Here is a 115343-nt window from a genome sequence, read left to right as displayed (position 1 = left end):
AGTCCCCGGGCATTTCGTTAAAATAATGAATGACAGAATGTTTTTCCGTTGAGCCTTTGTTCAAAATATGCAGCTTATTACCCGGGCCGACCGGAGATCTTAGTCAAAAAAGGATTCAAATTTACAGAAAGTTATGCTGTCAATGATGGCTTTCCAGGATATTAAGGGTCGCCATCAACTCCCGGGCTGCTACCGCCCCGGCGCGATTGGCTCCGATAGTGGATGCAGACGGGCCGTATCCCGGTAAATGGATGCGGGGTTCTTTCGCGACCATTGTTGCCAGGCGGCCCGACATGATAATGCCACCGGTTTCTTCCCTGGGTAAAACGGCTTTCAGATGTTCCAGCGCCCCTCGAAAGCCGGTGTTCCAAAGAATGACATCGGCCTTTTCCTCCCTGCCGTCTTCCCATTTAACACCGTCTCTGGTGATCTCGCTGAACATTGGAAAGCGGTTGAGCACGCCCCTCCGTTTCATGTCTACCACTTCCGGCGAAAGAGGTAGCCCCGTAACGGAAACGACCGATGAAGGTATCAGACCGTTTCTCACCCTTTCTTCCACCATCGCCACGGCTTTGTGGCCGGCCACATCGTCAAATGGGCCTTCTCTAAAAACGGGCGGGCGGCGGGTAACCCAGATTGTAGCGGTCACTTTTGAAATCTGGTCGAGTAATTGGATTGCCGATATACCCCCGCCAACCACCACAACGCGTTTTCCCTTGAAATAGTCGGCAGTTTTAAAATCTTTGGTATGCAGCTGTTCACCCATGAAAAGCTCAGCCCCCGGGTAGGCAGGAATGTAAGGATTCTCCCAGGTACCGGTGGCATTAATGATCCCCATTGCCGAAAACAGCGTTTTCTGTGAATCAATGTAGAACCGGTCGTTGTGGAGGTACACATTCTCCACTTTCACCGGGCGAAACACCCGGATGCCGAATTTTTGCTCGTAAAGGTCGAAGTAATGAGGCACGGCGATGCTGGCTTGCACGGTCGTGCCAGCCGTATCGAGGGTCTCGTCGAAAGCCATTCCGGGTAAATCGTGGATTTTGTTCACAGTGCTAAGCGTGAGCGACGGCCAGCGATATTGCCACGCGCCACCTGCTGCCGAAGCCGCGTCGAGTACTATGAAATCGGGGCCGATCTCCAAGCCCAGTTTTTTTAGATGATAAGCGGCGGACAGGCCGGCCTGACCTGCACCGATGACCATGATCTTTGTCTTGTATCGAATTCTATCTGACATTTATAGTTTTTTATGCGTCTAATTATAAGCACTTAATCCTGAAAAAGCCAAAATCTTTTTATATAATAAATTTAAATATATTAGTAAGTACAAGTATATCGATAGGGTATGCGACCTTATACCAGCTAATCGCTTTCTTCCACTAAAAACCTGTGAAGATGCTTCATCTCAAAATTGCGCTACGGGCCTTTCTTAAATCCAAAGGGTATAATTTCCTGAACATTGCCGGGCTCGCGCTCGGTTTGGCCACATTCACTTTTGTGTCGTTGTATGTTGCCAATGAAACCAGCTATGATGAGTGGAACGGTAACATGGACCGGGTTTTTCTGGTAGAGCGGGAAACGCCGAACGGAGCTTCGCCTTACACGCCGGGAAAATTGGCCGCGGCCATTAAAAACGCCTGTCCGGAAGTCGAAGAAACGGGCCGGATGAATACCGCATTGTTTCAATTACCCTTCTTCACGAATTCGGGGAGGTTTTTGATAAAAAATTGGGTCGGCGCCGACTATTCACTGGCCGGTATGCTGGGGATTAAACCCATGGGCTTTCATCTAACTCCTAACAATGCTGCGCCCACGGTTTTGCTTTCCAGGCGAACGGCCGAGGTACTTTTTCCCGGCGAAAGCGATATTCAAAATAAAACGGTCATGATGATGTCCAGGAGCGGGATGCCGATGACCATTGCCGGGGTTGCCGAGGATGCACCGGGTAACACTAATTTCAGTTTCGACTGCATCGGTTTCAGCGAGGACATTACGCAGGGCAAGGATCAAAGCTACGCCAACCAGATTTACAGGACTTTCCTTTTGGTAAAGCCAGGTACGGATATCGGCCTGCTTTCCAGAAAAATCGATCAAATTTACAGGGAAGCCGCATTGGCAGACACCAGTATGGTAGCCAGGGAAGCGCTGGCCATGTCGGATGCGCCCACGATCTTTTTAGACCCGCTAAAAAATCTGCATTTGAAGCCTCATTACGGTTCTCACGTCAATGATCAAATTGTAAAAGGCCTCGTCGTTCTCGCGCTGATCATATTGATTGTCACGGGTGTGAATTTTACAAATTTGTATGTTTCCCAGGCCAACAGGCGTGCCAAAGAAGTGGGCATCAAAAAAGTGAGCGGCATTAGTAAACAGCAGATTGTCTTTCAGTTCCTGGCGGAGATCTTTTCCCAATGCATTGTTGCCACCCTGATCTCATTCGGGATCGTGGCATTGGGTCTACCTTATTTTAATCAACTGCTGGATGTAAACCTGTCAATTTCCGGAATAAATGGCGCAATAGCCATGCAGCTGCTGCTTGCCGTAATAGCATTAACACTATTGGCCGGGGCTTATCCCGCCCTGGTGATGGCCGGATTCAGGCCTGCCGAGGTGTTAAGGGGAAATCAGTTCGAAAAAGGCGGACAGTTCTCCTGGACGAAAGGGGTAATTCCCGTGCTGCAATTTACGTTTGCCATCGGCTTTGTCATAGTGCTGATCATCATCAATCAGCAGATAAGTTTCATGAAATCAGAAGATCCGGGCTTTCAGGCCAGGCAGGTTTTATATATTGACAATATGGCGATTTATAACACGCCTGCAGGTTTCGAATCCGTTAATGCACGGATAAAAGCGATTCCCGGCGTAAAGGATGTGGCCGTATCGTCCCACGTTCCAGGAGGGATCATGCCTGCTTCCCACGAATATGTGATTCAAAACAAAACACATGCTATGCAGACTGTTGCGGTGGGCTACCACTATTTTGAAACCTTGAACATCCGGTTGAAACAGGGTCAAACTTTCTCCTCGTCATTCCCCGTAGACTCCGCCAATGCGGTCATCAACGAAACTGCGGCCAGGAATATGGGTCTGGCAAATCCTGTCGGCACAATGATCAAAGGCCGCAGCGGTCATTACAGGATCATCGGCGTGACCAAAGATGTAAAGTCATCCGGCTTCGAATCCTACGTTCAACCCACCGTGTACCTAATGAACAACCCGCTTGGCGCTCCTAAAACGCAAATTATGATCAGTGTCGAAGGCAATGCAATACCGGCTGTACTGGCTACCCTCGGCCGGGAATGGAATAGCATTAATAAGTTGGATGGAGATAACTTCAACTACCATTTCCTCGACGAACTGTATGGTAAATTGTATGCGAAACAGGAGCAGTTGCAATCGATACTCACTTATTTTTCGATTTTGGCCGTGCTCATCGCCTCCCTGGGCTTCTTTGCCTCGGCAGCGCAAGCGATTCACCTCAGAATGAAAGAAATAGCCGTCAGGAAAGTATTCGGCGCACGCGGCAGCGAACTTATGCTGACGTTAGGAACTCCATTTTTTTATATCATACTCATAGCCAATTTGATAGCCTGGCCAACTTCCCTGGTGATAGCCTCCAAATGGTTGCAAACCTTTGCGTACCGGGTCGACATTTCCTTCCAGCCCTTCGTCGCTGCAACAATCATTTCATTACTGATCGTTGCGACAACGGTTTGTTTACAAATCAGCAGGGCTGTTAACTTAAACCTTGCTTTAAAATTGAAGGAATAATTGCGCGGAGAGCCCGCCATATGAGCGAGGAGCCTTGCCGCGAGAAATTATGTTGCAAGAGCGTACCTTGGCAGATGATACATTGCCGCGAAGAATGAGGCAATTCATTTTCGACCGGGTCAGACTTTTTCATTAGTATTAACTTTACAACCATTAAATGCCGGAATATATCCTATGCAAAGTACCTCAATGAAACTGTTCTAAAATCCATTCAATTATTCCATAGCATTCCAATATGTGGTTCAGCAAAAATATAGCATCGGCGGTGGCTATTCTGGCCTTCCTTAGTTGTAACAAAGACAATACAGAACCGGTGTCGGATATTCAGTGCATCCCTGCCGTGTACCTGACAAGTTATTGCCCGACAAAAACGGAAACGCATCTGGTACGGCTTCTGAGGCCAACCCAATACGCGACAAGAATGGATGGTAGCGAGGGTAAAGAAGTCTATCTGGCAGCAGTAATAAATCTTCCGCAATCGTTGATAAAACGGGATACGGTCTTTCAACTGCAGTTTCATTATGATCCCAATGCAGAGCAGCAAAATAAGGCGGTTGGCTATTGTAATACCAATATTGCACCAGCGAAAATGGTCGTTTACGACGGGGTAAGTGAGTCTGAATGCCCGTGATCTCAATTGATCATCGATCTTTTTCGGGCTTGCCAAAATATTTAACCTCAGCGCCACCGTGAATGCATCACCACCTTCCGGATATTGGGCCGGGATCGAGTCACAGTCGGTTGCACGATTTCATCTGCCGTAAATGGTTTGTAAATTCCGCTATACGCTTCGGAGGCCTGTGTGTATCTCCTGCCGGATCTTTCCGCGATAGGGCCGGCTCACGGGCAGGATGTGCGTGCCTATCTGGATCGTACTTTCTCCAACTCCCGTCACCTTGCAAACCGACACGATCAGCGCACGGTGTATTCGCATGAAGCCTTTACCGGCAAACTGCCCTTCGATAGCCGCCAATCCCTGGTGAATAATGATCTCCCCTTCCGTAGTCGTGATTTTCGAGTAATGTTTAACGCCCTCGATATACAACACCTCCTGCGTGAATACTTTCACGATCGATTTATCCGAAAAAAGGTAAATAAAAGGCCCACGGTCTGCGACGGGACGCTTCCGCCTTCGCTGGATGCTGCGCCTCATCGCCGGCGGTATTGCTGCGAAATAGCGGTCGATAACCGTCATGAAATCGTTGAACGCGACAGGCTTCCTGAGGCAGCCCATAATGTGACCGTCGTCACCCGGCTTCCACTTTTTCTTCCTGGTCGACAGGTAGATAACCCTGGGCCGGCAGGGCAGCATTTTCAGGAATGCGTCTCCCGTTACTTTGGGAAGCATCACGTCCAGGAAAAGCAGGTCGATCTTGTTGCGTTGAAGATACATCAGCGCGTCAATCGCCTCATAGAAAGTCCCTACGTGTTCCAGCGCGTCCAATTCGCCGATGTAGGATTCGAGAATGCCAGCCGCGTGCGGCTCGTCGTCAATGATCAAACATTTGATTCTACTCATAAAAAAACCCGGTGAAATGTTTTATGTCAATTAACCGGCTAAGTAATGAGAAGAAACGGATTGAGTAGATGGCGTCCAATTTCCAAATAATTCGTGAAAACTCCAACGCCATCCTCCGTATTGATTTGATCCGGCCCGATCAGATACTTTTCAGGTACACGCGCAAAGCCCGCATTTCGGTATCCGAAAACGCCGCGGTCATCTGCCAGGGCATAGGCGCTTTCAGTTCGGAACCATCCGGCCGCTTGCCCGTGCGAAGGGTCTGGAAAAACTGCTCGTCGGTCCATCGGGCGCTCGGGCCGGTGGATGAAATGTTGGGCGTACCGCCATCTCCCGGTGTGCCTTTCATGTCGGGCTTGTGACAGCCGGTACAAATTTGCGACACATACTTCCCGAAATCGGCCGTGACGCCTTCGCGGATCGCCAGGGGCAATGCCGCATTATGGTCGATTTTTTCGGCCTCGAACAATTCCAGTTCTCCCAGATCGGCCAGGATAGTAGCGCCCACACCGATATCACATGCCGGAACCTCGCGGTCCACAGGAGCTACCTGTTCGCAGTAAGCAATCACCGCTTTCAGGTCGGTTTCGCTCAGTTGGTTAAACCCCGCCGACGGCATATAAATGAGCGGCGTGCCGTCTTGCTGCACCCCATGACGGATCGCGCGCACCCAGTCGTCGGTATCGAAATCTTTGGACACACCACCTTTACCTTTGGTAAGATTGCGCGCTACGAGCCTGCCCAATCCTTTTTGTTCGAAGAGTACTTTGCCGCCGAGGTCTTTTTCGTGGCAGTCGGTACAACCCTTGGTGGTTACGAGGCGCTTGCCCATGGCGATGGTGGCGGAATCGGTCGGAATGTCGAGTTTGACAGGCTTTACCGTGTAGACTTTACTTTTGCGGCCGCTTATCGCAATGTAAGCTTTGGTGTAGTAACCGAGTGCTAGCAGCAGCACGACCAGCAACGCGCGGCCGGTCCATTTCATAATTTTCTTTAACATGGCTTTTGACAATAACAGTTTGGAATAAACTGCCGGCACAGGGGGCCGACGTTGCAAAAATGCCCTGTCGGCCTGCCATTTCCCTTGTTAAATCCGCCGAAGCGTCATAATCGCTGTATGAACTGTAATAACCTGTAAACAAGCCACTTCTTCCAAGCCATCGCCTTCGCTTGGTCCATGATCACCTCCGGGGTAACGATTGCTGCCAATTCTTTTCCATTCATTTTCGCGCTTCGTAAGCGGCTGTGTTTGAGGTTCAAAAAATTATTATATTTACAATAGACTGGAACTTCACCCTTCGATTACCGAAATCCCGGCCAATTTTGCTTTGCTACACCACATGATCTGAAATGCGGTCTCCCCGGACCGGCAAGATTTTTCTTGTTCCTCATTTAAACTCGCTCTCAGATGGAAGCAAACAGTTCCCTCAAAACAATCCCCCAATTCAGGGGCCGGGTGATTACGCCCGGCGATGCTGACTATCACACCGTCAGAAAAGTCCATAATGGCATGATCGACAAAAGCCCCGGGTTCATTGCCCGCTGTGCAGACGAGACCGACGTCGTTAAAGCCATTCACTTTGCACAGGAAAACGATCTTGTCGTCGCCGTTCGCTGCGGCGGACACAATGGTGCCGGGCTCGGCGTATGTGACCAAGGGTTAGTCATTGATTTGTCCGCGATGCGCAATGTGACGGTCGATCCCGCTGCCCGGACGATCCGCGCACAAGGCGGCTGCCTGTTGGGCGACCTGGATACGGCCGGCCACCCGCACGGGCTTGCCGTACCGACGGGCATCAATGCCACAACGGGCATCGGAGGACTTACCCTGGGAGGAGGTTTGGGACATTTGACGCGCTTCGCGGGCCTCACGATCGACAATCTGCTCGAAGCGGATGTGGTACTGGCCAACGGCGATCTGGTGAAAGCATCACCCACTGAAAACGAGGACCTTTTCTGGGCAATACGCGGCGGCGGGGGCAATTTTGGGGTGGTAACCTCTTTCCTGTTCCGCGCACACAACGTGCACACGGTTTACGGCGGGCCGATGTTCTGGGATATCAATGAAGCGAAGGCGATGATGGAATGGTACCAGGATTTCATCAAGCAGGCGCCGGATACAGTGAGTGGCTTTTTTAATTTTCACAAAATCCCCCCTGCTCCTATTTTTCCCGAACAATACCACTTGCGATTGATGTGCGGCATTGTGTGGAGCTGCATCGACGAGGAAGAGGCTGCCGAAGTTTTTGATATGGTACGCAAATTCCGCGCACCATTGATCGACGCCACCGGACCAATGCCCGTTCCGGCACTCCAAACGATGTTCGACGACCTTTTTGTGCCCGGCCTGCAATGGTACTGGAAAGGCGATTTTGTGAAACACCTCTCGCCGGAAGTGATGGATGTGCATATCAAGCATGCGCACAGAATTCCCAATTTCTTTTCGGGAATGCACCTCTACCCGATCAACGGCGCCGCCAGCCGCGTGCCGAAAGACGCCACCGCCTGGAACTACCGCGATGCTACCTGGTCGATGGTGATCGCCGGGGTATCGCCGGAACCGACTGAAAAAGATGTGGTAACCCGGTTTGCGAGAGACTATTGGGAAGAGCTACACCCGCATGGCGCCGGTGGTGCGTATGTCAATTTTATGATGGAAGAAGGCGCGGACCGCGTGAAAGCGACATATGGAAGTAACTATGAAAAACTCGCGCGGATCAAAGCCAAATATGATCCGGAAAATGTGTTCTGCGTCAATCAGAATATCAAACCCGCATAAGCAAAACAGGCAGGCCGTTACCGACCTGCCTGTTTTATTAGAATAACACCCCTTCATCATCCGACTTCGCGGGAGGCGTGTACACGTCCTCCGTACTCTGCTGTGTTGAGTCGGTTGCGCATTCGCCGGTGTAGCCTTCCGGGCGCGGGAATGGGCCTTTGCGGTATTGAATGAGCGTCTGGTCGTTGTAAACCTTTTGCATGAATGCGCCCCACGCAGGCATGGCTACGCGCCCGCCCTGCCCGAGCGCGAGGCTGCGGTAATGAATGCTGCGGTCTTCTCCGCCCACCCATATGCCGGCAACGAGGTTGTGCGTCATGCCCATAAACCAGCCGTCGGAATGGTTTTGTGAGGTACCAGTTTTGGCGGCGATTTCATTGCCGTCCGTAACGCCGTATTGCCGCAAACGGCCCGCAGTACCACCCGGATCTTCCACCGCGCCGCGCATGAGGTAAAGCATATTGTAAGCCATATTTTCGCTGAGCTCCTGGCTCTGCTGCTCGTGAAACTCAGCCAGCAGCTTGCCGTGGCGGTCCTCGATACGCAGGATCGTCATCGGCATAACCTTATAACCGCCATTCGCGAAGGAGGAATACGCCGATACCATTTCGTAAACCGATACCTCGCCCGTTCCCAGGCAAAGTGCCGGAGTGGCCGGCAGCTCACTGGTAATGCCCAGCTTATGCGCATAATCGACCACCGTATTGGCCTTTACCATTTTCATAATGTTGGCCGTTACCGAGTTCACCGATTTCCCTAATGCCTGCCGGAGTGTCAGCGCCTGCTCGGAATAAACGCCATTGGAGTTTTTCGGCGTATAATCTTCCTGCACATCATCGATACCGGCCTGGAATGTGACTGGCGAATCCATGATCTTTTCGCAAGGGGTAATGAAGTTTTTATCCAAACCGGCCGTGTATACAAACGGCTTGAACGTCGAGCCCGGCTGTCTTTTGCCTTGCTTCACGTGGTCGTACTGGAAATATTTGAAATTGATCCCTCCAACCCAGGCCTTCACGTGCCCGTTACGCGGGTCCATGGCCATCATGCCCGCACGCAGGAAGTGTTTATAATATTTAATGGAATCAATGGGACTCATCGTCACTTCTTTTTCCCCATCCCACGAGAATACCTTCATTTTGTAAGGCTTCCGCATCACTTTCCAGGCCTCTTCCTCGCCGAGTTTGGCTTTCAGGACATTGAAATACGGCAAGCGGCGCACCGCGGTATTGATAAACCCGGGAATTTCCTTGCCATTTTCGTCGATCCACGGGTTACGGCCTTTCCAGTGGTCGGCGAAAATTTTCTGCTGCTCCTTCATGTGACGCGTGAGCGCCTCCTCCATGTACTCCTGCATGCGCGAATCGATGGTCGTGTAAATGCGCAGGCCGCTCGTGTATAGGTTCAGGTCGGTGCCGTTTTCTTCGTTGTACATTTTCACCCAGGCTTTCAAGTACCCGCGCATCGACTCCTGGAAATAAGGCGCCGGGCCATTGGCGTGCGTCTCCATCGAAAATTGGAGTCCCAGCGGCTTTTCTTTCAACTGGTTGAAATCGTCGTCGGTAATGTAATCGTACTTCGCCATTTGCCCCAGCACCGTGTTCCGGCGGTTGGTGGCGTTTTGCGGGAAGCGCATAGGATTGTAGATCGTCGGGTTTTGCAGCATACCCACCAGCAGCGCCGACTGCGTAATGTCCAGGTCGCGCACGTCGGTATCGAAATATGTTTTGGAAGCAACCCTGACACCAAATGCATTATTCCCGAAAGAAACCGTATTGAGGTACATTTGCATGATTTCCTGCTTCGTGTATTTTCTTTCGAGAATGGTAGAAAGTATCCATTCCTTTGTTTTCGCGATAACGATCCGTACGACGGGTATTTTGCCCAATGTCCCTTCGAACTCCTCCGAGCGGGTATTGAAGAGGTTTTTGGCGACCTGCTGCGTGAGCGTACTTCCACCTCCCGAGCTCGAATTGCCCGTGAGAATGCCCTTCGCAACACGCAAAAGGCTGCGCGGGTCGATACCCGAATGGCTGATGAAGCGGGTATCCTCCGTAGCCAGCAATGCATTGATCAGGTTAGGGGAAATTTCAGAGATCTCCGCCGGTGAGCGGTTCTCGATCAGGTATTTACCGATCGATTTGCCGTCCTGCGAGATCAGATCGGAAGCCACCTCGCTTTTAGGGTTTTCCAATGCTACCAGATCGGGCATCCCCCCGAAAAGCCAGAAGAAGTTGTAGTTAACGGCGGCAATGTAAAGTATCAGCAAGGCCAGCCCAATGCCGAAAGCACGCCATAAAAAAAGAATGCGACGCCGGTATTTCCCGGGTTTGAATTGAATCATGTATTTTCCAGAGTAACGTCCAATAAACCGACCAAATAAACGAATTTGATTCACAAATCAGCTATTAGAACGCATTCGGAGTGGTATTTGCTATTTTTTCAATTAAAATATTTAAGTAAATTAAAGTATACCAAATTGAGGGAAAGTGTTACTTTGGGCTAAATTTTTAAGAGCCCTGCAACCTCTGAAAAGCCATGAAACAAATCTTAAAATCGGTGTGCGTGTGTATTACTACGCTCATCCTCGCTGTCAACGCAGAGGCGTTGGCCTGCTCCTGTATAATTGATTTTCAGGCGATTAAATCGCTGGACGACACGAAGGACTACCCCTTCGTCGCATTGGTAAAAATCACTTCCGAAACAGCCAATCCACCATCAGGCTCGACGCCTTTCCGGGACGCGACTCTGGGTTTTAAAATCATCGAAAAATTCAAAGGAAAAGATATTCGTGGGCTCATCGAATATGATATTCAATCGTCCTGCGATATGGGTATTGAAGTCGGTGACGAATGGCTACTGTTTGCGACCGAACGCGGTGGTAAACTTTCGATAGGCGCCTGCAACCGGAACGTCCGGTACCGCGATAAGGACGGCCTGCGGGACTGGCATTTCAAAAGAGGTATTCAGGAATTGGAAGATTTACGAAAATTGTATGGCCGCGCCGAAAAGCGGAACCGCGACGGTGTCGACAAGCAATACTACCCCGATGGAAAGCTGGAAATCGAAACGACCTATCACGAAGGCCTTAAAAACGGGATACGGACGATCTACTACCGAAACGGAAAGATTTTCGGAAAGCAAATGTTCGTAAACGACTCGCTGCAAGGAAAATCGGAATGGTTTTTCCCATCGGGCCAGCTGTATGATCAAAAGTTTTACCGGAAAAACATTCTGATTAATGTTTCAAGGGTTTATCACGATACCACGGTTACCGATCGGATGAAGCAGTTCCTGGTGAGAGATTTTTACAAAACGGAAGACTCTCTGCGCAAGACATACGGCCGTATTCAGGTTTGGCTGGAAGCGCTTTACGATTACAATGGTAAAATCGTCTCTTCGAAAGAGTATTCGAGATGGGGCGTAATCCGGCAGGAAAATTTTTACCATTTCCAGAACAGCGCATACACCTCCGTTTTTTACCATGATAATGGCCAGGTCCACACCGTAAATCATTTCAAAGACAATGCTATACCCACCGGCCACTACCAGGAGTATGACCCCGAAGGCAACCCTACCAAATCCTGGGATTACGACGCCAATGGCAGGCAAATCAACATTTACATTCCAAAATAATCACGCAACCCCGGCCTGCCCCGGAAACTCGACCCGCTTCTTGTATTCATTCGGACTGAACCCGGTTTCTTTTTTGAACAGCCTCGAAAAATACGGCGGGTTTTCGAAGCCGAGGATATACGCCGTTTCTGCCACGGTTTTGTCCGAGCTGAGCAGCATGTTTTTAGCTTCGGAGACAAGGAAAATGTGGATCAGTTCAATGGCGGTTTTACCCGTTTCCTGTTTGAGCAGGTCGCTCAGGTAGCGCGGCGAGGTATTGAGCAGGTCGGCCATCAGTTTGACGGACGGCAGGCCTTTTTCCTGGAAGTTACCATCTTCGAAATAGCCCGCGAGGCTTTCGTTGAAGCGCGAAACCGTGGTGCCCGAAAGCTGCGTGCGGTTGATAAACTGGCGTTTGTAAAAGCGCTGCGAATATTTGAGCATCGAATCCAGGTGCGTAAGCATGATGTCGCGGCTGTACTCGTCGGTATTATTGAAATATTCGCTTTGAATACGGGTGAAAAGGTCCCAGATGATCTGCTCCTCGCGCTCCGACAAATGCAATGCTTCGTTGGCTTCGTAATCGAAAAAACCATACTTGCGGATGTCCGAATGCAATGCATGGCCATTCAAAAAATCCTCGTGGACGTAGAGCATAAACCCTTTTTCTTCCAGTTCCACATTGTTGATTTCGATCACCTGCCGTGGCTTGGCAAAAATCATCGAACCGTTTTCGTGGTCGTACTTCGTGCGGCCGTACAAAATATGCCCGGCCTTGATCTTTTTGAATGCGATCAGGTAAAAATCCGTCGTAAACTCCCGGCGGCCCAGCGTACAGCTTTTCAGCTCGTCGCAGGTGAACATGCTGATCATAGGATGCTGCGGTGCCGACATGTTACTGGCACGGTGCAGCTCGCTGATGCTTTTATAATGGTCCATGGTTTTGGAAAAAAGTTAAATCTGCACCCGTAAAAGGTGCAGATTTGGTGATTTTAATCAAATTAATCTAAAATCAGGCAGTAACCTGGCCACCGTGAGCGGCGTCCGCTACCTCTTTCCATTCTTCCCACGTCGCGATGCGGTTGGCGTATACCTGGTTCAACCATGGGAACCCAACTTTACCGAGGAAAATTCGCAATGGCGGATTTTCTTCATCGACTACTTTCAGAATGGCATCCGGTGTAGCGGCGGGATCACCTATGGTGTCGGGCGTCAAGCCGGCGTACAGTGCTTCCTTCACGCCGTCGTACAGCGGGTTAGGCTCGGTATGGATGGCCGAAGCGCCGCCCCAGTCGGTCGAGAAGCCGTTGGGCTCTACGATCGTCACTTTGATTCCGAAGTCTTTCACTTCCGAAGCAAGCGTTTCGCTCAACCCTTCAACAGCCCATTTGGAGGCATTGTAAAGGCCCAGTACCGGCAGCGTAGCCACGCCGAGGACGCTGGAAACCTGGATAATGTGGCCGCCGCCCTGTGCCCGCATTACGGGAATGGCCGCCTGGGTCACCCAAAGCAAACCGAAAACGTTGGTCTCGATCTGGTCGCGGGCTTCTTTTTCGCTCGTCTCCTCGATGGCGCCGAACAGGCCGTAACCGGCATTGTTGATCACGACATCCACGCTGCCGAAATGCTTGCTGGTCTGTTCCACGGCGGCGAATGCAGCCGCGCGGTCGTTCACATCCAGTTGAATGGTTAACAGGGTATCAGGATATTGCGCTGCGAGGTCTTTCAGCGTTTCAGTGTTGCGGGCGGTGGCCGCTACTTTATCCCCTCTTTTCAAAAAAGCCTCTGCCCATATACGGCCGAATCCCTTGGAAGCGCCGGTGATAAAAATTGTTTTTGACATGATTGACAAATGTTTTTGTGTTTTGATGCTACAAATTTACCGGGTCGCTTCCGCCGGCGACTTATACAAAAATCCGGAAATGCGATACACTTTTACGTGCAGCCGTTCACGCGATTTCCGCAGGCCCGGGAACCGATGACCCGGCATTCCGGTTGCGGGAATAATGATCATGCATACCTATTTTCCGACACCGGAGCTCAGCCCGTTTATCAAATCCTACAAGGTGATCAAAACGCCTGCGGAGGTGGTGAACCATGTGCTGCCCGAAACTTCGCCGGTAATGGTGTTCAGGCTGAGCGGGCAGGTTAGCATTAATCTGAATGGCGGAACCAATGTGCTGGAACCGATCGTCGTTTCGGGTTTGCGAAAATCGGGACGGACAATGGCGTACCAGTCGGGGACAACGAACCTGCTGGTCATTTTCAGGGAGGGCGGCATTGCGCCATTCGTGCGGGAGCCGCTGCATGAGCTGAGCGATACGAACGTTCCGATGAATGCGCTGGACGGTTTCGGGGATACCCGGCTGCTGGAAGAGCAACTGGCCGAACAAGCCTCGCACGTGGCACGCATTGCATTGATCGAGCGCTTTCTCCTCAGCCGGTTGAGCGGCAAAACGCCGGACTATATGGTTTTGGCGGCGATTCAAAAGATCCGGAATGCAGGTGGTCAGTTGCGGATACGCGAGCTTGCCGCATCGCTGCACGTGAGCCAGGATGTATTCGAAAAACGTTTCCGACGGGTAGCGGGGCTTTCTGCCAAACAATTCTCTTACATTATTAAAATGAAATCGGTGGTGGAACAAGGGCGTACTGGACAAACGCTGGCGCAGATAGCGCTCGATGCCGGCTATTTCGACCAGCCGCATTTCAACAAGGATTTCAAACTCTTCACCGGCCTCACGCCTACCGAGTTTTTCAAGTCTCCCGTGTTGTGGTAAATCAATGATTTTTTACAAGAATGCCAGGCAGTTGTTTTGGAATTTTGTATCGACAAAAAACAAAAGCTGTATTTACATTCAATCAAAAATCATGAAAACACAAACCAACAACCCAATCGCATTCATCAGCAAATACCTTATTCCCGCGGCATCCAAAGAAACCTTTCTCGAACGCCAGCATATCGCGCGGGCATTCATACACACGCTGGACGGCTTCGTGCATGACCACGCATACGAACGCATCACCGAAACCGGCGATACCGAATACATTACCGTTGCCACGTGGACGAGTGAAGAAGCGGTGCACAATGCAAGAGAGGCGGTTAATGCCGAAAACCTGCGGACGGGTTTCAACCGCGCCGAAATGCTGCAAAGGCTGAACATCAAAATGGAGCCGGGGCTGTTCCGCGAGGATAACGCATGATTGCGTATATTTAGGCTCCCATTGCCAGCCATAGCACCATGAAAAACGAAGTACTCGACGTCTCCGGCATGAGGGCGCTGCCCCTCGATCTCGACTCCGCCATTTCCTTTATGCCTTACATCCGTTTCCTGGAACAGCGCGTGTCGGAAGAGAAGACGTTGAAATCTACGTTTTACAAGACGATACTAAGCTATTTCCACGAGCAACAGCTCCCGGAGACCGATATCCCGCTCGACGAGGCGCACCGGTACGGCGAGTTCTTCGAATATGTCTACAGCAGCCTTTCGGCGCCGCTCGCCTCGGAGCACAAGCTTGCCTGGGGGATGTGCATGCCGCTTTACCCGCATATTTTCTATGGTACCGACCTGCTTTTCGAGATGCTGAATTTGAAGCCGCTCGAAACGCAGTTCGAACTGCAAAAGAGCCCCGACGATTACCAGCGCGAACGCCTGCATTTGATCTACACCTTGATCCTGCAAAGACTTTACAATTTCCAGGTGCCGGTGAAAATTCAGCAGTACCACGCCTGGACCGACACGCAGACCGGCCTTTACCGCTATTATGAGGTTCTCGTAAGCCCCGAATTCGTGGAAGTATCGGCGAAAAGCGAGCTGCCGGAGCTCAACTTCGTCGAGATATATGCGCATTTCAGCGAAAAGGACGGGCATTTGCAGCTGCAAAAAGTATTGCCGCTCGATATGTTCAAGTTCCGCGGATTTGCCGTGATTACGGTGTCGGACGTTACGGCCAGGATGGCTGTCGAGAATATTAAAAAGGTGCAGTTCAACCGCATTGCCGGCGATAGTCCCAACCGCTACCAGCGCATTATCCAGTCGCTGAAAACGCTGGTGCAGAACAACCGCATCGAGTTCGATCTGTTCCCCTTCGTGCGTGTGAACGGGCAGGCGGTGTACGGGTACGGGCAGGCAGGCACGGGTGTGCTTTTTCAGATATGGGGCGAAAACCGGCTGACGCCCGAGGAGTTCCGCCGGCAGGCCGAGAGCTACGCGGCCAAGCCCAACTCTTTCTTTTCTCCTGACATTCAGGGCGAAGATGAGCGGCAGATCGGCTGGCTGACGCCTTTCCGCAATCTGAATGTGCGTTCGCTGGCATTGGTACCGCTTTTTGTGGAAGAGAAAGTAGTGGGCGTGCTTTGTATGCATACCTGGGAGGACGAGCGTTTCGACGAAAAGAAACTGGCCTCGCTCGAAACAGCTTTTGCTCCGGTGGCGCAGCTGCTCAATACTTATATCGAGGAGTTTAACCTGGAACTGGAAAGCATTATCAAGGAGAAATTCACCTCGATACAGCCGGCGGTACAATGGAAATTCAATGAGTCGGCGTGGCATTACCTGCATCGGAGGAAGAAAGGGCTGCCCGAGGTGAACGAAAATATCGCATTCTACGACGTGTACCCGCTGTACGGCGCGATCGACATCCGTAATTCCACCAACGAACGCAACACCTCCATCCGCGCCGACCTGGGCCATTACCTCGACCTGCTCGACGAACTGCTGAATGCCCTGGCCTCATTCGACCGCTCGTCGCTGATGCAGGAACTGCGCTTCCATTGCACCAAATGGCAGCAGTCGGTAACGCAGGGTGAGTTGAACAGTACTTCGGAGAACAATCTGAATACGTTTTTGAACGAGGACGCCCGGAACTACCTGATGCATTTGTCGCAGCAGGACGCACGCACTACCCCGCTCATCGACGAGTACCTCGGCATTACCCACCCGGCGCAAGGCGAGGTTCACCGGCACCGGCAGGAGCTCGACCGTTCCATGGAGCTGATCAATGCGGCTGTAAACCGGTATTTCGAAGATCAGAAGGATGCATTGCAGCGTTCGTACCCCTGCTATTTCGAGAAGTTCAGGACCGACGGTATCGAGTACGACATTTACATCGGCCAGTCGATTTCGCCCGATAAGCCTTTCAATCATTTCCACCTCAAAAACCTGCGGCTGTGGCAGCTTTCGTCGATGATCGAAGTGGCGAAGCTGACCCGCGGATTGCTCAGCGAAATGCCCAAGGAGTTGCATACCACACAGTTGATTTTTGTCCATAACCACATGATCGACATCAGTTTCCGCAACGATGAGCGGAAATTCGATGTGGAAGGCGCTTACAACATCCGTTACCAGATGATCAAGAAGCGCATCGACAAAGTCAGGCTAAAAAACTCGCATGAGCGCCTCACCCAGCCCGACAAGATCGCGCTCATTTACCTGCACCACCGCGATATCGAGGATTACTTGCCGTTCATTCATTATTTACAGGAAACCAAAGCCCTCGATCCGGCTACCGAAGAACTGGAACTGGAAGATTTGCAGGGACTCAGCGGGCTACGCGCATTGCGGCTGGGGATCGTGTATCGGTAGTAAATTAAATCGCTTTCACCCAATAATTACACCTGTTTTTTTGTAGAGATATTTCTTCAAAAACCATCCTTCGCGTGTACAAAGCCTCATATCGGCTGTGTATAGTTTTGAATGTTCCCCGGTCCTGCTCCTTCCACGAGGGCCGGAGGTAAAATCAATTCATACATACATAACGATCTGTTAATGATGAAGAAACTCTCTACCTGTCCTCGGTTTGTCAGAAATTGCGGGACATTGCTGGTATTCCTGTGCTGGCTGACCGCATTACGCGCGCAAGCGCAGCCGCCCGCATTCACATGCGACGGCAACTCGCCCTTCTACATGATCCAGGGATCGCCTTCCGCACTGTACGCGTACGACCCGCGCACAAGCACCACCACGCTGATCAAAGACCAGATCATCACCGACGTTACCAATACCGAGCTGAGCGCACTCGGGTACAATGTCCAGGACAATTACCTGTGGGCGCACCGGTCGGGTACCAATGAAGTCGTGCGGATCGGTAGCGACGGTACGTATGATTCATTTGCCATTTCAGGCCTTCCCGCTGCTACCTACCTAGCCGGCGACGTGACTGCGAGCGGTGTATTGTATTTGTACAACACCGGCGCAGGGGTTATCGAACGCGTCGACCTTACTCCGGCGCTTCCGGCAACTACGCCGCAACGCCTGTCGTCGGTGTCATCCGTGGTCAGTGCTGTGCTGGACATCGCATTCAATCCGGTCGATAACCAGCTTTACTCGATCATTGCCGGCAACCTCTACCGCTATGCCCCTTCTACCGGCGCACGTGTGGTCGTAGGCGCGGTAGCCGGGCTGACAGGCGATGCAGGCTCACATGTTTTCTTTGATGCATCGGGCAATATGTATGCGTCCGGGACAGAAGCCACCTACAAAATCACCGGCGTTGCGAGCAATACCGACAAAGTCGCGACCGTGTATTCATCCGGCAACAGCATCATTACCGCTCCTTCCGACGGTGCGAGCTGCCGGGGCGCATTGCCCACCATCACCGACCAGGTGCCGTTTACCTGCGAGCCGGGCGTTTCCTATGTGCTCAATGCTTCCAACCTGTTCCAACTGGATATGACCTCGGGAACGACCTCGCTCGTCAAAACGCTCGTACTCGGAGACGGTCATATCTTGAATGCGATGGGTTACAATACGGTCGACAACTACATTTGGGGAACGGTGATCAGTGGTACCAACCAGATAGCCCGCGTTGGCGCCGACGGTTCTACGCAAAGCTTTGCCACTACCCTGCCCGACGACGCTACCGCATTCACCGGCGACGTGGGCTCGGACGGTTTCCTGTACCTGCATTACACCGGTTTCATGCGGAAAGTGAACCTCAATGCGGGGCCTAACTTCTTGCTGGTAAGTTCGTTCGCCTCGCCGTCCTCGGGCAACGACTGGGGCTTCAACCCGATAGACGGCCAGCTATATTCGGTTATCGATAATACCTTATATTCACATAACCCCCTCAACGGCACGCGTACTACCCGTGGCGTAGTATCCGGGCTGCCGGTTGGTAACTACGGGGCCATTTTCTTCGACGCCAACGGAACTTTGTATGCCGGTAACAACGACAACCAGAACGTGTACAAAATCCTGAACCCCGATGGCGCTACATTGTCGGCGACATTGTTCCGGAACCTGGACATGCCGACCATTAACGACGGTGCGCGCTGCCCGTCATCGGTCATCGACTCGCCGGAGCCGCTTACCTGCGAAGACGGCATGTCGTACATCATCAGCGCTACCAACCTTTACCGCCTCGATATTTCAACCGGCGAAAACACTTTGGTATCGACCATTAATGTTGGTTCCGGTAAAATGGTGAATGCATTCGGGTATAATGTGGTCGATAACTACCTGTGGGGTAAGGTTTACAGCAACAGCAACCGGGTGGTGAGGCTTGGTGCCGACGGCTCGGCGCAGACATATGCGGTTCCTGCATTGCCTTCCACCCAAACCAGTTTTACCGGCGACGTGGGTACCGACGGTTTTATGTACCTCTACTATTCGTCGGGCACGATGAAGAAGGTGAACCTGAATGCCGGTGCGAACTTCCTGCAAGTGAGCTCCTTCCCTACCAGTTCGGCAGGTAACGACTGGGCCTACAACTCAGCCGACGGCCAGCTCTACTCGATCATTGGCAACACATTGTACAAACACAACAGCGCCAACGGTGTGCGTACCAGCCTCGGAACGGTAACCAACCTTCCTTCCGGCAATTACGGCGCCGTTTTCTTCGATGCATTGGGTAACCTGTACGTGGGCAACAACGACAATCAGACGATGTACAAAATCCCCGATCCGTTTACACAGGCACCGGTGGCAACGCCATTCAAAAAGCTGGATCTTTCGAGCATCAACGACGGTGCGCGTTGCCCCAACTCGGCCGTGGGACCCGGTGCGCTCGACGACGATGTAAATACCACCTGCGCGGCGATCGACATTAATGTGCTTGCCAATGACCAACCGGGCAGCAGTCCGCTGGTAGCGTCGACGGTTCGTCTCATCACGCCCGGAACGCTTGCGCCCGTTACCACATTGGATGTCTCGGTAGGTGTGTTCGAAGTGAATACGACCACGGGCGTTGTCAAATTCACCCCGGTTAATGGGTTCAACGGCGTGGCGTCGGTTCGCTACACCGTCCAGGACGAAAACGGGCTTGCTGCGGAAGCGGTGATCAACGTCACCACGGCATGTCCGATGCCCGTAACGCTCGTGACCTTCAAGGCTGCGGCCGAAGGACAGACCGCGCTGCTCAGCTGGGCAACGACCATGGAGACCAACAGCGACCGTTTCGAGATCGAGCGGAGCGCCAATGGCCGCAAGTGGACGCGCATTGGCACGGTACGTTCACAAGGCGAAAGCTCGGTACTCGTGAACTACGGTTTTAAGGACACTAACCCTGCCGCCGGCGAAAACCTGTACCGCCTGAAAATGATCGACTTCGACCATACTTATACGTACAGCAGCATTCAAAGCGTCGTATTTGCAGAGAATGGCATCAGTCCGGTTTATCCAAACCCTGCCAATGGCCTGCTTACTTTCAAGAATGCTTCGCAGATCCGCGAAGTAAGCGTGCGCAGCCTCACGGGTACGCGTCTGCTGGGCACACGCAAGCTCGACAACGGCTCACTCGATGTGAGTGCCCTGGAACCCGGCTTGTACGTCGTTACCATCACTCATACCGACGGCTCGGTTATTACCGGCAAGGTTACGGTGAGTCACTAAGCAATCATTTAGCAATCAGAAGCCTCCGGTCCTGCCGGGGGCTTTTTTTTGTTTATTAAATTCAAATATTATTTGGACTTATTACAAATAAACTATATTTGCAGCTCGATTTTACTACTCATTTTTCTCAAATCATGTTTAAAAAACAACTCCTTATCGCCGCCTTCCTGCTTTGCTGCTCGGCGCAACTCTTCGCTCACGCCCTGTGGATCCAGACTGCATCCAAAGGTAAAGCCGGTCAGAAACAGTCTGTTAAAATCATTTACGCAGAGCCCGGCGACAAGCCTGAAAAGCTCGGAGAATGGTATTCCGACGTGAAGGATTTCGAACTCTGGCTCACCGCTCCCGATCAGAAACGTACCAAATTGGCTACCGTAGCGGCCGACGATCACTTCACCGCCGAGTTCACACCCGATCAGCAGGGCGTATACACTTTATCGGTAGGCCACACGTCGAAAGAACTGGGCGGCACTACCGTTTATCAGTTCAATGCCAGTGCATTAGTAACTGTCGGAAAAGCCGATGCGGGTAATAATCCAGGCGCGAATGCCAACGAATTGAATGTTTTTGCAGATCCTGCCAAAACTTATAAAGTAAACAGCCCGCTGAACCTTCGCGGATTTTTCAAGAATAATGGAAATGAAAAACTTTACGTGACTGTGGCTTCACCTTCGGGATGGAGCAAACAAATCAGCACGGATGAAAAAGGTTTGGCAGAATTCGTTCCGCTTTGGCCGGGTATCTATTACATCGAGGCATCCAAAAGCTGGAAAGAAACCGGCAACCATAACGGAAAAGAATACAAAGCATTCTGGCGCAGCGCTACCGTGCTGGTGGATGTTGCAAAATAATTTTAAAGCGTAATTCATTCGCATGTCCCTGTACGAACAAATCAGCGCCTATTGTATCCGTCACAAAATAAGACTGGCCGAAAAGCGGGTAATTGTGGCCGATCAATTGCTGGTGACCAACGAATTTACGGATGGTGATACATTATGGCGCGACATGCGCAGTCGCGGGATTAAAATCAGTCCCGCGACCGTTTATGAATCGCTCAACTGGCTGGTAATTGCGGGGTTTGCGGAGCGGCGTTTCGCGGTGGACAGCCGCAAAAACCTTTTCGGGATCCCGGAGCTTGTCAGGAATACGCTGGATAACTGAGGCGGGCTTCCTGTTTATCAGTACTTAACAAAAAAGGGTCCGTTTTGCGGACCCTTTCTTGTATTATTCAGCAACCACTGCATTCTTCGGTTTGCGGCCCCTGGGCTTACCAGTGTATGCCGGCTTGGGTTCTTCTGTTCCCAAAGTGAGTTCAAAACCGACAACGCCTTCTTCATAATTAAAGAGGGTTACCTCAAAAATGTATTTAGTGCTTTCAAAATCCACACCGCCTTTGCGAAGAATCAGTTCCAGCGGGATAGAATATCCGCGGCCGCTTCTTGTAAGAACGAATGTCCCGTCTTCATCCGAGCTAGGGATCAGATAAAGGTGCTTCAAGGTTCTTTTACCTTGCTGTGCTCCGATTTTAAAGCGAGCCGTTTCAGGTTCGATACCTAATTCTTCCAAAGTTTTGGGAGGAAGAACAAGCTTGCCGGAGGAGGAAACATAGCCGGTTGGCTTTGGTTGTTCCTGAGGTTTTTTCGTTACCGAAACATTATCCTCGGGAGAAAAGAATTTAATTGCTCTTGCTTTCATAAATAAATTACAGGTTGCTGGTGGATTATTACTTTCGCAAAAGTAATGAAGTTAACATTTTATTAAAATACTTTTTGTAATAAATAATGGGCTAAAACTCGTGAAAAAAAATTACGCCGTTAATGCCCGCCATGCCGTTTTTATTAAACGTTTTTTATTCCCGGATTTTCAATAATTGGTTTTAAATACAACCGCGGCCGCCGACATTTTAAATCACACTTCCAATTGCCGTCCGATTCCAATATCCGATTGACTGTCCGACATTCGGGCATTAGTACCAGGCTGAAATTTACGCTGTGGGTAAAAACGCGCCCGCCGCTATAATGCCAAACACTGTTTGCAAAACAATCTTGTCTCATACGGTTACAAAAAATAAATTCCAATTAGTAATCCCGTCATAGTATCCCATGAGTTTGCGATCGGATTGTGAATCCGGCAAACACTTATTATTTTAGGATTAGGATTAACCATAAAAAAGAACCGGAATATAACATTTACACCGTAGAAGTAGTTTGGTGGTCACAATTATACCTAAGCTTTAAGTTATCTAAATGGTCTTTTCCCAAAAACTCCGAAACGACAAGTCGGCGCAAAAGAAAACTAACTCTGCCTCAATGATTAGTACGGGAAATAATATAAGTCCTCCATTTGTTGATGTTTAAATACATTATGGATACTACAAGTATCAAATAGGTTACTTGTAGTAATTATTATTACAGCCGTCAAAAGCTGTCCCCGGGATTTTTAGTCTTTCTAAACTTTTCACATCGTACATTATCCCGTACATTGCATTTGCCCGCACCCCAATCATTGCCGCTATGAAAAAACTACTACTCCTCCATTTCCTCTTGGCTTCGTTCACGTATGCGCACGCACAGACCACGCGCGAAATTTCTTCTCCGAACGGCGCTATCAGATTGGTAGCTTACGTGCACGACGACTTGCGTTATAGTGTGTATTTCAAAAACCAGCTGATCTTGTCTCCATCGGAAATCGATATGGTGCTTTCAGACGGTAAAAAACTTTCCACCGGCCTGGCAAAGGCACAGTTTACCGAAAGGAATATAAACGAAACCATTATTTCGCCGGTACCCGAAAAGCGCATCCGCATTCCCGACAGGTACAAGGAGCTTAAAATTACCTTGCGCAATGCATTTGCGGTCATTTTCAGGGTGTACGACGACGGGGTCGCTTACCGCATTGCCACGGCATTCCCGGGCGAGATCGCCGTTCGCTCCGAGACGGCCGCATTTCGCTTTCCGGCCAATCATCCGGTATATTTTCCTGAAGTGCCGCCGCCGTCGAATATGGACATTTACCATACCAGTTTCGAGGAACCGTACACGATCAAGCCGCTCGAAAGCATTCATTCCAAAAACCTGCTTTTCTCCCCTGTTCTCGTCGCACCAAAAGATTCGCCTAAAATCGGGATTACAGAATCCGATCTGGAAGATTACCCGGGCATGTTCCTCAGCGGCGCCGGGGAAAAGGCTTTGTTCGGGCATTTCGCTCCTTACCCGGCGGAGGAAACGGAAACCAAAGAATTGTATTCCACACGCTACGTTTCCAAGCGGGCCGAATTTCTCGCCAGCACCAAAGGTACCCGTGCATTTCCGTGGCGCGTGCTCATTATTGCACCGGAGGACAAAGACTTACCCGGTAACGACCTCGTTTACAGGCTCGCAAGCCCCTCGCGGGTACGGGATGTGTCATGGATCAAACCCGGCAAAGCCACGGACGAATGGATTATCACTTCCAATATTTTCAATGTGCCTTTTAAAAGCGGCATCAATACCGCTACTTATAAATACTATATCGATTTTGCCAAACGCTTTGGTTTCGAGCGCATTATGATGGACGCCGGTTGGAGCGACAACAATGATCTGTTCAAAATCAATCCGGATATTGACATGGACGAGATCATGGCCTATGCGAAAAGCAAGGGCATCGGGGTGAGTATGTGGACGCTCGCGCTTACGCTCGATAAGCAACTCGAACCGGCCCTGGAACAGTTCAGCAAATGGGGCGTGGATTTCATCATGACCGATTTCATCAACCGAGACGATCAGAAGGCCGTGCAGTTTTTTTACAAAGTAGCCGAGGCCTGCGCACGGCACAAGATCATGCTCATGTTTCACGGCGCATTCAAACCGGCCGGGTTCAACCGCACCTTCCCGCACGCTATCGCACGCGAGGCGGTACTGGGTTCGGAATACAACATGTGGAGCGCCAAAGCTACGCCCGAGCATAATGTGCTGCTCGCGTTCATCCGCATGCTCGGCGGCCCGCTCGACTACGAGCCCGGAATGCTCAACAATGCGACGGCCAAAGGCTTCCACGCGATGCCCGAGAACGTAATGTCGCTCACCACCCGGACGCAGCAGCTGGCGATGTTCGTGGTATACGAAAGTCCGGTCCAGTTCTTCGCCGGAAATCCTTCACAAGGCATGCAGGAACCCGCATTCATGGAGCTGCTGGGCAGTATCCCGACCGTCTGGGACACGACCCGCATGCTTGATGCCCGCCTCGGCGATTACGTGGTTACTGCACGAAAAAAGGGCTCCGACTGGTACATTGGCGCGCTGAACGATTCCACCGCGCGGGAACTCACCATTCCACTCGATTTTCTGCCTCCCGGAAATTACAGTGCCACCATTTGTGAAGACGGCATCAACGCCGACCGCTACCCTGCCGATTACCGGCTCTCGGAAGCAGTGCTTACTTCTAAAAACACTTTGCAAATCAAGCTGGCGCCGGGCGGCGGATACGTGGCGCGGCTGAGGCGACAATGAGCCGGTTATCTACTATTTCCGCTGCTGATCTACATTATTTTGCAAAGCTGAACTGATCCGGTTGATTTGTTTCCCAGTGGAACCGCCAACGCCGAGATGCGGCGGTCAGGAGTAAGGGCTGCTGCCGTACAACCATTTATATCGCCAATTATGTAGTATGCAATGCATAGTACCTAACATTGCATAGCTTTGTTAAAACTATTAACCATGAACACTTTTGAAGAACAACAATTCCCATTTCCCGGGCGCTGGCTGGGCGGCATTTCGCTCGTGCTTGCGCCCGTGTTGCTGCTCGCGGGCGAGCTGTTGAAGTTCCGCTTCGATTTCTTCTTTCCGGCACAGCTGAGCGCCTACCAGAGCCATCCCACGCTGATGTTCACCGCTTACAGCCTGTTCCTGGCAGGTAACATGCTGCTGTGGCCGGCCATTATCACACTTGCCAACCTGATCGGCCGTACCAAGCCGATGTGGGCCGTCTGGGGTGGCAGCCTGGTATTGTTCGGGCTTTTTGCGAGGACGTTCCACTCCGGGATCAACCACCTGGCATTTCAGCTGGTCAATACCCTGGGCCTACCGAAGGCAACGGAAGTAGTTGCGCAATCTTACGGCGCATTTCACATCGTTTCCACACTTTCGGGGGCTATTTTGTTTGGCTGGGCGGTACTTGCCGTTGGTGCATGGCTGTCGGGGACGCTGCCGCCCTGGGGTGTGGTGGCGCTGGCCATGATGTCGGCCCTGATGATCGGGGTGTTGAAGGGCGGCACTGTTATGTCGGTGATCGCTACGGGCTGCGCCTGCGTGGCATTGCTGCCTTTGGGCATACGCGTGCTCATGCATGGGAGTATGCCGCCCGCGAGGATATTCTGGGGCTGGCTGATATTCTCTTCGGCTGTAATCGGCTTATTTTTCTTCCTCGGACAAGCGGGATGACATCGATACAAAAGCAGGCCGGCCGACCTTCCCGGCACCCGCCCGGACAGGAGCAACCATTCCTCCCTTTCCTCCCCTTACTCCCTTTCCTCCTTTAACTTCCTTCTTCCGCCGTCCCCACCAGATCACGAAACCGGTAACAGGCAAGCTGGCGCAGATCAATCCCGCGAAAAAAGTAAGGATTTTGCTCGTTAACCCCGCCCAGGCACCTACGTGCAGGTCGAAATTCATGGCGTAGGCTTTTTCACCGTTGGTCAGTTCGTCGAAGGACCGGGAGCGCAGTTTTGCGCCGGTAAACTGGTCGTACTGCCCCTGGATACGGTCGTAGCGGTTGCTACCTGTTAAGTAGGTAGATGCATTGATGGGCAATTTGCCTGCCGCCGGGAAATTGATGAGATAACCGTAGGCAGTCGGCTGGTCGGTTTGCAATGTCGCGAACACCCGGTCGATGGCTGTTATGTCCTTATTTTGGGTCGAATCGGAGAAAACAGCCGGAACCTCGGCCAGCTTTCCGCCATCGGCGATGGTTTTCACACCTTTTTCGAACCAGTCGAATGCCCACACCAGGCCGGTAACCGCGCTCATAAAAAGGAGCACGCACGCATAGAAGCCCAATACATTATGTAAATCGTAATTGACCCGCTTCCATTTGGCATTCCATTTGATTTTGAAGCTCTTGTCCGTACCCGACTTATTCCATTTCGAAGGCCACCACAGTACCAGCCCCGAAATAAGTATCAATACAAAAGCCAGCACCGAATAGCTGACCACCGCATGCCCTATTTTCTCGCCGAAAAGCATTCGCATATGAAGCCCGAGAATGACGGTAAAGAACTCGTTTTCGGAATTTTCAAGCTTTACAACCTTGCCATTGTAAGGGTTCACATACGCCCGGAAGTAATATTTGTAATAATCCCAATGTGAAAAACCATCCTTATCGACTTTCAGCGCCCTGAAAATATATGTCCTGTCGGGCTGCGAGGATATTTCCACGCGCGTCACGGGCCGCTTCTCTCCCACCGCCTTTTGGGCAGCGGCGAGCAGTTGGCTCAGCGGGAGTTTAGGTTTATTTTCTGGTTGAATAAAAAGACGGTCCTGGTAAACCAACGGTTTGAGTTCGTCTGTAAAAACATAAATCGCGCCGGTGAGGCCCAATACAATGATCACGATCCCGGAGGCCAGCCCCAGCCAGAGGTGTAACGTTCCGATGAGCTTGCCGAAGGCTGTCTTTTTCTGAGACATGAATGCAGTTTGGGTTGACAGCGGTCGGCAAATGCGCTTTTGAAGCTCAAAAACGCGGCTGAACGCTTTTGCAGCAAAGAAATACCCTATTTAGTTTAATTACAAATTATTAAACCGCGCAATGCTGATTATTTTCATTCAAAATAAAAATAGGGATCGAAATGTCTACCGGAAAGTAGCAGCCGGCAACGGTAATACCAACCGCTTTCCGAATTCTTTTAATTTTGCACGCTGTTCAGTCCATTATCAGACACCTAACCATGAAACCGGCCTTTTTTTCGAAGTATGAATGGTGGTACCATCTCGCGATGATGCCCGTCTGCTTTGCGCTGGGCAACTATTATGTGCTGGGCGAACGGTACTTTCTTCATTTGCCCACTTTCCTGACCGGGACGGCGCTCGCGTTGGTGCTTTACTGGTTTTCGGTGGTGATCCTGACGATCGTGATACGCAAAACGGCCGGCAGTGCGGCGGAGGGACAGATCATCCGGCAAATGCTGAGAATGCTCTGGAAACTAGCCGTGGCGACCGTGCTCCTGATGGTTTTCGATATCTGGATTTACAGTCTCGTGCCGGGACTTGAAGTCGATTTCAGTTGGGCCACGATCTGGCCGATGGCACTGGTGGGCTTGCTCTGCGATGCATTTATCTGCGCGTTGCTCGGGTTGTTCTATGCGTTGCAACAGTGGAAAAACGACCAGGCCGACGACGAAAAACTAGCCCGCAAGACCCTGGAAGTAGAGTTCGACGCCTTGAAAGGACAGGTTAACCCGCATTTTTTGTTCAACAGCCTGAATACGCTTTCGTCGCTCATCAACGCCGACCCGATGCAGGCCGAGGATTTTGTGGAAGACCTGGCCCGCATTTACCGCTATATGCTCCAAGGCGGGCGTACGGAACTTGTACCGCTGCAATCCGAACTCAGTTTCCTCGAAGTATATGTGCGGCTGCTGAATGTGCGCCACCACGATGCGCTCGTGGTGCACCTCCCCGGCCGCTGCCCGCCCGACCTGACTATCCCGCCGCTCGTGCTGCAAATACTGGTCGACAATGCCGTCCAATACAACATATTATCCACCAGCCGCCCGTTGACGATCACCATCGCCCTCACCGACGACCGGGCGATCAGGGTTACCAACAATGTTCAGATGCGCCACCGCACCCTCGGCGCCACCGGCACGGGCCTGCGGGGGCTTTCAGCGCAACTGCGCACTTTTACTTCCCGCACATTGGATATTCAGGAAAATGAAGAGCTATTCTCCGTGACGATCCCGCTTCTGCCCGACGGGATAGCCCAGGTTCACGCGCAATGACAATTCATGCCATTAAAAATACAGTTGGTGCAACTTACCCGCTTGCATTTTCCGGTATTACACTATTTTTGAAACTGTCGCGAAGCTTGTCATGGCCGAACCGACTGCCTGACCATGAAGAAGAAAGCATTGTTTGAAAAACTTCCGGACAAAATCCCTTCGGGAAGCGCGCCTGCTAATGCCCTGGCCGCGGTGGCGTTCCTGTTGTTTTTCAATTATATCACCGTCGGCGCACACGTTTTCAGCAACATCAGCCTGTTCCTGAAAGCTACTTTGCTGAATGCGGTTATCCTGTCGGCGGCTTACGCGTTGCAATCGCGCGTGGCGGGTTACATTACGAGGCATTACAGTGATTTACCGAAAACGCTCATCCGTGTGGCGCTGTCGATATCGGTACATGCATTGGTTTCGGGCGGTTTTATGGTACTGATTGCCTGGCTTTACATCGGCCAGAAAATCTTCGGCGCTTCACTGACCGTTCACACACTCGTGATTATTTATGTTGTAAATCTTGCAGCGATTGTGCTGTTTACCGGCCTGTGGGAGACATTTGACGCCCTCGGGCGCTGGCGGCAGCACGAGATCAATACCGAGCGGTTGATGAAGGAGAATGTCAACGGCCAGCTCGAAAGCCTGAAAGCGCAGATCAGCCCGCATTTTTTATTCAATACCTTAAATTCCCTTTCGGCATTGATCGGCGAAGATCCGGAGAAGGCTGAGCAGTTTGTGGATGAAATGGCGCGGGTTTACCGCTATCTTTTGCAAACAAACCATTCCTCGGTCGATCAGGGCGATTTGGGGCAGTTAACGACGTTAAAAAAAGAATTGTCGTTCATAGAATCGTACGGGCATTTGCTTAAAACGCGTTATGGCGATGGTATGAAGCTTTACATTCATGTGGAAGAGTGTTTCCTGGACAGCCGCATTCCGCCATTGACATTGCAACTACTCGTCGAAAATGCCGTGAAACACAATGTGATACGCGCCAGCCGGCCGCTCACGATTTTTATATTGAGCACTGTGGAAGGACAGCTGATGGTACGGAACAATTTGCAAAAGAAAAACCTGACCGCCGGTGCCGAAAACATCGAATCCACGCACGTAGGCCTCACGAATATTGTGACCAAATACGAACTATTGAGCGAATACCGCCCGGGCCTGCCCCAACCGGTGATCGAAAGCAACCACGAGTTTTTTACAGTAACCTTACCACTGATTTCCTGAAAGTATGAATGCGCTTATCGTTGAAGACGAAGACTTGTCGGTCCGCCGCCTGAAAAAAATGATCGGTGAAGTAGCGCCGTCGCTGCATATTGCGGGTGTTACCGACAGCATCGAGCAAACCGTGGAATGGGTACAGGAAAACCGCGCCGCCGGTAATGCCGACCCAGACCTGATTTTCCTCGACATCGAACTGTCCGACGGCCAGAGTTTCGAAATCTTCAACCGTATTGAAGTTTCGAGCGCGATCATTTTCACCACTTCCTACGATGAATACGCGTTGCAGGCATTCAAACACAACAGCATCGATTACCTGCTGAAACCCGTGCACCGCGACGATCTGCAACGGGCATTGCAGAAGTATGAGAAAATGAAGGTCCAGCCTGCGGGAGATCAATCATTAGCAGGTATCCGTAGGCTGCTGGAAGACTTCAAAAAAGCATCCTCCGTGGAGTACCGTCAGCGTTTTCTGGTGAAACAGGGGCAAAAAATGCTATCCATCGAAGTCGGCGAGATCGCCTATTTCTTCACCGACGACCGGTACAGTTTCTTCATGACCGATTCGAATCAGAAAATGCTCGTCGACTACACCCTCGACGAACTCGCCGAGTCGCTAGACCCGTCCCGGTTTTTCAGGATCAACCGCGGGATGATGGTAACCCACCGCTCAGTCGACAAAATCGACCCTTACTTCGGTAACCGCCTCGCGCTCACATTACGCCCCGTGCATAACAAGGAGGCGCTCGTGAGCAGGGAAAAAGTGAGCGATTTTAAGGTCTGGATGGGTAAGTAACGTTAGATTTTCATTGCGAACCGATCTTCCAGAGCTGCATTCACGCCCGCTTCCACGCGCCGCTCGTGCGGGAGCGTGTAGAATTCCACCGTGAGCGTAATGCCGTCCGCATTTCTTTCCAGGAGCACTTTCAGGAACCCGTGCTTGGTATCGCAGCTGTGTTCGAGGTTAACGCCGTCGAACTCGGGCAGGTCGCTTTTGAAACGGTAGTCGCTCGTGTAAGCTACTGGGTGGAGCTCATCGTACCCACCGCTGCCAGCCACGATAAAAGGTAATACCCTACCCCCATTTTGACCGCTTTTATAATGCCTGCTGAAACGCTGGTAATTATGCACGTGCCCGCTGAAAACGATGTCGGGATAAATGCCCGTTTCTTCAAAAACCCCTTCCAGCAATTCGATCATCGGCATGCTCGAACCGTGGTTGATATCCGCCGAATACGCGGAATGGTGCAGGCAGAGGATTACCGCTTTATGCGGACGCTCGCTATCGGCCCTTTTGAGTTCGTGGATCAGCCATTGGCGCTGCTCGTCGGCTACCGCGCCGAACTTCGTCACATTGGAATACAAACCGATGATATTCGCGAGCGGCGTCAGGAGCGTCCAGTACACATTGGGCTGCACCATACTTTTCCGCTCCGCATTGCCGCTGAATGCAACCGTTCGGCGCTCGGTGTCGCAAAAAACAGCCTTGAATGCGTCCAGGCTGTTATAGCGCACGGGGCTTTCAGGATTGATATCGCTGTCGTGGTTACCGGGGATCGCGAAAATAGGGCCCGGGTATTTTTTGTAGGGTTCAAAAAACTGCCGCTGGTACTGGCTGGCTTCGCCGTGGTTGTACACCACATCGCCGAGGTGAAAGAGGAATTGCGGTTCGTAACCAGTTTTCTCGGCAGCCTCGAACTGCTTCTCCATCTCTCCCACCACCAGTTTCTGGAAATCCGGCGTGCGGATGCTTCCCGTGTCGCCCACCATATGAAACGCCAGCTTGTGCTGGTCCGGTACCGGATCAACGGCTTCGAGATCTAAATGATACGGATATTTTCCGGACGGTTTGGGAGCAGGCAGGTACTTGAATGTATCGTCGGGAACGTCTTTTTTGAAAACCGGTTTGGAGAATTTCTTGGAAAAATCTGATTTCATTACGGATGGCTGCCATTTATCAGCCTTTTGGTATCTTACTAATGGCAAGCTAGCAAAAAACGAGCTTGGAACGGTAAAATTTGCATTAAATCAGACTGACTTCCTGATAGCCTTCGCGTGTTCTGCCACGGATTTTATATCAAAATACATGGTCCTGAAATTCCCGCATGGCTGGGCATTTTCAATATTCACACGCTCGAAGCCGAAACGCTCGTAATATCCTGATATATCGTAACCAGTATCCGGGTCATACAATGCATCTACTGTAATAAATCTGATGCCTACGCGATTCGCCAAATCAGTAGTTACGTACTGTATTGCCCATTCCAAAAGTCGGCTTCCGACACCCTTCGCACGCCTGTCCGCAGCGAGCCATCCGATTTTGATTGCCGGAAATGTTTTGTACACAATACCTTCATTTTCTAGCAAACAGTATTCACTAGTTAACTTGTCCGCCATTAATGTGATATAACCTGCAAGATTACTGCCATGCTCTACGATCCAGCATTTGCTAGTCATCGATCTGCATTCCATTCTAATTTTTCGCCCCTTGATGTAGGTAGCAAAATCATTTCGAATACATTTAAAACCCTGACCCAGGTTATCTGAGTCAGGGGCCATTTCTTTCACTTCACATTTAGAAAAGTCGATCCCTTCAAATCTCATTTCTCTCATTTTTCTCTTTTTGTACAATTCGCTCAGCAATCCTCCGCGCAGTAGCCAGTGCTTGCTCATTCGCGATATAACCACCTGATTTAATAGCTTTTACCAACGCCTTGGCTTGTTTCCCCACGACTGGTTGCGATATCGTGTCTCCCTTATACTTCATAGTGGTATAGTATTTAGTTCGTATCGAAAATAACACATTCATTTCGAAAACTATCACTCGTTAAACGCATACTTACCAAGCTAACGGTATAAATGAATTAACGGTAACAATCCATCACAACCTGACCTTATGATCACCAATCTTCGTCGGAAACTTTGATGCCGCGTTCTCGGGCGCGGCGGACGTGTAGATGGTGCTGCATTATTTAAACACCGTTTTCACCGGCTCTCCTACCGGGTGGTTTGCCGTAAACTTCAATCCCATAAGCTGCGCCACCGTCTGCGCGAACTGGTCCTGGTAAATCTGCGATTTTGCTTTCATTTCGCCGGTTGCCGGGGTGTCGGGGCCGAGAATGGCCATCCAGGTTTCGTTGGAGCCGGGGGCTGAGGTGCCGTGGCTCGTCCATTTGTCGCCCAGGCCGCGGCCGTGATCGGGGTAGACGATGATGGTCGTTTTGTCTTTGTAGAAAGGATCGGCTTGCATGTAGTTCCAGAGGCTTTCTACCATCGCGTCCACGTAATGCGCGCCGTCGAGGAACGAATCGTACTGGCCGTGGTGGCCGAATTCGTCCATGTCCGCGAAGTCGATATGGACCACGCGCGGGTGGTTGGCCTCGATGTACGAGCGGGTGAGCGCGTACGTGTGCGCGTCGAAACGGACGGTTTTACCGAAGTATTCGGGGAGGTAATTTTGCAGCTCGTTGGCCAGTTTCTGGGCCGCGGTGAGGTTATTTCCCTTCACTTTTTCGCCTGGAATATTCACAAGCATGCCGTTGCGGTCGCGGTTGATAATGCGTGAAAGCGCGTCCCACGAAGCGAATGTGACCACTTTGCCTTCCATTCCCTTTTGTTTGTTGAAAAATTCCAACACATTCTCGTTCGGGTTGTTCGGATAATCGTTGGCGTCGATTTTCTCGTCGTAATAGCCGCAAAGCGTTTCGCTGCGGCCCGGGTAGGAAAACCAGTATTTGTTGCGAACGTTCACGAGGTTGCCCAGGTCGCGGTTACCGTAAAGCTGGCCCTGTTTTGAAATGGTATTCCAAAAGAAAGGCATGAGCTTGTTGCGGCGTTCGGCTACGTTTTTGCCCCAGTATTTCACGCTCATCGCCGCCGAATCCTGCTGACGGTATTTTTTGGTATAAAACAAAACAGAATCCGCGCCGCGGAAGATCTCCTGCCAGCGGCAACCATCGACGGAGATCATAACCACGTTTTTGGCTTTGGTCTGGGCAATGGCCGCTATACTTAGCGCCAACAGCATTGAAGTGAGTACAAAAGTTTTCATGATGTTAAGGTTAAGAGTCGGAAAAATGGTGATCAGATAATGTCTGAAAGCACGGGTAACATGCGCTATTGCAGAGCGAAGTCGGGACGTCATTTGCATTGTGCAAAGAGCCTTCGACTTCGCTCTGGCCGACAGTCTAATCTATTTAATGAGCCACATCACGCCATTCTGCGTGTCCGCACCGTTAAACTGCGTTTTGAGTGAGGCTTTTACATTCACCTCATTCGTCGTGTACTCCGAGGTCGGGTAAGCCCATCGGACGGGGATCTGGTTGTTATTCGAATTGGATTGCCCGATATCGAATGCCGGAATGCCCGTGCGGCGATTGTTATAGAACGCCTGGCGACCCGAATTTTCGAAGAATGCCATGTACTTCTGTTCCAGTACTTTCTGCAAACCTTTTTCCGTATTACCGGGATAAGGGTTGGCAGCCAAAAACTTGTCGATTTCCGATTGGGCAATATTATAAAACTTCATCGATTCGGTCACGCCTTTGGCATAATAATCTGCCGCATTGCCGGTGAGCCAGCCGCGGTTGATGGCTTCCGCAATGCTGAAATGCACCTCATGCGCGCCCAGCTGGATCGCGGGTACGCCCGCAGCCGAAGCTTCCCAATAGTCGAAATTGATCATCGATAGCAAGCCTTTTCCCGCCTCTTCGAGCAAGGTCGATTGGAGATCGCCGGTTTTACCGCCTCCGTAACGCTGGTACACATCCTGGTTTCCTTTCAAAGCGTCGGCCGGCAATGCTACCACGAGCAGACGCGGGTCGCGGGTGGTTTTGGCAATGTTCGCAAAAGTGGCTCCGAGGGTGTTACGCTTGTCATTTTTCACTACTACCCCGTTACTTGGCCACAGCGGATAGGTGTTGATGGTGTTGTAAACAACCTGGAAATTATCCGCATTCGTGGTAATGAGCGGATATTTGGCAGGATCGTTCACAATCGCGGCAAACTGCTGCTTCACATTCAGATCGGGGGTATCGTCGGCGCGTTTGCTCAGGCTGATCAGCACGCGCAGGCGGTAGGAGTTGATCAGCTTCTGCCATTTCACGAGGTCGCCGCCGTAGAGATAATCACCCGAGATCGCCGGTTTTTTCGCGATCAATGCGGGCATTTCGTCATTCGCTTCTTCCAGCCATTTCAAAACCTGGATGTAAATGTCTTTTTGACTATCGTATTTAGGTTTGAAATTCTCCTCGCTCACACCCTTGATCGCCTCCGACATCGGCACGTCTCCGAACATTTCGGTAGCCCGGCTGTAAAAATACGCTTTGAAAAACTTCGCCAGCGTAAGGTAATGCGCGCCCAGGTCGCCGGCTTTGGTTGCCTCGATTTCCATACGGTCCACATTACGGAGCGAATTGTAGAAAACGTCGTAGGAACCGGTCGTCCAGCCGTATGCCTGGCCGTCGTAATAGGCTTCGTTCTGCGTCATGAACTGGTTATGGCGGTGGTCGGTGCTCCACGGTGCGTCCCAGGCATTGGTAAGAATGCCGGTGAGGATCAGGTCGGCGGATGGATTGGTGATCGCGCCAGGGTCTTTTTGCAGGGTATCGATATCCTGGCAGCTTCCCAGGCCGATCGCCAGCGATAATATCAGGTATTTAATGCTTTTCATGGGTAATGCGGGTTAAAAAGTCACATTCAAATTAGCCCCGAAGCTTTTCACAGACGGCGTCTGGAAGCTGGTGGTGTTGCCGGTGGCACCGGTGAACTGGTCGAGGTCGATGTTTTTGGTATATGTTCCTGTAAAATACAGCAGGTTACGTCCTACGAGCGAGAGGCTGGCCGATGATGCGAAATGCGTTTTGGCAAGCAGTTTTGCAGGGAAATTATAGGTCAGAACCACTTCGCGGAGCTTCACATAAGTACGGTTCTTGGCAGCGACATAACCCGATTGGTAGTAATTCGTCGCCCAGGCCTGCCACAATACCGGCACATCGTTCGGGGCGAATTCGCGGGTGTCGGAGATCACATTACCATCCTGGTCAGTATTCAGCTGGCCCTTCACAATGCGTTCACCCGTAGTCATTACGGAGCCTTTGTAATCGGGATTATCGCGATTTTGCCAGTCTTTCAAACGGTACTCATTGGCCGACTCCGGCGCCGTTCCGCTACCGAACTGCTTGGTATACATATAGTTATTCACCTTTCCACCAAAGCGGCCATCCACCTGGAAGCTCAGCGTGAACGACTTGTGCGTGAATGTGTTATTGATTCCCGCCGTGAAATTATTGTCGTAATACCCGATTTTCGAGTTGTAAGGATTGTAAGCCGGCATCCCGTTCGATCCTACGATAATGCTGCCGGTTTCGTCGCGCTGGAAATCCTTGATATAATAGGCATCCGCACGCTCGCCGACGTGGATATTACCGTCGCGCTGCTGCACGCCATCGATCTTGTCGAGCCATTTGTGGTTCGTCGACCAGTTGGCCGATACATTCCAGGTCAGGTTTTCATTCTTTACCACCGTTCCTTCAATGCCCAGCTCGATCCCCTTGCGTACATACGTGAATGCATTGCGCTGCACACCCGACACGCCCGAGGTCACGGAGGTAGGTACGCTCACGATGCCGGGCCCTTCCACGTTACGGAACACCGCCGCGTCGAAGCCGAGCCTGTTGTGTAAAAACCGCATTTCAAGGCCGAGTTCAAGTGTTTTTACACGCGCCGCTTGCAGGTTGTCGCTGTAAAGCGTGCCGGTATAGCTCACGCCGGTGTAGGAATTGTTCCAGCGCGTCGAGCTCGCGTAGGTCGGGAGTAGCTTATAGATGTCGTACTGGAAGTTTTCGTCCACGAAATCGCTCGCGACGTTGGCATAGGCACCCCGCACTTTGGCAAATGAAATCGCCTGCGGCAAGTCTATCACCTCTGAAAGTACTGCGCTCAACGACGCTGAGGGATAGAAATAGGTGTTGTTCTTCTTCGGCATTGTGCTCGAACGGTCGGCGCGGCCAGTTAGGCTCAGGAAGAGAAAATCTTTGTATTCCAAATCCACAAAACCATAAACACTTCCTACCCAGCGTTTTGCAAAATCATTTACCGAAGTCGAAGGCTGCACGGAGTTGGAAAGGTCGTACACACCCGGTACGATCAGGCCTTTGTTGGTTATGCCTTGGAGCGAAGTCACCTTCACCGAACGCAGGTTACCGTAAAGCGAAGCATTCAGGCCAAAATCTTCTCCAAAACGGTCCTCATATTTCATCGAAGCTTCGGTATTGTTCTCCCAGAACGTGTCATAGGTTTCGGAATAACCGCCTGCCTGGTTCGGGAAGCCGAAGTTGTACAGGTTCGACGAGATCGGGGCGCGGGTGCTGCGGGTGCGGTTCCAGGTGCTCACATTGGTACGCGCATTGAAAGTCAGCTTGTCGCTGATCTTGTAATTCATCTGCGCAAAGCCGTACACGTCGTTTTTGTAATACGTTTTCAATGCCTCGTAAGCCGTCATCCAGGGGTTATCGTAGATGGTATACTCCCGGTTGTACTGCTGTGCATTTTCCTTGCCCGGCTGCCAGTAGTTGCGCAGGTCGTTCACGTCGTAATCAACGCCGCCCCACACGGTAAATATGTAGATAGGGCTCGCAGGGCCATAATCGAGCGTCGGGTAGTTGGGCGAATACTGGCGGTTGTAGTTAATGCTTGCATCGAAACGCATCTTTTTACCCGCATTGATACCGCCTGAAATATTCACATTGGTACCGCCGAGCTTCGTGTTCGGCATCTGTCCGCGCTGAAAAGTCTGTGAAAGCGAGAGACGGAAATCGCCGAACTCGTTTTTGCTGGAAATAGCGAGGTTGTTGGTGCTTAGCAAGCCGTTCCGAAGGAAGTTGGTGAGGTTGTTTTTACCCCTCGCAAGCCAGGGAATGGGCACCAGCTCACCGGTTTGCGGGTCTTTGGGGCTATTGTACTGGGTAATCGGCTGGCCTTCGAAACGCGGGCCCCAGATATTGTAATCGTTGTCGTTGATCCCGCCGCCGCGACCGTCCTTGAATGCGTATTCGTAATCACTACCCGGGCCATATTCCGTCTGGTATTTGGGAATGGCATTGAAACCCGTCTGTAACTGCGTGCTGGAATTGAAATCGACCGAGAAGCCTTTTTTTGCGCCGCTGCCCTTTTTGGTGGTGATAATGATCGCCCCGTTCTGGCCGCGGTTACCGTACAATGCCGCCGCACTGGCACCTTTCAACACCGAATAAGTTTCGATGTCGTCCGGGCTCAGGTTCCACGAATCGGTGTTCATAGGCACGCCGTCGACCACATACAATACCCTGTCGCGGCCGCGCAACGATACCTGCGGGCTGGAAAGCAAATCGGGGCTTTGCGCAATCGTGAGACCGGCTACCTTACCTGTCAGCGAGCTGATCGCATTCGGTTCCCGCGCTTTCACCATCGTAGCACCTTTCACCTCCGAAACCGAATATCCGACGGCCTTCTTCTCTTTTTTAATACCCAAAGCCGTCACTACTACCTCATTAAGCTGCCGCTGATCGGCATTCAATGCGATGTCGATCACGGTTCTGTTTCCCGCTACCACTTCCTGCGAAAGAAAACCCAGGAAGGAAAACACGAGCGTATCTTTCTCATTATCAATCTTCAAAACATAATTACCCGTCGCATCGGTAACCGTACCGCGGGATGTTCCTTTGATGAGGATGTTCACGCCCACAAGGCCTTCCTTGCCTGTCCCCTCGGTTACTTTACCTGTGACGGTCCTTTCATCGGTGGCTGCATTAATTGTCGAACGTACAACTTTATACGTATGCGCATTCGCGAGCGCATTTCCCGCCACGGGAGCTACGTCACGGGCATTTGCCGCGCCGGGAAGCGCTGCCGAAAGCCCGAGGCACAGCGTGAGTGCCACTGGCCAGCACCCGCCAGGGCGCTTCCGTTCTAAAAACGTAATCTTTCTTTTCATAAAATGATGATTAATTAGCTGGTATTTCAAGGTCAATAAGGGTTCATCGAAGGTTAGAAAACCATCTTGCAAGCAAATGCGCAGCGCTTCGGCAAGGCACAGAGAATCCGGGCGACGATCAGGTCGCGAGCCGAAAAGTTAAAAAGCTGGAATTCAGGGATTATTTCATAAACAGCCAGGTTTGTGAACAAATACTAAACAATATTCACATAGCACAATTTCAAAACATTCTGCGGTTGAAATCTAAAAGTAAAGTATAATTAAACAATGCAAAAGCATTTGGCGAAATTAATCTGAAAATTTGCTCGTATGTGCTCGATAACATCCATAGATCGTTTACAAATACTCGATATTTTCAACCTGCGACACAAAGATATCCTGCGCAGCCCGGAAACAATTTACCTTAATGTTAATTAATATTTAACTTTTAAAAGTAACCCCAGATAAACCTGCGGTGCTGGACAGCGAATTGCCAACCGCTCCGTCCGCCTCCTGATAAGTAGGCGCTGCCGATTGTTAAGTATTTGAGAACAAATCAAAACTTCTCATTCCCCTAATAATGCCTTAATACCACCGGAGCATCTTTGCGGCACTTATGAAGATACTCCGCATCATTCTGCTCGCGTTTTCCTCCTGGGTACTCTGGCTGCTCGTGTCACAATTCTTCTTCTGCCCGCGCTACCAGTTCAATGCCCCCATCCCTTTCGAAGGGGCCACCCTTTACAATCCCTACGACTCCATCGGCAGTTCGCAATGGGTCAAATGCAATTTCCACGCGCATTCGCGCGCATGGGAGGGTGTTACCAATGGGCACGGGACTGCGGCCGACATTCATAATGCTTACAAAGCATTGCATTACGGGGTGCATTGCGTGTCAAATTACCACCATATAGATACGACCCATGCCACCCGGGCCAATTATCTATCGGCCTATGAGCACGGCTATAATCTTCGGAAAACGCATCAGTTGGTACTGGGAAGCAATGAGGTGCAATGGCTGGACTATCTTTTCCCTCAAACTACCCACAACAAACAACACGTACTGAGCCATCTCACCGGCGCAGATAATGTGGTGATTCTCAATCACCCTGCCCTTAAAAATGGTTACACGGCGGAAGACCTCGCGCAGCTCACGCATTATGATTGCATGGAAGTGCTCAACCCGTCGGTAACATCCACGGCGCAATGGGATGCCGCGCTGTCGGCAGGCAAGCGGGTATTCATCGTGGGCGACGACGATATTCACGACGTTGTTTCCAAAAAGCGGCTGGGGACGCGCTGTACCTTCGTGAATGTGCGGAACAACTCGGCCGGCGAGGTGATCCGCGCATTGAAAACCGGCCAGAGCTACGGCGTGATCGTCGGTGAAAATCAGTCGCATGATTCGATCCCGCATTTAATCAGCCTGACGGTCCACCACGATACCATCGATGCGCAAATGACGCAGGCCGCCAGCGAGGTGTCCGTTACAGGCCAGAACGGCAAAGTGCTTGCGCTCGCACGCCACACCGACCGGATCAGCCATCGCATCACACCCGAAGACCGTTACGCGCGAGTGACCTTTAAGTACGCGAACGGCACCGAGATATTTCTCAACCCTGTGTTTTTCACACCCAAAAACGGCTATCAGCCGATGCCGGTTTATGAGGATTTCAATGGGACTATGTTTTTCAGGAGCATCGGCACGTGCGTTCTGGGTGTTTGGCTGTTGGTGGTTGCGCGATTGATGACCGGCCACCGGCCGCAACGATATGGACGACGCAGGCTCTCATGGCGTTAGAATACATCCAGAAGCACCCCGTCGCTGCGCTGGTGGTCGTTTTCACGATCATCCGCCTCCTCATCGCCAACCTGATCAACCTGGGCAACGACGAAGTTTACTACTTCACCTACGCCGTCCTGCCCGACTGTAACCATTTCGATCATCCCCCGCTGGTCGGCATTTTCATTCGCCTTTTCACTTTCAACCTGCATTGCAATTCCGAGGTATTTGTGCGGATGCCGGGCATTTTCGCGGCGGGCATTAATACCTGGCTGATAGCGCATTGCGGCAGTTTGATCAAAAACCGGAACACCGGTCTGATCGCCGCCGTGCTTTACAATACTTCCGTTTACACCAGTATTCTTTCGGGTATTTTTATCCTGCCCGATTCGGTGCAGCTCACTTTCTGGCTTGCCGCATTGTATACGATGCTGCGCTGCATCAAAGCCACGAGCCCTAACGACATTCACCGTTACCTGTTACTTACCGGGCTCTTCATCGGGCTGGCAACGATGAGCAAGGTGCATGGCGTATTTCTCTGGTTCGGGTTTCTCGGATTTATCATGTTCGATCGTCGCGGGCTGCTTAAAAGTCCCTATTTGTATCTTTCGATGGCCATTACGGCATTGCTCGTCTCCCCGATCCTGTTCTGGAACATTGGTAACGACTTCATAACCTGGCGGTTCCATAGCGAACGTGTGACGGTAACCGACAGCGGCATTAATCTCAGATCGTTTTTCCGCACGACCATCGGCCAGGTTTTGTATGCCAATCCATTCCAGATCGTTATGTTCATCATGACCGGCCGGACCATTACACGCGGGCTTTCCGTCGCCGACGCCGCTGCCGTGGCATTGCTCTATTGGTGCAGCCTGCCCATTATCGCCTGTACCATGCTGGTTTCGCTGTTTCGCGACACGTTGCCGCATTGGAGCGGGCCGGGGTTCCTGGGACTTATGCTTTTGAGCGCCGCCTGGTGCGACAGGTTCATTTACCCTTCCCTCAATAATCCGCCCAAAAAGTTGCTCAAAGGCTCCGTAGCGCTTATTTTCTTTGTATTCACCGCAGGCCCCATCCTCATCCGCTGCTTCCCCGGCACAATGAGCTCCAAACCCTTTCCACGCACGGGAGCGGGCGACGCAACGCTGGATATTACCGGCTGGGAACAGCTGCTGCCCGCATTCGAAAAACTACGTAACGACGACATCGCCACCGGCCAAATGCAGCGTAATGCCCCGATGGTGGTACACAAATGGTTTCCCGGCTCGCACATTTACTACCACGTCGCCTACCCGCTCGGAATGCGCACCGTGGGCGTCGGCAACCTGGAAGACCTGCATCAATTCGCCTGGCTCAACCAACTTTACGGACAGGTAGCACCCGGCACCGACGCCTGGTACATTACCCCATCCAACAACTTCACCGACCCCGCCGAACAATTCGCCAACCAGTTCGAACGGTTCGAAAAAGCCGCAACCATCACCCAGCGGCGGAACGGAAGCGTGGCACGGTACTGGTTTGTGTATCGGCTGAGGAAGGCGCGGGTGATGACCGCCGACCACTGACCGCCGACCGCCGACGATAGGGCCTGCGGCCGACTATGGACTATGGACCATAGACGATGAACAATAGACAATGGACACACGCTGACAACAAGTGATCGGCCGTCAGCGGTCGGTCGTCGGCGGTCAACAAATAACTTTCCCCCACATTTTTTCCACCCCATACAACCATTTCCTCATCTTGCGGCCTCATTGATACGAATACGCTAAAAATCACTGCATGACTTCGGAAGCCGATCTGATTACTGGTTGCCTTTTAAATGACCGAATTGCCCAGCGACAGCTGTACGACCGCTATAAAAAAGCGATGTACACCCTCGCCTACCGCATTACCGGTGATTTCGACGATGCCAATGACGTGTTGCAGGACGCTTTCCTGGAAGTATTCAAGCATTTGAGCCAGTTCCGCGGCGAGTCGACGCTCGGGGCGTGGGTGAAGCAGATCGTGGTGCGGAAATCGACGAAGAAGAAACGGGTGGTGATCTGGCAGAATGTCGACGATTACGTGGGAGAAGGTATCGACTGGGGGGAATCGGAGATCAATGCGGCGCATTTGGAAACGGCGGTGCTGTCGCTGCCGGATGGCTTCCGGACCATTTTTGTGCTGGCCGAAGTGGAGGGTTACACGCACCGGGAGATCGCGGTGATGCTCAACATTTCGGAAGGCACTTCGAAATCACAATTGTTTCATGCCAAAAGAAAGCTCCGCGCGATGCTTTCGGCGAACTGACACCGATTAAGATGGAAAAGAACCATATCAACCTTGAAAATGCGATCCGCCGCTTTCCGGCCTACGAACCGGCGGATGAAGTGTGGAATGGCATTAACGAAAACCTGTTGGCGCAACCGCTTCGCGAGGCACTTACCGAAATGCCGGCTTACGAGCCCGATGACAAGCTTTGGGAGCTGATCGACCGGAAAAATGTGCGGCAGCAGCGCTGGAAATGGGGTTATGCCGCCGCAATTGTCGTGATGGCAGCCGGGGTGGCGTGGCTGATGCTTCCGACCGGCCCGCAGCGCATTGCCTACTCGCAGGAATCCGTAGACGAGCGATTGCAAATGGACGCCGACGTGAAGACCGACCAGCAATACCGGCTTCTTAAAACGTATTGCGAGACGGAGACTTTGGTATGCAACAGCACCGAATACCGCTCTTTGCAACAGGAATACGAACGGCTCAGCTCCGCTTCCGACCAGCTCGTACAGGCGATCGGCGATTACAATACAGAACCGGAGCTACTGAGGCAGTACAATGAAATTGAAAGACAAAAAACGGACATTCTGAATGCAATGGCCAAAATGATTTAAGCACCTGAGCAATGAAAATGTATTTTAAAAGTATCCGGAAACTATCGCTGCTCGCGCTCCTTGCGTGGGCGCTTGGGGATCTGCCCGCGTATGCGCAGGGGAAATTGCAGGTCGCCACGAAAAGGATCGAAAAGACTGTGAGCGCGCCCAGCGTGCGCACGTTGTATATCAGCGCGGAGAAAGCCGACATCGAGATCGTGACCTGGGATAATTCCGACATCGCGGTGATCATGGAGCTTTCCGCACGCCACCCCGACCGCGCTACGGCCACGCAGGACCTTTCCAAGTTGCAGTATATTGCCGACCGTAACGGCAAGGATTATTTCCTGCGTAATTATATTGTATTAAAAGATGGAGAAAGCAAGCCGGTTTCGAACCTGAAAGCGCGCTATACCATCCATTTGCCCCCGTCATGCGCCGTCGATCTCAAAAATTCGTTCGGTACCATCACCTTGCGCGGGCTCACCAACCAATTGAACCTCAAAGCGGATTTCTGCACAACAAACCTGACTGGATTAAGTGGTAAAGGGGCCCTTCAAACTTCATTCGGCGAACTTTCGGGCCAGGAGCTCGCTGGCACATTTACCTTCGAGAGCGACCATACCAATGTGCGCCTGGAACGAATCGCCGGCGCCGTGCGGGTGGATGCGGCCTATGGCAACGTCGAAATATACCCCACGGTAGGCCTCACAAGCCTGGGAATCCATTCCAAAAAGGCCGAAGTAACGCTGCTGGCCAAGAATTGGCAGCATTTCGATTACACGATCAACGGCGCCTACGCTACCATGAAACTCCCGAACGGTTTCAAATGGAAACGTAACACGGCCGATTTCAAAGAAGCTTTTTTTTCCCGCAACCAGCTCGCCAGCGTCGACATCAACGCCGAGTTCGGGAGGGTCACGATTAAATAAAACGGGTGCTTAACTATTAGTCATGAAAGTAAAATAACCCTCCTCATTTCTGAATTCACCTCTAACTTCCCTTAATAAACCGTAACACACAGACGCCTATTTGACAGCACATTTACATTAATTTATCCTAATCCCTATTGTAAATCAATGCAAAAAGGCGTGCTGATACTGCTGCTGCTTTGTGCCATTTCCGCGGCCAAAGCGCAGGACACCGTGAGCATATCGTATTCCGAAGAAAGCGACACGCTGATCAAACAGCGCTTTCTGGACCGGTATGAGAATGTGTTTATGACCAAAGTTCCGACACGGCATATGTTCAAAATCGGGCTGTCGCAGTATTATCAATCCGTGGTTTTCCCATTAAAGGACGATAAAATCCTGAACAACAGCTCGCTGCAAATTGGGTACGAATTCAAGTTTCTGCCCGCGTTTTCGATTGCATTAACCGGACACTTGCCGTATTCCAATCTGCACACCGAACGGTGGCTACCCTGGCAAAATATCGTACTGGACGGGCAATTGCGTTGGTTTATCGACATGAGGCGACGGATCAGGGCCGGAAAGAGTGCCAACAATTTCAGCGGCAACTATATCGCCGCATTCTACAACCTTCCCAATCGCCATGAAATGGACCGGCGGATCGGGTTGAAGTTCGGTTTTCAAAGGCGTTTTCTGAACTTCGGGTTTATGGATTTTGCGCTGGCATTGCACCAGGATGCACCGTTCTTTTATTACGGAATACTCGAAAATTGGTCGCTCGCCTCGCAACTCAGCATGGGTTTTGCATTTGGTGACTGGAAACGCGCACGAAGAGCCCCGCTTTGCGATATTCTTTTTTGCGATGCCCAAATACGAAGCCAGTGGAAAATACGGTTGCCGGAATTGACGGTCGGTTACTACCTCAACAGGGTTAAAATAGGTGTAGCATTCGAAAAAAAACTGGGTACCTGGCCGGCTTCCATTAACTTTCAACTTGACGCAGCCATGAACAATGGATTTAACCAGATCAAATACGGTAATATGCTATGGGGCTATTATCGCGATTATATGCAGGTGTATTCGAGGGAAAAGGTTCTCTCATTCGCCGTTCAGCCGCGGTATTACGCCCTCACAAAAAGGCAACAACTGAAAGGAAAGAGCACGAACGGAATGTCGGGGCTGTATGCAGGCATCAATACCCAGTACTATTATTACAAGGGCAAACACAGCGACATTCCGCCTGATGACTTGCGAAGGGAAGACAACATTATCAATGTAGGCCCTATGGCAGGCTTCCAGCTTCGCCTTTTCAACCACGGTTATTTCGATTGCAACACCTCTTATAATTTTCAGGATTATTTAAAAAGTACTGAAACGAATTTCGACTTCCGGACGAATATCACATTAGGACTCGCTTTCTAACAAATACAACTCATTATAATCAAGCAACATGACACGCACTACAAAAAAGTGGGCTGGCATCGCTTTGTCCGCTGCCGTCGTATTCCTGTTTCTCTTTCAACGGAAAATGGAGGACGCACGCATGCAAGGCATGTGGGAGCAGAAGTACCACCGCACCCGGATGCAAATCGGCTGGCAACTAATGCACCTGCGGCACGGGTACGGCACCCGGCAAATGCCTGTTTCGCAGAATACCATGCGTGAAATAGGAAGATTGTGGGAAGACCGCGACGTCCTGTTTCATCTTTTGCGGCATCGAAAAAGCGCGTTTTCTGCCGATAGCCTCAATAAACTGAAAAGCCTCATCAACCGCCGGGCACCGCTGACAACCGTCCTAGGCGAAATCGAAAGAATTGAAAAAGCCAATGAAACCAACTAGCCATCAACGCCATGAAGAACAAAACGAACCTGCTCAAACTGCTACGGAACGCTAAACAATACCTGATTTTCCTGACGCTCCTGACGTTCATTACGTCCTGCGACCAGTTCGAATTCAGCCCCAACCAATCCTTCGACCATTCGAGCCCGTCCAACCTGAATGCGCAAAACCTCGCGCGGCTACGGCAAAACGCAGAAGATGACACCGTTACCATCGTTTTCGCAGGCGACACCCAGCGATGGTATGATGAACAAGAGCGGTTTGTAAAAAAGGTTAACAGTCTGGAAAACGTCGATCTGGTGCTGCTGGCCGGTGATATTTCGGATTTCGGGATATTGCAGGAGTTCAAATGGGTGCACAAGCGGCTTTCGGCGCTGCGCGTTCCGTATTTCGGCATTATCGGCAACCACGACATGGTGGCGAACGGCAGGCAGATATTTCAGCAAATGTTCGGGCCGCTGAACTATTCCTTTGTGTACGGAGGCATTAAATTCATCGCCCACAATACCAACGGGCTGGAAGCACCCGGCGAGAATATCCCGGATATCGGCTGGCTCGGCCATGAATTGAATAATTCCGAGGGAGCAAAATACATCGTGACAGTTTCGCACGTGCCGCCATTCAATGCATCCGAATTCGGCACAGCGTCGGTCAAACCTTATACCGAGCTACTGCAAAACACTCCCAACCTGCTGCTCTCCCTGCATGGCCACGTTCACCAGCACCAGGATTTCTATCCATTTGGGGACAAGGTGCATTACATGACCAGTTTTTCCTTCGAACAAAGTGCATTCCTCCTGCTTCAAATTGTCAACGGCAAAGTCCTGAAATCCATCATCAACTACTGACATGAAACAAATATTCGCCCTGGCAGCGCTCCTCGCGATGGGAGCAGCCAGCACTTGCCATGCCCAATCCGTCCGGAAACTCGCCCCTGATTTTGCACAAATCCAATATGCAGGCAGCAACGGCTGGATGGGTGTAGGCGCCGGGTATGAGTTCTTTAACCGGCACTTGCGCACCAACCTGCAATACGGCTATGTGCCCCCGTCGAAAGGCGGGCCGCTGCATTTGTTCTCGGGCGCTGTCTTTTATCAGCCGGCACGGATCAGGGCGGGCTCGCATTTACAAATCAACCCGCTGGACATCGGGTTCAAAGGCAGCTACCAGTTCGGAAACGACTATTTTTTCAAACTCCCCTCCCGCTACCCACCCAACTACTACTGGTGGAAACCCGCCTTCCGCCTGCACCTGGCCACCGAATCATCCCTCACCTACAAACTCCCCAAAACCGCCGGAATCCGCACATTGAGCACCTACATCGAATTCAACACCAACGACCTGTATCTCGTCAGCTACGTTTTGAATGCAGGTTCGCTGCGTGTCGGGGAAGTTGTGAAGGCCGGGATTGGCGTGCGGGTTGGGTTTTAGGTGTGATAGTCTGTCTAAAACTCCCGCTCCTGATAAGCCAACCCCTTCCCTTTCTCGCAGTAATCCTTCAAACTAAGCAGGAACATGGCCCAGTTGTAGTTGCACCATTGGTAGAACTCGGTTAGTTCGCGCCAGTTGAAATGCTTTAACACAATGGCTGTGACACCGTTTTCCCTTTCAAAAAGCTCGAACGACACGCCGGTGCCGATCCATTCGGGGTCGGAATGGGTGCAGAGCCATTCGATGCGCTTGTTTTCGCAAAGTTCTACGATCTGCATTAACACGCGGTCGTCTTCGCCAAACCCGAAATCACTGATGGCTCCGACTTCGTTTTCTACCGTCAAATCCGTGGTCCAGATGCTGCCGAGGCCTTTTTGCGTAGTTAGGGCCTCGTACACCTGGGTAATGGGGGCTTTGATGTAGTTGATATGCTCGATCTTTTCCATGGTTTGCTATTGAGTTGTTTCGCAAAACTAATTGCAGAATGTAACCGAGGTGTTGGGGAAACGGGACATTTTAGGGGCTGTTCCGGCCAAATCGTTTTGTTTGGCTTGGTGTTACATGCCTGACGGCATTTATCATCATCTGTAATGCCTCATTTCTACCAATGTTGCGTGCCTAACGGCACTTTTTCACCAACGCGAGTCGCGCTAGCGACGTAACATTGGTAGCAAACCCGACGATTACCGCTTCCGAAAATCCCGTCAGGGATCTAACAACAATGCTATCTCGCATCAATTACCCCGCAAATACCCGGCAGTAAGCGATTCCTTCGAGTTCAGCAAATCCGCAGGTGTGCCTTCGAACAAGACTTGGCCGCCCTTATGTCCGCCCTCGGGGCCGAGGTCGATGATCCAGTCGGCGTGCTTCATTACTTCGGTGTTGTGTTCGATGACGATCACGGAGTTGCCCTGGTCGACGAGGTGGTCGATGATTTCGAGCAAATGGCCGGTGTCGGACATGTGCAGGCCGGTAGTAGGCTCGTCCATGACGTAAATGGTGCCGTTTTTGTTCAGTTCGCCGGCGAGCTTGATACGCTGGCATTCCCCGCCCGACAATGTGCTCAGCGGCTGCCCGAGCGTGAGGTAGTTGAGCCCTACCTGGTTCATGGCGGTCAGTTTGTGGGTAATGTCTTTGGTTTTGAAAAATGCCAATGCTTCCTCCACAGGCATATCCAGCACATCGGTAATCGATTTGCCATTCACTTTATATTCTAAAACTTCCGGCCTGAACCGCTTGCCTTCGCAGGTTTCGCAAACCGTTTTCACAGGTTCGAGGAACGCCAGATCCGTAAATATGAAGCCCAAACCCTGGCATTCAGGGCATGCACCGTTAGAATTGAAGCTGAACAGCGACGGGCTGACCTTGTTGGTTTTCCCGAAAAGCTTACGGATATCGTCCATAATGCCGGTGTAAGTCGCCGGGTTGGAACGGATAGAGGCACCCACAGCCGACTGGTCGATCACGATCGCCTCGGGATGCTGCGAAAGGAACACGCCGTTGATCAGCGAGCTCTTGCCCGAGCCTGCGACGCCGGTTACCACGGTAAAAACGCCGGTAGGAATGTCTACCGACACATTTTTGAGGTTATGCCGTTTGGCATTCTTCACTCTCAATGCACCTGTCGGCTGGCGGAATGTGGATTTGACCTTCAAATTCCGGTTCATAAACCGGCCGGTGAGTGTTTTGGCTTCGAGAAGCCCTTTGTAATCGCCTGAATAAACCACCTCGCCGCCGCCGTTACCGGCTTTCGGGCCCACATCTACAATGTAGTCGGCGACGCGGATCACGTCCGGGTCGTGCTCGACGACCAGGATGGTGTTGCCTTTATCGCGCAGCTTTTGCAGAAGTTCGTTCAGCCGGTGCACGTCGCGAGGGTGCAGGCCAATGCTCGGTTCGTCGAAAATGTAGGTAATGTCGATGAGGCTGCTGTTCAAATGCTTCACCATTTTGATCCGCTGCGATTCGCCGCCGGACAATGTACCGGTTTCGCGGTCGAGGCTCAGGTAGCCGAGGCCAATGTCGACCAGGTGCTCCAAACGCTCCGTCAGCGTGTCTATCATCGGTTTGGAAATCGGATCGTGAATCTCGCGGATGATTTTGACCAGCTCGGATACTTCCATGGCCGACATTTCGGCGATATTCAGTCCGTTAATGCGGCACGCAAGCGCCTTCGCATTCAGGCGTGCGCCCCTACACGCGGGACAATCGCCCATTTTCAAAAACCGCTCGACTTTTTTGACCGTCTTCTCCGAAATTTCACTGCTGTCTTTTTGAATGTACAAACGGTTGAACTTGTCTACCAGGCCTTCATATTTCGTATCGAACGTCATGCCATTGTAATTCGACTCATAAGTACCTTTCCCGTACAGCAGCGTATGCATTTCCTCCTCCGAATAATCTTCCAGCTTCTTATCGTTATCGAGCATGCCCGAAAACGTATACGCTTTCCAGTACCACGTACCCACCGCGAAAACCGGGAAAAGGATCGCCCCTTCGTTGAGCGATTTGGAGGTGTCGAGAAATTTTTCAAGGTCTATTTCTACTTTTTTGCCTAAACCATTACACTCCGGGCACATTCCGGCCGGGTCGTTGAAGGAGAATGCATTGGAAAAACCTGCGTGTGGCTGCCCTAATCTTGAAAAAAGCAGTCTCAGAACCGCCGAAATATCGGTAATCGTGCCCATCGTCGAGCGCGAATTGCCACCAAGACGCTTCTGGTCGATGACAATGGAAGTGGATAGGTTTTCAATCGCATCGGCCTCCGGCTGACTGATCCGCGGCAAGCGGTTGCGAATAAACATGCTGAAAGTCTCGTTCAGCTGGCGCTGGGCCTCTGCACCGATCGTATCAAAAACGATCGAAGATTTACCCGATCCCGAAACACCCGTAAAAATGGTGATTTTGCGTTTCGGAATATCCAGTGAAACATTTTTGAGATTATTTTCCCGCGCCCCGCGGATGCGGATGTACTCCTGTTGCGTCATGATGGCTAATAGTTAATGATTGAATGACCGAATGATTGAATGATTGAATAAATGATTATATCAGTCCGTCGACCGGTGAATATCCATTGAATATTACTTTGATCAAAATTCACATTAAAAACTATTCACTCATTCAATCATTCAATCATTCAATCATTCAATCATTAACCCGCCCCAGCCGCCGAAAATATCCACTGTACCGCGTAACGATCCGTGAGTGTGGCCCATTGGCCTTTGAGGATACCGGGTGAGAGCGGCGCGGTTACTTCCCCTTCCTTCGCCAATTTCTGAAATACCGATTTCAGCTGATCGGGTACCGTGATGCTGATCCAAAGCGAAATGCTGTTGCCCGCAGCTACCCCTTCCTCACCGCCCAGGTCGGATGCAAAGAGCCGGACGTGCTCCGATTCCAGGCTTGCATGCAGCACCAGCTGCCTGATTTCCAGCGGGAACTGCTTTCCACCGGGCGTGTCGCCCAGGTAAGTGAATTGCAGCTCGCCTCCGAAGCACGACTGGTAAAACCGCATGGCTTCCCTGCAATTGCCGTTGAAAGTAAGGAAGGGGTATATGGCCATATTGTGATTATCGGTTGTATGCTTCTTCCATTTCCGCGATGATCAGCTTGCGCATACCCATCACCGCCTCAAACATCTGGCTCGCACGTTTCGGATCGCCGTGAGCCAACTTTTCGTTGAGCATTTCCGGCACGATCTGCCACGACAAGCCGAATTTGTCTTTCAGCCAGCCGCACTGGCTTTCTTCGCCGCCGTCGGCAATGAGCGAATTCCAGTAATGGTCCACTTCTTCCTGGTCTTTGCAGGAAACAAAAAAGGAAACGGCTTCCGTGAATTTGAACATCGGCCCGGCATCGAACAGGTGCAGCGTCAGCCCGTTGATCTCGATAACACCCATCATTACCTGGTCGGCGGGCATATGGGTTCCTTCGCCCCAAGGTTTCAGCATTTTGATCCGCGAATTCGGGAAAATACGGGTGTACAGGTTCATCGCTTCCTCTGCCTGGCCATTGTACCATAGGAATGGGGTAATGCCTTGTGTGGTTGACAATTCGCTCATTGTTTTGATTGTTGAAGGTGAATGGTTCGGATAAAAGTGGTTTTTAGTTTGCTGGTGATCTACATTACAAATTTGGCGGGTTTGAACAAAATAAAAGGGGTGTAAAAACGCCGATCCCAAGGGGTAAAAATGCCAACTGAATATTTTTCTATCTTTACGTCTTCTAAATCCAGAATCGTCATGAAACATATCTCGGTATATGTCCCCCAATGTTCCTACATCGAAGCCGTTTCGCCTGCATACCGGCTTTTCAACACCGCCAACGACTTTCTGAGGGCTTCGGGCAAAGAAGCCAAGTTCGATGTCGAATTCGTAGGATTAAGCCATGACATCAAAGCGCAGGATGGCGAATACACCATTCGCATCAACAAGCTGCTGAGTGAGGTGAATAAAACCGACCTCGTGATTATCCCGGCATTGTGCGGTAACCTCCGCGAATCGGTGGAGCTCGACCGGCCCGCCATTCCCTGGATGCTGGAAATGCGTGATAAGGGTTCCGAAATCGCTTCGCTATGCCTCGGAGCATTCCTGCTGGGCGCTACCGGGCTGCTGGATGGCAAGAAATGCTCCACACACTGGGCTTATTATGAGGAGTTTAAAGAAATTTATCCGCAAATAGAGGTTGTGGACGGCACCATTATCACAGACGAAGGCAAAGTCTATTCCAGCGGCGGCGCCAACTCCATCTGGAACCTTTTAATATACATTCTCGAAAAATACACCAGCCGCGACATTGCGATCCTGGCCGCCAAATACTTCGCCATCGATATCGACCGCGATAACCAGCGTGCGTTCACGATTTTCAAAGGCCAGAAAAACCATAACGATGACGGAATCCTTGCCGCGCAGGATTATATCGAAAAGAATTACACCGAAAAACTGACGATCATCGAGCTCGCAGACATCGCGAGCGTGAGCCGGAGAAGCTTCGAACGGCGTTTCAAGAATGCGACCAACAATACCATCAACGAATACGTGCGCCGCGTGCGCGTGGAGGCCGCCAAACGGAGTTTCGAAGTATCCCGCAAGAATGTCACCGAAGTGATGTACGACGTGGGCTACACCGATACCAAGGCATTCAGGGACGTGTTCAAAAAGGTGACGGGGCTCACACCCATCGAGTACCGGAACAAGTACAGCAAAGACAATTAGCAGCGGCACTTAGCCGCTTTTTTTATTAAATGGTTTTGACCTAATTAATTGTTGGTCAATAAAAAACGCTGATTTACCGGTGGCTCATTTTATTTGCGCCCTCTTTTCTAAATGCGCAATTTTGCACCACATTTTCAAAATCGAACCAATTTATAGTCATGTCAAAATCCATTTTGATCGTCGTGCTCGCATGCATGATCGGTACCGCACACGCGCATTCTACGCAACCAGCTATGATCAGTAAAATCGCCTACACCGAAACCGTCGATTGCGGCAGCGTTTCCCTTATCGACATTTTCCGGCGCGCACGCCTGTGGGTGAGCCAGTCGGCACCCGACAACAAGACGCTCGTCGACGACAAGGAAACCGGCGACCTCGTCACGCAGGGCCACATTACCATCACCATTCCGAGGTCGGAAAACAATGCGGGCGGCGTTTACAAATTTGCCTACGTGCTCTCCGTCGAATGCGCCAACCGCAAGTACCGCGCTTCACTCGCCAATGTGGAATTCCAGGACGGAAGCGGCCGGGCGGTAGCGTTGGAAGCATTCAGCCAGAAAAACGAGAACAAAGCAGCGGCCGCTGAGCTCGAAACCAAGCTCAAAGCATTACTCGCCGACTTGCAGGCGAACGTGAAGGATTATAAGCCGTTCTGACAATGAACACCAACCGCATTACTACGTTCCTACTCGGTCCTGAACTTTCCTGGCTTCTGATGTACGGCCTGGCGCTGCTCCTGGTGGCGCCAAACCAGCCTCCCACCGAGGCAGGTAATGTGCGGCTCGAAAGCATTGCCTGGTACACGCTCTTCGCCGCGATCATTTTGTCGTTCGCGCCGATGTACTGGTCGCAAAGCGGGTTGGGATGGTCGATGCTGCGTATAGGCATCGCCGGTTTGATCGGCATTACTTCGGTCGCTACGGCATTTTGCGCCGCCATCGACTACAACGATTCGCGCAATTCGGGGGTAGGTACGTTGTGGATGATGCTCGTGATTTTCGGGGCGATCTTTCTTTTCCTCGGCATGATCGTCGTGAGCCTTTACATTAAATTCAGATCCTAACCTTCAAAACTGATGGTCGACGAAGTTCCTTCTCCTAAAAATACCTATACCGTCCGCTTTGGTGCCTACGAAGTGCGCATGAGCCACTGGATCACCGAACCTGCGATTATCCGGCTTTCAAACAACCAGATGATATTTGATATGCCCTCCACTTGGAGCTGTGACGAGGCCAAATGGCTCGACGACCATACCGTCGAGCTCAAAACGCGCTTATATCCCGGCCGCGAATATTGTGATCTCGTGCTGGACCTGAAAGCAGGTACCGGCAAGGCCGTAAGGGGCAGTTACCCCTTCGCTAACTCGATGAACAAGCCCCCACGGGAATTCGAAGGCAGTTTGCAGGAAATTTACAGGTGGCTTTAACATCCCAAGATCATGGAAACCAGCAAAGGGTTACCGGTATTTGAATTAGTCATGCTGCTATTCTTTACAGTCGGGGCCATTCTCGAAATTATCTCGTTCTCGATCTACCGCAACAGCCGCAACCTGATCGAAAACGGGATCGAAACCAAAGGGATTGTGATCGACTTGCACCGGCTAAAACCCCGCGAATATCCATTGGCGCCGTCGATACGCTATATTAAAAGGGATGGAACCGCGCATGTTTTCCACAGCTCGGAAGGCCGTAACCCGCCGGAATATCAGATCGGTGAAGAAGTAACATTATATTATGATCCGAAAGACCCGGACAATGTCCATTTGAAAGGCAATTACCTGTTCGTTTACGTTTTTGCAGGAATGGGCGCCGTGTTCTGGCTGTTTTCGATCTGGTATGTCGGATCAGCAGTGAAAGCGATATTTCAATGGATTTTCGGCTGATAGCAATGTAAAACGGACGTCTTTGCGGACGTCCGTTTTGCTTTTTTAGTATTTCAAACGTTAAACCAAAAGCGGCTTCACCACTTTGCCGTGCACATCCGTAAGCCGGTACCGCCGTCCCTGGTGCTTGAACACCAGCTGCTCATGATCGATACCCATCAAATGCATCACAGTAGCCTGAAAATCGTGCACATGCACAGGATCTTTGATGATATTGTATCCAAAATCATCCGTCTGCCCGTACACGAACCCTTTCTTCACGCCCGCACCGGCCATCCAGATCGTAAAGCTGCGCGGGTGGTGGTCACGGCCATAATTATCGTGGGTCAATTTGCCTTGTGAATAGGCCCCACGACCAAATTCGCCGCCCCAAACTACGAGCGTTTCGTCCAGCAGTCCGCGCTGTTTCAAGTCATTGATCAATGCAGCCGAAGCCTGATCGACACTTTTGGCCATAATTTTAATGTCGTTCGGCAAGTTACCGTGCTGGTCCCAGCCCTGGTGGTACAGCTGCACGAATTTCACATCCTTTTCGATCAGCTTCCTTGCCAGCACGCAATTGGCGGCAAATGTGCCCGGCTTGCGTGAGTCCTCGCCGTACATATCAAAAATGTAGTCGGGTTCTTTCGAAATATCCATGGTTTCGGGAACGGCTGTCTGCATCCGGTAAGCCATTTCGTACTGTGCCATCCGATAGTTGATCTCCGGGTCGAGCAGTTTTTCAAACTGGCCTTGCTGCAATTTAGCAAGCGAGTTCAGCATGCGTCTGCGACTGGTTCGGTCGATTCCCTCGGGATTATTAAGGTAAAAAACCGGGTCCGGGCCGGAACGGAACACCACGCCCTGGTGAATGGACGGCAAAAAACCATTACTCCAAAGTTTGGCATACAATGGCTGGTCACCGCCGCGTCCTTTGGAGAGCAGTACCACGAATGCAGGCATATTCTGGTTGTCGGAACCCAACCCATAGCTCACCCACGAACCCCAGGAAGGGCGGCCGCCTTGCTGGCTGCCTGTCTGGAAAAACGTAACCGCCGGATCGTGGTTAATGGCCTCGGTAAACATCGAGCGAATGAAGGTCACATCATTCACAATGCCCGAAGTGTAAGGCATCAACTCACTGACCATCATATCATTATCACCATACTGCTTGAATTTATATTTCGAAGCCGCGAGCGGAAAACTGCTCTGCCCGGCGGTCATACCCGTCAGGCGCTGGCCCTTCCGCACCGATTCGGGAAGGTCTTTGCCCCACATTTCTTCCAGTTTGGGCTTATAATCAAACAGTTCCAGCTGTGACGGAGCGCCACTTTGGAACAAATAGATCACCCGTTTGGCTTTCGGCGCGAAATGCGGATGCCCGATGGGCAGTCCGGCGGCTTCGGCGCCTTTTTCACCTACTTTTTTGGCCAATGAATTATCCGCACTCAGAAGCGATGCCATTGCTGCCGCACCCAGGCCAAGGCTCGTTTTCGAGAGGAAATTACGCCTGCTCAATTGCTCGTGGACATGGTTTTCAAGTTCTCTGTAAAAGCTCATTGCGCTGATATTTATCGCTTGATCAAAAATTCATCAAAATTCATTACCGTACTCGCCACGATGGTTCCGGCCGCCAACTGCGCCGGGTCCAGCGTTTTATCGAGCGGGTACTCGCCCGCGGCCAGGATCGATTTCATCCGTTTCGGATTATGCCTGAAATCATTCAATTCCTCGTCATAAAGTTCTTTCAGCACTATTTTCTCCTTCGGATCGGGCAGGCGGCTCGTCAATGCGGTGAATGCGTAGTCGATCTGCTCGTCGATGGTCTGGCCGTTTTTCAGCATATGTTGTGCCAGCACCCGCGATGCTTCCACGAACTGCGGGTCGTTCATGACCACCAGTGCCTGCAACGGCGTGCTGGTTTTCTGCCGTTTGGTAATGCAAAAGTGCCGTTCGGCGGCGTCAAAGTTGAGCATCATCGGCGGCGGCGAGCTCCGTTTCCAGATGGTATAAAGGCTCCGGCGGTAAAGCGAATCGCCGTGCTGCTGCTTGTAGGTCACCTCGTTACGCGTAGCAAGCGCTTCCCACAGGCCCGCGGGCTGGTACGGATAGGCGCTCTTGCCCCCTACCCTGCGCGTGAGCAAGCCGCTGGACGCCAATGCATTGTCGCGGATTTGCTCCGCGCTCATGCGGTAGCTCGGGCCACGTGCATAAAGCCGGTTATCCGGGTCGAGGTCCTGTGCATTCCGTTCGATTTTCGATGACTGCCGGTAGGTAGCCGACGTGACAATCAGCTTTTGCATGGCCTTCACATTCCAACCCGACTCGCGGAAACGTGCGGCCAGGTAGTCGAGCAGTGCAGGATGGGTTGGCAGTTCGCCCTGGTTGCCGTAATCGTCGCTGGAAATCACGATTCCTTTGCCAAAATACATCATCCAGAACCGGTTCACGGTCACCCTTGTGAATAGCGGATGGTCTTTATCCACCAGCCATTTGGCGAGGCCAAGCCGGTTGCGGGGGTATTCTTTCGGTATTTTAAAGAATGCATCCGGCGTATCCATCGTTACCGGCTTTCCGGGCGCATCGTAGGCTCCGCGATTGAGTATGAAGGTCTTGCGCGGGAATTTCCGCTCTTTCATCACCATCACGTCGATCTGCTTGTCCATAATCTCCGTCTCCTCTCCGATCAGCGCACGGCTTGCAGCCAGCTCCTTTTTGTAGCCGGCATCGATATTCGTGAGGTAATAGTCTTTTAGCGAAGCGAGTTGCGAGGGTTTGAGCTGGGCGGGCGGCATTTTCAGTGCAGTCAACAACTCATTTTTTAACGTAAACAAACCCTGCATTTCCAAAGTACTGATCGCCCGGGTGTAGATCCGGAACTCGTCTACTTCGAAATTCTTAGTCCGCTGATCCGACAACCGACCAATATTCAGCCTGTCGACGTACCAGTTCGTTTTATTTTTCCCATACAAAATGCTTTCGGTCAAATGGTCATTATGCACAACGACTTTCACCGGCTGACCATTCACGAACAGTTTCAAACCTCCCGCCTTGCTCAACCCATCGTAAGTAAAGCCCAGCTGTGTCCATTTGTTCATCGGGAACTTGTCGATGGTTTGTATTTCAATGGCATTCTCCGGCCACACATGACTGATCGTCAACCGAATACGCCCATCTTTTTCGCGAAACACATTCCAGCCCCGGTAACCATTCATCACGCCATTGGATTTGTGCAGCAGCGAACCGCTCACCGCAGGATCATGCAGGTTTAGCCATATGCTAATGCTAAATGGCTGGTTACGCTCGAAGAAGGCGAATTTGTCGCCAAAGCTCACCGCATTTTCTCCAAAGATGTAACGGGCCTTGCCAATACGACCATCGCGGGAAGCTACATTGGAAAGGCTGTCGTCACCCTCCGCATTGGCCTTGTGCTTGGGATTGGCGAGGTTCGCAAACTCCTTGCCGGTCGGTTCGTCGAAGGTGAAATGGCCTAGCAAATCGGTTTTCTCCGGCAGCAATGCTTTTTCGGGTGCTGCGCGGGCGGTGCCGAGCCATTGCTGGAAGTTGCGTTCATAAGCCGCCGCATTGGCAGTCATGGCAGTGCGCTCCTTTACCAGATTTTCGTGAATGTATTTCAATTTGGCATCAGCCTCCGGCGTCGGCAGCGTAATGGCCGGGCTTGCCTCGCCGTTGTACGGGATCTGGCCGTTTTCGTCATTGTTATTGAAGAACGCATATAAGGAGTAGTAATCCTTGTGGCTGATCGGGTCGTACTTGTGGTCGTGGCAGCGGGCGCATTCGACGGTAAGGCCGAGGAATGTCTTGCCAAACGTATCCACGCGATCGGAAACGTAGGCCGAGCGGTACTCTTCGGGAATGATGCCTCCCTCCTGGCTCTGCTGGTGCATCCGGTTGAATGCCGTAGCCACCATCATGTCACGCGTGGGGTTCGGCAGCATATCGCCGGCCAGCTGCCAGGTAACGAACTGGTCGTAAGGCTGGTTTTTGTTGAATGAATTGATCACCCAATCACGGAACGGCCAGGCGGTGCGCAGGCCGTCGTCCTGGTACCCGTGCGTATCCGCATAACGCGCGGCATCGAGCCAGGGGACAGCCATATGCTCGCCATAATGCGGCGATGCAAGCAGCCGGTCAACGGCTTTTTCGTACGCATTTGGGGCTTTGTCGTTCAAAAAGGCACTCACTTCTTCCGGTGTTGGCGGCAAGCCGGTCAAGTCGAGCGAAACGCGACGTAATAATGTCGTTTTCGTCGCTTCCGGCGAAGGTTTGATGTCCTTGTCTTCCAGCTTTTTCAGGATAAACCGGTCGATATCGTTCTTTACCCAAGCCTCGTTCTTCACCCTCGGCAATGCAGGTTTTTCCACTTTGGTAAATGCCCAATGCGGCTTGTACTCGGCGCCTTCTTCTACCCAGCGGATCAGAATAGCCTTTTCCCGCGCGCTAAGCGATAAATGCGACTCCGGCGTAGGCATTACAATGTCGGGGTCGGCCGACAGGATGCGGTGCACGAGCTCGCTGCTCCCCGGTTTGCCGGGCCTAATAGCTTTCAAACCACTTTCCGCCTCCTTTTTATAAGCCACTTCGGCCATATCGAGGCGCAAGCTGGCCTTCTGGTGGTTGGCGTCCGGCCCGTGACAGGCAAAGCAGCGGTCCGAAAGGATCGGCTTCACGTCGTAAGTATAGTCGACGGGAGCCACCAGGGTGTTCATTTCGGCCGCCACATCGTCGGGGAGATCGATCTTTTTGTCACAAGACATTAAAATGAACCCGGCGGCAGAGGCCAGCAAACCATATTTAAACCAGGAATTCAACATCATTCAAAATGCTTTAATATCAGCGGGCAGCTCATGGACAATTATAAATAACAAAGCATTAAGCTATCCTATTCTCCATTTCCTTAATCCTAATTTAATCAATTTTTCCCTATTGCCGTCGACTTAAGTCGATGGCAGAGGATTCTAGAGTGTTAGTAGTCAGGACTTTGTGTCAATGTGGCTTTGCCATTTTTGGCTTACTGTAAAAGAAGAAATCCTCCGGACAAGGAGGATTTCGAATGTATATACAAAGTTTTTTACCGAACGATAACCAGCTTTTCCCCGGCGTTTTTCGGCGTCTTTTCACCGGTTGTGATCAGATAGGTCCCGCTTTCAAGCCCTGCCAACCCGATCTGCCCATTGGATACCCGGGTTTTTAACCTTAACCGCCCGCTCAGGTCGTAAACCCGCACCTCATCGCCTTCGCGACCGGAGATATGCACAAATGCATCGGCCGGGTTGGGATACAATTTGAAATCACCGGTTGTCGCGCCCACGCTTCGGATCGTGCTGAATGTAAAGCTGCCGTCGAGATCCACCATTTTCAACCGGTAAAAATGGGTTCCTGCGCCGACATTGAGGTGTACAAAATCATAATGCTTCGTAACAACGCTGTTTTGATGGGAAGTAACGGTCCCTAGCGGCGCCCAATTTCGGCTGTCGGTGCTATGTTGTATTTCAAAATGGCTGCTTGCAGTTTCCTCGGACGTCGACCAGGCCAGCTGAACCTCATGCTCAACTGTTTTCGCCGTAAAATCAATGAGTTTAACCGGGAAAGGGGCATTGGCCGCGATGCTGAAAGTACCGGGCGTGGCACTTTTTACCCCTGCGGCATCCTGCAACGAATAGGTGAAGCCAACCGGATCGCCGGGACCGCCTGTCCCTACCTGCGCATACAGCACGAGTTTCGACGCATCCAGATTGCCGATCGTCGCATTCATATTGCCGGGCAAGATTTCCTGGTTGTTATAATACAATTTGGAATTAGGCTTGATGCTTTCGATGACAAATGTCTTGCCCGCATTGCAGGTACCGGCTGCCGCGCAATCCTCGGCGTCACTTCCTGCGGGACTGCCGCCGGAGGCATAGCCCGTCAGCGAGGCGCTATTCAAAGGAATGCCCCGGTACCCGCTCAGCCCTGGCCCGCCCGCCGGTGACGAAGTCAGATCGCCGTCGGCCACGAGAAAGGTTTTGTTATCGGTGACAGGCCTGCGGTTAATGCCGAAATTAATATCCGTAACGGGCGTGCCCAGGGTCACAACGATTCCCACAATATTCGCATCGGCTGTGCCGTCGCCGGAAATCCCGCTTCCTTCCCCGGCCGCTACCCAGCCCTGCGCGAGCAACGGGCTCCCCGCCACCTGGGTAAGATAGGCGTTGGCGGTCGTAAGCCGCAACTCGTAGGTACCATTATAGACATTTGGTAACGAAAAATTCCCCGCAGCGTCCACTTCCGCGAATGCCCACACTTTTCCATTGCTACCTACCGCGATGACTTTCAGATTGCCACCATTTGTCCCGTTTCCACCGATCGAACTGTCTGTTAAACCGTTTGCGTCATTATAGACCTTCCCGGTGATCATATCCGCCTTGGTGAGCCAGATGCGGTGGTCTTCGGTTTCACCTTCTCCCAATATGGCGATGCTTCGCTCGTCGAGAAGCGTGGCCGGGTCGTCCGTTAGGCTTGCGGGTTCGGTATAGGAAATCCTTACGCGGGTGTATGTCTCCCCGGCACCGTAAGGAATATTCGTAAGGTTCCAGGTGAAACTAAGGTTTTGCTGTGAATTGTCGGGCGAGAGCGTATTACCGGCATATTCCGACGCGCTAAAAATACCGTCCTGGTTGAAATCGATCCAGGCCATTACGTAGGCGGGAGTAGCCGGGTTTGTGGATTTCTTAAATGCAGGCACCTCATATGAAAATGTGGAGGCGACGTCAATGGGGAAAACAGATACCTCTTCTATATTGACGGGCCAAATACCTTCGTCGTAGCCATTGTACTCGTCCGCGAATCCCCCGTACGTCGGTCCGAAGCTGTCTGCATCTCCACCGTATGGGCCAACCCGCAGCTTGCTGAAAAATGCTTCCGGAACTGTTCCCGGGGAAATGCGTGGCGTGCCTGGTGATGAAGTATTCCAATTAAAGTAATTGGTGATCGTGGCTGTGCTTCCGACCGGATCTCCTCCCTGGATACTAAATGGTAACTTGTTGATGGCCATGCCGTAGCTTGGGTCGCCATCCCCGGTGTCGTAATACACCGTGAACCCCAACGCAACCGAAGATGCCGAGCCGCAGTTCATTTCCATGTTCGCCTGTAATGGTGAGGCTGCCGATGCCGCGGGCTTCATAGTCTGGAAAACTGCCGAATTTTGCCCTCCGACGTGCGCCCGCACTGTTTTGTTCGCATTGGTAAATACCGCTTTTGCGAGATCGGAGCCATGCGCCAGTTCCCAGTCCACCTGCGTGAGCAGCTTCCATGCCGATCCATTGGTTGTCGCCTGCGTGTAATCGTCGATAGCGCCCGCCACTTCATTTCCATCCTCATTGGAAGCGAAGAACATATTGAGGTCCATGGCCTGGCCATGCAAAACGGCATGGGCGGTAACACGAAAATTAACTTTCAGGCCCGAGCCCGCTCCTGCGAACCTGGGCGCGAGGCAGATAGGCGGATCTTCGTTATATAGGGGATGGTACGAATAAAGGGTCTGTAACCCGTCGGTCGCTTTCGAGCCCGTGTTGTAACCGATAAGTTTGGTGGTAGCAATGGTCCCAGGCGCTTCTACTGCACCCGAAAAGCTGATTTCATCGATCACTACCGTTACGATCATGTCGCCGAAAGGTATCGTGCGGGTAATGCTTTGGCCGGCCACGAGCCCATTGGCCGGGAGAATATCATCCCATTTAAGCCAGGCCAGTGTCCCGTTTAATTTGCCCGAGCCGTACGGAAGCCATACAGCTTGGGCAACCGCTGCCGGGCATGATATCAAGAGCGCAGCAAGCAGGTGCACCCATACAAATCCTTTCAGGTAATTTCTTTTCATGACTGTTACAGTTCGGTTCCAAAATCAATTCACAAAGCTATGGTATCCAGTGAATAACGCGCTACATGTAACCACCAATTTATCAAAAGGGCACAATCAGTTCGCCTGCTGCAGACTTGTTTTAAGGTTTCTGGTACCCTTTCGCCGCATCGTCCACTACCAGCACCCAGTCGTGGCCGTAGCCTGAGGTGGGCGGGACAAATTTGCTGACGGACTTATTATCAAATTTCCCCGCATCCCGCACCTTGCCATTGCGCGGATCGTACCAGAATGCTTCGAGGTTATCGCCGGAGATTTTACCGGGGTTCACGGAGAATGGCTTTCCGGAAGCAGTATATATAAAGATGTAATCCTTCCCACGCGTAGCCTGCACGCGCTCCGCTGCCGGTAATGCATTCTCTACGACAATGGACTGGTCCGGCACGCGGTCCAGTATCGGCCGTGATTCGAGGAGTTTGCGGACGTATTTCATTTCCAATGCACCGGGCAAATCGAGGGCTTGCTGCCAGAAAACGTGAGGGCCATTCACGGCCTCGCGGTTTGGCGAGTACATCTGCCAGATGTCGTGGCACCCGTACGTGTGCCCGAATGCGCCCGCAAAGAGATCGAGGTAAGCCGATTTCCGCACGTCGTAGGCGCTGGAAGTGCCGTTCTCCTTTACATTGAAGCAGATCGGGTGGTCTTCATAAACCGGTTCCGCATCGAGTACCGGCTTGATAAGCGTGCGGTTGTAGGAGCGCTGGATGTTGTCGTAAACGGGCGTATCACGGCAATGCCCGGTCTGGAACATATTGAAATCGAACCACTCGTCGTCGTGAAACCACTCGCTGGAACCTTCCTTATTGGGCTGCGGGTGGTAGGTCATCAATGCCTTGTCATGGCCGCCCACGCCTTCCGCGATCCCGGCGGCCATGGCACGCCATATTTCTACGTCGCGGCTGTCTTTCCGGGGCTGACGGTCGCCGCCGAGCACCCATATCACGTTCGGCTTGGCTTTGTAGCGGTTACCGAGCCATTTTCCGTAGACTTTCGCATTGTTTTCATTAAATACCTCCGGCCCTTTGCCCCAGGTATTCTTGAAAACCTTGTCGCCCCAGGTCGGCAAGAATGCGATGGTGAGGCCGTAGGTAGCGGCTTTGTCGATAATGTAGTCGACGTGTTTGAAATAGTTCTCATTCGGTTTGGTCGGGTCGTTGTTGAGCAGTGGCTTCTCACCATACGGGTTGGGCTCTTGCAATCCGTCGAATTCGGCCAGCGCCACGGCCTGGATGACCGTAAAACCTTGTTCCGCACGTTTTTGGAGGTAATAATCGGCGTCGGAGCGGTCGAGGCGGTGAAAAAGCTCCCACGCGGTGTCGCCGAGCCAGAAAAACGGCTTGCCTTCTTTGAGTAAAAAGCGTTTGTTTTCACTTACTGCATAATGTTGTGCGCGTACTCCCGCGAGCGAACAGCAGAGGAGTGCCAAAATGAGGAGCCTGTTAGGTTTCATCGAAATACCAGAGTTAGCAAAGTATGATCATTGCATAAAGCCGGCAGCTATCAATTCTTAATATCCAGGCCATGAACAATCTAACAAAAAAATGAGCTGGTGACTTCGACGAAAAAATGACATCCGCCAGTTTGCCTAAAAATAATTTTTCACTCCGTTAGATAATTATAATGCATTCATTATCAATAAACTAATATTTAAAATCCCGCTATTTAACTATGATTATACGTAGAATAATTATGACCGTTAAGTAATTTATTTCATCGAAATGGTGATATATCACTAATATTGAAGTACTATTTTTACATAACCTAAACCGTACGTACCTCCCGATGAAAATAACTTCTACATCTCCCACTGCTGCCTTTGCAATTTTACGGGTATCCTCCTAGCAGGATATATACTTTTCCGTCAAATACTGCTCATCAACACCCGATTTTGACTGCACTTCATCAATACTGCCGATAACCGGCGGAGCACGTCAATACTTTACATTATCCATCAATTAACCCATTTCATTTTATGGCTGAACCATTTCTATCTGAGATCCGGATGGTAAGTTTCAATTTCGCGCCGAGAGGCTGGGCACTTGCCAATGGACAATTCCTCCCTATCAACCAGAATCAGGCATTGTTTGCATTGCTTGGAACCGTCTACGGGGGTAACGGACAGACGACCTTCGCCCTTCCGGATTTCCGTGGCAGGGTACCTATTCACTTTGGCAACGGCCACGACATCGGTGAGACTGCCGGACAGGAGGCCCACACGGTTATTAACCAGGAAATGCCGCAGCATACGCATTTCGTGACTGCTTTCGACAACAATTCCGGCAACAAAAACAGCCCGTCCGGCAACTATCTTTCCAATACGTTGCCCAACAATTTGTACTCCAACACGTCGAATACGCCAGTGGTGATGCACGCGAGTACGGTATCGAGCGTGGGAGGGAGTCAGCCGCATAACAATATGCAACCTTACCTGACGCTCAATTTCATTGTCGCATTGCAAGGCATTTTCCCAAGCAGGAATTAAGTGCGAAGTCAATTTTCCATCAACCCAAAACTTTCTAAATAAATGGGACAACCTTACGTCGGAGAGATCAGAATGTTCGCCGGCAGTTTCGCGCCTGCCGGATGGGCTTTTTGTAACGGCCAAACACTTCCAATATCGGAAAACGATGTACTTTTTCAACTGATCGGCACTACTTACGGTGGCGATGGCCAGGAAACTTTCAACTTACCGGACCTGCAAGGGCGGCTTCCACTGCACATGGGTACGGGAAAATCCGGAACTACTTATCAAATCGGTGAACGAGCGGGAACGGAAAGTGAAACACTGACTGTCCAGCAGATTCCTGCCCACACGCACGGCTTTCGTGCGACCGGCGACGTTGCCAACAGCGCAAGTCCGAACAACACGGTCATCGGGGTATCCAGCTCGACATCTGCCTTCATTGCGGACAGCGCATCAGAACCGATGAAGTCAGCCCTGAGTCCTGTGGGAGGCAGCCAGCCACACGAGAATATGCAGCCTTATCTGTGTATCAGCTTTATCATTTCATTGTTCGGCGTCTTTCCGTCGCAAGGCTAAGCGCGGCGACCGGAAATTGTAGAACCTTAAAACCCATTCAATCAATATGGCAGATCAATTCGTAGCAGAGATAAGAATATTCCCTTTCAATTTCCCTCCTACCGGGTGGGCATTTTGCAATGGACAACTCCTGCCCATTTCCCAGAATACCGCGTTGTTCTCATTGCTGGGAACTTTTTACGGCGGCGATGGCAAGTCGACCTTTGCGCTTCCTAACCTGCAAGGTTCCTCGCCAATGCACCAGGGCGACGGGCCGGGCCTGACTCCCCGTTCCCTTGGCGAGCAATCGGGTACGGAATCCGTGACGCTGCTAACATCGGAGATACCGGTACACACCCATTCCCTTAACGCGGCGGGGGTTATCGCGGACTCGAGAGATCCTAACGGCACCTGTTTTGGCGTCTCGCAGAATGGCAATGTGTATTCAACCGGCGCGAACCCGCCGCAGGTGACTATGCTCCCGGCCACGCTCGTGGTTGCGGGGGGAACGTTGCCGCACAATAATATGATGCCTTATCTGACGGTCAATTTCTGTATTGCGATGCAAGGCATTTTCCCGCCGAGAGGCTAAGGGAAGACCCTGAGTAACATTGTTTATTTTTTTCTGATTATTGATGAAGTTAAAGCTTACCGATCCCAACCTGAAACTGCGGCCCATTCAAGCCGCCGATATGGATAAACTGCTTGAAATCTATGGCAGTACAAGGGAAAAAGAAATGGAAAGGGTCCCGCAATGGTCGGATCTTATGAAAAAGGAATTTCTGGCCAGCCAGTTCCGGGCGCAGCATGAATACTATCAGAAAAACTATATCGGTGCCGACTTCTGGGTCATTGAAAAGAACAACAAAACGATCGGAAGGCTTTACTTCCAGGAAGACCACCAGGGACGGGGTATGCGGATCATTGACATCAGTATCCTGCCGGAGTACCGCAACCAGGGAATCGGCAGGGGAATTTTTGAAGATCTTTTCGGGAAAGCGGCCGAGCTCGATCGGCCGCTTACGATCCACGTCGAGAGCTTCAATCCTGCCAAGAATCTGTATACCCGACTTGGATTTAAAACAATCAGTGAAACCAATGGAGTTTATCATTTAATGGAATGGAAGCATACGATTTAAGCCTGATCACATCCGCAGATTTTACCCCTTTTGTGCAACAGCCGGTAGAAATCCATTTCGCAGAAAACCTTAGCGTACAAGCCGTGTTGACTGGCGTAACGGAATTGAACGGTTACAGCCCGCTGGAAAGAAAGACATTTTCGATTGAACTTCAAACCACCGGCGACCACCGGCCCCGTAACCAGGGCATTTACAGGATTATCCATCCCGGCGGCAAATTTCTGGACGTATTTATGGTGCCGATCGGGCACGACGCGGGAGGAATGCGCTATGAAGTGGTTTTTTCGTAAACCTGAATTTTAGAACTAAACACATGATGAAGGACAAGCCTATGATTGCTTAACAAACTAAAAACTATGAAAAACTTATACGCATACCTGGCAGGCATTGCCCTGCTCGTGTCGGGTGTTGAAATCGTCGGCAAGCTAGCCGATGCCCCGGCCGTTTCCCAGGAATGGATCGCCCGAAAGGAGGACCGGTCCGTCCAAAACAAGAAAGAACGGGTGCCATTCGCCCGTGCCCGCAAGAAATCAGGAGCGAAAGCATTTCTTGCGCCGAGTATCTCCGCCACCAACACGTACGCGATCACCAACAATACCGGCCCTGCCGGCGCTTCGGCTGGGGATGAGTTGGAATACACCGTCACCATCACCAACGGCGGGCCTGATCCGGCCAACGGAACCACGTTCACCGAAACGATCGATGCCAATACGACATTGGTGCCCGGCTCTGTCAAAGCCAGCCCTATCGCACAGAACGACTCTTACTCGACCATTGGAAACGTGGGAATCAACATTCCCGCAGGTACTGGTCTGTTTGCCAACGACATAAGCCCTAACGGCACTGCTATCAGCCTGAACAGCTCTACGACGGTAAACTCAGCCAATGGCGGTACCGCTACCATCACCGCCGCCACAGGTGCATTCATTTATGAGCCTGCCGCGGGATTCCAGGGTAATGACAGTTTCACCTATGAAATTCAAAATGGCTCGGGCATGACCAATACTGCTACGGTTAACATTACCGTGGGCACCAATGCCGCCAATATGATCTGGTTTATCAATGCCGGAGCCCCTGCGGGCGGTACGGGGACATTGAGCAAACCATTCAATAACATCGCTGATTTCCAGTCCATTAATGGCGACGGAGCAGGGCTGCATCCCAAAGACGGACAGGTAATTTTCATGTTTTCAGGATCTTATACCGGCCCGCTTACCCTACGTAACGATCAGAAGTTGCTTGGACAAGGTTCGTCACAGTCGATTCTTGATTTTACCGGCTTCTCCCAGCCAAGCGGTAGCAACCAACTACCTAATGTTACCAATTCAAACGCCGGCAGGCCCGTACTCACGACCACCAGCGGAACTATCAATGCAATTAACCTCGGTACCACCAATAATATCAAAGGAGTAAACGTAGGGAGCACCACAGGTACGAAAATATCCGGATCATCGGTCGGGACATTTACCGCATCTGAAGTCGGCCTGAACGGTAGCGGAAGCTCACTGAACCTAAGCAACAAGTCCTTGAATGCCAGTTTTTCAGAAGTATCCAGTACTTCCGCCACCAACCTCGTCAGCCCGATCAAGATCGCATCCAGCAACGGGTCGCTGACGATAGCAGGAGGTGTGATAGCGGCAGCATCGGTTCCGGCGATCGACATCGCCGGCAAAACAACGGGCGACCGTATCGCGCTTAATGTGGCATTGACCTCGGTATCGGCCAATGGCGGCAGCAAAGGTCTGGCCGTGCAATATGCGACCGGCTCGTTCCAGGTTAACGGTACCGGCACTACCGGCGGATCGGGCGGAACGATCCAGAACATCACCAACCGCGGAATCGAGCTACGTGACGTTCAGAATATTACCATTAAAAACATGAACCTGACGAATGCCAACACGGCCGAAGGACCTGTCACCACCGAAACGGACAACACCAATGCCAACGCGGCGATTCATGGGTTAAATGTGGTTGGCTTTACGCTGGACCGCATTATAGTGAGCGGAACCGTGGTACAAATGGGGATCAATCTTCGTGGAGGCAGCGCCTTCAATCTTAGCAATAGTACTATTAATCAATCTGGTACCCCAAACATCGTTGAAGAGGGCAACATCTACGCCATGAACGTCGGCGGCACTAACTCGATCGCAAACTCCTCGTTGAAAAGACCAGGCGGACGGGCTGCTTATTTCAGCAATAACAACGTGAATATGGACCGGCTGAACATTACAAATTCTTCATTTGAAGATGCAGACTATGCCTCATGTTTACTGTTCGAAGGGAAAGGTTCCTCAGTCATGACCCTTAAAATCCAGGGTACAAATCAGTTTCTAAGGCCAGGTTCGTCGGGCATCGAGGTTTATGCCAATAACACCGCGCAAATTCAGGCCGACATCCAGGGCGCGACAATCGATATCGGCTCCGGAGCAGACCTGGGTAAAGGTATCGACATCGCCGCGTCGGGAACATCCACCATTAAATTTAATGTAGCCGGCAATACTTCCGACTTCCTGGGCGGCCCCGGCTTCAATTTCTTCGCATTTGCCGGAGGATATCTTGAAGGGAATGTTACCGGTAATACAATCACGAACAATATGACTACTGAAGACGGCTCCTTCCACGCTATCGCATTCTCGACCCAGGGAACAACGGCGCGAGGGATCCTCAAAATAAACAACAATAACATCTTAAATTCCCGCAGTTCCATCGGTATCAGTGCGTGGCCGGCTTCTACCGGCGGCGCCGTGAGCAGCGTCATCATCGATAACAATAATGTTCAGCTGACCGGCGAGAACTTCGCGCACGGTGTATACGTCAACTCGGTGGGCGGTACCGGATACAACGGCACGCTTTGCGCGAGCGTCACCAACAATGACGTTACACTAAACTCCGGCTCACCTTATGCCGGCGCTTACAGAGCCGGCACGGCAGGTACTACACTCAACGTGCAGCAAGCCGGCGGATCCGCCTCAGCCGTATGGAACGCCGGTGCCAACACGCCAAGTGGCTCCGCAACCAAAAGCGGACTCGGTACGGTCAATTACGGTGCCGGAGGCCCCACGGGTTGTCCAGCTCCCACATTCAGCGGCCTGCGGGAAGCTGCCATTGAAGAAACTGCCGGAAGACTTTCTGCGGATTCTGTGACAACACCGGCACCGCCGGTACAGCAACCCGTTGCGCAGGTAACAGAAGTCGCGGAACCGAAAGCGGAAATCGAAGAGGCTGTAACGGCGTCGCCGAGCCCGGCGAGGACGGAAGCCGCTCAATCGGGTGAAACCGTAACGGTGAATGGTACAGGCAGCGGCTTTACATTGCCGGCAAATAAAAACACCATTATCAAATTCAAAGTTGTTATTGACGCTAACATACCAGCGTCCGACTGCCAGGTTTCTACGCAGGGAACAGTTTCCGGCACCAATTTCGCGTCTGTCCTGACCGACGATACGAACACACCGGGCACCAATAACCCAACTGTGACGCCAGTCGTTTCGACACCGGTTATCACTTTCTGCCCTGGAAACCAGACATTCTCGCCTGATCCCGGAACTTGTACTTCCACGCAGACATTCACGGCAACCGCGGATGGATGCCCTGCTCCTACCATTACGTACAGCGTAGGCGGCAACCCGATCACCTTCCCGTACGCATTCCCAGCTGGTAATACCACCGTACTGGTAACTGCTTCGAATGGCATTGGAACGGCTCCTACCTGCTCGTTCACCGTAACGGTAACCCCTACCCCGGCACCGCCGATCACCGATCAGCCCGATCCGCAGACGGCCTGCGCAGGCGCTCCCACCTTCTTTAGTGTGGCTACTTCGCAGACCGGCGTAACTTACCAGTGGCAGAAAAAACCATTTGGCGGCTCATTCGCGAACATTTCAGTGGGTACCAACCCGACTGCCGATGATGCAGTATTGACGCTCAGCAACGTGCCGGTTTCGGACAATCTTTCTGAATACCGCTGTGTTATTACAAACCCTTGTACCAGCACTACTTCTGACCCGGCGGTATTGACTGTGAACCAGATCACTTCTTCGAGTGTGACCGGGACCACCACCGTGAACCAGGGAGCTCCGGCGCCTAATATTACGTTCAGCGCAACCGGCGGTACATTGCCCTACACATTTACCTACAAGGTGAACAACGGCTCGAACCTGACAGTAAGCACAACCGGCGTCAACACCAGCGTGACTGTCCCTCAGCCGACCACTACCGTGGGTGTATTCACGTACGAGCTCGTAAACGTGTCCGACGCACTGAGTTGTTCGCTGACGCCGCCGTCCGCTCAGACAGCCACTATAACCGTAGCCAACAACCTCACAGCGACGATTTCCGGCAGCACCACTGCTTGCCAGAACGAAACCCAGCCTGTGATCACGTTTACAGCCGTGAATGGTATCGCGCCGTTTACATTTACCTATAAAATCAATGGCGGTGCCGATCAGCAGGTTACCACCACCGGCGCCAACACGAGCGCGACGGTAAATGTACCGACCAGCACGACCGGATCGTTCATCTACTCGTTGACCAATGTAGCAGGCGCAGGCGGTGCGACCACGCCAATCGCCGGACAGACAGCCACTGTGAACGTCAACGAGAAACCGACGATCGCATTGACCGGTGCCGAATACGAATGTCAGTATGCAGCGAATCCGCAAACTTATACGGTGTTCTTCACGGCTACTGCTGGTGCGGTGATTACTACCGACAAGGGTACCGTCAGCGGCAATACGGTTATCGACATTCCGAGCAAGGAGACGGCGATCATCGTGGCTACCCTGAATGGCTGCACCGATACGCTGACAGCCTACAAGGACTGCGCAATGCCTGTAACCCTGATCGATTTCAGCGGTGCGAAAGTTGAAAACACCATCGCATTGAAATGGAATACAGCCGAGGAAACCAACAGTGACCACTTCGACGTGCAGCGCAGCGCCGACGGCAGGAACTGGGCGACTATCGCTGTACAAAAGTCGCAGGGTGAGAGCTATCAAGTGGTGAATTATGGTTATGTCGACAAAAAACCGGGAGCGGGCGTTAACTACTACCGTCTGAAAATGGTGGATACCGACAAAACATTCGCTTACAGCAAGATCATCAAAGTCGACTTTGACAATCCCGCACTGCTATCCGAATTCTATCCAAACCCGGTTTCCGACGTGCTTAACCTGAAAAGCTCGGATTGGAACCAGGTTAAATCGGTGGAAATTCATAGCCTGACCGGCCTTTCGGTTTATAAATCAGGCAAGGCGGCTTCGAAAACGATCGATGTGAAAAACTTACCGGTAGGCATGTACATTCTGACGATCACCCACAAGAACGGCGAGGTGATCAACCGGAAAGTGCTTATCAACCGATGATTACGACACCAATGCGTTATTAAAGTGTTGTTTAGGTTAACTGTATCAGGCGGGGAGTTTCTCTCCGCCTGATTTTTTTTATAATTTGGTTTCAAAGCATTGGTAAAAACACCTTCACAATGGCCGGGACAGACCCTCATTTCCTTATCAACGTGATTTCCAGCATGGCAGAACTGGCCAGGCAGAAGTCTGAACACCTGGAAGGTGCCTTAATGCAACTCTCCGATCTTTTGCTTTACACCACTTACCAATCGCAGGCGGAACGCGTGACCTTACAGCAGGAAGCGGATCATCTCAGGAATTTTATGGCGTTGCAAAAACTGCGTTTCGCGACTTCTGTCCGCATTGACCTGGACATGCATATCGATGCAGATACCGCAGGCTACTTCCTCGAACCGCTGCTGCTGGTACCGTTTGTTGCGCATGCATTCAATTGTGGTGCGACGTCGCTCGCAGAGCCTTTTATCAACGTCCGCCTCGCGGCAACTGCCGGCAAACTGACATTAACTGTCGAAAACACTTACGATCCGGATCCGTTTAATGCAACGGATGGGCACTGGGGCGCCGGGCTGGAAAATTTGCGGACGCAGCTCAGCTTGAAATATCCCCAAAAGCACAGCCTAATTTCCGCCGAAAAGGACAATGCCTTCCAGGTCAGATTCGAACTGATATTGCCCAACCCCGAAAATCCCCAATATTTTACCGGCATAATGTAAAAAATGCCCGGATTAAGCGCTGCATTAATGGTTTGTTAACCATTTCTTAATTAGCCGCGGATTACTTTGACCCACGGTTCAACCGCTGTTTAATCATCCATCCATTTACAAATTCACTATGAAATGCCCCGCGGCAGACCGCTGCGGAGGTAGAAAACTATGCTTTAAACCAACCCGACCGCCGCGCCTCAGGGTGCAGCACAAGCCAACAATCCAACATTTAAACGAACAGGAACTTAACCCTACGGTATGAACAAACAACTTCTATCAAAACCCTTGTGCAGGCACATTACGCAGTCGCTCCGGCGCGCGTGTACTGCATTATGCATGATGCTGCTCCTGCAAGCGGGCGCATTTGCGCAAACCTCTGCCGACGAAACGCTGATTAGCGGTGAAGTGAAAGACGAGAAAAGCAGCGCCATTCCCGGCGCGAGCATTGTACTGCAAGGTACCACGAAAGGTACCACCACTGATGCCAATGGAAAATTTTCGCTAGCCGTTCCAAAATCGGGATCGGTCATTATCGTGAGTTTTTTGGGTTACAAAAGACAGGAGATTACTGTCGGTAGCCGTACGAACTTCGATGTACAACTGCAACCGAGCACCGACGAGTTACAGGAAGTGGTGGTAGTAGGATACGGTACCCAGCGCAAGCAGACGCTGACCGGTGCCATTTCGAACATCGTTTCGGAACAAATCAAAACCACCACACATACCTCGCTTGCACAGAGCTTGCAAGGCAAGGTGGCCGGTGTACAGATCCGCCAGAACTCCGGCGAACCGGGCTCGTTCAGCACGAACATTAATATACGCGGCTTCGGCGAGCCGTTGTATGTGGTGGATGGTGTGGCGCGCGACGGCGGTTACGAGTTCCAGAAGATCAATCCCGACGATATCGAGAGCATTTCAGTGCTGAAAGATGCCTCGGCAGCGATTTTTGGGATCCGCGCCGGGAATGGCGTGGTGATCGTGACGACGAAAAAAGGCAAAGCGGGCAAGCCGCAATTCAGCTACAATATGGTGTACGGCCGCCAGAGCCCCACCGACGTGCCCAAAATGACGAGCGCATTGCAATGGGCCGAAATGCGGAACGACGCGGCGAAAAACCTGGGCGAGAACCCGGTGTATTCTCCCGAGGAAATCGAGAAGTTCCGCAGCGGCGCGCCGGGTTACCAGGGTACCGATTGGTACAAGGAAACGCTGAACAAATCGGCCAGCCAGCAGCAGCATTTCATTTCCGCATCCGGCGGCGAGGGCGTGGTGAATTACTTTACCAGCTTTGGTTATCAAAAGGAGAATGGTTTGCTCAAAAGCGGTGATATGGGTTATCAGAAATACACATTCCGCTCAAATATCGGCATCGATTTAACCAAGAACCTAAAAGCGGACCTGATCCTGTCAGGCCTCTTCGATAAACGGGAGCAGCCGGGCGATAACTTTTTTAACATCTATAAGGGGACCCGCATTGCATTGCCTACCGAGCGGCCTTACGCCAACGACAATCCGAAATACCCCGCATTGCTGAGCGGCGGCTACAACCCGGTGGCATTGGCCGACAGGGGCCTTACCGGCTATTCGCAGGAGGTGAACAAGTTTTTCCAGTCGACATTTGCATTGACCTACACCGTTCCATTTGTGCCGGGGCTGCGCATTAAAGGTTTGGTGGCTTACGACAGCAATAACTATCGCGCCAAGTCAGTTTCGAAGGCCTACAACCTGTATACCTACGACGCGGTGACGGACAAATACACCGCGCACGCACAGCGCAATCCGTCGCGGATCGGGAATAATTTCACCGACAATAACCGCATTACCTTCCAGGGACAGCTGTTTTACAACACCGTCATCGCGAAAAACCACAACCTGGGCGCGACGCTGGTTTACGAGCAGCAGGAATCGCACAACCGCTGGGCGGGACTGGGCCGGGAATATGCGTTCTTCACCAACGACCAGATCGACCAGGCAGGGCTGAACAACCAGACGACCAGCGGTTCGGAATCGGAATATGCGAGCCAGTCGTATGTGGGCCGTCTGAATTATGATTTCAAAGAAAAATACCTGCTGGAAGTCGCAGCGCGCTATGACGGCTCGTACCGCTACCATCCCGATCGCCGCTGGGGCTTGTTCCCGGTAGTGTCGGCCGGTTGGCGGATCTCGGAGGAGAATTTTGTTAAAACCATTCCATTCATCTCCAACCTGAAACTGAGAGGGTCGTACGGTCTGGTGGGTGCCGATGCGGGTGCGCCGTTCCAGTATGTGCCCGGCTTCTCGCTCACGGGTGGCGGCGGATATGAGTTCACCAACGGCAATTACACCACCGGCGCCGCTTCCCCGGCGATCGTGAACGAGAAACTGACCTGGTTCAAATCGAACATCCAAGATATTGGTGTCGACGTCGGTCTTTGGGATAACAAAATCGATTTGACCTTCGATATTTACCAACGTGACCGCAAAGGCCTGCTCGCACGCAGGAATGTGTCGCTGCCCAATACATTCGGTGGTACATTGCCCGAGGAAAACCTGAACAGCGACCGGGTGCGCGGGATCGAGTTCTCGGCGGCTTACAATGGCCAGATCCGTGATTTCAAATACGGTATTTCGGGTAACTTCAACTTCGCACGCACGCAGAACCGCTACGTGGAGCGCGGCGAGTTCCTGAGCAGCATGGACAAATGGCGCGGCGGAGCTACCAACCGGTGGAACGACGTGGTATGGGCTTACCAGCTCGAAGGCCAGTTCCAGAGCAAGGACGAAGTCATTTACGCCCCGATCCAGAACGGCGACCTCGGCAATACCCGCGAGCTTCCGGGCGATTTCCGTTACAAAGATGTGGACGGTAACGGCGTGATCGATGGAAACGACGCGATCCCGCTATTCTTCGGCGGCGACCCTAAAATGTATTATGGTGTGACTTTGAATGCTTCATGGAAAGGCTTCGACTTCACCGCATTGTTCCAGGGTTCGGGCAAATACAGCGTGCGTTTCCGCGAAGTGTATGCAGAGGTTTTCGCATTCCGCGGCAATACGCCTGAATATTTCTATGACAGGTGGCACCAGTCGCCCGACGGCCAGTGGATCCCCGGCGAATGGCCTGCTTCCCGTTTCAACTACAATGTGGGCGCTATGTACGCCGAAAGCGGCGCGTGGCGGAAAGATGCTTCCTACCTGCGTTTCAAGAGCGCGCAGCTGGGTTACACCTTCAATTTGCCCTGGCTGAAAAAGATTGGTATCAACGATGTGCGTGTGTATGGCAATGCGCACAACATCTTCACCTGGGCCGATTCGTTCGTGAAGCCTTTCGATCCTGAGAAAGTGGAAGGATTGTTCGGCGCGGGGCTTACCTACCCGGTAACACGGAGCTACAACTTCGGGATCAATGTCAAATTTTAATATTATATTGATAATGAGCTATTTAAAAAACACCCTAACGCTATTGCTGGTGCTCGTGGCCATGAGCTGCGGCGATGTGCTCGACAAGCAGCCACTCGATAAGTTACAGGGCGAGAACCTGTTCTCAAATCCCGAAGGCGTAAAATTGTACATGGCAAACCTGTATTACCAGCTTCCTATCGAGGATTTTACATTCTTCCGGCAGGGCTTCAACTGGAACACCGGCGACCCGAACAACGGCGGTTTCGCCCCGGCGATGTCAACCGACGAGGCCGTGCATACCGAATTCGGTGATTTTGTGGGAGATGGTGATTTCCAGTGGTGGGACCAGGGCTACAAGCTGATCCGCGATGTGAACATTCTGATCGACATTATCCCCACCCTCGACGTTACCGATGACGAACGCAAGGCATTGATTGGTGAAAGCGCATTCATTCGTGCCTACGCCTATTTCGCATTGGTGAAACGCTACGGTGGCGTGCCATTAATTACATCAGTACAGAAATACGAAGGCGACGTGGAAGCCCTGAAAGTACCGCGCAGCACCGAGAAAGAAACCTGGGATTTCGTATTGAAAGAATGCGATACGGCCATCGGTAACCTCGGCGATTCGTGGCCCGGCGGCGAAAGACGCGCAACCAAATGGGTGGCTTACGCATTAAAATCGCGCGCCGCATTGCACGCAGCTTCCCTGGCCAAGTACGCCGACCGAGCCCCTATTTCCGGGACAGCCGTAGATCAGAAACTCGTTGGATTGGACAGAGCTGCCGCAGCGGAATTTTACAAAGCGGCTGCCGATGCTTCGGAGGCGATCATCAGCTCGGGTAAATTTAATTTATACAAACCATCGCCCGCGACGCCCGAAGAAGCCGCCAACAACTACCGCCTGCTTTTCGAAGACCCTAACAATGCGCCGGAAGAGGCGATTTTCATCAAAGGTTATGCACGGCCAGGCGCCGGCACCGGTCACAACTATGGTATATGGTTCCAACCTAACCAGACCGCCAATGGCTGGCCGCACCCGGGCCGCATGAACCCGACGCTCGAACTGATGGACGTTTACGAAAGCTATGACAAGCCCGGCGAAAACGCGCCGCTTACCACCTCGGCTGCCGCCAACGACCTCACCGATTACACCGGTTTCAATGCATCCAAACAATACAAAAGGTTTGATACTGAAAACGATATATTCAAAGGAAAGGACGCCCGCATGTGGGCGACGATGATCCTGCCCGGTACCAGCTGGAAAGGCCAGAAAATCGTGATCCAGGCCGGTTTTATCAAACCAGACGGTTCGACACAGATCATGGGCGGCGAGCCGTTCACGGTCAATGGAAAAACGTACCATACTTATGGTGCGGCCGATCGTACCCAATACTCGGGCTTCGATACCTGGGGCGGAAATAATACCCGCACTGGTGTGAGTTTCAAGAAGTTTTTGAATGAAGGGCTCAACATCGCGCCGGGCTGGAATCAATGCGTGACCGACTTCGCTGATTTCCGTTATGCCGAAATCCTCCTGAATTATGCCGAAGCAATTGCGGAAAGCGGTACCGGCGACAAAGTGAAAGGAGCCAAAGCATTGAACGACATTCGCCGTCGCGCCGGTCACAAGACTGAAATTCCGTTGACGATCAACAGTGTGATCCGTGAAAGAAGGGTCGAGCTGGCGTTCGAGAACAAGCGCTTCTGGGACCTCATCCGCCGCCGCGAATACCACACCGTGTTCAACAATACGATGCGCCACGCGATACTTCCCATCCTCGACCTGCGCGTCACGCCCGCCAAATACATTTTCGTTCGCGTGAATGTGCCCCGCAGCAACCCGTCGACATTCGACTACCGCCAGTATTACCGCTCCATCCCGGGCATTGGGGCGAATGGTCTGGTTCAAAATCCTCAATATTGATATTATGAAAAGACTAACCATTCATATTTCTGCCCTGCTGCTGCTTTTCGGCGCGGGCGCATGCAGCGTCGACAACTACCCTGCCCCTGATTCCGGGTTGTACGGGACTTTCCTGGATGCCGAAACCAATGAGCCTGTGGAGCAGGACATCATCCGCGGCAGCACGATCGAGTTCATTGAGCACGGCTACGCTTCGCAGACCAAGCAGACAATGATCATCAAAAACGACGGTACTTACCGCAACAACCTGATCTTCGCGAACACGTACACGATCACACCCGTACGCGGGAATTTCGTGCCGGTAACACCGCAGGAGGTTACCGTCAAAGGCGAAACGCAGCTCGATTTTAAGGTTCAGCCGTATATTCGGGTGAAGGAGGCGAGCATTGAAAAAGTGGGAACGAAAATCGTTGCTAAATTTAAATTGCAGCAAACTGTGATGAACAATGTGCGGAAAATCGGCTTGTACGCGCACCCGGAACCGTCCGTAGGCGAGCCTATGCGCGTGGCGCTCGCGGAGCATGAGATCAACGGCGCTATCGACCCGAACAAGGTGTATCAGCTGGAAATCGATCTGCCTTCTAACAGCAATGTTTTGAAAACCGGTGGTCAATACTTCTTCCGCGCCGGCGGCATTATCGATGCGCCGGAATCGAAGTTTAATTATGCGAAGGCCGTAAGGATTGCATTGTAAATGAAAAGCCGTAGGCCATAGGCTTTAAGCGATAAGCTTCCAGTACTGGCCTGCGGCTGTAAATGTTTTAAATAAACAAGATTACTGCATAAAGCGTAACGCTTACAGCTTCCTATGAATTTACTCAAACTCCTGTTCTGCCTCTCCGTAGTCTCGTTTGGCTGCAAGGGCAGTGACGAAAATCCTAAAAAGGACGATCCCAAACCCGTCGAAGAAGTAAAATACGACGAATCGCATTCCTTGTTCAAAAGTTATAAAGGCCTGGTGATGGCCGGGTACCAGGGCTGGTTTACAGCCGAGGGCGATGGCGCGGGCCGCGGCTGGCACCATTACCAGAAAAGTGGCAAGTTCGAGCCCGGGTTCGCGTCGATTGATTTTTGGCCCGATGTGACGGAATACACCAAAACCTACAACACCGCATTCAAATACGCCAATGGCGAGCCTGCCAAAGTTTACAGCCCCTACGACGAGGAAAGCGTGGACCTGCATTTCAAATGGATGAAAGAGCACGGCATCGACGGCGTATATATGCAAAGGTTTGTTTCGGAAGTAAAGGGCGAAAGCGGCAAACGGCACTTCAACAAAGTGCTGGCCAATGCATTGAAAGCTTCCAAAAAATACGGCCGGGCGATCAGCATCATGTACGACCTCAGCGGCTCCACTTCGGCCGATATGGATTTCATCGTACGCGATTGGGAAGCGCTTCAACAGCAATTCAAACTCTTCGACGGACAGGAAAACCCTACCTACCTAAGGCATAACGGTCGCCCGCTGCTGGCCATCTGGGGTGTAGGTTTCAACGACGGCCGCAAATACAATATCGCCGACATTCAAAAGCTGCTCGATAAGGTAAAAGGCCCGACCAAAAAAGCCTCGATCCTGCTCGGCGTGCCCTATTACTGGCGCGAGCTCGGCCGCGATACCGAGAACTCCCCTTTATTGCATACGGTCGTCAAGCAAGCCGACATTGTTATGCCGTGGGCCGTCGGTCGTTACAATCCTTCCACCTACCTCAGCGTCGCCGGCCCGAACCTCCCTGCCGACATCGCCTGGTGCAAAGCCAACAAAATTGACTACGCGCCACTCGTTTTCCCGGGTTTCAGCTGGGGTAACCTCAAAAACGACAAATCGCTCTACAACCAGATCCCCCGCAACAAAGGCGAGTTCCTCTGGCAACAGATCGCAGGCGCAAAAATGTCCGGCGCCGAAGCCCTCTACGTCGCCATGTTCGATGAAGTGGATGAAGGAACCGCCATTTTCAAAACCCGCAAAGAAGGCGATACACCCCTGAATGCGGACGGGAAGTTTGTCGGAATCGAAGCGGATCTACCATCGGATTATTATCTGTGGCTGGTGGGGCAAGGCGCTGAATGGTTTCATGGGAAAGGTGGTTATAGCGGCGCGAAACCATCACGTAAGTAATTGACAGTCAACGGCTAATTTGGGCAAGCGGCGCTTGCCCAAATTAGATAATGATTATTTCTATATAGCAGTTTTTACAAAGGAATAACAGGCTCGTACCTTTTACTAAACAGATTTGGCTACTTGATAAAAATTTTCGAGTCGATGGGTGGTGAGCGGCTAGATTTACACTAGTTCGCAACTCGTATGACACTCATTCTATGACATTCGAAAATGTATCGCTCCGGTATGACGATTTTCTTCAAAAGATCAAATCCGAAATCCGCCTCGCAAGGTTCAAGGCCAATGTAGCGGCCAACTCCGCATTGCTGGACGTCTATTGGCAAATAGGCTCCTGGATTTTACACCAGCAAAACAAGTCTCGCTGGGGGGCTAAAATTATTGATAAACTCTCCCGTGACCTGCGAAAAGAATTCCCGGATATGCAGGGTCTTTCGACCCGGAATCTCAAATACATGCGGCAATTTGCACTTGCCTACCCCGACCAGGAATTCGTGCAAGTGATCCTTGCACAAATTTCCTGGTACCATCACATCACCCTCCTGAACAAAGTCAAAAACGACGCCGAAAGGCACTTTTACATCGCCGAAGCCCACAAAAACGGCTGGTCGCGCGATGTCATGGTCGCGCAAATCGACTCATCTTACTATCAGCGAAAAGGAAAAGCAATCACAAATTTCAGTTCTGCCCTTTCCTCACCTCAGTCGGATCTTGCCCAGCAAATGACGAAAGATCCCTACATATTCGACTTCCTGGCGCTCACCGACCAGTGCCAGGAAAAGGAACTGGAAGATGCGCTGACAAATCACGTGATGAAAGTACTTCTGGAACTAGGCGCCGGATTTGCTTTTGTGGGTAAGCAGTTTCAAATCGAAGTAGATAAGCAACCATTTTACATTGACCTGCTTTTCTATCATCTCAAACTCCGTTGCTATGTTGTGGTCGAGCTGAAAAAAGGAAAATTCTTACCGGAATATGCTGGGAAGCTTAACTTTTACCTATCGTTAGCCGATGAACGGTTAAAGACTGATTTTGACGCGCCAAGCATCGGCCTGCTTATCTGCCAGGAAAAAATAGCGTCGTAGCCGAATATGCCCTTCGTGACATGGTGAAGCCGATAGGCATTTCAGAGTTTCAATTGACCGAAGCAATTCCAAAAAACCTTAAATCGTCACTCCCTTCCATCAAAGCATTGGAAAAGGAGATCAATACGCCGAAAAATCGTAAAGCGCGCGACGAGCCCAAATAATTGCGCTTAATATCAGTAACGGCAAATTGTGCAAGGGTTCCTTGCACAATTTCATCGAACAAATCTAGTTCCGCCAATTTTCATTATGTTTAAACAAAATAGAGCTCCAAAGCCTATTTGTTAAAACAAAATATATGAAAATTACATTTTCCCTGATCATTTCTTTCCTTCTGGCGGGAGCGCACACTTTGTGTTTGGCGGATGGAGGAAAAAAATCCAAAGCGCTTCCCCGTATTGCCATTGCCGGGCTGGGAATCGAGTCGAGTACGTTTTCGCCGGCGCGGACGGAGGAGCCTGCATTCAAGGCCAAATATGGCGAGCAGATTTTCACCTCCTACCCTTTTATGGCCGCCGATTCAAGCTTGCGTAAGCGGGCGGAATGGCTGCCGGCGCTGGTCGGGAAGTCGCTGCCGGGCGGGATGGTGACGCGGGCGGCTTACGAGTCGCTGGTGAAGCAAACGCTCGAACTGTTGAAAAAGAATGGGCCGTACGACGGATTGTATTTTGATATTCATGGTGCCATGAGCGTCGAGGGGCTGGATGATCCCGAGGGCGATCTCATCACGCGCATACGCGAGGTGATTGGCAAGAAGGTGCTGATTTCTACCTGCATGGATTTACATGGTAATGTTTCGTGGCGACTGGCGCAACATACCGACCTCATTACGTGCTACCGCATGGCTCCCCACGAAGATGCGATGCAATCCAAGCGTCGCGCGGTGGCGAACCTGCTCTCGCGACTTGAAACCGGAAAAGGTAAACCGGCGTATAAGGCCTGGATTCCGGTGCCGATACTGCTTCCCGGCGAAAAAACGAGTACTCGTATCGAGCCTGGAAAGTCGCTTTATGCCAAGGTAGCACCGGCTTCGGTGCAGCCGGGCGTGATCGACGCGGCAATGTGGGTGGGGTATGCGTGGGCGGACGAGCCCCGCAACCATGCCGTAGTGATGGTCACCGGCGACGATAAGGCCAAGGTGACTGAAAACGCCGAAATGCTCGCGAAGAGCTTCTGGGATGTACGCGATGAGTTTGCATTCGTGGCGCCTACCGACGATCTGAAAGGGGCATTGAAGAAGGCGCTCGCCAGCGACAAGCACCCGTTCTTTATCAGCGATTCGGGCGATAACCCTACCGCGGGTGGCGCGGGCGACGTTACCTGGACGATCACTGAAATTCTGAAACGCCCCGAATTCAAGGCTGAAAACGGCCCGTCGCTCATTTACGCCTCCATTCCGGGCCCGGAACTGGTGGAAGCTGCTGTGAAAGCGGGTGTCGGAGGCAAAATTGATGCGTATGCAGGTGCGAAAGTCGATGCGCGTTTCGCCCCGCCTGTACATTTGGTCGGTACGGTGGAAGCTATCCATCATGGCGACGTCAATGCGGAGACCGAAGTGGTAGTGAAAGTAGGCAGCGTGCGTGTGATTGTTACGAAAAAACGCAAACCATATCACAAGGAAGCAGATTTCACCAGACTCGGCCTCAATCCGCGAAAATCGGACATTGTAGTAGTAAAAATCGGTTACCTGGAACCGGAGCTTTACAACATGCGCGCCGACTGGATTTTATCACTCACACCGGGCGGCGTGGATCAGGATTTGGAGCGGTTGCCTTACAAACGCATCAAACGGCCTATGTTCCCGCTGGATAAGGATATGAAAGAGCCCGATTTGAAAGCGAAACTTGTGCCGTCGTCGGACACGTTGTAAATCGATTACCATAACGAAGCCGGCTGATCCGAAATGGATGGCCGGCTTCGTTATTCCTGTCTTTCAGATATTTAACCTGGTAATTCACTTAATGCAAATGCTACCGCTGCCTCGGAATGAATGCGGGTGGTATCGAAAACAGGTACTGCTACATCGTCCTGACTGATTATCAAAGGAATTTCAGTACAACCCAGAATAATCCCTTCCGCTCCTTCCGCGATAAGTTCGTCGATGATAGCCAGATAGCCCTGTTTGGTTTTTTCCAGGACTATCCCCTTGCCCAGTTCGTCTTTCAATGTGTTCTGAATAAAATCGCGACTTTCCTGTGACGCCGGAATGATGGGTTCGATGCCGTATGACGTAAGTTTGTCTTTATAAAAATCCATTTCCATCGTGAATTTCGTACCGAGTAAGCCGACTTTCCGTAGTCCCGCCCTTTTGATCGCGGCGGCAGTTGCAGTTACAATGTGAATGATCGGCAGGTCGATCTCCTTTTCCAAACGGTCAGCTACGGCGTGGGCGGTGTTTGCGCAAAGTACAATGGCTTCGGCGCCCGCCTTTTCGAGATGCTGGCTGGCTGAAAGTACAATCTGGAACGTTTCGTCCCATTTGCCAGCCATATTGTTGCTTACAAATGCATTGAAATTGACTGAGTAAATAATGCATTCGGCATAATTCAGCCCGCCGAGTTTTGCATTGATACCTTCGTTGATAAAACGGTAATAATCGACAGTCGAGACCCAGCTCATACCGCCTACAAGCCCTAATTTCTTCATTTTTTGAGTTGGTGTAACTATAAACTAGTGCTTAGGCTTCGTTACGGCTCGACATGCGGCCGGTTACCCACAGCAGAAATAATGCATTGAAAATCAGCGTGAGTGGAATCACCGACAGGTTTTTAAAAAACAATATAATCACCCATTCAGACGACTGCTCCGCGATGATATTGTTCACTTTGAGTTTGTAGTAAAGGCAGGTCTGGTAAGCCGTGTGGTCGATCAGGAGGTTGATCACCCATGCGATGAGCAGGTAAATGACAAAACTGGCGAGCAACGAGCGCCATTCGGACCGCAGGCGTGTGCGGGCTTGCCGCCAGTGTATTGCCCAGGCGTTGGGGCTCGTGAGCATTAGTTTAATGCGCTCAAAACCCTTTTTGACCTTCGTCAGGCCTAATGCGTACACGAAGAGCCATATTCTCGCGGATTCGATCATTACTTCCATTGCAGCGTGCAGCCCGGGCGATATGGTCCCGAAAGCGCCAAGTTGCACGATCCGTCCGATCGCGGCAATGAAGCCCAAACCGAGCACTGCAAGCAGATGCTTGCGAAAAAAGCGGAGCGTCTCGCGCAGCCAGGCGAGACTGGGGATGGTCGAAAAAGCTTTCATTTATAGGCAATTTTTAGTTTTTGAGAAAATCCGGACGCAGTATTGTCTATAAATACGGTGTAAATGCCCTTGGGTTTCCCCTCCATATTCAGTTTCCAATCTCCATCCAAGGTAATATCGCGGCTTTCGACTATCAAACCGGAAATGCTGTAAACCCGGACTTCATCGCCTTTCGCCAGGCCGCCGATAGTGATTTGACTGCCGCCCGGATTCGGAAACGCAAAGGGTTGCCCGCGCGTACCTAATGTGCCACTCACGACGGAACTGTACCGGAATGTACCGTCTTCGTCGATCATTTTCAGGCGATAATAACTAGTATTCCGTAGCGGCTCGCCGTCGGTAAATGTGTATGAGCTTCCCAGTCCTTCGCCGCCTACCCTGCCGATCGTCTCAAAAGTGTGGTCGTCGGGACTACGTTCTAAGTCGAAATGGGAGAATTTACTTTCCTGCGCCGTCCTCCATTCGAGCAGGAAGCGGCTGCCGGTCTGGATCAATTTGAAAGAAAGCAACTTGACCGGAAGCGGATCGCCCGGATTCGTGATTTTGGATAATGTACCGTTCAAAAACGATAACGTATAAAGCTCACCGGCATAATCCTCTCCGAAAGAAATCAGCGAAGCGTAGCTGAGTCCGGCGTCTGGCCTAGCCACTCCCAGCGGATCGATATAACCGATTTTCCCGCTTGCATAATCACCGAAAAAGTAATGCCCTTTCAAAGACGGATAGCGCGAACCGCGGTAGACGAACCCTCCCATCACCGACGCATCCTTGCCACCGTTATTCGTAAAGCCGGCGTATGTGAGTTTGGGCGCTATGTAGGCCGTTCCTTGCGCGCAATGCGACTGATTGTAGGTTTGCGTACCTTCGAGGCAGTTCCAGCCGAAGTTTGAGACAATTCCACTGAACGGGTACGACAGGTAATCGATCTCTTCCCAACCGTCCTGCCCGTTATCCCCGATCCATAGATCCCCCGTCTGCCGGTCGAAACCGAAGCGCCACGGATTGCGCAGGCCGAGTGCGAATATTTTCCCGAGCGGGTTATCTCCCGGCGCCGGCGTACTGGTATCGAGCCTCAGTAGTTTGCCGAAAAGCTTGCCCGTGTTTTGGGAATTGTTGTTCGGGTCGCCTGGCACACCCCGGGAGCCGGGGCCGTTGTCGCCGGTTGAAATATACAAAAAGCCGTCTTTCCCGAATGCCATATCGCCCCCACGGTGGCCACCGAGCACATTTTCGTAAGGAATCGTAAGGATTTTGATTTCGGAACCCGCATCCGCCAGGTCTGCATTGCCTGGCTGCCGCGAAAACCGTGAGATCTGGACTTCCGTCTTACTTTTTACCACGTACATCACATAGAAAAAGCCGGATGTCTGATAATCAGGCGGGAATGCGATACTGAATATCCCTGCCCATTCGGGATCATTGATTTTCGTGCCGATATCCAGGAAAGGCTGGGACAAAACTGCACCATCTTTGAAAACCCGGATCTTCCCGCCGATCTCCGCCACAAAAAGACGCCGATCGGAAGCGTTCGTAACTTTGACGGGCCTGGTAAAACCGGAAGCGACCGGTTCGATTACGAGTTGGAGCTGTGCAAAACTGGCAGACAATGCCGTTGCCAGCAATAGCAGTGTGCAGAGGAGATTTTTCATGAGTGCCGATTAGAAAAGGAGGCTAAAATTTACGCCAATTTTCCTCGTTTTCAAACAGCTGTAAGGCATTCCCCTACTCTACCGGCGCGACTTCATCGCCTTTACCGTGTTCATTTCTTCCTTCAATTGCTTATACTCTGTACTATCGCATGCGTACAGCGCGACCTTGCCATCTTTGTCGCTATGAACGCCCCAGCCGTAGCGCTTCGTGAGCGGCGAGGCACGCATACATGCCTGACCTTTGGAAAAAAACTGCTTCCGGGCATCTTCCAGCTCGCTTTCCGTCAGATCCTTCCGTTCCGCGAAAACATTGAACAGCACATCGTCGGACGTGAACTTGTACGGGTTCTTGCTGATCATTTCATATTGAATGCCAGCCACAGTTTTGGAATCGCCTTTCATCGGAGGTATTTCGCCGCCCGCTGCCGGGCAATCATCGGCGACCTCGATCAATGTATTTTCGTAGTTGGTGGTATGGACTTTCATAGCAGGTGTATTTTTTTGACGCAAAATAATCCCTCTTCTGACAACAGTATGTCAGTAGCCGACGGGAATGGTACAAAAAGTTTGTCCCCCTATCATACGGCCATCTCAGCGACTACCAGCACATTGCTCCGTTTCATATCCCTGTAAGCCCATTCGGCCATCGCATTGATCACCGATTCCAGCTCTCGCCCGCCTTCCGTGAGTGTGTAGGTGACATACGGCGGCACTACCGGTTTGGCCTCGCGGATGAGCAACCGGTCGGTTTCAAGCTGTTTTAAATGCTGAATGAGCATTTTTTCGGTAATGTGCGGCATGGCCTTCTTAATCTCGCTGTACCGCTTGCTGCCTGCCAGAAGATGGTAGAGAATGATCGGCTTCCAATGCCCGCCGATCTTGTTCATCACATACGTAACCGGGCATTCCTGCATTACAATCTCGCGGTTCGCATTGTAGGTCGAGTTTTCTTTGATTTTAGTCATACATACTCTCGGGTAAGTACTTGTCAAAAAGTAAGTACAAATATAGTTTTGTCCCATCAATAAACAATTCGAAAAGACATGAAATACATTATCACAGGGTCACTCGGCAACATTAGCCTCCCCGTAACACAGAATCTCGTAAAAGCTGGTCATGAAGTAGTTGTTATCAGCAGTAATTCCAATAAAAAAGCCCAAATCGAAGGCCTGGGTGCGGAAGCCGCCATCGGCTCCGTGCAGGATGCTGCATTCCTTGAATCGGCATTCAAAGGCGGTGACGTAGCTTACCTGATGATCCCGAGCGACTTCTCGCTGGACAACTACGCCGCATTCCAGATTGAGGTGGCCGATAAATACATTCAAGCCATTCAATCCGCGGGTATCACGCGCATCGTGCTCCTGAGCAGCATTGGCGCACACCTGCGTAAGGGCGCGGGGCCGATCGATGCATTGGGTTACCTCGAAGAAAAACTCGCGGCGATTCCGGAATTGCAGGTCAAAATCCTCCGCCCATCCTATTTCTTCAATAATCTCTATTCACAAATCGGCCTGATCAAAAATGCGGGCATCGCCGGCAGCAACTTCGGCGGTACCGAAGAAAAACTGGTACTCGTTGATACCGACGACATTGCCAAAGTAGCCACAGAGCAACTTCTCGCACCATTCGCCGAGGCTCAGACGATCACCTACATTTCCAGCGACGAGCGTCATCCGTCCGAAATCGCAACGGTACTGGGCGCGGCCGTCGGCAAGGAAGGTACGCCCTGGGTTACTTTCTCCGACGAGGACAGCTACAACGGAATGCTGCAAGCCGGCCTGAACGAAAGCTTCGCCGGCCTCTACCGAGACATGGGCCAGGCGTTGCAAAACGGCAAGATGCAGGAAGATTACTGGAAAAACCGAGGGGAAATAAAGGGGAAGTTTAAACTGGAAGACTTCGCGAAGCGGTTTGCGGGGGCGTATGCATAGTAGTTGATACCTCACAAAACAAGGACCAGGGCCGGACATTATCCGACCCTGATTTTTGTTAAAACACCCCCGCCATCAATATCCTTTTAAACGGATAAAAAACAGGCTTTTTCGGGAAGTGCTTTGCTAATAATGTTTTGTAATCGTCCCGGAAACGACTTTGCATATCCTCGGGTAGCCTTTCCAGATAAGGTATCAGTGCCGTGCCGGATACCCAGGTTACCAACGCATCCACATCTTCGAGCACCAGCGGGTATATTTTCTCGAAAATCTGCATGGATTTGCTGCCGTTTTCGAACAGGATTTCAGCATACCGGTTGATTTCCAGTACCGGCGAAATGCGGTTCCAGCCCTGGTAAATCTGCGCGTAGGGCTGTTGTTCGCCCAACTCTTCAAGCAGCTCGTTGGTCAGGTTATGATGCTGGGCGGGCATTTGTATCAGCAACTGACCTCCCGCCTTCAAACGATTGATGATCTTTGGAAAAAGTACTTCATGATCGGGCACCCATTGCAGGGCTGCATTGGAGAAAATCACGTCCCATTGCTGCTCTTTACTCAATTGATTTTCAATGGAAATGCATTCAAATCGCAACGCACCGCGAGCGGCGTCCTGCGATTTGCGCAGCATTTCTTCCGACGAATCGACGCCTAAAACATCTGAATCGGGCAGGATTTCAGCCAGTTTTGCCGTGAGCTCACCGGTACCGCAGCCCAGGTCGATTGCCGTTAAACCCGGTTGTACATTGAGCAGCGCCAGCAAATCATAAAAAGGTGCCGAACGTTCGGTTTTGAAACGGTTATAAGTGTCGGGATTCCAGGCCATTTTTGGTGCTTTAGTCAAAAATTTACCTTGTAATTATAACATCTGCTGTTAGAATTACAAGGTAAAAATCCGTAAAATCTGCCCGTTACCTGATCCCTTCACGGCGCTTCAATTCCAGCTCAGTAGGCTCGTCCAAGGCAAATGAGCCTGGTTTGATATCGCCGTCGGGGATGTAGGTGGTGATGATCACACCGGTACCTGACACGGTATGTTTAGTCAATTTCAAATTGGAAGGTATGGTACCGTCGGTGAAAAGCTTTTTACCATTACCGATCACGAGCGGGAAGATCCAGATGTTCATTTCGTCGATGAGGTTGTGGCGGAGGAGCGTCTGTATGAAGTCTGCGCTGCCGTGCACCTGCAAATCGATGCCGTCTTCGGCTTTAAGCGCTTTCACTTGCTCTACGGTGTCGCCATTAAGCAAAATGGTGTTTTGCCACGTGGCGTCCTTTAAAGTTTGTGTTGCCACGTACTTGTTGCAGGCATTGAACTGGTCGGCGGTGGGATCGTTTTCGATAAACTGCCAGTGCGCGGCGAAAATGTCGTAAGTTTTGCGGCCCAGCAGCAGGTCGTACGGCTGGCTCATGCCCTCGCCCATGACCTGGCCCATTACATCGTCCCAGTAGTTGAACGACCACCCGCCGAACTCGAAGCCGCCGGCACGATCTTCCTCAGGCCCGCCGGGTGCCTGGATTACGCCATCTAATGTTACGAATGTGTTGGTGATGATCTTTCTCATGATTTCAAAAAGTTGATGGTTGATTAGTTTTGACTTTGATAACACAAAGTTAGAAGCGCCACGACTTTCGAACAGGGTGTCAAAACGCCTTTCGGAAGGGTCATTTGCGACAAGTTTTCGCTTTCTATCAGTAGCTAACCTGCTTTGCCGGTTTTCCTAACAAGTGATCACCAGTTACACTGCCGCATTATGACTGTTCTGCAAAAATCCCGCCCGGTACGAAAGCAACTCCCGACTTTCATGAGCTTCATAACTTTCATGACTTTCATGACCGTCCTGACTTTCATGACCTTCCTGACCTCCGTCATCATCCCAGCCACGGCACAGGACAATCAGTTCGCCGAGGCGGAAATCATTATGAAAAGGGCCAATGGCTTCCGCGGAATCTGGTACATGAACCAGCCTTCAAACGACGAATACGTTTACAAATATAGCGGTGGACTGGCGGTTTACCCGGCCAATCACCGGCCGTTCGCAGTATATGCCCGAGCGGTCGATAAAACCTTCTTCTGTTTCGGCGGTACCGATAGCACGAATAGTACATTAATGCACAACGTCTCCTACTTCGACCACCGGACCGGCAAAGTTGCGAACCCGCTGACGATCCTGGACAAAAAGACCACCGATGCCCACGATAATCCAGTGATTTCCATCGACGACAGGGGCTACATCTGGATTTTCTCCACCTCGCACGGCATTTCACGCCCTTCGTACATTCACAAAAGCAAAAGACCTTACGATATCAGCGATTTTAAGCTGATCAACGCGACGGAAATCGTCAATGGCAAGCCGCAGCCGTTTACCAATTTCTCCTATTTTCAGGTTTACCCTGTGAAAGGAAAAGGCTTTATTGCGCTTTTTACCAAATACAACAAAGCCGGTCAGCGCGTGATCGGGTACAATACTACCGCCGACGGCGAGCATTGGAATGAATGGAAAGTGCTGGCGCATATCGAGGAAGGGCATTACCAGATCAGTACCGAGCGGAACGGTAAAATCGGCGTGGCGTTTGATTATCATCCCAAAGGAAAAGGCCTTAATTACCGCACGAACCTGCATTACCTCGAAACTTCGGATTTTGGCAAAACCTGGCAGAATATCGGTGGCGAAATGGTGCAGCTACCATTGACCAGCCCGCAAAATCCCGCTACCGTCCACGATTATGCGAGCGAAAAACGGAATTGCTATCTGTTGGACATCACCTTCGACCAGCAAAACAAACCGGCGATCCTGGTCATCGCCAGCAAAGGCTACGAGGCCGGCCCGGCGAACGGCCCGCGCGAATGGACATTGTACCGGCCGGGTAAGGAAGGCTGGGAACACCACATCGTTACGACGTCCGATAACAACTACGATATGGGCTCGGTTTACCATGTTTCGAAGCACAGTTGGCGGGTCGTCGGGCCGAGCGTCGACGGGCCGCAGGCTTACAACCCGGGCGGGGAAGTGGCGATGTGGCGGAGCGATGATGGCGGCAGGCAATGGGCGCTGGAAAGGCACCTTACCCGCAACAGCCCGATGAACCACTCGTACGTACGCAAGCCCGTGCACGCGCAGGACGGGTTTTACGCGATCTGGGCGGATGGTCATGGTAGGAAACCGTCCGAATCGTTTATTTACTTTTCCAACGCGAACGGCGACGTATACCGCTTGCCGAGACAGGGCAATGCGCCCATGCTCACGCCGCAACCGATGAAATAGTACAAAAAAATTGCCGGCCAAACGACCGGCAATTGAACTTTATATAGCGTATGTGATTATTGCTGTTTACGTTTTTTGACACTGTGGTCGACGATCGCGCCGGTACCTGCGCCTACGCCGGCACCGATAAGGCTACCGATCAATGCGCCTTCACCCCGCTTTTTGTTGATAATCGCGCCGGTGATCGCACCCGTACCCGCACCTACGACCGCTCCTTTGGCGGTGTGGCTCCATTTCTTTTTAGCGGGAGCCGTCTGTGCAGGAGCATTTGCAACGGCCTGTGTGTGGCTTGTTGCCTCATTTTTCTCGATTTCTTCCCACTTTTCCGCTTCTTCACGTTGCGCATGTAGTGCACTCATCGAATCTATAATGGCCTGCTTTTCCATGGCTACACGCATGGAATCAATGGTTTTTTGTTGTGATTTCAAGAGTGCTTCCTGCTTGTCAGACTGCGTGTTACAAGCTACCATAACGGAGGCGGCGAATAACATCGAAATAACAGCTTTCATCTTTGGTGTTTGGATGGTTATGCCGAATATTAATCCAAAACCGTACCAAAGTGCCCTGAAATGCACAAAAGGCCGCTATACTGCATAAAATGCGCACATCGTGCCAGCCTGATACCGGTTAATAACAAACGGCGAGTAGATTTCTGATATCCCCAAGCTTGTAGAAATACCTTGATCCCATAAACATCACCCCCTATGGAAGGCATTATCAACGACGACCTCGACCGGCAATCGCAACGCCCGGGACCGAACGGCACGCAGCCTTTACTCACCAAAGGCACCAAAGTGACGATCATCCGCGCAGAAAACGACGGACGTACATTGTGGTACGTTACTAGCGGCGGCACAAAGGTGATCGCAAATAAAGTGGAGCTCGATGCCTACTCGGGCTTGTCGGATCTGGACAAATCGCATTTCTTCATTTGCTATCGGGCCAATAAAGCCGGCATTCCGGTCATCGATATGGCAGATGCACCTAGCAAGCTCGCCTTCGCGAACCTCCCTCCTGCCCCGAACCGCGATTTCAAGGTAATGGAGCTGTTTCCCGAAGTATGGGCCACCGGCGTCACGCAGGCCGTTACCCGACTGCCCGAATCACGCAAACACGTATTTGTGTACATTCACGGGTTCGACTGGGAACCGGGCCTCAAACTCGAACTCGTGCCGCAATTCGTGCAGAGCTATCTAGCTCATCCTCAAAACAGCGTCGCCAATGTGCTGTATTTCGGCTGGCCATCCTACGGCTGGCGCAAGAAGGCCGACGACCGTTCGATCGGCTACGGCGAGCAGTTCACGCGGAATGGGTTGTTTGAATATTTTGAGGTGCTTTCGCGAAAACTGAAAGAAGCGGGTAAAACGCTCAACCTCGTCGTGCATTCATTTGGCCACCAGCTTTTGAACGGCATGGTCAACCCCGGCGACGGCCACAGCATCCCGACCGGCATTTTCGAAAATATATTCCTTATGGCGCCGGATATAACACACCTGGCGGTACAAAAAGGCGGCGTGCAGCTCAGAAACATGCGCAGGAAGTTCAAAGGGCCGCATTTTCATTACAATTACACCCCTTTAAAACAACTCGCCAAAAACGTTCACATTTACTACGACCCGAGCGATTACCTGCTGTATGTGAGCTCCAAGCAGTTCAATCTCAATGAAAATACAGCCGCATTCGATCCCCGCCCCGACGCCGAAGGCCTCACCACCGACTTCCGCAACCTGGGCAGTTACGGCGACGAAATCTTCAAAAACGATCCCAATCTCCAACTCGAAGAAGGCTTCAACTTTTATAACGTGCTGGATATTATCAAAAATAGCACCGATCCCGAACCCGACCCGCTCTACTACGGCTTCCTCGACAACACCGACGACGCCATGGCCAAAGCCCGCGAAGGCGATTATAGCGGCATTAAACTGCTTAGCACCTTCTGGGACCGGCATTTCCTCATGAACCATCACGCCTACCTGTTCAGTTGCAGGCCCGTGGTCGCGCACGTGCTGCAAAGGCTTGCGGGGGCGGATGCGCAGCCGCCCGTACGTGAGGAGGAGGCGCCGATTGTGTAGCATTATAGCTTTCAAGGTACCTGTGCAAAAGTGCCTTGAATGCTTTTTATATAAACAATGCATTCTTTTACAACCAAGTACAGCGGGTTTTAATCTTGGGAATATCTCAAATTCCTCAACTTAGAACGATGAAAACCTTTATACCAATTCTCGCATTGCTGCTGGCTGTGTCCTGCAAAAAAGACCAGCCGACTCCGGTCATATTCGAAGACTTTTCATTTGTAGCACCAGCCAGCTGGAAGCGGTTCGAAGGAGTGGGTTACGACTCCAAAGTGGGCGGTATTACCAATGGAAGAGACACCCTTCGGTACGACATCGGCATGTTCTCCTACCGCTTCACGAAAGAAACGGAAGCCACGCATTACCGCACCGAATCATTGCGCAATGGCTACAAGGCCCTCACCGTAAGACCCAAAGTGCGCGGAAAAGGATTAATCGGCCTCTATATTGAAGTCGACGCTTTCAGGAAGCTGAGTATTTACGGGCAGAGTAACGACGAAGCGGAGGTTATGGAAATATTGGGTTCGGTGACCATACTTTGAGGGGTGCGTGCTAAATTAGTCATAGCCTGCATCTTAGGTACTTTCGAGCATATGCTTTAAATGCGCATTCCTTTTCTGCAAAAACTTCCTCATGTAATTCTCCAAATACAATTTATCGAAAAGAATACCTAAAATGCCAAACGGCGTTTCATAACTGAACACGTCGGTCATAACCGTCGAACCGTTTTCTTCCACAAAATGATGTTCGTGAAGCATACTTTTGAAAGCGCCTTTCACCATCCTGTCTTCAAAATATGTCGGTACGGACATTCGGACGATTTCAACTGTAAGTCGTTGTCTGATACCTAGATGTTTTGCTTCCCAGGTAACGACATCACCTGCTTCAAACAATCCCGACATCCGACCTGCTACCACTTTTTCATTCGTACCATGTGCCGAAGACAAATGTGCATCAACGCTCCGTGCTGCGTCGAAACAGGCGTCTATCGGTGCATGAATCAATGTCGTTAAATGGATTGTTGCCATGTCTATTTCAAATGCTTCAACACTTTACCATCCCAAACACCTTTGTAAGTTTCATTCAACCCTTCGATTTCAATGCGAAAAGTGTGGTCCTTTTCATTGTATTGAGATTTAATAACATTGTCGCTTTCATCTAAAAATTCGTTTCCGTAATGAAAAGGCAGTTCCTCGCTGATGAAGCGCGTTTTGATACCACCATTCTGCATATCGAAAACCGCGATGTGAAAATGCTCGGGATAGCCTTTGTCGGCGTAAACTTCGTAGCCGGTAACCTGGCAGGCTAGCATGAAGAGCTGTTTGTGAAATACCAGCGGGTAGCGAAATGCTTCGAGATTATGTGGCCGGAAATCGGTGTAATAGCGCTTGCCGTCGATTAGCACTGAGTACCAGAGATCGAAAGTAAAGCTATCCTGGCCATTTACTTGTTGATTATAAACCTGGTTATGAAAAATCGTATCCACAATCGCCAGGGAAGGAGCGACCAACTTGCCAGCGACATTAGCTGGATTGGCCCTTTTCATTGATTTAAAAAGCAATATACCACCGGGCTGGGGATATATGAGCGACAGATCGGGATCAGGCTTTGCCGCAAAAGTCTGCGCAGGGATTTCCGTTTTCACCTCCGCGAGCGCCTTCACGTCCGTGCTTGCGGGCGTGTAGGAGCCGCTTTGAATGTTGAAATTGAATGGCGCTACTACGAACTTTTGGGCCGATGCGTGGAATGCGCCGCTCCCGGCGACGAACATAGAGATCAGGCAGAACACGAACCGCGCCATGCGGGCGGCCATCAGGCGATGAAGAATCATTCGAATGCGTTTTACAAAATGCGGCTGCAAGCTAAACAAGTCCGGCACTTCGCTATTAAAAAGCGATGAAAAAATCTGCAAAAACTTGCTTGCGGCCCTGTAAACCCTAAATTTGGTCAATCTAACTATCCAGATCATGAAAACTACTTTCACCTTTTTGCTCATGCTTGCGGCCTCACTCTGCTGGGCGCAGCTTCCTAAGCCCGACGAAATCGCCACGTCCAAAGGCCCGCTCAAAATCCAGCCGCTCAACCACGCCACGCTCGCGCTCACGTGGAACGGCAAAACCATCTACGCCGACCCCTACCAAGGTCAGAAAACCTTCGTCGGCATCGCCAAACCCGACCTGATCGTGATCACCGACATCCACGGCGACCATTTCGACCCGGCTTCCCTCGACGCCCTCGACCTGACCAACACCGTGATCGTCGCTCCCCAAGCCGTCGCCGACAAAATGTCCGACGCCCTGAAAGCCAAAACGACCGTCCTCGCCAACGGTGCCACCACCGAAAAGCTCGGCATTTCCATTACCGCCATCCCGATGTACAACCTGCCCGAAACGGCAGACTCGCGCCACACCAAAGGCCGCGGCAACGGCTACATCCTCAAAATGGGCGGCAAATCCGTCTACCTCAGCGGCGACACCTCCGGCATCCCGGAAATGAAGGCGTTGAAGAACATTGATGTCGCATTTGTATGCATGAATTTGCCTTATACGATGGATATTAATGAGGCTGCCGCTACCGTGCTGGCATTCAAGCCGAAGGTGGTTTATCCTTACCACTATCGCGGGCAGGGTGGGTTTAGTGATACGGAGGCGTTTAAGAAATTGGTGAATGAGAAGGATAGCAAGATCGATGTGCGGGTGAGGGATTGGTATACCGTGAAGTGAGGGTTTGCTATTAGCAAAAAGGCGCAGAGCGCCGCAATATTTGTAGCAATGCCGTCAGGCATGTGATATAGGTAGCAGATCAATGGAATAGCGATAATCCAATGCCCCTGGGCATGAAACAACCACGCAAGAGACAAGCACGCAGGTTTCTGTTGTTGCATCCCTGCCGGGATTAACGATTAGCTGTTCCCTTGATCTTCCTACCTATATCACATGCCTGACGGCATTGCTACGCGATTTGGAGTATTTGCCCGGCAATAGCGATACAAGTTGAGGCTGGAATTCCGATGGCAGAGCAGTCAAATGCACCGAAAATGCGGGCTTTTCGACCGGTGAAATTACCACCACACGCAAATGCCGTAGCAATGCCGCTATCATTCCCGCTCCTGAATGGTTAAATTTGGGTAAACCAACTTCAATATGAGCAAGCTAAACATTTCGGAACAAATCAAAACCCTGCGCCGGGCGAAGGGACTTTCACAGGAAAGCCTGGCCGAAAGCGCACGCATTAACCTGCGCACATTACAACGCATCGAAGCCGGCGACACCATCCCGCGCGGGGAAACGCTCCGCTTACTCGCTCAGGCGCTCGATGTACTCGTGGAAAGCCTTACCCCGGCGCCCGCAGAGGATGCTTCATTCCTGAAAATCCTGAACCTTTCCGCATTGTCGTTCTGGATCTTGCCAATGGGCGGCGTCCTCGTCCCACTGATACTTTGGCTCTACAACAAACGCCGCATCGCAGGGGTCGACGACCTCGGCAAACGCATCCTGAACTTTCAGATCACCTGGGCGATCCTCGTCTACGGTATCACCATCACAATGGTGGTACAAACTTTTGCAGGACATATGTTTGTCAACCCACTCGTGGTGGTGTGCATTCTATTCCTGCTGTCGTTTGTGAACACGGCGGTCATTTTGAACACGCATTTCAAAATCGTGCGCGGCGAGGGGGATTCTTACTGGATGGGGTTGAAAATTATCCAGTGATCAGCACCACTTACCTGCCGGAATAAACCAATGACGCCCCGGACTTGACCTCATAGAAGGAAATGTAGGCATCCAGTTTCGCCACCTTCTGGTTGGTCAGCTTCACAATATGCGAAAGAATATCAGGAGAATAGCCGCCGCTGCCGTGACTTCGGTGGTCGCTATTCTCCGAATCCACTTCCCGAATTTCCTGCGCATAAGCTTCCTCGGCAACCTTCTTATGCGGCATTCTGAACCGTTTCAGCTGCTGGAAACACTGCCGGAGCGCGCGCATGGATTCCAGCACAATCGGGTCGAAATCAAGGCGATCGTCGATGATCGTTCGGAAGCATTTACCTAGCAAGCTGTCGTGCTTTTGGTATTTCAAATAAATATCCCGCATTTCAGGGTGAACATAAGGCAGGTAGGTTTCCTTGAAAACGCGGTAATCCTCATCCGCACAATCACAACTCCAAAGCAGCTGATCGAACACAAACATTGGCATCTCCACCGCCCCGGGGCCGAGGTATTCACGCCCGCCAATACGCACCGGATCGAAATACAGCCGAAGCTCGGTGGCAAAAAAGGACAACGACACATTCCGTCGCGCCAGTACCATGCCGTCAACCACTTGCTGGAAACGGGCCGCCGCATTCTCACAAATTATTTTAAAATCAGTGAATTGCATAGGCGTATGATGCAAATTTGCCAGCAAACGTATCGCCTTCACCAACGGGTCCATCGCTTTCACAACACTATCGATCAGGCAATGCTCGTCACGTGTATCCGTATACGTACGCCTGCGATGATCGGCCGGGTTCCAAACCGTGTAATGCAACAGCGTATCGCGAGGCGGCATCGAAGTCGTCTCCGCCAACACATTCATTATAGCTTCCAGATCATGGATAACAGCACAAGGCTCAATACCATGTCTTTTGATCGAACCCAGAAAAATACCGATATCCCGAATCGCCGCATTGGCCTGATGGTATTCTAAATCCTGCGCACCACACAAGGAAGGCGTCACCGTGTTCGCCAATGACACCAGCGCACTTACATCCCTGCTGTTGTTGATATCAGGTATTCTCTTCATCAAATCGTCGGCCCCAAGCGGATCCAGATTTGCAATTATGTCATTTTCACTACTTTTCTCCTGCCCTTTCCAAATACCATAAGCGACTGCCGTCATGCATGTTTCCCGTTAAATTTCGAACTAAACCAGGCCGCTGCGGTGCTTTCAATTGTATCCGCACGCAGCCGGTCGGTATTAAGGGAAATTTGTACCGCACGATGGACATCAGGAGAAAGGATAATTATCCGGCCGAAGTCAATGACTCAGCGGACGCGGCTATCTGCTCCCAGAAGCCTGGGGTGCCAATGCACACTTAAACTGCTGGGGATTTATTCTACATTAAGATGTGATACCCGAAGCTTCGTCTTATCTGTCTAGATCCGACAACTAACTAGATGCTATATTCCAATAATCCTTCGGAGTTAATATTCGCGCTCCTTTATACTCCGGGAAGGTGAAATCATTGGTATTTCCGGTCACGATGAAGTCCGCCATGCATTCCTCTGCCAGTTCCAGGATTTTATTGTCATCTTGATCGGAAATGATACTAATTTTTACACTGGGATAGTATTTCACCGCCCTGTTATCAATGTCCGCAAGTAGCGCCTCGGCGCGGATAAAGAAATCAGGAAATCGCGAAAATTTGGGTCTGGACAAGACCTCGTAGTATTCAGCAAGCAGTTCGTCTGAAACGCAAAGCTGTATCTTTTCTTCGACAAAGAGCTGCCGAACGATCAGATAGGGATAATTTTTCTGGATAAGTGCTGATACAAAGACATTTGTATCAATGATTACTTTTTGCATGTGTGCGTACAGCTTTCACCTCTTCGGTGATTTCGTCCATCGTCATATCCGACAGACCATATTTTTCCGCCAATTCAACAGATTTTTCCAGATTCTGCCGAATCAGCTCCTTGCTAACCAAATTGAAGAGTTCTGAAAAAGTCAGACTCTCTTCCTTTAGCCCAAGACGTTTATATTCATTTTCCGAAATCGATACATTCAACGTCCTCATAACACCAGTGTTTACCCGAATTTAGATAAATTTTTGTTAAACAGGAATAGTCGCGACGTTGCGTTAACTGATCTCCCTTACAAATGCAACACCACCAAAGCGACGATCGCCGGTAGCGCCTGCACGAAAAATATCTTCCTGCTGGCCGTCACAGCCCCGTAAATCCCCGCAACAATCACACAAGTCAGAAAGAAAACCCCGACATACAACCGCCAATGATGGTCCTCGATCAGCAGCGACCAGATCAGCCCCGTAGCGAGGAAGCCGTTATAAAGCCCCTGGTTCGCCGCCAGCGTCTTGGTAGGCTTGAAAAGCTCCGGCGCGAGGGAGCCTTTGAAAGTTTCCTTGCCCTTGGTTTCCCAGGCGAACATTTCGATGTAGAGAATGTAAAGATGTTCCAGCGCGACGAGGGCTACGAGAATGGTGGCGAGTGTTTGCATGGGCCAGGGATTATGTGGATCAGATCAGAACAATTGATTTCATGAAGGTTTGGAACTCGTTGTGAGCGTTTTCACCCACCTCATCGGAGTCATGCATGTTAATGTAGTAATAATAATCATTGTGTTCGATAATCAGCACCGTCAATCTTGTCAAGACATCTCCATTGAGTTTTAAATGTTCAAAAAGGTAGCTCGCATGCCGGATATACGCCTTCCGCCCGGAAATTTGGATAGGCCCTTCAATTTCATACTCGCGAAAGTCCTTCAAAATAACGGCCGTACCTTCCCCGGATAATTCGATCAGCTCTTCAAAAGAATCAAATTCAAAATCCAGCTCGGATTTGTGCGTGATAAATGCGCCGATCGTGGGCGAAAACTTTCCTTCATTTTCCGGAGAATCCGGCCAGTATTTGGTGATAATGAATGCAGGTTCTCCCACCACTTCCGCGACCTCCTCCTTATCAACCCATTCCTCATCAATAATCTGCTCGTCCAACAACCGTTCGTAATCATTTACAGAAACAAATCCCCACGTATCAGGCTTTTCCAAAATGATCCCGAATTGTTTATTAACGTAGTAGTTATTGTTGGTCGAGACCTGCTTCAATGGATTATCAATCAATCCCGCCAACGCTTTCGCAGCGCGTTTAAAAAACTCCTTTTTCCCGATTCCCATTTATTTTAAGATTAATCTTCGGCAATCCACTCTATGTTCCGTGACAAAAGTGGATTCCAATTTAATAGCATCTCACTCAACTTGTTTAAAATCTACGGAATCGTCTATTGACTTTGGAAACGCATTCAAGGAATGCCCAAAATCCCGAAGCCACTCGATCTCACAATAGACTTCGATTGAAGTATTGTTAATGCCATTTGTAATCTCAAACATAATGTATGTCGTTTAGCGCCCCAATATAGCAAATTCCAGTATCTTGCCATTCAGTCAACTGTTCACTCCCCATTTCAAAGTTAATCATGCAAAAACACATCCTCACCTGCCTGCTCGCCCTCCTGTACACATGCATACGCGCGCAGACGCCTGACAAAAGCTTCAAAACAGACGACCTTGTGATCCAAAAGTTGACCGACCACTCCTACCAGCACCTCACCTACCTGCAAACCGAAACTTTCGGCAAAGTTCCCTGCAATGGACTGATCGTTTTTGACGGCGGTGAGGCGGTGATTTTTGACACGCCGGCGAACGACGCAACATCTGAAAAAGTGATCAAATGGGTAGAGGACAGTTTGAAATGCAAGGTAAAAGCTGTGATCGCCACGCATTTCCATGAGGATTGCGTAGGCGGGTTGAAGGCATTCCACGATCACGGACTCCCGTCGTACGCGACCAACAAGACGATTGCATTCGACAAGGAACATAAATTCCCGGTGCCACAGAAAGGTTTCGATAATAAGCTGGACCTCAAAGTTGGTAAAAAAGCAGTCGTGGCGGCATTTTACGGTGAAGGACATACGCGCGACAATATTATCGGCTACTTCCCTTCCGAAAAGGTGATGTTCGGTGGTTGCCTGATCAAGGAAGTCGACGCGACCAAAGGCAACCTGGCCGATGCCAATGTGGAGGCATGGTCCGCGACCGTAACGAAGATCAAAGAAAAGTATTCCGACGTGCAAGTCGTGATACCAGGTCACGGAAAGATCGGCGACACCGCGTTGCTCGACTACACCATTAAATTATTTTCACAAAAATAACCACAGCGCGGTTACCTGCTTATAGAAGTCCAGGAATTCCCCAAACGAATCAGCTCCGGAGGAGCTTCCTGTCGCGATGGATCAGGAAGCTCCTCCGGAGCTGAAACATTATAGGGAATCTGAATTTCTATAAACAGATGGCCACGCTGTGGCCAAAGCCTATCGGCGGTCAGCGGTCGGCCGTCGGCGGTCAAAAAATCCGCCCAGCCACTACTTCACCCCTTTCCCCGTAGCAGCCCAGTAAATGCCGCCATAAAGGTGGTCGAGGAACGACTGATCCGAGTACACCAGACCAATGTGTCCCAGGCCGGTATAGAATGCGCGGCCGCCGTCGAAGTTGTGGTACCATGCAATCGGGTGCTCGCCCATGCCGGTGCCCTGACTGGTTTTAGGATCGTAAGTTTTTTCGTCCAGGTTAATGAGCACTTTCAGGTCGTCGGCGTTGAGGGGTTTTTTGTATTCGTACCACTCGTCGGTCCAGAGCATGCGTTTCGGGAAACGTTCGAGGCCTGGGAAGTTGCTGTCTTTAACGTCGAGGAATGCGGTTTGCTGCGCCGGGTGCGTTTTGAAATAAGCTCCCACCAACTTGCCGTACCATGGCCAATCGTATTCTGTATCGGCTGCGGCGTGGACGCCTACCCACCCTTTTCCGCTTTTAATGTACTTTTCGAGCGCTGCCTGCTGGGTATCGTTGAGGATATCGCCGGTTGTGTTCAGGAAGATCACAACGGCGTAGTTAGCCAGACTTTTGTCATTGAAAACATCGGCATTCTCCTGCCAGTCGACCGAGAAGTTATGCCTTGATGCGAGGTTCCTGATCCCGGCCACGCCTTCATGGATTGAAACGTGGTGAAAACCAGCGGTTTTGGTAAAAAGCAACGCCTTGAACTGCTGTGCATGCGCTGTAACCGCGCTTCCGATCAGAAGAGACAGGGCCAGTAATTTTTTGAGCATGATTGTAATTGGGATTGAATGTGAATGTATTTAAAAGTGGGCGCGTCGGAAATTTACTGTTTCGAAAGCGCAAAGAAACAGGAGTTCTACACGCGATCTTCCCGGTTTAATGCCTAAAATCAAGCTAACATTAAAAACACTATAATTTTAATGTTAGCTCGATTTTAAACATTAAATTTGATGTCAAAACCAGAGCTAACATTAAAAACACCACAATTTTAATACCCAAATTAGCCCACCAACATGCCGTACCCGATCAACCCAGACCGAAATATCCCCTGGAATGACCTTCCCGAACTTCCGATTTCCGAAGAACTGTACCGGAATATCGACGTCTACGAGGCGCTGGCGAACGCGAAAGCGGCATTGGGAAGGCTGCAAGGCCGTAGCATAGCCATTCCAAATCAAGCCATGCTGATCAACACGATCAGCTTGCAGGAAGCGAAGGCGTCGAGCGCGATCGAAAACATCTTCACGACCGACGATGAACTGTATAAGGCATTCAGCGAGGAACGGGCCAATGAAATGAGCAGCTCGGCCAAGGAAGTCCTGCGCTACCGGGAGGCGCTCTGGTTCGGCCACGACTTTCTGAAAAACAGCGAACAGTTCAGCGAGGGCTATTTCAGGGTGGTGTATTAGGAAATTTATCAAACTACGGAGGGCATCAGGCCGCCATTTATACAAACGCATATACGGCAAGGGGGTACCGGTCCTAATGCAGGCAAGGCCGTGTACACACCGCCCAGAGGAGCAGGCATATTGGAAGCCAAGCTGCGCAACCTCGTCAATTTTTTGAATGATGATAAGGCCTTCAAAGTCGATCCTGTGCTGAAAATGGCGATCGGGCACTACCAGTTCGAAGCCATTCACCCATTCCGCGACGGCAACGGGAGGACCGGTCGTATTTTCAATATCAATTACCTTACCAACAAAGGATTGCTCGATTACCCCATTCTTTTTCTCAGCCGCTATATTCTCGACAATCGGGATGATTATTACAGCGGCTTAATGGGCGTCAGCCAGCGCGGCGACTGGAATACCTGGCTCAAATTCATGCTGAAAGCCGTCGAAACAACGGCCATATTGACGTACAACAAAATCAACGACATCCTGAACGCCAAAGACGCCATTCGTCAGGTCATTCTCGACGACACCGCCATCACCCGGCCCGAACTTCTCGTCAACGCCATTTTGACCCAGCCATTTACCCGGGTCAAACATTTGACGGATCAGCGGTTATATGCAGAGAATACTGCGAAGAAGTATTTAAATCAATTGATTGATTTAGGCGTGTTGCAGCGCAGAGTAATTCAGGGAAATCACTATTACTTGAATTTGGAGCTGTATCGGATTTTGGGAGAATGATCTGCTATCACTCAGCTTTCTGATCCCTGCCTGATAGGGATTCTCAGCCAGGGAATTAATTTTTCGAAGGATTTGACCTACGGCTTTTGACGGCAGCCTTTTAAGTTCTTTCAGTGCGTGTTTTTCGTAACTGATTTTATATCTCATATTTTACCATGGTTCCGCAGGAATTCCATGGCTTCTTCTTCTGATACAAACTCTCCATTCTTCCGCTCCTCATAGACCTTCATATCGATCAGATCCTCATGGATTTCCCGTGCTGTTAACTTCCCAGGCTTTGGCTTGCCTTCCAATACTTTGCCAACTTTCTTTTATATCGTTTGCATAGACGTGAGTAATTTGAGTCAGAACAAATTTACACCTTTTTAAGCCATTCGTCAATGCCAATTTACGGCGGAAAAGTCCGAATCCTGGAAGCAATTATCAAGCATACTATATCCATTATCGGAGGGCACAAAATATTTATCAAACAAAAAAACAGCCGACCCACAAAATGAGCCGGCTGCATTCAATAATATCCATCAAAACTACCTTCCTACCTTCAAGCGCGTCTGCGCGCCGCCGGTAACATCTTTCAGTTCTACTTTCAAACCGCCTTTCACAACGTTTCGGTCGAGAACCAGCGTGATCGGTTGAATACCTTGTGAAAGGTCGGCGGTGATCGTACCGTCGGAGACTTTCAATGATTTGCTGCCGTTGTAGGCCGTCACGCCGCCGGGGCTGTTCAATGCGAAAGTTACTGGCCCTTTGGTCAATGCTTCGATTTCGAAACGGACGATGCTGAACGGTTTGCCGGCGCTGTTCTGCATTTCGGGCAACTCGTCGATCGGCAATTCGCCGGAAACTTGACTGTAAATCGGGCTGGTGGTGACTTTGGCTCCCTTTCCTGCGATTACAGCGCCGCCGTCCATCGAGAATTTGCCAGCCAGATCCTTGCTGAGCGCGACGTTCTCCCACCTGCGCACGTAACGCGTTGCGGGCACGCGGAAGTCGCCCGGTTCGCCGAGTTTGGTGAGGAATGCGATGAGGTTAACGAACTGGTCGCGGTCGAGGCTGGCGGTGAGGCCCGGAGGCATCAGCGAGCCGGGAACTTTCTCCATGACTTGTACCTGACTTTTGGCGATCGATACTTCTTTACCCGTCACATCGCGGATCACGATTTCGTTGGCGCCGTCGGAAGCGAGGTAGCCCATCAGTTCTGAGCCGTCTTTTTTCACGACACGTTTCAAATCGTAACCTTCCTTGATCGAATTGCTAGGATAAATGATCGAACGGATGATCGTTTCGGCCGGCGAGCTGGTACCGAGGCTGCTCAGATCGGGGCCGATCAACCCGCCTGCACCACCGATGGCGTGGCAGGTAGTACAGCTCGACTCGGCTTTGCGGAATATAAGCTCACCTTTGGCGGCGTCACCCTTCTCGCGGGCCAGTTTGGCAAGGCCTTCGATCGTTTTGTCGTCGAGATCCTGGGGCATTTTCGGCGCGGGCATGGAACCGCCGGATGCTTCCAATGCTTTTTTCAATGCGGCAACTTCGTCGATCAACTGGCGCGTCCAGCCGGCGCGTTGCTGCACCAGTATGCGTCCGCGTTTGGCGAATGCTTCCGGGATTTTCTTAGCGGCAATGGCGTCGGCCAATGCTGCTGCACCCGAATTGGACGGAATGAATGCCAGGAACAGGTCGGACACGTCAGTATCCGCCGGGAGCGAGCGCATGAGCTCCGCGCTTACCTGTGCGCCTGCCTTTTCATCGAGAGCAGCCAGTTGTGCAGCTGCGATAATACGCACTTCCGGTGTGTTTTTCGGGCTGGTCAGGTCGGTTACCAACTGCAATGCTTTGGGTTTGTCAATGGCTCCCAATGCACCCAGCGCAGCTTTTTTGGTAGCCGGGTTACCACTTTGGATAAGGCTGGTTAACCGGTCGTTCAATGAAGCTATTTTCCAGAGGCCGATCAGACGGATCGCGCTCAGGCTTACGGCTTCGTCCTCGTTGCCGATCAGCGACGCGATGCGCTCGGTGTTTTTGTTCGGGATGACCTTCCGCTGACTTCCCGCTTCTTCCAATGCAGCCAGTTGTGCAGCCGCATCTTTGTTATTGGGCTGAACGGCCAGATCGAGGAGCATATTCAGGTCGGTAGGCTGCCCGAGTTGTGCGATCGACGCCAGAACGTCCTTTTGGTATTCATCCGGCACCTGGCCCTTTTGGTATAATGCGGTAAGCAATGCGGCAGCGTCGGCACTGGTGGCCGATTTCAATGCATAGGCGGTCTTTTTAGCATCGCCGAGCAGGTTCGGATCTGTTTTCAGTTTGGCTACCCACACCGGTTCCAGTTCCCGCACGGTCTGCCACAATGCGAAATCGAGGAATTCGTCCATTTGCGCGTCCAGCACGGTCAACGCCGTTTTTGCGGCTTCCGGTGTCTTGGTCTTGCGCAATGCGATTACCGCTTCCAGGCGTACCTGCGGGTGCGCATCGCCGACGGCCCTCGCGAGCAATGCAGGCGTATTGGAAACTTTCGGGTACCAGAGCGCCAGCGCACGCAATGCAGCCGCACGCACATTATGACTTTTCGCATTCAGCAAATTGAGCAGTACCGGCTCGTTTACGGTTTCAAGCGTTTGGTATAACCATAATGCTTCCAGCAGGTTATGCTCGTACTTCGCATCGTTTTTATCCAAACCGGCCACCCATTTTTCCAGTGCAGGCAAAACTTCTTTGTTACCCCGTGCCTTCAACACCTGTTTCGCTTGCAGGCGCGTCCAGTCCTCGGGTGCTTTTAATGTTTCAAGTAATTCATTTACAGTTGCTTTTGCGAGTTGCGGCTTTTTCACCAACGGACGGTTTTTAGCCACAATCCGCCAGATACGACCGTGCTGCTGGTCGCGACGGGGATCGTGAAAGTCGACCTCGCCGTGCTGGATAATGGGATTATACCAGTCGGCAACGTAAATGGCGCCATCCGGTCCTACATTAATATCCACCGGACGGAAGGCCACATTGTCAGACCACATCAAATCGTCGGTTTGTTTCGACACATAGCCACTACCCTGCTCTTCCAGTTTGAAACTGTTGATACGGTTGGCGCGGAAATCGTTGGTGATCATGCGGCCCTGCCACGCCTCGGGCAAATGTCCGCCGGAAACGACGTCCAGTCCGCTATGTTTCGGCTGGCCGGGGTTCAATCCGCGGAGAATGCGGGCAGCGCCGGGAGCCGTCACGAATGTCGCGCCGGGGAATGCATAGTTAATACCCTCACCACCAGCACCATCCGTCGCAAACGACTGTCCCCATTTATCGAACTGCAAGCCCCACGGGTTCACGAGGCCGCGTGCGTACACGTCCATGTCCAGGTTGCGCGTGTTGAGCTGCCACACACCGCCGCCTTCGAGGCGCTTGATACCAAATGGCGTCTCCACGTGGCTGTAAATGTAGATCGATTGGTTGAAATACATCCTGCCCTCTGGTCCCCAGCGGAAAGTGTGGATCAAATGGTGGGTGTCGCCGGTACCGAAGCCGCTCAGGATACGGCGCTTCTTGTCGGCTTTACCATCGCCGTCGGTATCCGCGAAATGCAGGATTTCCGTCGAATTGGCCACATAACAGCCACCATCTCCGGGCAAGATACCGGTTGGCTGGATCAATCCTTCGGCAAAAATGGTCGATTTATCGGCCTTGCCGTCACCATCGGTGTCTTCCAAGACGAATATCTTGTCGTTCGCTGATTCGCCGGTTTTCAAATGCGGGTATACTGTGCTGCTGACCACCCACAGTCGGCCTTCGGTGTCCCAGTTCATCTGGATCGGCTTCGCTACCATCGGGTCGGAAGCGAAAAGAGTTACTTCGAAACCTTCGGCCAGTTTGAAGGATTTCAATTCCTTTTCAACATCCGGGTCAAGGTTAAAGGGCTGCTGCTCGGGCTCGGTCGACGAGATCAGCAGCGCCATCGGAAGGAGCAATGCTCCGTAGAGTAGTTTTTTCATATGTATCGTCGGCGGTCAGCGGTTGGCGGTCCGCCGGATTAATGTTCTGATATCAGTTTTAGGTTAATCCAGCTTCCGCAGCTCATACACCACTTCCTTCGGCTCGCTATGGAGAATAATCTGCCCTTCGAGCCATTTGATGAGGATATTCTGCTCTTCGAGGCCCTTCACATGACGGCCTTGCTCGTACTTGCGGAAACCGACGATGTAGGTCTGGTTCAACGGCCGGTACTGGAAGAAATGCAGCTCGTTTTTACGGATAATCATCTCCCGTATCCGCGCCGATTGCTCAAACTGCGGGCCCTGTTTGATCTCCACACCCTTCTCCCACTCCTTAGCGGAAGCGGTAACTACCTGTGCATTAGCGGCCGTCAAAGTGTAATATCCTTTTTTCAACCCAATGATTCTGAGCACATTGGCATCGTTACCTACCCAGCTGCTGGCTTCCGGAAATGGCAATGGCAGGTATTTGTCGGCAGCTACGAAACGCGCGATCACGTTGTTATCCTTGCTGTCTGTCAGAATTTTAACATTGGAAGAATAGGGCGTCGGCTTCGCGATGGTAATCGTCGAAGTTTCGCGTTCGTTAGGCAAGCCTAATACTTTTTCCAGTACGTCGGCGAGATAGTAATAGCCGGTTTCGTTCAAATGGACGGTATTTTCAATGATATCCGCCTTCTTGCTGGTGTTCAATACCGGATTATAAATGTCGACAAACTGCTTGCCGCGCTGGGAAGCCACGTCGGAAATCGCTTTGGAATACAGTTCGAGATCCGCATTGCGCGCATCGATATGCTGTGCAGTATCGGCAGAAACGACGGGGATCGTCGAAAGTAATACCGTTTTCGCCCCCAACGATTCAATTTTATCAATCAATTTATTCAAACCATCCTTGAAATGCGCAACACCCGGCTGGCCTTCCTGCGCTTCCACGCCTCCGTACGCGAGGAACACGACGGTCGGGGCGGCTTTGGTGATGTCCTGCATCAAATGCTCGTACGGTGTCGGCGGGTTGGTGTAGGTGCTCCGGGCCTCTCCCCAAACGTTGTCGCCTGTCCAGCCGAGGTTGCGGAAAGTAATGCCTTTATCGGCAAAACGGGTCGTGAGTGCCAGTTCCAGGTAACCGTATTGGAACTCGTTTTCGAAAATAGAATTCCCCAGGAAAACCACCCGGTCGCCGTCTTTCAGCGTGAATGCATTCGGGCTTTTGTTCTGGGCGAGGGTCGGTCCGTAGACGAGGGTTAGTAGTAACAGAAAAACACAAACCGGGAACCCCGGCAGTCTAAAATTGCTCATTTACTTTGGATTAAGTGTTTGGCAGAGTAGTTTAATAGCATACAAAGACCCAAAGCCGCTGAACTTAATCGCCCGCCACACAAAAATCGAGCATCAGACCTCCTCCGCGACCGGTTGCGCCACTTTCGGGGCGGGAATAACGGCGATAGTGATCACCGTCGCAAGCACCAGCGCCACAGCCATTAATGTGTAGGAGGCATTGAAATTACCCGTTTCGCTATTGAGATACCCTACTAAATAAGACCCCGCAAACGAGCCCAATGCACCCAGGCTGTTGATAAGCCCGATGGCGCCGCCAATCACATTTTTAGGCAATATTTCCGCGATAGCGGCAAAAAACGGCCCGTAAGGCGTGTACAACGCACCGCCCGCGACCACGAGCAATGCATAGGCGAGCCAGAAATGCTCCGTCCCGATCCACACCGCCGCGTAAAGGCATACCGCCGCAATAAGCAGGAACGGCCATACGAATACCTTCCGGTTGCCTGTTTTATCCGAGAAATAGGATGCCGCGAGCATTCCCACCACTGCAAACACATAAGGTACTGCCGACAGCCAGCCCGTCGTGACCATGTTCATATTCGGAGCCGCTTTGATAATGGAAGGCAGCCACATCACAAAGCCGTAAACGCCGACGCTCCACAGCAGGTATTGCAGGCAGAGCAGGATTACTTTCGTCGATTTGAATGCCTCCGCGTAATTCTTGACCGGCTTGATGCCCGCCTGCTCGGCTTTCAGTTTCTCTTCTACCGCTATTTTTTCTTCGTCGGTCAACCATTTCGCCGCCATCGGCCGTTCGTCGATGAGTTTCCACCATATAAAAGCCCAAACGATCCCGGGCGCGCCCTGGATAATGAACATCCACCGCCAGCCCAGAGAATCAATCAAATACCCCGAAAGTACCGACATCCAGAGCACCGTAACCGGGTTGCCCAGGATCAGGAATGTGTTCGCACGGGAGCGCTCTTCTTTGGTAAACCATTGGCTCAGAAGAATGAGCATGGCCGGCATTACCGCGCTCTCAACTACTCCGAGCATGAAACGGATGACGATCAGCGCGGTTGCGTTGTTGACCATCCCGGTAGCCGCCGCCAGACCGCCCCAGAGGATCAACGAAATGAATATCAGCTTCTTGGCCGTGCGCGTAGCCGCATAATGCGCACCGGGAATCTGAAAAAAGAAGTATCCGAGAAAGAACAGCGAGCTGAGCAACGTCGAGGTGTTCGGGTCAATTTTGAGGTCATCGGCCATTCCGCCCGCAACGGCGAACCCGAAATTGGCGCGGTCGAGGTAAGCGAGGCTGTATGTGACAAAAACGACGGGAATAATGCGGTACCAGCGTACCTGGGCGAGTTGCGGCTTCATGCAGGATTCAGGAATTGATATGCATTAAAACACAAAACCCCGGCGGTTCTACCATCGGGGCAATGTAATGGGGTTATTTCTCAAATAGTTTGTATCCCAAAATCAGCGACAGTTTCGTAAAATCAGCGTCGACCCTGATGTAACTGGAATAAATGTCCCTGTTAATATAATACCGCGCCTCAGCACTGAACCGACCGGTGGCAATTCCCGCTCCCGCCGCAAAGCCCGAGCCGCTGATGACTTCCATTTTTCGCTCATCGGCATCTTTTCCGAACTGCTTTTCCGTAACCGTCCAGCCGAAAAGCGCATTGACAAAAATCTTCGTCCTGTCGCTCAGAAAGAAATAATGCCTGACACCTACCGGAACTTCGATCGTCCAGAAATTGACGTCCACATCCAGGCCGGTGACTTTCAAAGGCATTTTATGGTATTGAAAAGCAGGTTCTGTAAAGACCGACCATTTATTCCGGTGAAACGACGCGATATATTCGGCTTCCACTCCTCCCCTGAAAAACAGATAATTACCCTTTCGCTTATCGTTTTGGAGCGTGGTGAATCTGCTGGTTGTGAGCATTGTGAGGTTAGCGCCCGGTGTGATTTTCAGGTTAAACTGATCACGGCTCCCGGATCTCGTATTGGGTGCCGCCGGGTTCTTGCAGCTATTGAATTTTTCAAAAAACCGCGTCAGGTCGCTTTCGCGATAGTTGGTGCGTTCGATATCCTGCTGTGAAATGCCCTGGCATGCAAGGTCGTTCAGCAGTTGCTGCCGGAAGCCGAAGTTGGTGGCAGTTTGTCCATTGCCGTCGATATACCTTCTGAAAACCAACGGCGTATACAATGAATCGGATTTTTGATAGTAAAACTGAGTTACCTCGCCCCGCTTGTATTGCAGAAGCGTGGCCTCGCCTTTCACCAGTACTTTCAGGAACACCAGTTCTTCTTTCCAATCCGGATTCCGGCCGTTTGAAAGCCGGTTTACATCGGTCGAGCTGTCATCTACCTTCACCAGGGCCCGCACATAGGAATTGCCGCCGTCGATACCGAAAGCACTTACATCCTGCAACGCCGCTTCCAGCACCTCGTCGCTGCCAGGCAACCGGTAACGGAAGGACGAGGGGTTATTGTCCCAATCGACATTACGGATGTTACAAACGGTTTTCACCTGGTCATTGCTGATGAAATAGCCTTTTTCAAAGCGTATCTGCGCTTTTGCGCAAATGGAAAGCAGCAGGAAACAAAGGATCAGCGCAGGTTTGTTGCGGGGCATAAGTGGTAGCGGTTCGATTTTATTACAAAATAATCATAAAAAAATAATGTAACCGCTCAGACAAAATATTTCTACGAAGCGCTGCATGGCTCCCGGATTGTTATGGCAACCGCTCCTTATCCAACTGAAACCGCCGGTAAAACAGCCCGGCCTCGCCCAACGCCTCTTTACAAACGGTAAGTACCTGATCCACAGACACGGCAATGTCGACCGCGGCCGCTGTTTCGCTTTCCAGCACATCCAGCGGCCCATCGAGCAATGCATTCAGGCCCATGATCGAAATCGTCGTTTTAATGCCGTGGGCAATGCGCCGGATCTCGCCCGGGTCGCGTTTGGCGGCTGCGTTCGACAATGCTTCCAGTTCGCGGGGCATGAGGTGCAGGAATTGTTCCGTGACCACCTTTTCGTAAGCCGGGTCACCGTTGCTGATCTCCCGCATGTAATCGAGGTTTATCACTTTGAATGCCTCCGAGAGCGATCCGCTTCCGGGCGCAGGATTTGAAAAACCGGCAAATATCCTGTCTAGCTCACTTTCCCGTACCGGTTTGGCAATGTGGTCGTCCATGCCAAGGCGAATGCATTTCTCTTTTTCGCCTTCCATGGCATGCGCCGTCATGGCGATGATGGGCAGTTGGAGTTTCAGTTCCTCGCGGATCGTGCGCGTGGCCGTGTAACCATCCATTCCCGGCATTTGAATATCCATGAAAACCAGGTCGAACCGTTCGTTACGCAGCATTTCCACGGCTTCGTGCCCGTTACCGGCAATGCGGCCTTCGATCCCCCGCTCTTCCATGAGCCGCATCATCAGGCCCTGGTTGATGATATGGTCTTCGGCGATCAGTACCCGCAGCCCGGGGCGTTGCGGGTGCGCCTCGTCCGAACGTGCGTCCGTTGCGGGCACCTCGCTCACCATCGCGATCCGGTAGGGAATCGTCACTTTCACGGATGTGCCCTGGCCCGGCTGGCTCGTGACGCCGATGTGCCCGTCCTGCAAATGCACCAGATCCCGGACGATGGACAACCCCAGCCCGGTACCGCCGAATTGCCGCGTGGTGGAATCTTCGGCCTGTTTGAACCTTTCGAAAATCGTTTCAAGCCGCTCGTTTTCAATGCCTATGCCCATATCCGTCACTTCGAAAGTAAGGTTTACCCGGTCGCCATTGCCCGTGTCGGCGGTGACCCGGAGATTTATTTCTCCCTTTTCGGTGAATTTGAATGCATTACTTACTAGGTTGACCAGGATCTGCGTCAGCCTGGTAGGATCTCCCGTAATGGTTGCGGGAATCCCGGGATCGAGTGAAACAATGAGCGGCACCTGCTTTTCAGCCGACCGGTGATGGAACATCGTCCCCACCGAATGCGCCAATGCCCCGGGATCGAACGGTACGCGCTCGATCCGCATCATGCCGGATTCTATTTTGGATAAATCGAGAATGTCGTTCACGATTGCCAGCAACGTTTCGCCGGATTGCTGTACGGTGCCCAGATGCAGACGGGTGTCCGCGTCGAGTTTTTTCTTTTGGAGCAGATTGGTATAACCCAAAATCGCATTCAGCGGCGTGCGGATCTCGTGGCTCATATTCGCCAGAAAGTGCTCTTTGACCAGCACAGCTTCTTTCAGCTTCCTTTCGCTGGTATTAAGCTGGCCGATCAGCTCCGCCTGCTTCTTCATCCGGCCGATAATGATCGCGAAAACGGCCGTAAGCAATGCCAGTACGCCTACGATCACGTACAAATTCCAGCGCAATACCCGCTGCCCGCTCTGGTCTACCGCATCCATTTTCCTCGCCAGCGCCGCGCGGCTCGTGCTATCGGCCTGATGCGAAAGCCCGCTGCTCACGCGGTACTCATCGAGCAGGTTCTCGTTGGCGCTGATGAGCTCCTCCACATTACGGCGCGTCATGTACTGCGCCCCTACCAATGCCAGCACGGCAGCCACAAAGCCGATAGTAATGTAAATGACGAGCGTGCGGACTCTCATGGATTCAATTTTTCAAAAAATCACAACACATTCAACCGGCGGTTCAGCGCCGCGCGGTAGGTATCGGCGACGGGCACCATTTTTCGGTTGATAATAAGCGTGCCACCTTCGATCGTATCGATTTTACCTACCTGTATGATAAACGACCGGTGCACGCGGAGGAACTTCGAATCGGGTAGCTTCGCTTCGACGTCTTTTAAGGAAGCATGCACGGAGTAGAATTTTTCGAGGGTATACAGTTTGACATAATCCCCCATGGCCTCGGCGTATAATATATCCCCGATTTTGAGCCGGCGAACGATGTTCGAATCGCGGATGAACAGGAAACTGTCGTCCTCCATCCGCAACTCCTGCCTTTTGCTTTTGAAAATTTCCCGGGCCTTTTCGATGGCCTGCAAGAAACGGGCGGGCGTTACGGGTTTGGTAATGTAGTCGGCCACATTCAGTTCGAATGCTTCGGCGGCGTATTCTTTTTTGGAGGTGGTGAATATGATCACCGGATTTCTGGTACCCAGGCTTTTCACCAGTTCAATGCCGGTCATCCCTTCCATTTCAATATCGAGCAGCAGGAGGTCCACCTGCTCGTCCATGATCCTGCGGTAAGCGTCCATCGCATTGTCGCATTCACCTACGAGTACCAGCTCCTTGTCGTGCTTCACAAGCTGCTTCAATGTGGTGCGGGCAATGATGTTGTCGTCGATCACCAGGCAATTCATATTCGATGGTCCGGTTGAGGTGGAGGAATGTGAAAACCAAAGTAGCGAAAAGAAATCACAAAGACACTTCCGCCCTTTTCACCGACAGTTTCTGCCCTTCTGGCTACGCGCTGTTTCGCAGGTTGGCGGCACCAGGTAGTTTTGGATCATTCAAAGGATCAATCACCAAAAAACATAGCATCACAATGAAAGCTTTCATCACTTCCGCCATCATCGCCGCATTGGCCATCACCGGAGCCCAGGCACAAACCCTGGCCAAAGACACCAGAAAAGAAAACCGCGCCGAAAGACATGCCGCAGCCCATCAGAATGTAAGTTCACGTTCCAAAGACAGCTTCTATGCCGATTTCGGCCAGGTGCCCGACGCCCAATGGGTAAGAGGCCCGCAGTTCGACGAAGTTACCTTCACCAAAGACGGCCAGAAACAAACCGCTTTTTACGATAGCCACTTCATCCTCGTAGGCACTACCGCCAACAAAAAATTCGCCGACATTCCTGCCAAAGCCCAAAAAGAAATCCAGAAACAGTTTAAAAACTACGCAATCGGCGCGGTGGTAGAATACAAAGACAATGAAAACAACGACACCAACATGCTCCTCTACGGCACCCAGTTTGAAGACGCCGACCATTACTTCGTGACCGTTTCCAAAGGCAAAGAAGCCGATGTGCTGATGGTCAAAACCGATGGCCAGGTGTCGTTTTTTAGTACTCTTCGTTAAAAGGGAGGAAAGGAGGATGGAGAAAGGGAGGAAAGGATGTCTTGTCCTGAAAAAAGTGGACAGGTTATTACTAATTTCCTTCCTTCTTTTTCCTTTCATGCCACACTGAGTTTGTGCACGTTCGAAGGCGTTTTCAAGTTCAGCGACCAGTGAGGCCTCTTCTCGTTGTACAGGTGAATTGCCTCCTTGACCGATTGCAAGCACAGTGTCTTGGTTTTGAATGTGGTGTTTAATAAAAATTCATGCTTTAAAATTCCATTGACGCGTTCGGCAAGGCCGTTCTCATAACAGTGGTTGGCTTCGGTCATGCTAATGGTAACCGCATGCTTTCGTAACAAACTCACGTAGCTTTTACTGCAATATTGAATGCCACGATCAGACCGGGCCGCCGGAGCGGTGGTGGAC

At 51.4% G+C, this 115343-nt stretch carries 99 protein-coding genes (1 of these 99 running past the window's edge); 53 read left to right on the top strand and 46 right to left on the bottom strand.

Going from position 1 to position 115343, the window contains the following annotated elements; all coding sequences use genetic code 11:
- Both BLQ88_RS18920 and BLQ88_RS18915 read right to left on the bottom strand, forming a co-directional pair.
- Positions 1 to 13 carry the 5' end (the start) of a pseudouridylate synthase gene (locus BLQ88_RS18920; RefSeq protein ID WP_090153382.1) on the bottom strand. It extends 734 nt beyond the left edge of the window, so only the first 13 of its 747 coding nucleotides appear in the window; its start codon is at positions 11 to 13; its stop codon lies beyond the left edge, outside the window.
- Positions 14 to 139: 126 nt separating this feature from the next.
- On the bottom strand, positions 140 to 1237 hold the full coding sequence (locus BLQ88_RS18915) for an NAD(P)-binding domain-containing protein (protein ID WP_090153380.1): 1098 nt from the start codon (positions 1235 to 1237) through the stop codon (positions 140 to 142).
- 158 nt (positions 1238 to 1395) lie between these two features.
- On the opposite strand from BLQ88_RS18915, the gene BLQ88_RS18910 reads away from it, so the two are divergent.
- The gene (locus tag BLQ88_RS18910; protein WP_090153378.1) at positions 1396 to 3771 is read left to right on the top strand and encodes an ABC transporter permease; all 2376 of its coding nucleotides are present in this window, start codon (positions 1396 to 1398) and stop codon (positions 3769 to 3771) included.
- Positions 3772 to 4006: 235 nt separating this feature from the next.
- A complete protein-coding gene (locus BLQ88_RS18905) occupies positions 4007 to 4402 on the top strand; it encodes a hypothetical protein (RefSeq protein ID WP_090153376.1) in 396 nt (131 codons plus the stop codon).
- 150 nt (positions 4403 to 4552) lie between these two features.
- On the opposite strand, the gene BLQ88_RS18900 is transcribed toward BLQ88_RS18905, so the two are convergent.
- Together BLQ88_RS18900 and BLQ88_RS18895 are read right to left on the bottom strand one after the other, a co-directional pair.
- A complete protein-coding gene (locus BLQ88_RS18900; RefSeq protein WP_090153374.1) occupies positions 4553 to 5290 on the bottom strand; it encodes a LytR/AlgR family response regulator transcription factor in 738 nt (245 codons plus the stop codon).
- Positions 5291 to 5429: 139 nt separating this feature from the next.
- On the bottom strand, positions 5430 to 6290 hold the full coding sequence (locus BLQ88_RS18895) for a c-type cytochrome (protein WP_090153372.1): 861 nt from the start codon (positions 6288 to 6290) through the stop codon (positions 5430 to 5432).
- A gap of 408 nt (positions 6291 to 6698) precedes the next feature.
- Here BLQ88_RS18895 and BLQ88_RS18890 point away from each other — a divergent pair, with 408 nt between their 5' ends.
- On the top strand, positions 6699 to 8069 hold the full coding sequence (locus tag BLQ88_RS18890) for an FAD-binding oxidoreductase (protein WP_090153370.1): 1371 nt from the start codon (positions 6699 to 6701) through the stop codon (positions 8067 to 8069).
- 37 nt (positions 8070 to 8106) lie between these two features.
- Here the strand turns inward: BLQ88_RS18890 and BLQ88_RS18885 are convergent, their stop codons facing one another.
- Complete coding sequence (locus BLQ88_RS18885) at positions 8107 to 10413, bottom strand: penicillin-binding protein 1A (RefSeq protein WP_090153368.1); 2307 nt, start codon at positions 10411 to 10413, stop codon at positions 8107 to 8109.
- 194 nt (positions 10414 to 10607) lie between these two features.
- Here BLQ88_RS18885 and BLQ88_RS18880 point away from each other — a divergent pair, with 194 nt between their 5' ends.
- A complete protein-coding gene (locus tag BLQ88_RS18880; protein WP_090153366.1) occupies positions 10608 to 11705 on the top strand; it encodes a toxin-antitoxin system YwqK family antitoxin in 1098 nt (365 codons plus the stop codon).
- On the opposite strand, the gene BLQ88_RS18875 is transcribed toward BLQ88_RS18880, so the two are convergent.
- Positions 11706 to 12623, bottom strand: a complete 918-nt coding sequence (locus BLQ88_RS18875; protein WP_090153364.1) for a helix-turn-helix domain-containing protein — start codon at positions 12621 to 12623, stop codon at positions 11706 to 11708. It abuts the gene before it with no gap.
- A gap of 73 nt (positions 12624 to 12696) precedes the next feature.
- Positions 12697 to 13527 (bottom strand): SDR family oxidoreductase, encoded by an 831-nt coding sequence (locus BLQ88_RS18870; protein WP_090153362.1) that lies wholly within the window; start codon positions 13525 to 13527, stop codon positions 12697 to 12699.
- Between the two features lie 169 nt (positions 13528 to 13696).
- On the opposite strand from BLQ88_RS18870, the gene BLQ88_RS18865 reads away from it, so the two are divergent.
- The 6 genes from BLQ88_RS18865 to BLQ88_RS18840 all read left to right on the top strand — a co-directional run bounded on the left by BLQ88_RS18865 (position 13697) and on the right by BLQ88_RS18840 (position 21676).
- A complete protein-coding gene (locus BLQ88_RS18865; RefSeq protein WP_176885022.1) occupies positions 13697 to 14464 on the top strand; it encodes a helix-turn-helix domain-containing protein in 768 nt (255 codons plus the stop codon).
- A 91-nt stretch (positions 14465 to 14555) separates the two neighbouring features.
- A complete protein-coding gene (locus tag BLQ88_RS18860) occupies positions 14556 to 14888 on the top strand; it encodes an antibiotic biosynthesis monooxygenase family protein (RefSeq protein ID WP_143016872.1) in 333 nt (110 codons plus the stop codon).
- Between the two features lie 38 nt (positions 14889 to 14926).
- Positions 14927 to 17269 (top strand): GAF domain-containing protein, encoded by a 2343-nt coding sequence (locus tag BLQ88_RS18855; RefSeq protein ID WP_090153357.1) that lies wholly within the window; start codon positions 14927 to 14929, stop codon positions 17267 to 17269.
- Between the two features lie 183 nt (positions 17270 to 17452).
- Positions 17453 to 20515 carry a T9SS type A sorting domain-containing protein gene (locus tag BLQ88_RS18850; protein ID WP_176885021.1) on the top strand — a complete coding sequence of 1021 codons (3063 nt, stop codon included), beginning with the start codon at positions 17453 to 17455 and terminating at the stop codon, positions 20513 to 20515.
- Between the two features lie 134 nt (positions 20516 to 20649).
- Positions 20650 to 21366: a DUF4198 domain-containing protein gene (locus BLQ88_RS18845; protein WP_090153353.1), complete on the top strand. Its 717-nt coding sequence runs from the start codon at positions 20650 to 20652 to the stop codon at positions 21364 to 21366.
- 22 nt (positions 21367 to 21388) lie between these two features.
- Positions 21389 to 21676, top strand: a complete 288-nt coding sequence (locus BLQ88_RS18840) for a transcriptional repressor (protein WP_090153351.1) — start codon at positions 21389 to 21391, stop codon at positions 21674 to 21676.
- A gap of 63 nt (positions 21677 to 21739) precedes the next feature.
- Here the strand turns inward: BLQ88_RS18840 and BLQ88_RS18835 are convergent, their stop codons facing one another.
- Positions 21740 to 22210 carry a hypothetical protein gene (locus BLQ88_RS18835; protein WP_090153349.1) on the bottom strand — a complete coding sequence of 157 codons (471 nt, stop codon included), beginning with the start codon at positions 22208 to 22210 and terminating at the stop codon, positions 21740 to 21742.
- Positions 22211 to 23028: 818 nt separating this feature from the next.
- Between BLQ88_RS18835 and BLQ88_RS18830 the strand changes: the two genes are divergently transcribed.
- A complete protein-coding gene (locus BLQ88_RS18830) occupies positions 23029 to 25002 on the top strand; it encodes a glycoside hydrolase family 97 protein (RefSeq protein ID WP_090153347.1) in 1974 nt (657 codons plus the stop codon).
- A 207-nt stretch (positions 25003 to 25209) separates the two neighbouring features.
- Positions 25210 to 25932, top strand: a complete 723-nt coding sequence (locus BLQ88_RS18825; protein ID WP_218132925.1) for a hypothetical protein — start codon at positions 25210 to 25212, stop codon at positions 25930 to 25932.
- Here BLQ88_RS18825 and BLQ88_RS18820 read toward each other — a convergent pair.
- Positions 25903 to 27174 carry a PepSY-associated TM helix domain-containing protein gene (locus tag BLQ88_RS18820; protein ID WP_090153345.1) on the bottom strand — a complete coding sequence of 424 codons (1272 nt, stop codon included), beginning with the start codon at positions 27172 to 27174 and terminating at the stop codon, positions 25903 to 25905. The genes BLQ88_RS18825 and BLQ88_RS18820 overlap by 30 nt on opposite strands.
- A gap of 260 nt (positions 27175 to 27434) precedes the next feature.
- Here BLQ88_RS18820 and BLQ88_RS18815 point away from each other — a divergent pair, with 260 nt between their 5' ends.
- From BLQ88_RS18815 to BLQ88_RS18805, 3 genes are all read left to right on the top strand, one after another.
- Entirely contained in the window at positions 27435 to 28487 is a 1053-nt protein-coding gene (locus tag BLQ88_RS18815) for a sensor histidine kinase (protein ID WP_229212749.1), read from the top strand.
- 114 nt (positions 28488 to 28601) lie between these two features.
- Entirely contained in the window at positions 28602 to 29711 is a 1110-nt protein-coding gene (locus tag BLQ88_RS18810; RefSeq protein WP_090153344.1) for a sensor histidine kinase, read from the top strand.
- Positions 29712 to 29715: 4 nt separating this feature from the next.
- Entirely contained in the window at positions 29716 to 30501 is a 786-nt protein-coding gene (locus tag BLQ88_RS18805) for a LytR/AlgR family response regulator transcription factor (RefSeq protein WP_090153342.1), read from the top strand.
- Positions 30502 to 30503: 2 nt separating this feature from the next.
- Here BLQ88_RS18805 and BLQ88_RS18800 read toward each other — a convergent pair whose 3' ends face one another.
- The 6 genes from BLQ88_RS18800 to BLQ88_RS18780 form a co-directional block, all read right to left on the bottom strand.
- Positions 30504 to 31643: a metallophosphoesterase family protein gene (locus tag BLQ88_RS18800; RefSeq protein WP_090153821.1), complete on the bottom strand. Its 1140-nt coding sequence runs from the start codon at positions 31641 to 31643 to the stop codon at positions 30504 to 30506.
- 90 nt (positions 31644 to 31733) lie between these two features.
- A complete protein-coding gene (locus BLQ88_RS18795) occupies positions 31734 to 32318 on the bottom strand; it encodes a GNAT family N-acetyltransferase (RefSeq protein ID WP_090153340.1) in 585 nt (194 codons plus the stop codon).
- Positions 32299 to 32472 carry a hypothetical protein gene (locus BLQ88_RS36755; protein WP_176885020.1) on the bottom strand — a complete coding sequence of 58 codons (174 nt, stop codon included), beginning with the start codon at positions 32470 to 32472 and terminating at the stop codon, positions 32299 to 32301. The genes BLQ88_RS18795 and BLQ88_RS36755 overlap by 20 nt, the downstream gene beginning before the upstream one ends.
- 201 nt (positions 32473 to 32673) lie before the next feature.
- Positions 32674 to 33756, bottom strand: a complete 1083-nt coding sequence (locus tag BLQ88_RS18790; RefSeq protein WP_090153337.1) for a sulfatase-like hydrolase/transferase — start codon at positions 33754 to 33756, stop codon at positions 32674 to 32676.
- A 141-nt stretch (positions 33757 to 33897) separates the two neighbouring features.
- Complete coding sequence (locus tag BLQ88_RS18785; protein WP_090153335.1) at positions 33898 to 35376, bottom strand: SusD/RagB family nutrient-binding outer membrane lipoprotein; 1479 nt, start codon at positions 35374 to 35376, stop codon at positions 33898 to 33900.
- Between the two features lie 12 nt (positions 35377 to 35388).
- Positions 35389 to 38676, bottom strand: a complete 3288-nt coding sequence (locus BLQ88_RS18780) for a SusC/RagA family TonB-linked outer membrane protein (protein WP_090153333.1) — start codon at positions 38674 to 38676, stop codon at positions 35389 to 35391.
- A gap of 595 nt (positions 38677 to 39271) precedes the next feature.
- On the opposite strand from BLQ88_RS18780, the gene BLQ88_RS18775 reads away from it, so the two are divergent.
- The 9 genes from BLQ88_RS18775 to BLQ88_RS18735 all read left to right on the top strand — a co-directional run bounded on the left by BLQ88_RS18775 (position 39272) and on the right by BLQ88_RS18735 (position 47469).
- Positions 39272 to 40456, top strand: a complete 1185-nt coding sequence (locus BLQ88_RS18775) for a CehA/McbA family metallohydrolase domain-containing protein (protein ID WP_090153332.1) — start codon at positions 39272 to 39274, stop codon at positions 40454 to 40456.
- A complete protein-coding gene (locus BLQ88_RS18770; protein WP_090153330.1) occupies positions 40447 to 42003 on the top strand; it encodes an ArnT family glycosyltransferase in 1557 nt (518 codons plus the stop codon). Before BLQ88_RS18775 ends, BLQ88_RS18770 begins: the two co-directional genes overlap by 10 nt.
- A 217-nt stretch (positions 42004 to 42220) precedes the next feature.
- Positions 42221 to 42730: an RNA polymerase sigma factor gene (locus BLQ88_RS18765; protein WP_090153328.1), complete on the top strand. Its 510-nt coding sequence runs from the start codon at positions 42221 to 42223 to the stop codon at positions 42728 to 42730.
- Positions 42731 to 42741: 11 nt separating this feature from the next.
- On the top strand, positions 42742 to 43308 hold the full coding sequence (locus BLQ88_RS18760; RefSeq protein ID WP_090153325.1) for a hypothetical protein: 567 nt from the start codon (positions 42742 to 42744) through the stop codon (positions 43306 to 43308).
- Positions 43309 to 43319: 11 nt separating this feature from the next.
- Positions 43320 to 44219 (top strand): DUF4097 family beta strand repeat-containing protein, encoded by a 900-nt coding sequence (locus tag BLQ88_RS18755; protein ID WP_090153323.1) that lies wholly within the window; start codon positions 43320 to 43322, stop codon positions 44217 to 44219.
- A gap of 147 nt (positions 44220 to 44366) precedes the next feature.
- On the top strand, positions 44367 to 45620 hold the full coding sequence (locus BLQ88_RS18750; RefSeq protein WP_090153320.1) for a hypothetical protein: 1254 nt from the start codon (positions 44367 to 44369) through the stop codon (positions 45618 to 45620).
- Positions 45621 to 45648: 28 nt separating this feature from the next.
- Positions 45649 to 46038 carry a hypothetical protein gene (locus tag BLQ88_RS18745; RefSeq protein ID WP_090153316.1) on the top strand — a complete coding sequence of 130 codons (390 nt, stop codon included), beginning with the start codon at positions 45649 to 45651 and terminating at the stop codon, positions 46036 to 46038.
- An 11-nt stretch (positions 46039 to 46049) separates the two neighbouring features.
- Positions 46050 to 46886, top strand: coding sequence for a metallophosphoesterase family protein (locus tag BLQ88_RS18740; protein ID WP_090153315.1), 837 nt, complete (start codon positions 46050 to 46052; stop codon positions 46884 to 46886).
- Position 46887: 1 nt separating this feature from the next.
- The gene (locus tag BLQ88_RS18735) at positions 46888 to 47469 is read left to right on the top strand and encodes a hypothetical protein (RefSeq protein ID WP_090153313.1); all 582 of its coding nucleotides are present in this window, start codon (positions 46888 to 46890) and stop codon (positions 47467 to 47469) included.
- Positions 47470 to 47483: 14 nt separating this feature from the next.
- Here the strand turns inward: BLQ88_RS18735 and BLQ88_RS18730 are convergent, their stop codons facing one another.
- The 4 genes from BLQ88_RS18730 to BLQ88_RS18715 all read right to left on the bottom strand — a co-directional run bounded on the left by BLQ88_RS18730 (position 47484) and on the right by BLQ88_RS18715 (position 51530).
- Positions 47484 to 47915: an SRPBCC family protein gene (locus BLQ88_RS18730; RefSeq protein WP_090153311.1), complete on the bottom strand. Its 432-nt coding sequence runs from the start codon at positions 47913 to 47915 to the stop codon at positions 47484 to 47486.
- Positions 47916 to 48203: 288 nt separating this feature from the next.
- Complete coding sequence (locus BLQ88_RS18725; protein WP_090153309.1) at positions 48204 to 50456, bottom strand: ATP-binding cassette domain-containing protein; 2253 nt, start codon at positions 50454 to 50456, stop codon at positions 48204 to 48206.
- A gap of 164 nt (positions 50457 to 50620) precedes the next feature.
- The gene (locus BLQ88_RS18720) at positions 50621 to 51031 is read right to left on the bottom strand and encodes a VOC family protein (protein WP_090153307.1); all 411 of its coding nucleotides are present in this window, start codon (positions 51029 to 51031) and stop codon (positions 50621 to 50623) included.
- Between the two features lie 7 nt (positions 51032 to 51038).
- Entirely contained in the window at positions 51039 to 51530 is a 492-nt protein-coding gene (locus BLQ88_RS18715; RefSeq protein WP_090153306.1) for a VOC family protein, read from the bottom strand.
- 180 nt (positions 51531 to 51710) lie between these two features.
- On the opposite strand from BLQ88_RS18715, the gene BLQ88_RS18710 reads away from it, so the two are divergent.
- From BLQ88_RS18710 to BLQ88_RS18690, 5 genes are all read left to right on the top strand, one after another.
- The gene (locus BLQ88_RS18710) at positions 51711 to 52682 is read left to right on the top strand and encodes a GlxA family transcriptional regulator (protein ID WP_090153304.1); all 972 of its coding nucleotides are present in this window, start codon (positions 51711 to 51713) and stop codon (positions 52680 to 52682) included.
- Between the two features lie 158 nt (positions 52683 to 52840).
- The gene (locus tag BLQ88_RS18705) at positions 52841 to 53338 is read left to right on the top strand and encodes a DUF4468 domain-containing protein (protein ID WP_090153302.1); all 498 of its coding nucleotides are present in this window, start codon (positions 52841 to 52843) and stop codon (positions 53336 to 53338) included.
- Positions 53339 to 53340: 2 nt separating this feature from the next.
- On the top strand, positions 53341 to 53745 hold the full coding sequence (locus BLQ88_RS18700) for a hypothetical protein (RefSeq protein ID WP_090153300.1): 405 nt from the start codon (positions 53341 to 53343) through the stop codon (positions 53743 to 53745).
- A gap of 12 nt (positions 53746 to 53757) precedes the next feature.
- Positions 53758 to 54108 (top strand): hypothetical protein, encoded by a 351-nt coding sequence (locus BLQ88_RS18695; protein WP_090153298.1) that lies wholly within the window; start codon positions 53758 to 53760, stop codon positions 54106 to 54108.
- A 12-nt stretch (positions 54109 to 54120) separates the two neighbouring features.
- Positions 54121 to 54564, top strand: coding sequence for a DUF3592 domain-containing protein (locus BLQ88_RS18690; protein ID WP_090153296.1), 444 nt, complete (start codon positions 54121 to 54123; stop codon positions 54562 to 54564).
- A 60-nt stretch (positions 54565 to 54624) separates the two neighbouring features.
- On the opposite strand, the gene BLQ88_RS18685 is transcribed toward BLQ88_RS18690, so the two are convergent.
- The 4 genes from BLQ88_RS18685 to BLQ88_RS18670 all read right to left on the bottom strand — a co-directional run bounded on the left by BLQ88_RS18685 (position 54625) and on the right by BLQ88_RS18670 (position 63908).
- On the bottom strand, positions 54625 to 56103 hold the full coding sequence (locus BLQ88_RS18685) for a DUF1501 domain-containing protein (RefSeq protein WP_090153294.1): 1479 nt from the start codon (positions 56101 to 56103) through the stop codon (positions 54625 to 54627).
- A gap of 11 nt (positions 56104 to 56114) precedes the next feature.
- A complete protein-coding gene (locus BLQ88_RS18680) occupies positions 56115 to 59381 on the bottom strand; it encodes a DUF1553 domain-containing protein (RefSeq protein ID WP_090153292.1) in 3267 nt (1088 codons plus the stop codon).
- A gap of 254 nt (positions 59382 to 59635) precedes the next feature.
- Positions 59636 to 62419 (bottom strand): CshA/CshB family fibrillar adhesin-related protein, encoded by a 2784-nt coding sequence (locus BLQ88_RS18675; RefSeq protein ID WP_090153290.1) that lies wholly within the window; start codon positions 62417 to 62419, stop codon positions 59636 to 59638.
- A gap of 121 nt (positions 62420 to 62540) precedes the next feature.
- Positions 62541 to 63908 (bottom strand): glycoside hydrolase family 140 protein, encoded by a 1368-nt coding sequence (locus tag BLQ88_RS18670; RefSeq protein ID WP_090153288.1) that lies wholly within the window; start codon positions 63906 to 63908, stop codon positions 62541 to 62543.
- Positions 63909 to 64430: 522 nt separating this feature from the next.
- Here BLQ88_RS18670 and BLQ88_RS18665 point away from each other — a divergent pair.
- The 14 genes from BLQ88_RS18665 (at position 64431) to BLQ88_RS18605 (ending at position 83065) form a co-directional block, all read left to right on the top strand.
- Positions 64431 to 64940 (top strand): phage tail protein, encoded by a 510-nt coding sequence (locus BLQ88_RS18665; protein WP_090153286.1) that lies wholly within the window; start codon positions 64431 to 64433, stop codon positions 64938 to 64940.
- Between the two features lie 42 nt (positions 64941 to 64982).
- Positions 64983 to 65498 (top strand): phage tail protein, encoded by a 516-nt coding sequence (locus tag BLQ88_RS18660; RefSeq protein ID WP_090153284.1) that lies wholly within the window; start codon positions 64983 to 64985, stop codon positions 65496 to 65498.
- A gap of 46 nt (positions 65499 to 65544) precedes the next feature.
- Positions 65545 to 66069, top strand: coding sequence for a phage tail protein (locus BLQ88_RS18655; RefSeq protein ID WP_090153282.1), 525 nt, complete (start codon positions 65545 to 65547; stop codon positions 66067 to 66069).
- 43 nt (positions 66070 to 66112) lie between these two features.
- Positions 66113 to 66616, top strand: a complete 504-nt coding sequence (locus BLQ88_RS18650) for a GNAT family N-acetyltransferase (protein ID WP_090153281.1) — start codon at positions 66113 to 66115, stop codon at positions 66614 to 66616.
- Positions 66598 to 66906, top strand: a complete 309-nt coding sequence (locus tag BLQ88_RS18645; protein WP_090153279.1) for a DUF6916 family protein — start codon at positions 66598 to 66600, stop codon at positions 66904 to 66906. The genes BLQ88_RS18650 and BLQ88_RS18645 overlap by 19 nt, the downstream gene beginning before the upstream one ends.
- Positions 66907 to 66972: 66 nt before the next feature.
- On the top strand, positions 66973 to 71979 hold the full coding sequence (locus BLQ88_RS18640; RefSeq protein WP_090153277.1) for an Ig-like domain-containing protein: 5007 nt from the start codon (positions 66973 to 66975) through the stop codon (positions 71977 to 71979).
- 119 nt (positions 71980 to 72098) lie between these two features.
- The gene (locus tag BLQ88_RS18635) at positions 72099 to 72695 is read left to right on the top strand and encodes a sensor histidine kinase (RefSeq protein WP_090153275.1); all 597 of its coding nucleotides are present in this window, start codon (positions 72099 to 72101) and stop codon (positions 72693 to 72695) included.
- Positions 72696 to 72944: 249 nt separating this feature from the next.
- Complete coding sequence (locus tag BLQ88_RS18630; protein ID WP_090153273.1) at positions 72945 to 76085, top strand: SusC/RagA family TonB-linked outer membrane protein; 3141 nt, start codon at positions 72945 to 72947, stop codon at positions 76083 to 76085.
- Positions 76086 to 76098: 13 nt separating this feature from the next.
- The gene (locus BLQ88_RS18625) at positions 76099 to 77994 is read left to right on the top strand and encodes a RagB/SusD family nutrient uptake outer membrane protein (RefSeq protein ID WP_090153271.1); all 1896 of its coding nucleotides are present in this window, start codon (positions 76099 to 76101) and stop codon (positions 77992 to 77994) included.
- Between the two features lie 4 nt (positions 77995 to 77998).
- Positions 77999 to 78688: a DUF3823 domain-containing protein gene (locus BLQ88_RS18620; protein WP_090153819.1), complete on the top strand. Its 690-nt coding sequence runs from the start codon at positions 77999 to 78001 to the stop codon at positions 78686 to 78688.
- A 114-nt stretch (positions 78689 to 78802) separates the two neighbouring features.
- Positions 78803 to 80110 carry a glycoside hydrolase family 99 protein gene (locus BLQ88_RS18615; RefSeq protein WP_090153268.1) on the top strand — a complete coding sequence of 436 codons (1308 nt, stop codon included), beginning with the start codon at positions 78803 to 78805 and terminating at the stop codon, positions 80108 to 80110.
- Between the two features lie 200 nt (positions 80111 to 80310).
- Complete coding sequence (locus tag BLQ88_RS18610) at positions 80311 to 81195, top strand: PDDEXK nuclease domain-containing protein (RefSeq protein ID WP_229212748.1); 885 nt, start codon at positions 80311 to 80313, stop codon at positions 81193 to 81195.
- 20 nt (positions 81196 to 81215) lie between these two features.
- Positions 81216 to 81359 (top strand): hypothetical protein, encoded by a 144-nt coding sequence (locus BLQ88_RS37200; protein ID WP_229212747.1) that lies wholly within the window; start codon positions 81216 to 81218, stop codon positions 81357 to 81359.
- Positions 81360 to 81493: 134 nt separating this feature from the next.
- A complete protein-coding gene (locus tag BLQ88_RS18605; protein WP_090153266.1) occupies positions 81494 to 83065 on the top strand; it encodes a M81 family metallopeptidase in 1572 nt (523 codons plus the stop codon).
- 71 nt (positions 83066 to 83136) lie between these two features.
- On the opposite strand, the gene BLQ88_RS18600 is transcribed toward BLQ88_RS18605, so the two are convergent.
- From BLQ88_RS18600 to BLQ88_RS18580, 5 genes are all read right to left on the bottom strand, one after another.
- Entirely contained in the window at positions 83137 to 83841 is a 705-nt protein-coding gene (locus BLQ88_RS18600) for an aspartate/glutamate racemase family protein (protein ID WP_090153264.1), read from the bottom strand.
- A gap of 31 nt (positions 83842 to 83872) precedes the next feature.
- Complete coding sequence (locus BLQ88_RS18595; RefSeq protein ID WP_090153262.1) at positions 83873 to 84451, bottom strand: hypothetical protein; 579 nt, start codon at positions 84449 to 84451, stop codon at positions 83873 to 83875.
- Complete coding sequence (locus tag BLQ88_RS18590; RefSeq protein WP_090153260.1) at positions 84448 to 86100, bottom strand: PQQ-dependent sugar dehydrogenase; 1653 nt, start codon at positions 86098 to 86100, stop codon at positions 84448 to 84450. The genes BLQ88_RS18595 and BLQ88_RS18590 overlap by 4 nt, the downstream gene beginning before the upstream one ends.
- 78 nt (positions 86101 to 86178) lie before the next feature.
- A complete protein-coding gene (locus BLQ88_RS18585) occupies positions 86179 to 86586 on the bottom strand; it encodes a DUF6157 family protein (RefSeq protein ID WP_090153258.1) in 408 nt (135 codons plus the stop codon).
- 92 nt (positions 86587 to 86678) lie between these two features.
- Entirely contained in the window at positions 86679 to 87065 is a 387-nt protein-coding gene (locus BLQ88_RS18580) for a winged helix-turn-helix transcriptional regulator (RefSeq protein WP_090153256.1), read from the bottom strand.
- 78 nt (positions 87066 to 87143) lie between these two features.
- On the opposite strand from BLQ88_RS18580, the gene BLQ88_RS18575 reads away from it, so the two are divergent.
- Positions 87144 to 88031 carry an SDR family oxidoreductase gene (locus BLQ88_RS18575; protein WP_090153254.1) on the top strand — a complete coding sequence of 296 codons (888 nt, stop codon included), beginning with the start codon at positions 87144 to 87146 and terminating at the stop codon, positions 88029 to 88031.
- Positions 88032 to 88089: 58 nt separating this feature from the next.
- Here BLQ88_RS18575 and BLQ88_RS18570 read toward each other — a convergent pair whose 3' ends face one another.
- Complete coding sequence (locus BLQ88_RS18570) at positions 88090 to 88854, bottom strand: methyltransferase domain-containing protein (protein WP_090153252.1); 765 nt, start codon at positions 88852 to 88854, stop codon at positions 88090 to 88092.
- An 85-nt stretch (positions 88855 to 88939) separates the two neighbouring features.
- Complete coding sequence (locus BLQ88_RS18565) at positions 88940 to 89593, bottom strand: dihydrofolate reductase family protein (protein WP_090153250.1); 654 nt, start codon at positions 89591 to 89593, stop codon at positions 88940 to 88942.
- Positions 89594 to 89833: 240 nt separating this feature from the next.
- On the opposite strand from BLQ88_RS18565, the gene BLQ88_RS18560 reads away from it, so the two are divergent.
- On the top strand, positions 89834 to 91294 hold the full coding sequence (locus BLQ88_RS18560) for a BNR-4 repeat-containing protein (RefSeq protein ID WP_090153817.1): 1461 nt from the start codon (positions 89834 to 89836) through the stop codon (positions 91292 to 91294).
- A 56-nt stretch (positions 91295 to 91350) separates the two neighbouring features.
- Here BLQ88_RS18560 and BLQ88_RS18555 read toward each other — a convergent pair whose 3' ends face one another.
- Positions 91351 to 91803, bottom strand: a complete 453-nt coding sequence (locus tag BLQ88_RS18555; RefSeq protein WP_176885019.1) for a YMGG-like glycine zipper-containing protein — start codon at positions 91801 to 91803, stop codon at positions 91351 to 91353.
- Between the two features lie 195 nt (positions 91804 to 91998).
- Between BLQ88_RS18555 and BLQ88_RS18550 the strand changes: the two genes are divergently transcribed.
- On the top strand, positions 91999 to 93366 hold the full coding sequence (locus BLQ88_RS18550) for an alpha/beta hydrolase (RefSeq protein WP_090153247.1): 1368 nt from the start codon (positions 91999 to 92001) through the stop codon (positions 93364 to 93366).
- A 128-nt stretch (positions 93367 to 93494) separates the two neighbouring features.
- Positions 93495 to 93908, top strand: coding sequence for a hypothetical protein (locus BLQ88_RS18545; protein ID WP_090153245.1), 414 nt, complete (start codon positions 93495 to 93497; stop codon positions 93906 to 93908).
- 33 nt (positions 93909 to 93941) lie between these two features.
- Here the strand turns inward: BLQ88_RS18545 and BLQ88_RS18540 are convergent, their stop codons facing one another.
- Complete coding sequence (locus BLQ88_RS18540) at positions 93942 to 94394, bottom strand: SRPBCC family protein (RefSeq protein WP_090153242.1); 453 nt, start codon at positions 94392 to 94394, stop codon at positions 93942 to 93944.
- A 2-nt stretch (positions 94395 to 94396) separates the two neighbouring features.
- Positions 94397 to 95197: a hypothetical protein gene (locus tag BLQ88_RS18535; protein WP_229212746.1), complete on the bottom strand. Its 801-nt coding sequence runs from the start codon at positions 95195 to 95197 to the stop codon at positions 94397 to 94399.
- 136 nt (positions 95198 to 95333) lie between these two features.
- On the opposite strand from BLQ88_RS18535, the gene BLQ88_RS18530 reads away from it, so the two are divergent.
- Entirely contained in the window at positions 95334 to 96089 is a 756-nt protein-coding gene (locus tag BLQ88_RS18530) for an MBL fold metallo-hydrolase (protein WP_090153241.1), read from the top strand.
- A gap of 420 nt (positions 96090 to 96509) precedes the next feature.
- Positions 96510 to 97079, top strand: coding sequence for a helix-turn-helix domain-containing protein (locus BLQ88_RS18525; protein ID WP_090153238.1), 570 nt, complete (start codon positions 96510 to 96512; stop codon positions 97077 to 97079).
- Between the two features lie 10 nt (positions 97080 to 97089).
- On the opposite strand, the gene BLQ88_RS18520 is transcribed toward BLQ88_RS18525, so the two are convergent.
- The 5 genes from BLQ88_RS18520 to BLQ88_RS18495 form a co-directional block, all read right to left on the bottom strand.
- Complete coding sequence (locus BLQ88_RS18520; RefSeq protein WP_090153236.1) at positions 97090 to 98247, bottom strand: monodechloroaminopyrrolnitrin synthase PrnB family protein; 1158 nt, start codon at positions 98245 to 98247, stop codon at positions 97090 to 97092.
- Positions 98248 to 98517: 270 nt separating this feature from the next.
- A complete protein-coding gene (locus BLQ88_RS18510; RefSeq protein WP_090153231.1) occupies positions 98518 to 98934 on the bottom strand; it encodes a putative toxin-antitoxin system toxin component, PIN family in 417 nt (138 codons plus the stop codon).
- Positions 98915 to 99145, bottom strand: coding sequence for a hypothetical protein (locus BLQ88_RS18505; protein WP_090153227.1), 231 nt, complete (start codon positions 99143 to 99145; stop codon positions 98915 to 98917). Before BLQ88_RS18505 ends, BLQ88_RS18510 begins: the two co-directional genes overlap by 20 nt.
- 77 nt (positions 99146 to 99222) lie before the next feature.
- Complete coding sequence (locus tag BLQ88_RS18500) at positions 99223 to 99585, bottom strand: DUF1304 domain-containing protein (RefSeq protein WP_090153225.1); 363 nt, start codon at positions 99583 to 99585, stop codon at positions 99223 to 99225.
- Positions 99586 to 99604: 19 nt separating this feature from the next.
- Positions 99605 to 100261 (bottom strand): hypothetical protein, encoded by a 657-nt coding sequence (locus tag BLQ88_RS18495; RefSeq protein WP_090153222.1) that lies wholly within the window; start codon positions 100259 to 100261, stop codon positions 99605 to 99607.
- A gap of 299 nt (positions 100262 to 100560) precedes the next feature.
- Between BLQ88_RS18495 and bla the strand changes: the two genes are divergently transcribed.
- Positions 100561 to 101295, top strand: coding sequence for a subclass B1 metallo-beta-lactamase (gene bla, locus BLQ88_RS18490; RefSeq protein ID WP_090153220.1), 735 nt, complete (start codon positions 100561 to 100563; stop codon positions 101293 to 101295).
- Between the two features lie 210 nt (positions 101296 to 101505).
- Here bla and BLQ88_RS18485 read toward each other — a convergent pair whose 3' ends face one another.
- Entirely contained in the window at positions 101506 to 102249 is a 744-nt protein-coding gene (locus BLQ88_RS18485) for a ThuA domain-containing protein (RefSeq protein ID WP_090153217.1), read from the bottom strand.
- 243 nt (positions 102250 to 102492) lie between these two features.
- On the opposite strand from BLQ88_RS18485, the gene BLQ88_RS37195 reads away from it, so the two are divergent.
- Positions 102493 to 102888 carry a Fic/DOC family N-terminal domain-containing protein gene (locus BLQ88_RS37195; protein WP_229212745.1) on the top strand — a complete coding sequence of 132 codons (396 nt, stop codon included), beginning with the start codon at positions 102493 to 102495 and terminating at the stop codon, positions 102886 to 102888.
- A gap of 3 nt (positions 102889 to 102891) precedes the next feature.
- Positions 102892 to 103614: a Fic family protein gene (locus BLQ88_RS37190; protein WP_310590151.1), complete on the top strand. Its 723-nt coding sequence runs from the start codon at positions 102892 to 102894 to the stop codon at positions 103612 to 103614.
- Between the two features lie 527 nt (positions 103615 to 104141).
- Here the strand turns inward: BLQ88_RS37190 and BLQ88_RS18475 are convergent.
- The 6 genes from BLQ88_RS18475 to BLQ88_RS18450 all read right to left on the bottom strand — a co-directional run bounded on the left by BLQ88_RS18475 (position 104142) and on the right by BLQ88_RS18450 (position 114219).
- Entirely contained in the window at positions 104142 to 107594 is a 3453-nt protein-coding gene (locus tag BLQ88_RS18475) for a PVC-type heme-binding CxxCH protein (protein ID WP_090153215.1), read from the bottom strand.
- A gap of 63 nt (positions 107595 to 107657) precedes the next feature.
- Positions 107658 to 108890, bottom strand: a complete 1233-nt coding sequence (locus tag BLQ88_RS18470; RefSeq protein ID WP_090153212.1) for a GDSL-type esterase/lipase family protein — start codon at positions 108888 to 108890, stop codon at positions 107658 to 107660.
- Positions 108891 to 108983: 93 nt separating this feature from the next.
- Positions 108984 to 110255 carry an MFS transporter gene (locus BLQ88_RS18465; protein WP_090153209.1) on the bottom strand — a complete coding sequence of 424 codons (1272 nt, stop codon included), beginning with the start codon at positions 110253 to 110255 and terminating at the stop codon, positions 108984 to 108986.
- A gap of 73 nt (positions 110256 to 110328) precedes the next feature.
- Positions 110329 to 111522, bottom strand: coding sequence for a putative outer membrane beta-barrel protein (locus tag BLQ88_RS18460; RefSeq protein ID WP_090153207.1), 1194 nt, complete (start codon positions 111520 to 111522; stop codon positions 110329 to 110331).
- Positions 111523 to 111622: 100 nt separating this feature from the next.
- The gene (locus BLQ88_RS18455; protein ID WP_090153204.1) at positions 111623 to 113503 is read right to left on the bottom strand and encodes an ATP-binding protein; all 1881 of its coding nucleotides are present in this window, start codon (positions 113501 to 113503) and stop codon (positions 111623 to 111625) included.
- Positions 113504 to 113523: 20 nt separating this feature from the next.
- Entirely contained in the window at positions 113524 to 114219 is a 696-nt protein-coding gene (locus BLQ88_RS18450) for a LytR/AlgR family response regulator transcription factor (RefSeq protein WP_090153202.1), read from the bottom strand.
- A gap of 185 nt (positions 114220 to 114404) precedes the next feature.
- Between BLQ88_RS18450 and BLQ88_RS18445 the strand changes: the two genes are divergently transcribed.
- Positions 114405 to 114938 (top strand): hypothetical protein, encoded by a 534-nt coding sequence (locus tag BLQ88_RS18445; RefSeq protein ID WP_143016870.1) that lies wholly within the window; start codon positions 114405 to 114407, stop codon positions 114936 to 114938.
- Between the two features lie 95 nt (positions 114939 to 115033).
- On the opposite strand, the gene BLQ88_RS18440 is transcribed toward BLQ88_RS18445, so the two are convergent.
- On the bottom strand, positions 115034 to 115343 hold a 310-nt coding region (locus BLQ88_RS18440; RefSeq protein ID WP_143016869.1), incomplete at its 5' end, for an integrase core domain-containing protein.

Origin of the sequence: Dyadobacter soli (genome assembly GCF_900101885.1) — a bacterium.
Classification (GTDB): domain Bacteria; phylum Bacteroidota; class Bacteroidia; order Cytophagales; family Spirosomataceae; genus Dyadobacter; species Dyadobacter soli.
The sequence above is the reverse complement of the archived record's forward strand: the minus strand, read 5'-3'. Positions and strand labels throughout refer to the sequence as shown.

Coding starts and splice junctions, on each gene's coding strand:
- BLQ88_RS18915 (WP_090153380.1), bottom strand. CDS start 1,237: ATGTCAGATAGAATTCGATACAAGACAAAGATCATGGTCATCGGTGCA.
- BLQ88_RS18910 (WP_090153378.1), top strand. CDS start 1,396: ATGCTTCATCTCAAAATTGCGCTACGGGCCTTTCTTAAATCCAAAGGG.
- BLQ88_RS18905 (WP_090153376.1), top strand. CDS start 4,007: ATGTGGTTCAGCAAAAATATAGCATCGGCGGTGGCTATTCTGGCCTTC.
- BLQ88_RS18900 (WP_090153374.1), bottom strand. CDS start 5,290: ATGAGTAGAATCAAATGTTTGATCATTGACGACGAGCCGCACGCGGCT.
- BLQ88_RS18895 (WP_090153372.1), bottom strand. CDS start 6,290: ATGTTAAAGAAAATTATGAAATGGACCGGCCGCGCGTTGCTGGTCGTG.
- BLQ88_RS18890 (WP_090153370.1), top strand. CDS start 6,699: ATGGAAGCAAACAGTTCCCTCAAAACAATCCCCCAATTCAGGGGCCGG.
- BLQ88_RS18885 (WP_090153368.1), bottom strand. CDS start 10,413: ATGATTCAATTCAAACCCGGGAAATACCGGCGTCGCATTCTTTTTTTA.
- BLQ88_RS18880 (WP_090153366.1), top strand. CDS start 10,608: ATGAAACAAATCTTAAAATCGGTGTGCGTGTGTATTACTACGCTCATC.
- BLQ88_RS18875 (WP_090153364.1), bottom strand. CDS start 12,623: ATGGACCATTATAAAAGCATCAGCGAGCTGCACCGTGCCAGTAACATG.
- BLQ88_RS18870 (WP_090153362.1), bottom strand. CDS start 13,527: ATGTCAAAAACAATTTTTATCACCGGCGCTTCCAAGGGATTCGGCCGT.
- BLQ88_RS18865 (WP_176885022.1), top strand. CDS start 13,697: ATGCATACCTATTTTCCGACACCGGAGCTCAGCCCGTTTATCAAATCC.
- BLQ88_RS18860 (WP_143016872.1), top strand. CDS start 14,556: ATGAAAACACAAACCAACAACCCAATCGCATTCATCAGCAAATACCTT.
- BLQ88_RS18855 (WP_090153357.1), top strand. CDS start 14,927: ATGAAAAACGAAGTACTCGACGTCTCCGGCATGAGGGCGCTGCCCCTC.
- BLQ88_RS18850 (WP_176885021.1), top strand. CDS start 17,453: ATGATGAAGAAACTCTCTACCTGTCCTCGGTTTGTCAGAAATTGCGGG.
- BLQ88_RS18845 (WP_090153353.1), top strand. CDS start 20,650: ATGTTTAAAAAACAACTCCTTATCGCCGCCTTCCTGCTTTGCTGCTCG.
- BLQ88_RS18840 (WP_090153351.1), top strand. CDS start 21,389: ATGTCCCTGTACGAACAAATCAGCGCCTATTGTATCCGTCACAAAATA.
- BLQ88_RS18835 (WP_090153349.1), bottom strand. CDS start 22,210: ATGAAAGCAAGAGCAATTAAATTCTTTTCTCCCGAGGATAATGTTTCG.
- BLQ88_RS18830 (WP_090153347.1), top strand. CDS start 23,029: ATGAAAAAACTACTACTCCTCCATTTCCTCTTGGCTTCGTTCACGTAT.
- BLQ88_RS18825 (WP_218132925.1), top strand. CDS start 25,210: ATGAACACTTTTGAAGAACAACAATTCCCATTTCCCGGGCGCTGGCTG.
- BLQ88_RS18820 (WP_090153345.1), bottom strand. CDS start 27,174: ATGTCTCAGAAAAAGACAGCCTTCGGCAAGCTCATCGGAACGTTACAC.
- BLQ88_RS18815 (WP_229212749.1), top strand. CDS start 27,435: ATGAAACCGGCCTTTTTTTCGAAGTATGAATGGTGGTACCATCTCGCG.
- BLQ88_RS18810 (WP_090153344.1), top strand. CDS start 28,602: ATGAAGAAGAAAGCATTGTTTGAAAAACTTCCGGACAAAATCCCTTCG.
- BLQ88_RS18805 (WP_090153342.1), top strand. CDS start 29,716: ATGAATGCGCTTATCGTTGAAGACGAAGACTTGTCGGTCCGCCGCCTG.
- BLQ88_RS18800 (WP_090153821.1), bottom strand. CDS start 31,643: ATGAAATCAGATTTTTCCAAGAAATTCTCCAAACCGGTTTTCAAAAAA.
- BLQ88_RS18795 (WP_090153340.1), bottom strand. CDS start 32,318: ATGAGAGAAATGAGATTTGAAGGGATCGACTTTTCTAAATGTGAAGTG.
- BLQ88_RS36755 (WP_176885020.1), bottom strand. CDS start 32,472: ATGAAGTATAAGGGAGACACGATATCGCAACCAGTCGTGGGGAAACAA.
- BLQ88_RS18790 (WP_090153337.1), bottom strand. CDS start 33,756: ATGAAAACTTTTGTACTCACTTCAATGCTGTTGGCGCTAAGTATAGCG.
- BLQ88_RS18785 (WP_090153335.1), bottom strand. CDS start 35,376: ATGAAAAGCATTAAATACCTGATATTATCGCTGGCGATCGGCCTGGGA.
- BLQ88_RS18780 (WP_090153333.1), bottom strand. CDS start 38,676: ATGAAAAGAAAGATTACGTTTTTAGAACGGAAGCGCCCTGGCGGGTGC.
- BLQ88_RS18775 (WP_090153332.1), top strand. CDS start 39,272: ATGAAGATACTCCGCATCATTCTGCTCGCGTTTTCCTCCTGGGTACTC.
- BLQ88_RS18770 (WP_090153330.1), top strand. CDS start 40,447: ATGGCGTTAGAATACATCCAGAAGCACCCCGTCGCTGCGCTGGTGGTC.
- BLQ88_RS18765 (WP_090153328.1), top strand. CDS start 42,221: ATGACTTCGGAAGCCGATCTGATTACTGGTTGCCTTTTAAATGACCGA.
- BLQ88_RS18760 (WP_090153325.1), top strand. CDS start 42,742: ATGGAAAAGAACCATATCAACCTTGAAAATGCGATCCGCCGCTTTCCG.
- BLQ88_RS18755 (WP_090153323.1), top strand. CDS start 43,320: ATGAAAATGTATTTTAAAAGTATCCGGAAACTATCGCTGCTCGCGCTC.
- BLQ88_RS18750 (WP_090153320.1), top strand. CDS start 44,367: ATGCAAAAAGGCGTGCTGATACTGCTGCTGCTTTGTGCCATTTCCGCG.
- BLQ88_RS18745 (WP_090153316.1), top strand. CDS start 45,649: ATGACACGCACTACAAAAAAGTGGGCTGGCATCGCTTTGTCCGCTGCC.
- BLQ88_RS18740 (WP_090153315.1), top strand. CDS start 46,050: ATGAAGAACAAAACGAACCTGCTCAAACTGCTACGGAACGCTAAACAA.
- BLQ88_RS18735 (WP_090153313.1), top strand. CDS start 46,888: ATGAAACAAATATTCGCCCTGGCAGCGCTCCTCGCGATGGGAGCAGCC.
- BLQ88_RS18730 (WP_090153311.1), bottom strand. CDS start 47,915: ATGGAAAAGATCGAGCATATCAACTACATCAAAGCCCCCATTACCCAG.
- BLQ88_RS18725 (WP_090153309.1), bottom strand. CDS start 50,456: ATGACGCAACAGGAGTACATCCGCATCCGCGGGGCGCGGGAAAATAAT.
- BLQ88_RS18720 (WP_090153307.1), bottom strand. CDS start 51,031: ATGGCCATATACCCCTTCCTTACTTTCAACGGCAATTGCAGGGAAGCC.
- BLQ88_RS18715 (WP_090153306.1), bottom strand. CDS start 51,530: ATGAGCGAATTGTCAACCACACAAGGCATTACCCCATTCCTATGGTAC.
- BLQ88_RS18710 (WP_090153304.1), top strand. CDS start 51,711: ATGAAACATATCTCGGTATATGTCCCCCAATGTTCCTACATCGAAGCC.
- BLQ88_RS18705 (WP_090153302.1), top strand. CDS start 52,841: ATGTCAAAATCCATTTTGATCGTCGTGCTCGCATGCATGATCGGTACC.
- BLQ88_RS18700 (WP_090153300.1), top strand. CDS start 53,341: ATGAACACCAACCGCATTACTACGTTCCTACTCGGTCCTGAACTTTCC.
- BLQ88_RS18695 (WP_090153298.1), top strand. CDS start 53,758: ATGGTCGACGAAGTTCCTTCTCCTAAAAATACCTATACCGTCCGCTTT.
- BLQ88_RS18690 (WP_090153296.1), top strand. CDS start 54,121: ATGGAAACCAGCAAAGGGTTACCGGTATTTGAATTAGTCATGCTGCTA.
- BLQ88_RS18685 (WP_090153294.1), bottom strand. CDS start 56,103: ATGAGCTTTTACAGAGAACTTGAAAACCATGTCCACGAGCAATTGAGC.
- BLQ88_RS18680 (WP_090153292.1), bottom strand. CDS start 59,381: ATGATGTTGAATTCCTGGTTTAAATATGGTTTGCTGGCCTCTGCCGCC.
- BLQ88_RS18675 (WP_090153290.1), bottom strand. CDS start 62,419: ATGAAAAGAAATTACCTGAAAGGATTTGTATGGGTGCACCTGCTTGCT.
- BLQ88_RS18670 (WP_090153288.1), bottom strand. CDS start 63,908: ATGAAACCTAACAGGCTCCTCATTTTGGCACTCCTCTGCTGTTCGCTC.
- BLQ88_RS18665 (WP_090153286.1), top strand. CDS start 64,431: ATGGCTGAACCATTTCTATCTGAGATCCGGATGGTAAGTTTCAATTTC.
- BLQ88_RS18660 (WP_090153284.1), top strand. CDS start 64,983: ATGGGACAACCTTACGTCGGAGAGATCAGAATGTTCGCCGGCAGTTTC.
- BLQ88_RS18655 (WP_090153282.1), top strand. CDS start 65,545: ATGGCAGATCAATTCGTAGCAGAGATAAGAATATTCCCTTTCAATTTC.
- BLQ88_RS18650 (WP_090153281.1), top strand. CDS start 66,113: ATGAAGTTAAAGCTTACCGATCCCAACCTGAAACTGCGGCCCATTCAA.
- BLQ88_RS18645 (WP_090153279.1), top strand. CDS start 66,598: ATGGAAGCATACGATTTAAGCCTGATCACATCCGCAGATTTTACCCCT.
- BLQ88_RS18640 (WP_090153277.1), top strand. CDS start 66,973: ATGAAAAACTTATACGCATACCTGGCAGGCATTGCCCTGCTCGTGTCG.
- BLQ88_RS18635 (WP_090153275.1), top strand. CDS start 72,099: ATGGCCGGGACAGACCCTCATTTCCTTATCAACGTGATTTCCAGCATG.
- BLQ88_RS18630 (WP_090153273.1), top strand. CDS start 72,945: ATGAACAAACAACTTCTATCAAAACCCTTGTGCAGGCACATTACGCAG.
- BLQ88_RS18625 (WP_090153271.1), top strand. CDS start 76,099: ATGAGCTATTTAAAAAACACCCTAACGCTATTGCTGGTGCTCGTGGCC.
- BLQ88_RS18620 (WP_090153819.1), top strand. CDS start 77,999: ATGAAAAGACTAACCATTCATATTTCTGCCCTGCTGCTGCTTTTCGGC.
- BLQ88_RS18615 (WP_090153268.1), top strand. CDS start 78,803: ATGAATTTACTCAAACTCCTGTTCTGCCTCTCCGTAGTCTCGTTTGGC.
- BLQ88_RS18610 (WP_229212748.1), top strand. CDS start 80,311: ATGACATTCGAAAATGTATCGCTCCGGTATGACGATTTTCTTCAAAAG.
- BLQ88_RS37200 (WP_229212747.1), top strand. CDS start 81,216: ATGGTGAAGCCGATAGGCATTTCAGAGTTTCAATTGACCGAAGCAATT.
- BLQ88_RS18605 (WP_090153266.1), top strand. CDS start 81,494: ATGAAAATTACATTTTCCCTGATCATTTCTTTCCTTCTGGCGGGAGCG.
- BLQ88_RS18600 (WP_090153264.1), bottom strand. CDS start 83,841: ATGAAGAAATTAGGGCTTGTAGGCGGTATGAGCTGGGTCTCGACTGTC.
- BLQ88_RS18595 (WP_090153262.1), bottom strand. CDS start 84,451: ATGAAAGCTTTTTCGACCATCCCCAGTCTCGCCTGGCTGCGCGAGACG.
- BLQ88_RS18590 (WP_090153260.1), bottom strand. CDS start 86,100: ATGAAAAATCTCCTCTGCACACTGCTATTGCTGGCAACGGCATTGTCT.
- BLQ88_RS18585 (WP_090153258.1), bottom strand. CDS start 86,586: ATGAAAGTCCATACCACCAACTACGAAAATACATTGATCGAGGTCGCC.
- BLQ88_RS18580 (WP_090153256.1), bottom strand. CDS start 87,065: ATGACTAAAATCAAAGAAAACTCGACCTACAATGCGAACCGCGAGATT.
- BLQ88_RS18575 (WP_090153254.1), top strand. CDS start 87,144: ATGAAATACATTATCACAGGGTCACTCGGCAACATTAGCCTCCCCGTA.
- BLQ88_RS18570 (WP_090153252.1), bottom strand. CDS start 88,854: ATGGCCTGGAATCCCGACACTTATAACCGTTTCAAAACCGAACGTTCG.
- BLQ88_RS18565 (WP_090153250.1), bottom strand. CDS start 89,593: ATGAGAAAGATCATCACCAACACATTCGTAACATTAGATGGCGTAATC.
- BLQ88_RS18560 (WP_090153817.1), top strand. CDS start 89,834: ATGAGCTTCATAACTTTCATGACTTTCATGACCGTCCTGACTTTCATG.
- BLQ88_RS18555 (WP_176885019.1), bottom strand. CDS start 91,803: ATGAAAGCTGTTATTTCGATGTTATTCGCCGCCTCCGTTATGGTAGCT.
- BLQ88_RS18550 (WP_090153247.1), top strand. CDS start 91,999: ATGGAAGGCATTATCAACGACGACCTCGACCGGCAATCGCAACGCCCG.
- BLQ88_RS18545 (WP_090153245.1), top strand. CDS start 93,495: ATGAAAACCTTTATACCAATTCTCGCATTGCTGCTGGCTGTGTCCTGC.
- BLQ88_RS18540 (WP_090153242.1), bottom strand. CDS start 94,394: ATGGCAACAATCCATTTAACGACATTGATTCATGCACCGATAGACGCC.
- BLQ88_RS18535 (WP_229212746.1), bottom strand. CDS start 95,197: ATGATTCTTCATCGCCTGATGGCCGCCCGCATGGCGCGGTTCGTGTTC.
- BLQ88_RS18530 (WP_090153241.1), top strand. CDS start 95,334: ATGAAAACTACTTTCACCTTTTTGCTCATGCTTGCGGCCTCACTCTGC.
- BLQ88_RS18525 (WP_090153238.1), top strand. CDS start 96,510: ATGAGCAAGCTAAACATTTCGGAACAAATCAAAACCCTGCGCCGGGCG.
- BLQ88_RS18520 (WP_090153236.1), bottom strand. CDS start 98,247: ATGACGGCAGTCGCTTATGGTATTTGGAAAGGGCAGGAGAAAAGTAGT.
- BLQ88_RS18510 (WP_090153231.1), bottom strand. CDS start 98,934: ATGCAAAAAGTAATCATTGATACAAATGTCTTTGTATCAGCACTTATC.
- BLQ88_RS18505 (WP_090153227.1), bottom strand. CDS start 99,145: ATGAGGACGTTGAATGTATCGATTTCGGAAAATGAATATAAACGTCTT.
- BLQ88_RS18500 (WP_090153225.1), bottom strand. CDS start 99,585: ATGCAAACACTCGCCACCATTCTCGTAGCCCTCGTCGCGCTGGAACAT.
- BLQ88_RS18495 (WP_090153222.1), bottom strand. CDS start 100,261: ATGGGAATCGGGAAAAAGGAGTTTTTTAAACGCGCTGCGAAAGCGTTG.
- bla (WP_090153220.1), top strand. CDS start 100,561: ATGCAAAAACACATCCTCACCTGCCTGCTCGCCCTCCTGTACACATGC.
- BLQ88_RS18485 (WP_090153217.1), bottom strand. CDS start 102,249: ATGCTCAAAAAATTACTGGCCCTGTCTCTTCTGATCGGAAGCGCGGTT.
- BLQ88_RS37195 (WP_229212745.1), top strand. CDS start 102,493: ATGCCGTACCCGATCAACCCAGACCGAAATATCCCCTGGAATGACCTT.
- BLQ88_RS18475 (WP_090153215.1), bottom strand. CDS start 107,594: ATGAAAAAACTACTCTACGGAGCATTGCTCCTTCCGATGGCGCTGCTG.
- BLQ88_RS18470 (WP_090153212.1), bottom strand. CDS start 108,890: ATGAGCAATTTTAGACTGCCGGGGTTCCCGGTTTGTGTTTTTCTGTTA.
- BLQ88_RS18465 (WP_090153209.1), bottom strand. CDS start 110,255: ATGAAGCCGCAACTCGCCCAGGTACGCTGGTACCGCATTATTCCCGTC.
- BLQ88_RS18460 (WP_090153207.1), bottom strand. CDS start 111,522: ATGCCCCGCAACAAACCTGCGCTGATCCTTTGTTTCCTGCTGCTTTCC.
- BLQ88_RS18455 (WP_090153204.1), bottom strand. CDS start 113,503: ATGAGAGTCCGCACGCTCGTCATTTACATTACTATCGGCTTTGTGGCT.
- BLQ88_RS18450 (WP_090153202.1), bottom strand. CDS start 114,219: ATGAATTGCCTGGTGATCGACGACAACATCATTGCCCGCACCACATTG.
- BLQ88_RS18445 (WP_143016870.1), top strand. CDS start 114,405: ATGAAAGCTTTCATCACTTCCGCCATCATCGCCGCATTGGCCATCACC.